This window comes from Hydrogenophaga pseudoflava, from assembly GCF_031020795.1.
GTDB classification, from domain to species: Bacteria; Pseudomonadota; Gammaproteobacteria; order Burkholderiales; family Burkholderiaceae_C; genus Hydrogenophaga; species Hydrogenophaga pseudoflava_A.
The window spans coordinates 611409-719703 of sequence record NZ_JAVHJP010000003.1 but is presented as its reverse complement, the minus strand read 5'-3'; the positions used below and the strand labels follow the sequence as shown (position 1 = coordinate 719703).

Annotated in this window: 114 protein-coding genes, 1 tRNA gene and 1 pseudogene (2 of these 116 only partly in view); 65 read left to right on the top strand and 51 right to left on the bottom strand. The window is 67.4% G+C overall.

All coding sequences use genetic code 11. From position 1 onward, the window contains the following. Positions 1 to 265, bottom strand: partial view of a DUF502 domain-containing protein gene (locus tag RCO38_RS13045; RefSeq protein ID WP_308328739.1) — the 5' end (the start) only. Its footprint begins 365 nt before the window's first position; the window shows 265 of its 630 coding nt (coding positions 1–265); it begins with the start codon at positions 263 to 265; its stop codon lies off the left edge, out of view. Positions 266 to 350: 85 nt separating this feature from the next. On the opposite strand from RCO38_RS13045, the gene RCO38_RS13040 reads away from it, so the two are divergent. Next, positions 351 to 668, top strand: a complete 318-nt coding sequence (locus RCO38_RS13040) for a hypothetical protein (RefSeq protein WP_308328738.1) — start codon at positions 351 to 353, stop codon at positions 666 to 668. Positions 669 to 674: 6 nt separating this feature from the next. Here the strand turns inward: RCO38_RS13040 and rsmI are convergent, their stop codons facing one another. Then, positions 675 to 1592, bottom strand: coding sequence for a 16S rRNA (cytidine(1402)-2'-O)-methyltransferase (gene rsmI, locus RCO38_RS13035; protein ID WP_308328737.1), 918 nt, complete (start codon positions 1590 to 1592; stop codon positions 675 to 677). Between rsmI and RCO38_RS13030 the strand changes: the two genes are divergently transcribed. Genes RCO38_RS13030 through RCO38_RS13020 form a run of 3 tightly spaced genes read left to right on the top strand, consistent with a single transcriptional unit; the run spans position 1592 to position 3279 of the window. Further along, entirely contained in the window at positions 1592 to 2008 is a 417-nt protein-coding gene (locus tag RCO38_RS13030; RefSeq protein ID WP_308328736.1) for a YraN family protein, read from the top strand. The genes rsmI and RCO38_RS13030 overlap by 1 nt on opposite strands. A gap of 27 nt (positions 2009 to 2035) precedes the next feature. Beyond that, positions 2036 to 2656, top strand: a complete 621-nt coding sequence (locus RCO38_RS13025) for an SIS domain-containing protein (RefSeq protein ID WP_308328735.1) — start codon at positions 2036 to 2038, stop codon at positions 2654 to 2656. Continuing rightward, on the top strand, positions 2653 to 3279 hold the full coding sequence (locus RCO38_RS13020) for a BON domain-containing protein (protein ID WP_308328734.1): 627 nt from the start codon (positions 2653 to 2655) through the stop codon (positions 3277 to 3279). The genes RCO38_RS13025 and RCO38_RS13020 overlap by 4 nt, the downstream gene beginning before the upstream one ends. Positions 3280 to 3312: 33 nt before the next feature. Here RCO38_RS13020 and RCO38_RS13015 read toward each other — a convergent pair whose 3' ends face one another. The 3 genes from RCO38_RS13015 to RCO38_RS13005 form a co-directional block, all read right to left on the bottom strand. Further along, complete coding sequence (locus RCO38_RS13015) at positions 3313 to 4215, bottom strand: NAD(P)-dependent oxidoreductase (RefSeq protein WP_308328733.1); 903 nt, start codon at positions 4213 to 4215, stop codon at positions 3313 to 3315. A gap of 121 nt (positions 4216 to 4336) precedes the next feature. After that, positions 4337 to 5473: a PilT/PilU family type 4a pilus ATPase gene (locus RCO38_RS13010; RefSeq protein WP_308328732.1), complete on the bottom strand. Its 1137-nt coding sequence runs from the start codon at positions 5471 to 5473 to the stop codon at positions 4337 to 4339. A gap of 6 nt (positions 5474 to 5479) precedes the next feature. Beyond that, positions 5480 to 6523, bottom strand: a complete 1044-nt coding sequence (locus RCO38_RS13005) for a type IV pilus twitching motility protein PilT (protein ID WP_308328731.1) — start codon at positions 6521 to 6523, stop codon at positions 5480 to 5482. A gap of 38 nt (positions 6524 to 6561) precedes the next feature. On the opposite strand from RCO38_RS13005, the gene RCO38_RS13000 reads away from it, so the two are divergent. Continuing rightward, on the top strand, positions 6562 to 7296 hold the full coding sequence (locus RCO38_RS13000) for a YggS family pyridoxal phosphate-dependent enzyme (RefSeq protein WP_308328730.1): 735 nt from the start codon (positions 6562 to 6564) through the stop codon (positions 7294 to 7296). On the opposite strand, the gene RCO38_RS12995 is transcribed toward RCO38_RS13000, so the two are convergent. After that, positions 7268 to 7813, bottom strand: a complete 546-nt coding sequence (locus RCO38_RS12995; RefSeq protein ID WP_308328729.1) for a DUF3617 domain-containing protein — start codon at positions 7811 to 7813, stop codon at positions 7268 to 7270. The genes RCO38_RS13000 and RCO38_RS12995 overlap by 29 nt on opposite strands. Positions 7814 to 7841: 28 nt before the next feature. Next, the gene (locus tag RCO38_RS12990; protein ID WP_308328728.1) at positions 7842 to 8336 is read right to left on the bottom strand and encodes an Lrp/AsnC ligand binding domain-containing protein; all 495 of its coding nucleotides are present in this window, start codon (positions 8334 to 8336) and stop codon (positions 7842 to 7844) included. Between the two features lie 105 nt (positions 8337 to 8441). Here RCO38_RS12990 and RCO38_RS12985 point away from each other — a divergent pair, with 105 nt between their 5' ends. Together RCO38_RS12985 and RCO38_RS12980 are read left to right on the top strand one after the other, a co-directional pair. Next, positions 8442 to 11405 carry an L-glutamate gamma-semialdehyde dehydrogenase gene (locus RCO38_RS12985; protein ID WP_308328727.1) on the top strand — a complete coding sequence of 988 codons (2964 nt, stop codon included), beginning with the start codon at positions 8442 to 8444 and terminating at the stop codon, positions 11403 to 11405. Between the two features lie 70 nt (positions 11406 to 11475). Further along, positions 11476 to 13281 (top strand): annotated as a pseudogene (locus RCO38_RS12980) (carboxyl transferase domain-containing protein); the annotation flags it as partial. Positions 13282 to 13312: 31 nt separating this feature from the next. Here RCO38_RS12980 and RCO38_RS12975 read toward each other — a convergent pair. The 3 genes from RCO38_RS12975 to RCO38_RS12965 all read right to left on the bottom strand — a co-directional run bounded on the left by RCO38_RS12975 (position 13313) and on the right by RCO38_RS12965 (position 19129). Beyond that, positions 13313 to 13798, bottom strand: a complete 486-nt coding sequence (locus tag RCO38_RS12975) for a response regulator (RefSeq protein ID WP_066157393.1) — start codon at positions 13796 to 13798, stop codon at positions 13313 to 13315. Further along, positions 13795 to 17514, bottom strand: a complete 3720-nt coding sequence (locus tag RCO38_RS12970; RefSeq protein ID WP_308328726.1) for a PAS domain-containing sensor histidine kinase — start codon at positions 17512 to 17514, stop codon at positions 13795 to 13797. Before RCO38_RS12970 ends, RCO38_RS12975 begins: the two co-directional genes overlap by 4 nt. Before the next feature lie 112 nt (positions 17515 to 17626). Continuing rightward, entirely contained in the window at positions 17627 to 19129 is a 1503-nt protein-coding gene (locus RCO38_RS12965) for an FAD-linked oxidase C-terminal domain-containing protein (RefSeq protein ID WP_308328725.1), read from the bottom strand. Between the two features lie 196 nt (positions 19130 to 19325). Between RCO38_RS12965 and RCO38_RS12960 the strand changes: the two genes are divergently transcribed. Further along, a complete protein-coding gene (locus tag RCO38_RS12960; RefSeq protein WP_308328724.1) occupies positions 19326 to 19754 on the top strand; it encodes an Hsp20/alpha crystallin family protein in 429 nt (142 codons plus the stop codon). Here RCO38_RS12960 and RCO38_RS12955 read toward each other — a convergent pair whose 3' ends face one another. Together RCO38_RS12955 and purU are read right to left on the bottom strand one after the other, a co-directional pair. Beyond that, positions 19755 to 20624, bottom strand: coding sequence for a LysR substrate-binding domain-containing protein (locus RCO38_RS12955; RefSeq protein WP_308328723.1), 870 nt, complete (start codon positions 20622 to 20624; stop codon positions 19755 to 19757). It lies immediately after the preceding gene. A gap of 5 nt (positions 20625 to 20629) precedes the next feature. After that, on the bottom strand, positions 20630 to 21478 hold the full coding sequence (gene purU / locus RCO38_RS12950; protein ID WP_308328722.1) for a formyltetrahydrofolate deformylase: 849 nt from the start codon (positions 21476 to 21478) through the stop codon (positions 20630 to 20632). A gap of 50 nt (positions 21479 to 21528) precedes the next feature. Between purU and RCO38_RS12945 the strand changes: the two genes are divergently transcribed. From RCO38_RS12945 to RCO38_RS12930, 4 genes are read left to right on the top strand one after another with little or no spacing between them, the layout of a single operon-like run. Continuing rightward, complete coding sequence (locus RCO38_RS12945) at positions 21529 to 23133, top strand: rhodanese-like domain-containing protein (RefSeq protein ID WP_308328721.1); 1605 nt, start codon at positions 21529 to 21531, stop codon at positions 23131 to 23133. A gap of 41 nt (positions 23134 to 23174) precedes the next feature. Next, positions 23175 to 24515, top strand: a complete 1341-nt coding sequence (locus RCO38_RS12940; RefSeq protein ID WP_308328720.1) for an aminotransferase class III-fold pyridoxal phosphate-dependent enzyme — start codon at positions 23175 to 23177, stop codon at positions 24513 to 24515. Positions 24516 to 24551: 36 nt separating this feature from the next. After that, a complete protein-coding gene (locus RCO38_RS12935; protein WP_308328719.1) occupies positions 24552 to 25637 on the top strand; it encodes an SPFH domain-containing protein in 1086 nt (361 codons plus the stop codon). A gap of 13 nt (positions 25638 to 25650) precedes the next feature. After that, complete coding sequence (locus RCO38_RS12930; RefSeq protein WP_308328718.1) at positions 25651 to 26718, top strand: zinc ribbon domain-containing protein; 1068 nt, start codon at positions 25651 to 25653, stop codon at positions 26716 to 26718. Positions 26719 to 26731: 13 nt separating this feature from the next. Here the strand turns inward: RCO38_RS12930 and RCO38_RS12925 are convergent, their stop codons facing one another. Continuing rightward, positions 26732 to 27565, bottom strand: coding sequence for a ChaN family lipoprotein (locus RCO38_RS12925; RefSeq protein ID WP_308328717.1), 834 nt, complete (start codon positions 27563 to 27565; stop codon positions 26732 to 26734). Positions 27566 to 27631: 66 nt separating this feature from the next. Here RCO38_RS12925 and RCO38_RS12920 point away from each other — a divergent pair, with 66 nt between their 5' ends. Next, on the top strand, positions 27632 to 28726 hold the full coding sequence (locus RCO38_RS12920; RefSeq protein WP_308328830.1) for an AbrB family transcriptional regulator: 1095 nt from the start codon (positions 27632 to 27634) through the stop codon (positions 28724 to 28726). A 142-nt stretch (positions 28727 to 28868) separates the two neighbouring features. On the opposite strand, the gene RCO38_RS12915 is transcribed toward RCO38_RS12920, so the two are convergent. The 3 genes from RCO38_RS12915 to RCO38_RS12905 all read right to left on the bottom strand — a co-directional run bounded on the left by RCO38_RS12915 (position 28869) and on the right by RCO38_RS12905 (position 31398). After that, the gene (locus RCO38_RS12915) at positions 28869 to 29153 is read right to left on the bottom strand and encodes a BTH_I0359 family protein (RefSeq protein ID WP_308328716.1); all 285 of its coding nucleotides are present in this window, start codon (positions 29151 to 29153) and stop codon (positions 28869 to 28871) included. Between the two features lie 149 nt (positions 29154 to 29302). Continuing rightward, positions 29303 to 30523, bottom strand: coding sequence for a DUF3108 domain-containing protein (locus RCO38_RS12910; protein WP_308328715.1), 1221 nt, complete (start codon positions 30521 to 30523; stop codon positions 29303 to 29305). Next, a complete protein-coding gene (locus RCO38_RS12905; protein WP_308328714.1) occupies positions 30520 to 31398 on the bottom strand; it encodes an IclR family transcriptional regulator in 879 nt (292 codons plus the stop codon). The genes RCO38_RS12910 and RCO38_RS12905 overlap by 4 nt, the downstream gene beginning before the upstream one ends. A gap of 144 nt (positions 31399 to 31542) precedes the next feature. On the opposite strand from RCO38_RS12905, the gene RCO38_RS12900 reads away from it, so the two are divergent. The 5 genes from RCO38_RS12900 (at position 31543) to RCO38_RS12880 (ending at position 37641) form a co-directional block, all read left to right on the top strand. Then, positions 31543 to 32553 (top strand): fumarylacetoacetate hydrolase family protein, encoded by a 1011-nt coding sequence (locus RCO38_RS12900; protein ID WP_308328713.1) that lies wholly within the window; start codon positions 31543 to 31545, stop codon positions 32551 to 32553. A 196-nt stretch (positions 32554 to 32749) separates the two neighbouring features. Beyond that, the gene (locus RCO38_RS12895) at positions 32750 to 34243 is read left to right on the top strand and encodes a DUF4178 domain-containing protein (protein WP_308328712.1); all 1494 of its coding nucleotides are present in this window, start codon (positions 32750 to 32752) and stop codon (positions 34241 to 34243) included. Positions 34244 to 34282: 39 nt separating this feature from the next. Further along, on the top strand, positions 34283 to 34504 hold the full coding sequence (locus tag RCO38_RS12890) for a DUF350 domain-containing protein (RefSeq protein WP_127806432.1): 222 nt from the start codon (positions 34283 to 34285) through the stop codon (positions 34502 to 34504). A gap of 1 nt (position 34505) precedes the next feature. After that, positions 34506 to 36062: a polyamine aminopropyltransferase gene (locus RCO38_RS12885; RefSeq protein ID WP_308328711.1), complete on the top strand. Its 1557-nt coding sequence runs from the start codon at positions 34506 to 34508 to the stop codon at positions 36060 to 36062. A gap of 7 nt (positions 36063 to 36069) precedes the next feature. Further along, a complete protein-coding gene (locus RCO38_RS12880) occupies positions 36070 to 37641 on the top strand; it encodes an FAD-dependent oxidoreductase (protein WP_308328710.1) in 1572 nt (523 codons plus the stop codon). A 9-nt stretch (positions 37642 to 37650) separates the two neighbouring features. Here the strand turns inward: RCO38_RS12880 and RCO38_RS12875 are convergent, their stop codons facing one another. The 4 genes from RCO38_RS12875 to RCO38_RS12860 are packed head-to-tail and all read right to left on the bottom strand — an operon-like array spanning position 37651 to position 39287. Then, positions 37651 to 38034, bottom strand: a complete 384-nt coding sequence (locus tag RCO38_RS12875; RefSeq protein ID WP_308328709.1) for an S-adenosylmethionine decarboxylase family protein — start codon at positions 38032 to 38034, stop codon at positions 37651 to 37653. Between the two features lie 5 nt (positions 38035 to 38039). Further along, positions 38040 to 38474 carry a VOC family protein gene (locus RCO38_RS12870; RefSeq protein ID WP_308328708.1) on the bottom strand — a complete coding sequence of 145 codons (435 nt, stop codon included), beginning with the start codon at positions 38472 to 38474 and terminating at the stop codon, positions 38040 to 38042. A gap of 12 nt (positions 38475 to 38486) precedes the next feature. Further along, positions 38487 to 38864, bottom strand: a complete 378-nt coding sequence (locus RCO38_RS12865; RefSeq protein WP_308328707.1) for a hypothetical protein — start codon at positions 38862 to 38864, stop codon at positions 38487 to 38489. A gap of 36 nt (positions 38865 to 38900) precedes the next feature. Next, positions 38901 to 39287 (bottom strand): TraR/DksA family transcriptional regulator, encoded by a 387-nt coding sequence (locus tag RCO38_RS12860; protein WP_308328706.1) that lies wholly within the window; start codon positions 39285 to 39287, stop codon positions 38901 to 38903. 206 nt (positions 39288 to 39493) lie between these two features. Between RCO38_RS12860 and RCO38_RS12855 the strand changes: the two genes are divergently transcribed. From RCO38_RS12855 to RCO38_RS12845, 3 genes are read left to right on the top strand one after another with little or no spacing between them, the layout of a single operon-like run. Beyond that, complete coding sequence (locus RCO38_RS12855) at positions 39494 to 40333, top strand: enoyl-CoA hydratase/isomerase family protein (RefSeq protein ID WP_308328705.1); 840 nt, start codon at positions 39494 to 39496, stop codon at positions 40331 to 40333. A 22-nt stretch (positions 40334 to 40355) separates the two neighbouring features. Next, positions 40356 to 41420 carry a PhaM family polyhydroxyalkanoate granule multifunctional regulatory protein gene (locus RCO38_RS12850; protein WP_308328704.1) on the top strand — a complete coding sequence of 355 codons (1065 nt, stop codon included), beginning with the start codon at positions 40356 to 40358 and terminating at the stop codon, positions 41418 to 41420. 23 nt (positions 41421 to 41443) lie between these two features. Continuing rightward, positions 41444 to 42724, top strand: a complete 1281-nt coding sequence (locus RCO38_RS12845) for an FIST signal transduction protein (protein ID WP_308328703.1) — start codon at positions 41444 to 41446, stop codon at positions 42722 to 42724. Here RCO38_RS12845 and RCO38_RS12840 read toward each other — a convergent pair. Then, positions 42708 to 43535: a ProQ/FinO family protein gene (locus tag RCO38_RS12840; RefSeq protein ID WP_308328702.1), complete on the bottom strand. Its 828-nt coding sequence runs from the start codon at positions 43533 to 43535 to the stop codon at positions 42708 to 42710. The two genes, RCO38_RS12845 and RCO38_RS12840, sit on opposite strands and share 17 nt — an antisense overlap. A 79-nt stretch (positions 43536 to 43614) precedes the next feature. Then, positions 43615 to 44346 carry a helix-turn-helix domain-containing protein gene (locus RCO38_RS12835; RefSeq protein WP_308328701.1) on the bottom strand — a complete coding sequence of 244 codons (732 nt, stop codon included), beginning with the start codon at positions 44344 to 44346 and terminating at the stop codon, positions 43615 to 43617. A gap of 122 nt (positions 44347 to 44468) precedes the next feature. On the opposite strand from RCO38_RS12835, the gene RCO38_RS12830 reads away from it, so the two are divergent. From RCO38_RS12830 to RCO38_RS12815, 4 genes are read left to right on the top strand one after another with little or no spacing between them, the layout of a single operon-like run. Further along, positions 44469 to 45311 (top strand): hypothetical protein, encoded by an 843-nt coding sequence (locus tag RCO38_RS12830; RefSeq protein WP_308328700.1) that lies wholly within the window; start codon positions 44469 to 44471, stop codon positions 45309 to 45311. Positions 45312 to 45346: 35 nt separating this feature from the next. Next, entirely contained in the window at positions 45347 to 47305 is a 1959-nt protein-coding gene (locus RCO38_RS12825; RefSeq protein ID WP_308328699.1) for an MFS transporter, read from the top strand. A gap of 53 nt (positions 47306 to 47358) precedes the next feature. Further along, positions 47359 to 47640 (top strand): YlcI/YnfO family protein, encoded by a 282-nt coding sequence (locus RCO38_RS12820; RefSeq protein ID WP_308328698.1) that lies wholly within the window; start codon positions 47359 to 47361, stop codon positions 47638 to 47640. Then, positions 47637 to 47954, top strand: coding sequence for a type II toxin-antitoxin system RelE/ParE family toxin (locus tag RCO38_RS12815; RefSeq protein ID WP_308328697.1), 318 nt, complete (start codon positions 47637 to 47639; stop codon positions 47952 to 47954). Before RCO38_RS12820 ends, RCO38_RS12815 begins: the two co-directional genes overlap by 4 nt. 58 nt (positions 47955 to 48012) lie before the next feature. Here the strand turns inward: RCO38_RS12815 and RCO38_RS12810 are convergent, their stop codons facing one another. Continuing rightward, a complete protein-coding gene (locus tag RCO38_RS12810) occupies positions 48013 to 48423 on the bottom strand; it encodes a hypothetical protein (protein WP_308328696.1) in 411 nt (136 codons plus the stop codon). 195 nt (positions 48424 to 48618) lie between these two features. On the opposite strand from RCO38_RS12810, the gene RCO38_RS12805 reads away from it, so the two are divergent. From RCO38_RS12805 to RCO38_RS12790, 4 genes are read left to right on the top strand one after another with little or no spacing between them, the layout of a single operon-like run. Continuing rightward, positions 48619 to 49089 carry a YiaA/YiaB family inner membrane protein gene (locus RCO38_RS12805; protein WP_308328695.1) on the top strand — a complete coding sequence of 157 codons (471 nt, stop codon included), beginning with the start codon at positions 48619 to 48621 and terminating at the stop codon, positions 49087 to 49089. Position 49090: 1 nt separating this feature from the next. Next, positions 49091 to 49561 (top strand): hypothetical protein, encoded by a 471-nt coding sequence (locus RCO38_RS12800; RefSeq protein ID WP_308328694.1) that lies wholly within the window; start codon positions 49091 to 49093, stop codon positions 49559 to 49561. A 9-nt stretch (positions 49562 to 49570) separates the two neighbouring features. Beyond that, on the top strand, positions 49571 to 50380 hold the full coding sequence (locus RCO38_RS12795; RefSeq protein WP_308328693.1) for a DUF2145 domain-containing protein: 810 nt from the start codon (positions 49571 to 49573) through the stop codon (positions 50378 to 50380). Positions 50381 to 50426: 46 nt separating this feature from the next. Then, a complete protein-coding gene (locus RCO38_RS12790) occupies positions 50427 to 51518 on the top strand; it encodes a serine endopeptidase (protein ID WP_308328692.1) in 1092 nt (363 codons plus the stop codon). 6 nt (positions 51519 to 51524) lie between these two features. Here RCO38_RS12790 and yiaA read toward each other — a convergent pair whose 3' ends face one another. Both yiaA and RCO38_RS12780 read right to left on the bottom strand, forming a co-directional pair. Then, positions 51525 to 51965, bottom strand: coding sequence for an inner membrane protein YiaA (yiaA, locus tag RCO38_RS12785; protein ID WP_308328691.1), 441 nt, complete (start codon positions 51963 to 51965; stop codon positions 51525 to 51527). Between the two features lie 54 nt (positions 51966 to 52019). Further along, positions 52020 to 53195, bottom strand: coding sequence for an MFS transporter (locus tag RCO38_RS12780; protein WP_308328690.1), 1176 nt, complete (start codon positions 53193 to 53195; stop codon positions 52020 to 52022). 111 nt (positions 53196 to 53306) lie between these two features. Between RCO38_RS12780 and RCO38_RS12775 the strand changes: the two genes are divergently transcribed. Then, on the top strand, positions 53307 to 53774 hold the full coding sequence (locus tag RCO38_RS12775; RefSeq protein WP_308328689.1) for a hypothetical protein: 468 nt from the start codon (positions 53307 to 53309) through the stop codon (positions 53772 to 53774). Here RCO38_RS12775 and RCO38_RS12770 read toward each other — a convergent pair. From RCO38_RS12770 to RCO38_RS12745, 6 genes are all read right to left on the bottom strand, one after another. After that, entirely contained in the window at positions 53771 to 54313 is a 543-nt protein-coding gene (locus RCO38_RS12770) for a hypothetical protein (RefSeq protein ID WP_308328688.1), read from the bottom strand. The two genes, RCO38_RS12775 and RCO38_RS12770, sit on opposite strands and share 4 nt — an antisense overlap. Before the next feature lie 13 nt (positions 54314 to 54326). Then, entirely contained in the window at positions 54327 to 55493 is a 1167-nt protein-coding gene (tgt, locus tag RCO38_RS12765; RefSeq protein WP_308328687.1) for a tRNA guanosine(34) transglycosylase Tgt, read from the bottom strand. A gap of 32 nt (positions 55494 to 55525) precedes the next feature. Next, complete coding sequence (locus RCO38_RS12760) at positions 55526 to 55906, bottom strand: c-type cytochrome (RefSeq protein WP_308328686.1); 381 nt, start codon at positions 55904 to 55906, stop codon at positions 55526 to 55528. Positions 55907 to 56036: 130 nt separating this feature from the next. Then, entirely contained in the window at positions 56037 to 57305 is a 1269-nt protein-coding gene (locus RCO38_RS12755; RefSeq protein ID WP_308328685.1) for a PQQ-dependent sugar dehydrogenase, read from the bottom strand. Positions 57306 to 57351: 46 nt separating this feature from the next. Beyond that, positions 57352 to 57507, bottom strand: a complete 156-nt coding sequence (locus tag RCO38_RS12750) for a hypothetical protein (protein ID WP_308328684.1) — start codon at positions 57505 to 57507, stop codon at positions 57352 to 57354. Between the two features lie 161 nt (positions 57508 to 57668). Further along, complete coding sequence (locus RCO38_RS12745; RefSeq protein ID WP_308328683.1) at positions 57669 to 58604, bottom strand: LysR family transcriptional regulator; 936 nt, start codon at positions 58602 to 58604, stop codon at positions 57669 to 57671. Positions 58605 to 58713: 109 nt separating this feature from the next. On the opposite strand from RCO38_RS12745, the gene RCO38_RS12740 reads away from it, so the two are divergent. The 3 genes from RCO38_RS12740 to RCO38_RS12730 are packed head-to-tail and all read left to right on the top strand — an operon-like array spanning position 58714 to position 60826. Further along, positions 58714 to 60012: an aromatic ring-hydroxylating dioxygenase subunit alpha gene (locus RCO38_RS12740; protein WP_308328682.1), complete on the top strand. Its 1299-nt coding sequence runs from the start codon at positions 58714 to 58716 to the stop codon at positions 60010 to 60012. Beyond that, positions 60009 to 60500, top strand: a complete 492-nt coding sequence (locus RCO38_RS12735; protein WP_308328681.1) for an aromatic-ring-hydroxylating dioxygenase subunit beta — start codon at positions 60009 to 60011, stop codon at positions 60498 to 60500. Before RCO38_RS12740 ends, RCO38_RS12735 begins: the two co-directional genes overlap by 4 nt. A gap of 14 nt (positions 60501 to 60514) precedes the next feature. After that, complete coding sequence (locus RCO38_RS12730; RefSeq protein WP_308328680.1) at positions 60515 to 60826, top strand: non-heme iron oxygenase ferredoxin subunit; 312 nt, start codon at positions 60515 to 60517, stop codon at positions 60824 to 60826. Here RCO38_RS12730 and queA read toward each other — a convergent pair. Next, complete coding sequence (queA, locus tag RCO38_RS12725; RefSeq protein ID WP_308328679.1) at positions 60809 to 61921, bottom strand: tRNA preQ1(34) S-adenosylmethionine ribosyltransferase-isomerase QueA; 1113 nt, start codon at positions 61919 to 61921, stop codon at positions 60809 to 60811. The two genes, RCO38_RS12730 and queA, sit on opposite strands and share 18 nt — an antisense overlap. 67 nt (positions 61922 to 61988) lie before the next feature. Here queA and recG point away from each other — a divergent pair, with 67 nt between their 5' ends. From recG to ubiA, 3 genes are read left to right on the top strand one after another with little or no spacing between them, the layout of a single operon-like run. Continuing rightward, the gene (gene recG, locus RCO38_RS12720; RefSeq protein ID WP_308328678.1) at positions 61989 to 64100 is read left to right on the top strand and encodes an ATP-dependent DNA helicase RecG; all 2112 of its coding nucleotides are present in this window, start codon (positions 61989 to 61991) and stop codon (positions 64098 to 64100) included. A gap of 37 nt (positions 64101 to 64137) precedes the next feature. Further along, the gene (locus tag RCO38_RS12715; protein WP_308328677.1) at positions 64138 to 65097 is read left to right on the top strand and encodes a hydrogen peroxide-inducible genes activator; all 960 of its coding nucleotides are present in this window, start codon (positions 64138 to 64140) and stop codon (positions 65095 to 65097) included. After that, positions 65094 to 65972 (top strand): 4-hydroxybenzoate octaprenyltransferase, encoded by an 879-nt coding sequence (gene ubiA, locus RCO38_RS12710; RefSeq protein WP_308328676.1) that lies wholly within the window; start codon positions 65094 to 65096, stop codon positions 65970 to 65972. The genes RCO38_RS12715 and ubiA overlap by 4 nt, the downstream gene beginning before the upstream one ends. A gap of 216 nt (positions 65973 to 66188) precedes the next feature. Here the strand turns inward: ubiA and RCO38_RS12705 are convergent, their stop codons facing one another. The 5 genes from RCO38_RS12705 to RCO38_RS12685 form a co-directional block, all read right to left on the bottom strand. Then, entirely contained in the window at positions 66189 to 66539 is a 351-nt protein-coding gene (locus tag RCO38_RS12705) for a hypothetical protein (protein WP_308328675.1), read from the bottom strand. After that, complete coding sequence (locus RCO38_RS12700; RefSeq protein ID WP_308328674.1) at positions 66536 to 66703, bottom strand: hypothetical protein; 168 nt, start codon at positions 66701 to 66703, stop codon at positions 66536 to 66538. The genes RCO38_RS12705 and RCO38_RS12700 overlap by 4 nt, the downstream gene beginning before the upstream one ends. A gap of 441 nt (positions 66704 to 67144) precedes the next feature. Then, positions 67145 to 67972, bottom strand: coding sequence for a pyrroline-5-carboxylate reductase (gene proC / locus RCO38_RS12695; RefSeq protein ID WP_308328673.1), 828 nt, complete (start codon positions 67970 to 67972; stop codon positions 67145 to 67147). A 26-nt stretch (positions 67973 to 67998) separates the two neighbouring features. Further along, on the bottom strand, positions 67999 to 69492 hold the full coding sequence (gene glpK, locus RCO38_RS12690) for a glycerol kinase GlpK (protein WP_308328672.1): 1494 nt from the start codon (positions 69490 to 69492) through the stop codon (positions 67999 to 68001). Positions 69493 to 69525: 33 nt separating this feature from the next. Then, positions 69526 to 70302, bottom strand: coding sequence for a DeoR/GlpR family DNA-binding transcription regulator (locus tag RCO38_RS12685; RefSeq protein WP_308328671.1), 777 nt, complete (start codon positions 70300 to 70302; stop codon positions 69526 to 69528). 159 nt (positions 70303 to 70461) lie between these two features. Here RCO38_RS12685 and RCO38_RS12680 point away from each other — a divergent pair, with 159 nt between their 5' ends. The 26 genes from RCO38_RS12680 (at position 70462) to RCO38_RS12555 (ending at position 87375) form a co-directional block, all read left to right on the top strand. Then, complete coding sequence (locus RCO38_RS12680) at positions 70462 to 71541, top strand: ABC transporter ATP-binding protein (protein WP_308328670.1); 1080 nt, start codon at positions 70462 to 70464, stop codon at positions 71539 to 71541. A 1-nt stretch (position 71542) separates the two neighbouring features. Next, complete coding sequence (locus tag RCO38_RS12675; protein WP_308328669.1) at positions 71543 to 72613, top strand: ABC transporter ATP-binding protein; 1071 nt, start codon at positions 71543 to 71545, stop codon at positions 72611 to 72613. Then, on the top strand, positions 72610 to 73506 hold the full coding sequence (locus RCO38_RS12670) for a carbohydrate ABC transporter permease (RefSeq protein ID WP_308328668.1): 897 nt from the start codon (positions 72610 to 72612) through the stop codon (positions 73504 to 73506). Before RCO38_RS12675 ends, RCO38_RS12670 begins: the two co-directional genes overlap by 4 nt. After that, positions 73499 to 74311: a carbohydrate ABC transporter permease gene (locus tag RCO38_RS12665; protein ID WP_308328667.1), complete on the top strand. Its 813-nt coding sequence runs from the start codon at positions 73499 to 73501 to the stop codon at positions 74309 to 74311. The genes RCO38_RS12670 and RCO38_RS12665 overlap by 8 nt, the downstream gene beginning before the upstream one ends. Further along, positions 74311 to 74619, top strand: a complete 309-nt coding sequence (locus RCO38_RS12660) for a DUF2160 domain-containing protein (RefSeq protein ID WP_308328666.1) — start codon at positions 74311 to 74313, stop codon at positions 74617 to 74619. Before RCO38_RS12665 ends, RCO38_RS12660 begins: the two co-directional genes overlap by 1 nt. A 98-nt stretch (positions 74620 to 74717) precedes the next feature. Next, positions 74718 to 76451 carry an ABC transporter substrate-binding protein gene (locus RCO38_RS12655; protein WP_308328665.1) on the top strand — a complete coding sequence of 578 codons (1734 nt, stop codon included), beginning with the start codon at positions 74718 to 74720 and terminating at the stop codon, positions 76449 to 76451. Between the two features lie 78 nt (positions 76452 to 76529). Further along, a complete protein-coding gene (locus tag RCO38_RS12650) occupies positions 76530 to 78101 on the top strand; it encodes a glycerol-3-phosphate dehydrogenase/oxidase (RefSeq protein ID WP_308328664.1) in 1572 nt (523 codons plus the stop codon). A 189-nt stretch (positions 78102 to 78290) separates the two neighbouring features. After that, positions 78291 to 78659 carry a 50S ribosomal protein L14 gene (gene rplN / locus RCO38_RS12645; RefSeq protein WP_009514936.1) on the top strand — a complete coding sequence of 123 codons (369 nt, stop codon included), beginning with the start codon at positions 78291 to 78293 and terminating at the stop codon, positions 78657 to 78659. A gap of 9 nt (positions 78660 to 78668) precedes the next feature. Beyond that, a complete protein-coding gene (gene rplX, locus RCO38_RS12640; RefSeq protein WP_066157232.1) occupies positions 78669 to 78989 on the top strand; it encodes a 50S ribosomal protein L24 in 321 nt (106 codons plus the stop codon). A gap of 2 nt (positions 78990 to 78991) precedes the next feature. Then, positions 78992 to 79531: a 50S ribosomal protein L5 gene (gene rplE / locus RCO38_RS12635; protein WP_308328663.1), complete on the top strand. Its 540-nt coding sequence runs from the start codon at positions 78992 to 78994 to the stop codon at positions 79529 to 79531. 8 nt (positions 79532 to 79539) lie between these two features. Continuing rightward, complete coding sequence (rpsN, locus tag RCO38_RS12630; RefSeq protein WP_066157231.1) at positions 79540 to 79845, top strand: 30S ribosomal protein S14; 306 nt, start codon at positions 79540 to 79542, stop codon at positions 79843 to 79845. Between the two features lie 18 nt (positions 79846 to 79863). After that, complete coding sequence (gene rpsH, locus RCO38_RS12625) at positions 79864 to 80259, top strand: 30S ribosomal protein S8 (RefSeq protein ID WP_308328662.1); 396 nt, start codon at positions 79864 to 79866, stop codon at positions 80257 to 80259. A 24-nt stretch (positions 80260 to 80283) separates the two neighbouring features. Then, positions 80284 to 80817, top strand: a complete 534-nt coding sequence (gene rplF / locus RCO38_RS12620) for a 50S ribosomal protein L6 (protein ID WP_308328661.1) — start codon at positions 80284 to 80286, stop codon at positions 80815 to 80817. Positions 80818 to 80828: 11 nt separating this feature from the next. Then, positions 80829 to 81194, top strand: coding sequence for a 50S ribosomal protein L18 (gene rplR / locus RCO38_RS12615; protein WP_066253441.1), 366 nt, complete (start codon positions 80829 to 80831; stop codon positions 81192 to 81194). Positions 81195 to 81212: 18 nt separating this feature from the next. Beyond that, complete coding sequence (gene rpsE / locus RCO38_RS12610; protein WP_066157220.1) at positions 81213 to 81731, top strand: 30S ribosomal protein S5; 519 nt, start codon at positions 81213 to 81215, stop codon at positions 81729 to 81731. An 11-nt stretch (positions 81732 to 81742) separates the two neighbouring features. Beyond that, a complete protein-coding gene (gene rpmD / locus RCO38_RS12605) occupies positions 81743 to 81925 on the top strand; it encodes a 50S ribosomal protein L30 (protein ID WP_066157720.1) in 183 nt (60 codons plus the stop codon). A gap of 28 nt (positions 81926 to 81953) precedes the next feature. Beyond that, positions 81954 to 82385 (top strand): 50S ribosomal protein L15, encoded by a 432-nt coding sequence (gene rplO, locus RCO38_RS12600; protein ID WP_308328660.1) that lies wholly within the window; start codon positions 81954 to 81956, stop codon positions 82383 to 82385. Between the two features lie 26 nt (positions 82386 to 82411). Next, a complete protein-coding gene (gene secY / locus RCO38_RS12595) occupies positions 82412 to 83719 on the top strand; it encodes a preprotein translocase subunit SecY (protein ID WP_308328659.1) in 1308 nt (435 codons plus the stop codon). Between the two features lie 15 nt (positions 83720 to 83734). Continuing rightward, on the top strand, positions 83735 to 83953 hold the full coding sequence (infA, locus tag RCO38_RS12590) for a translation initiation factor IF-1 (protein ID WP_009514918.1): 219 nt from the start codon (positions 83735 to 83737) through the stop codon (positions 83951 to 83953). 41 nt (positions 83954 to 83994) lie between these two features. Continuing rightward, a complete protein-coding gene (rpmJ, locus tag RCO38_RS12585; protein ID WP_066157211.1) occupies positions 83995 to 84108 on the top strand; it encodes a 50S ribosomal protein L36 in 114 nt (37 codons plus the stop codon). 23 nt (positions 84109 to 84131) lie between these two features. After that, complete coding sequence (rpsM, locus tag RCO38_RS12580) at positions 84132 to 84497, top strand: 30S ribosomal protein S13 (protein WP_308328657.1); 366 nt, start codon at positions 84132 to 84134, stop codon at positions 84495 to 84497. A 17-nt stretch (positions 84498 to 84514) separates the two neighbouring features. Next, positions 84515 to 84919, top strand: coding sequence for a 30S ribosomal protein S11 (gene rpsK / locus RCO38_RS12575; protein ID WP_308328656.1), 405 nt, complete (start codon positions 84515 to 84517; stop codon positions 84917 to 84919). Between the two features lie 188 nt (positions 84920 to 85107). Next, positions 85108 to 85731 carry a 30S ribosomal protein S4 gene (gene rpsD, locus RCO38_RS12570; RefSeq protein ID WP_308328655.1) on the top strand — a complete coding sequence of 208 codons (624 nt, stop codon included), beginning with the start codon at positions 85108 to 85110 and terminating at the stop codon, positions 85729 to 85731. A 94-nt stretch (positions 85732 to 85825) separates the two neighbouring features. Continuing rightward, positions 85826 to 86812: a DNA-directed RNA polymerase subunit alpha gene (locus RCO38_RS12565; RefSeq protein WP_066157201.1), complete on the top strand. Its 987-nt coding sequence runs from the start codon at positions 85826 to 85828 to the stop codon at positions 86810 to 86812. 73 nt (positions 86813 to 86885) lie between these two features. Then, positions 86886 to 87281 carry a 50S ribosomal protein L17 gene (gene rplQ, locus RCO38_RS12560; RefSeq protein ID WP_308328654.1) on the top strand — a complete coding sequence of 132 codons (396 nt, stop codon included), beginning with the start codon at positions 86886 to 86888 and terminating at the stop codon, positions 87279 to 87281. A gap of 17 nt (positions 87282 to 87298) precedes the next feature. Further along, a tRNA-Met gene (locus tag RCO38_RS12555) sits at positions 87299 to 87375 on the top strand. A gap of 80 nt (positions 87376 to 87455) precedes the next feature. Here RCO38_RS12555 and RCO38_RS12550 read toward each other — a convergent pair. Genes RCO38_RS12550 through RCO38_RS12525 form a run of 6 tightly spaced genes read right to left on the bottom strand, consistent with a single transcriptional unit; the run spans position 87456 to position 94463 of the window. Next, positions 87456 to 87848: a RidA family protein gene (locus RCO38_RS12550; RefSeq protein WP_308328653.1), complete on the bottom strand. Its 393-nt coding sequence runs from the start codon at positions 87846 to 87848 to the stop codon at positions 87456 to 87458. A 21-nt stretch (positions 87849 to 87869) separates the two neighbouring features. Beyond that, positions 87870 to 89528, bottom strand: coding sequence for an AMP-binding protein (locus tag RCO38_RS12545; RefSeq protein ID WP_308328652.1), 1659 nt, complete (start codon positions 89526 to 89528; stop codon positions 87870 to 87872). A gap of 13 nt (positions 89529 to 89541) precedes the next feature. Then, the gene (locus tag RCO38_RS12540; RefSeq protein ID WP_308328651.1) at positions 89542 to 90747 is read right to left on the bottom strand and encodes an acyl-CoA dehydrogenase family protein; all 1206 of its coding nucleotides are present in this window, start codon (positions 90745 to 90747) and stop codon (positions 89542 to 89544) included. Position 90748: 1 nt separating this feature from the next. After that, positions 90749 to 91603 (bottom strand): enoyl-CoA hydratase family protein, encoded by an 855-nt coding sequence (locus RCO38_RS12535; protein ID WP_308328650.1) that lies wholly within the window; start codon positions 91601 to 91603, stop codon positions 90749 to 90751. Then, positions 91600 to 92085, bottom strand: coding sequence for a MarR family winged helix-turn-helix transcriptional regulator (locus RCO38_RS12530; protein ID WP_308328649.1), 486 nt, complete (start codon positions 92083 to 92085; stop codon positions 91600 to 91602). The genes RCO38_RS12535 and RCO38_RS12530 overlap by 4 nt, the downstream gene beginning before the upstream one ends. Beyond that, entirely contained in the window at positions 92082 to 94463 is a 2382-nt protein-coding gene (locus RCO38_RS12525) for a bifunctional salicylyl-CoA 5-hydroxylase/oxidoreductase (protein ID WP_308328647.1), read from the bottom strand. The genes RCO38_RS12530 and RCO38_RS12525 overlap by 4 nt, the downstream gene beginning before the upstream one ends. Before the next feature lie 127 nt (positions 94464 to 94590). Here RCO38_RS12525 and RCO38_RS12520 point away from each other — a divergent pair, with 127 nt between their 5' ends. After that, on the top strand, positions 94591 to 94917 hold the full coding sequence (locus RCO38_RS12520; protein WP_308328645.1) for a DUF1840 domain-containing protein: 327 nt from the start codon (positions 94591 to 94593) through the stop codon (positions 94915 to 94917). Positions 94918 to 95014: 97 nt separating this feature from the next. On the opposite strand, the gene RCO38_RS12515 is transcribed toward RCO38_RS12520, so the two are convergent. From RCO38_RS12515 to RCO38_RS12480, 8 genes are all read right to left on the bottom strand, one after another. Further along, a complete protein-coding gene (locus RCO38_RS12515) occupies positions 95015 to 95998 on the bottom strand; it encodes a tripartite tricarboxylate transporter substrate-binding protein (protein ID WP_308328644.1) in 984 nt (327 codons plus the stop codon). Positions 95999 to 96115: 117 nt separating this feature from the next. Then, entirely contained in the window at positions 96116 to 97363 is a 1248-nt protein-coding gene (locus tag RCO38_RS12510) for a phenylacetate--CoA ligase family protein (protein ID WP_308328643.1), read from the bottom strand. 31 nt (positions 97364 to 97394) lie between these two features. Beyond that, on the bottom strand, positions 97395 to 98207 hold the full coding sequence (locus RCO38_RS12505) for an ABC transporter ATP-binding protein (protein ID WP_308328642.1): 813 nt from the start codon (positions 98205 to 98207) through the stop codon (positions 97395 to 97397). Between the two features lie 87 nt (positions 98208 to 98294). Then, positions 98295 to 99626 (bottom strand): ABC transporter substrate-binding protein, encoded by a 1332-nt coding sequence (locus tag RCO38_RS12500; protein WP_308328640.1) that lies wholly within the window; start codon positions 99624 to 99626, stop codon positions 98295 to 98297. A 52-nt stretch (positions 99627 to 99678) separates the two neighbouring features. Continuing rightward, positions 99679 to 100737, bottom strand: coding sequence for a branched-chain amino acid ABC transporter permease (locus RCO38_RS12495; protein WP_308328639.1), 1059 nt, complete (start codon positions 100735 to 100737; stop codon positions 99679 to 99681). A gap of 12 nt (positions 100738 to 100749) precedes the next feature. Next, complete coding sequence (locus tag RCO38_RS12490; RefSeq protein WP_308328638.1) at positions 100750 to 101679, bottom strand: branched-chain amino acid ABC transporter permease; 930 nt, start codon at positions 101677 to 101679, stop codon at positions 100750 to 100752. Between the two features lie 15 nt (positions 101680 to 101694). Further along, a complete protein-coding gene (locus tag RCO38_RS12485; protein WP_308328637.1) occupies positions 101695 to 102480 on the bottom strand; it encodes an ABC transporter ATP-binding protein in 786 nt (261 codons plus the stop codon). After that, positions 102477 to 104423: an AMP-dependent synthetase/ligase gene (locus RCO38_RS12480; RefSeq protein ID WP_308328636.1), complete on the bottom strand. Its 1947-nt coding sequence runs from the start codon at positions 104421 to 104423 to the stop codon at positions 102477 to 102479. The genes RCO38_RS12485 and RCO38_RS12480 overlap by 4 nt, the downstream gene beginning before the upstream one ends. A gap of 305 nt (positions 104424 to 104728) precedes the next feature. Here RCO38_RS12480 and RCO38_RS12475 point away from each other — a divergent pair, with 305 nt between their 5' ends. Then, positions 104729 to 108211 (top strand): hypothetical protein, encoded by a 3483-nt coding sequence (locus RCO38_RS12475; RefSeq protein WP_308328635.1) that lies wholly within the window; start codon positions 104729 to 104731, stop codon positions 108209 to 108211. Further along, positions 108208 to 108295, top strand: partial view of a UbiA family prenyltransferase gene (locus RCO38_RS12470; protein WP_308328634.1) — the start only. It continues 803 nt past the right edge of the window; only the first 88 of its 891 coding nucleotides appear in the window; it begins with the start codon at positions 108208 to 108210; its stop codon lies off the right edge, out of view. The genes RCO38_RS12475 and RCO38_RS12470 overlap by 4 nt, the downstream gene beginning before the upstream one ends.

Genomic DNA, 108295 nt, shown 5'->3' with positions numbered 1-108295 from the left:
TGCCGGTGGCGCGCATCGACATCAGCCCGCCCAGGGCGAGGATCAGGAATGCGCCCAGCGCGATGCCCAGGCCGGGCAGGTAGAACTCGCCGGTGAGCGGGCGCAGCAGCTGCATCGCGGTGCGCTCGGTCCAGGTGATGAAGATCACCAGCACGTAGACCGTGATAGCCAGCGGCAGGAAGGTAATCAGGCCGCGGAAGAAGTACTGCGACAGGCGGCTCAGGAGCGGAGGGCGCGGCTCAGGCGCTGGGGCGGGCGGTTTCATGGATTCAGCATAGCAGCGGCTGGCGACAACCGGTTGATCGGACGGAACTTGCAAACGCGCAGAATGTCCCTATCTGATGCCCCACATGAATCCTGTGTCCGATCTGTTGTCCCGAATCCTCCGTGGCGCCCTCAAGCTGGTCCTGGTGCTGGCCGCGCTGGTTTTTGTATTGAGTTTCCTGCTGGCGGCCCTCGTGGCGGTGCTGGGGGTGTCGTTCTGGTCGCTGATCACCGGGCGCAAGCCCGCCCCGCTGATGATGTTTTCGCGCATGCGCGAGCAGTCTCAGCGCTACACCCAGGGCATGTGGCCGGGCCGCACGGCGCCGGGCGACGTGGTCGATGTGGACGCCACCGAGGTGGGCGAGCGCCCGGGCGCCGAGTCGCCGCTGCAGCGCCTGCGCTGAGCCGCCTCAGTCGTTCTGCGCGCCCTGGCGCCGGGCCAGGGCGGCCTGGTACAGCGCGTTGCGCGGTGCGCCGCTGATCTCCGCGCACAGCTTCACCGCGGTCTTGACGGGCAGTTCGGCCAGCAGCAGGTCGAGCGTGCGCAGGGTGTCGGCGCCGATGCCATCGTCCGTTTCTGCCTTGGGTGCGGGGTGGACCAGCAGTACGAACTCCCCGCGCGTGCGGTGGGCGCCCGCGCCCAGCCACGCGGGGAAATCACCGGCCAAGACCTGCGCCACCTCCTCGAACTGCTTGGTGAGTTCCCTGCCGACCGTGAGCGGCCGTTCGCCCAGCGCAGCCAGATCGCGCGCCAGGGCTTCGATGCGGTGCGGGGCCTCCAGCAGCACACAGGCGCGCGGGTCGGCACCGATTTCCTGCACCTCGCGCTGGCGCTCGCTGGCTTTGGGCGAGAGGAAGCCCGTGAAGACAAAACGGCCGTCGTGGCCACCCGTGCCGGCCACGCTCAACAGCGCCGTGATGCTGCTGGCGCCCGGCAGGGGCAGCGCGCGCAGGCCGGCGGCGCACACCGCGGCGCACAGGCGCGCGCCCGGATCGCTCACCCCCGGCGTGCCAGCGTCGCTCACATAGGCCACACGCTGCCCGTCGCGCAGGCGCTGCACCACGGTCTGCGCGGCCTCGGCCTCGTTGTGTTCGTGCAGCGCCAGCAGCGGCTTGTGCAGACCGTAGCTTTGCAGCAGGGTGGCGGTGTGGCGCGTGTCCTCGCAGGCGATGCAGTCCACCAGGTCCAGCACGTGCAGCGCGCGCAAGCCGATGTCGGCCAGGTTGCCGATCGGCGTGGCGACCATGTAGAGCGCGCCCTGCGGATAATGCTGCTGCCCCGCCATGTCACGGGCGGCGGCCAGCAGGGAAGGGGAGGGTGCGGACAATGTGGGATTCCCGGAAACAGGGGGCTTCGGTCACGACCAAGCAGCGCGGCGATGCGGCCGAGGACGCTGCCCTGCGACATCTGCAGCGGCACGGGCTGCGGCTGGTGCAGCGCAATTTCCGCACACCCGGCCGCGGCGGCGGCGAGATCGATCTGATTATGCGTGAGCCCGATGGCACGGTGGTCTTCGTCGAGGTGCGTCAGCGGGCCAGTGCCAGCCGCGGCGGGGCGGGCGCCAGCATCACGGGCGTCAAGCAGCGGCGCATCGTGTTCGCCGCACGGCACTTTCTGCTGCGGCTGGGATCGGAGCCTGCATGCCGTTTCGACGTGGTCCTGATCCAGGGTGCGCGGGACGGCACGGAGGCCCCGGACATCCAGTGGCTGCGTGCGGCCTTTGATGCATCGGGTACCTTTTGATACTCTGCGCGCCGCTATCATCGCCCCATGCTCCTGCAACGCATCCAGCAACAGTTCATCGACAGCGCCGACCTCAAATACCAATGTGCCCAGGCGCTCGCGCCCATGGTGGAAGCCGCCACGGCGGCGGTGCTGGCCAGTGTCACCGGCGGCGGCAAGGTGCTGTCCTGCGGCAACGGGGCCTCCGCGGCGGCGGCGCAGCTGTTTGCCGCCAGCTTCGTGGGGCGACACGAGCGTGAGCGGCCCGAACTGGCCGCGTTCTCACTCTCGGCCGACGCCTCGGTGCTGACCGCGCTGGCCACCGACTTCGACGTGCGCGCCGTGTTCTCGCGCCAGGTGCGCGCTTTGGGCCAGGCCGGCGACGTGCTGCTCGTGCTCTCGACCTCGGGCAACTCGCAGAACGTCATCGCGGCGGTCGAAGCCGCGCACGAGCGCGACATGACCGTGGTGGCGCTCACCGGCGCGCGCGGCGGGCGGCTGGCCCAGATGCTGCGCGATACCGACGTCCACATCTGCGTGCCGCACGAGGTGCCGGCACGGATTCTCGAGGTGCATCATCTGGTGCTGCACTGCATCTGCGACGGTGTGGATGCCCAGCTGCTGGGCCTGCCCGAAGCCCTGTCCAATGAAACGGAGAACCCCGCATGAAAACCATTGTTTCCCGTGGCCGCCTGTCCCTCGCTGTCCTGAGTGTGGCCGCTGCCGCCGCCACGCTGTCGGCCTGTGCGCCGCTGGCGGTGGGCGGCGCGGCGCTGACCGGCGCCATGGTGGTGGGTGACCGCCGCAGTTCGGGCGCTCAGCTGGACGACCAGGGCATCGAGCTGCGCGCCGCCAACCGCCTGCGCGACCAGATGGGGTCGCGCGCGCGCATCAGCGTCACCAGCTACAACCGCCGTGCGCTGCTGACCGGCGAAGTCGGCAACGCCCGCGACAAGGAACTGGCCGAATCCATCGTCAAGCAGGTCGAGAACGTGGCCGTGGTCCACAACGAGCTGGACGTGGCCAACAGCCCGAGCTTCACCGAAAAGGCCGAGGACACGCTGCTGACCGGCAAGGTCAAGGCCAGCCTGATCGACACCAAGCAGATCTCGGCCAACGCCTTCAAGGTGGTCTCCGAACGCGGCACCGTGTTCCTGATGGGGCGCGTGACCCAGCGCGAGGCCGACATCGCCACCCAGGTGGCCCGCACCACCAAGGGCGCCCAGCGCGTGGTCCGTCTGCTGGAGATCATCAGCGAGGAAGAACTGGCGCGCATCGCGCCCAAGTCCTGAGGCAGTTTTCCTGCACCGCGGTGCAGGGGGTGGTCACTTCAAGCGTTTGATCAGGCTGGAGGTGTCCAGCCGGTTTCCGCCCATGGCCTGCACGTCGGCGTAGAACTGGTCCACCAAAGCGGTGACCGGCAGGCGCGCACCGTTGCGCTTGGCTTCGTCGAGCACCAGGCCCAGGTCCTTGCGCATCCAGTCGACGGCAAAGCCGAAGTCGAACTTGTCGGCCACCATGGTCTTGCCGCGGTTGTCGAGCTGCCAGCTCTGGGCTGCGCCCTTGCCGATCACGTCCAGCACCTGGTTCATGTCCAGACCGGCCTTCTGGCCGAAGGCGATGGCCTCGGACAGGCCCTGGACCAGTCCTGCGATGCAGATCTGGTTGACCATCTTGGTGAGCTGGCCGGCGCCACTCTCGCCCATGAGCGTGAAGGCGCGCGAGTACGCCATCGCCACGGGCCGGACCGCTTCGAATGCAGCGGGGTCACCACCGCACATCACCGTGAGCACACCATTCTGCGCACCCGCCTGGCCGCCCGACACGGGGGCATCAACGGAGGCCAGTCCGAGGCTCCGGGCTGCGCCGTACAGCTCGCGCGCCACATCGGCCGACGCGGTGGTGTGGTCCACGAAGATGGCACCCGTCGCCATGCCGGCGAATGCCCCGTCCGCACCGAGCACGACCGAGCGCAGATCGTCGTCGTTGCCGACGCAGCAGAACACGATGTCGGCGCCCGCCACGGCCTCACGCGGCGTGGGCCGGGACGCCCCGCCGAACTCGGTCACCCAGGCCTGCGCCTTGGCCGGCGAGCGGTTGTACACCGTCACCGCATGCCCTGCCTTCGCCAAGTGCCCGGCCATGGGAAAGCCCATCACACCCAGACCAAGAAAAGCGACCTTCTTCGGCGCGACGGATTCGTAGGTTTTGGGGGCGATGCTGCTCATGTGAAGTCATCCGGCGAAGTGAAAGGGCGTCGGTCGAGAAATGCCGTGGAACCGGCTCCGCCGGGCCACAGGCATTGCCCCCTTGAGGGGGTGACGCGCCGCAGGCGCGGCGCGGGGGTGGTCAAACGATCGTGAGGTGTTCGGTGCCCGCCGCCAGGTCCTGCGTCTTGGCGCGCTGGCTGTTGAGCTTGATCTGCAGCCGCAGGTCGTTGAGCGAGTCGGCGTTGCGCAGCGCATCTTCGTAGCTGATGATGTTCGCCTCGAAAGCGTCGAACAGCGCCTGGTCGAAGGTCTGCATGCCGATGTTGGTGCTCTTCTTCATGATCTCCTTGATCTCGGCGACCTCGCCCTTGAAGATCAGGTCGGCGATCAGCGGGGAGTTGAGCATGATCTCCACGGCCGCGTGCCGGCCCTTGTTGTCCTGGCGCGGCACCAGGCGCTGCGACACCAGCGCCCGCAGGTTCAGCGACAGGTCCATCAGCAGCTGCGGCCGGCGGTCCTCGGGGAAGAAGTTGATGATCCGGTCCAGGGCCTGGTTGGCGCTGTTGGCGTGCAGGGTGGCCAGACACAGGTGGCCGGTCTCGGAAAACTGGATCGCGTACTCCATGGTCTCGCGGTCCCGGATCTCGCCCATCAGGATCACATCAGGCGCCTGCCGCAGCGTGTTCTTCAGCGCCACGCCCCAGTCGTCGGTGTCCAGCCCGACTTCGCGCTGCGTGATCACGCAGTTCTTGTGGGCGTGGATGAACTCGACCGGGTCCTCGATCGTGATGATGTGACCGTGGGTGTTCTCGTTGCGCCAGTCGACCATGGCGGCCAGCGAGGTCGACTTGCCCGAGCCGGTCGCGCCGACCACGATGCACAGGCCGCGCTTGGACAGCGTGATGTCCTTGAGCACCTGGGGCAGGTTCAGCGAATCGATGGTGGGCAGCACCGCAGGAATCGTCCGCATCACCATGCCGACCTTGCCCTGCTGGACAAAAGCGCTGACGCGGAAACGGCCGATGGCCGGGGGCGAGATCGCGAAGTTGCACTCCTTGGTGCGCTCGAACTCGGCCGCCTGCTTGTCGTTCATGATGGCGCGCGCCAGGGCCAGCGTGTGCACGCCGTTGAGCGGCTGGGGCGAGACCTTCACCACCTTGCCGTCCACCTTGATGGCGGGCGGGAAGTCGGCCGTGATGAAGAGGTCGCTGCCGCCGCGGCTGAGCATCAGCTTGAGCAGGTCGTTGATGAATTTCGATGCCTGATCGCGTTCCATGATTGTTTACCCTGGGAAATTCTCGGGAATCTTGGCCTTGCTGCGCGCCTCGGCCGGACTGATGACGTTGCGCTTGACCAGCTCGGCCAGGTTCTGGTCGAGTGTCTGCATGCCGACGTTCTGGCCGGTCTGGATCGCCGAATACATCTGGGCCACCTTGGCTTCGCGGATCAGGTTGCGGATGGCGCTGGTGCCGATCATGATCTCGTGCGCCGCCACCCGGCCGCTGCCGTCCTTGACCTTGCACAGGGTCTGTGAGATCACGGCCACCAGCGATTCCGACAGCATCGCCCGGACCATGTCTTTTTCTTCTGCCGGGAACACGTCGATGATCCGGTCGATGGTCTTGGCGGCGCTCGATGTGTGCAGCGTGCCGAACACCAGGTGGCCGGTTTCGGCCGCGGTCATCGCCAGGCGGATGGTTTCCAGGTCGCGCATTTCGCCCACAAGGATCGCGTCGGGGTCTTCGCGCAATGCCGAGCGCAGGGCATTGGAGAATGACAGGGTGTGCGGCCCGACCTCTCGCTGGTTGACCAGGCACTTCTTGGATTCGTGCACGAACTCCACCGGGTCTTCCACGGTCAGGATGTGGCCGTACTCCGTCTCGTTGAGGTGGTTGACCATGCCGGCGAGCGTGGTCGACTTGCCTGAGCCGGTCGGACCCGTCACCAGCACCAGACCGCGCGGGCGCAGCGCCAGATCCGCAAAGATCTTGGGCGCGTTGAGCTGTTCCAGTGTGAGGATCTTGCTCGGAATCGTCCGGAACACCGCGCCGGCACCGCGGTTGTGGTTGAAGGCGTTGACACGGAAACGCGCCAGGCCTTCGATCTCGAACGAGAAGTCGCACTCCATGAACTCCTCATACTGCTTGCGCTGGCTGTCGTTCATGATGTCGTACACCATGCTGTGCACCATCTTGTGGTCCAGCGGCTCGACGTTGATGCGCCTGACATCCCCATGCACCCGTATCATGGGTGGCAGCCCGGCCGAGAGGTGGAGGTCGGAGGCTTTGTTCTTGACGCTGAAGGCGAGCAGTTGGGTGATATCCATCCCGTGGTCCCGTGCAGTGTTGGTGTAGCAGACTGATTATGACGACGATTGAAGGCAATCTCCAACAAGTGCGGGAGCGTGTCGCCAGGGCGTGCGCGGCGGCCGGACGCGATGTGAAGACCGTCACATTGCTGGCGGTTTCCAAGACATTCGGACCGGACGATGTGGCCGCCGCGGTGGCCGCCGGACAACGTGCCTTTGGTGAGAACTACATCCAGGAGGGGGTCGAGAAGGTGTTGGCCATGCGGGCGCTGCTCCCGGGGCAAACCCTGGAATGGCACTGCATCGGACCGGTCCAGAGCAACAAGACACGGCTGGTGGCCACCCACTTCGATTGGGTGCATTCGGTGGACCGCCTCAAGATCGCGCAGCGCCTGTCCGAACAGCGTCCCGAGGACCGCGCGCCGCTGCAGGTCTGTCTTCAGGTGAATGTCGACGGCGGCGCAAACAAGTCGGGTGTTGCGCCGGACGAGCTGCCCGCGCTGGCCCATGCAGTGGCGGCCTTGCCCCGTCTGCGCCTGCGGGGGCTGATGTGCATCCCCGAGCCGAGCGAGGATCCGATGGTCCAGCGCTCGGCGTTCCGGCAGGTCCGTGGACTGCAGCAGGGCCTGGTGGATCAGGGCCTGTCGCTCGACGTGCTGTCCATGGGCATGAGCGACGACCTGGAGCCAGCGGTGGCCGAGGGGTCCACGATGGTGCGCGTGGGCCGGGCCATCTTCGGTCACCGGCCGCGCAAGGAACCGGTCACTGCTTCGGCGGCTGGATCGGCTTGACGTTGCCGCAGTCGGCCGAGAGCCACTTGCCCTGGCCTTCCATGGTCATGGTCTCGGGCTTGCCGTTGCGGGTGGACTGCATGACCATCTTGGTGGCAAAGGCCTTGTCCCCACTGAAGGTGTAGGTGCCTTCGCCGGTGGTCGGCGGGTTCTTGCAGGCGAACTTCGACTTCAGGGTGTTGCCCGTGCGCGAGGTGATGGTCGAGGTGCAGTCGCCCTCGGTGTGGCTGGGCAGCTCGGACTTGGCGGCCATCTCGGGGGTGATGCACACCTTGACGGTCACGGCGCCGCCGGCCCCGACGCTCATGCCGTTCTGGCCCATCATGGCCTCCATCTGCTTGCGCTGCGCGGGCGGCATGGCGGCCAGCTGCTTCTGCATCTCGGCCATGGCCTTGTCCATCTCCGGGTTGCCGCCCACCTTGTTCTGGATGGCCCACAGGCCGGGAGCGGTGGTCTGGGCGAAGGCGCTGGCGGAACACAGCAGCAGGCAGGTCAGCAGACGGGACGGGGCGCGCATGAAGAACTCCGGTGGGTGAAGAATCGTTCTATTGTGCGCCGCCGATGCCCCGCAGCGGCAGCCGGCTGCTGTTCTTGACCTCTTCCATCACCGCGTAGGTGCGCGTCTCGCGCACGCCGGGCAGCTGCCACAGCACGCTGCCGGCGAAGTCGCGGAAGGCGGCCATGTCGGCCATGCGGGTCTTGATCAGGTAGTCGAAACCGCCGGCCACCATGTGGCACTCCAGGATCTCGTCGCGCACCTGCACCGCGGCCTTGAACTCGTTGAACACGTTGGGCGTGGTGCGGTCGAGCAGCACCTCGACAAAGACCAGCATCCCGCGCCCGAGTTTGAGCGGGTTCAGCCGCGCCTCGTAGCCCAGGATGTAGCCGTCGCGCTGCAGCCGCTGGGTGCGCGCCAGCACGGCGGTGGGTGAGAGGGCCACCGCCTCGGCCAGCTTGAGGTTGGAGATGCGTCCGTCGGCCTGCAGAACGTTCAGGATGCGCAGGTCGATGCGGTCGAGATCGGGGGTAGTCTCGCTCATGGGTAGTGAATTATCCGGTTGAAACCGAAAAATCAGAGAAAAATTCGTCTTTGGCTTCTTCAGACTTCGGGCATTCACCAACTTGTCCCGTTTCAGAGACCCGCCATGCCGCGCAGCACCGACCGCCTGCCCTTTCCTTACCGGCCCGAGGCCGAGACCGTCGCCCAGCGCCTGGCCGCGCTGCAGGGCGCGCTGGACTGGGCCGCCGCCGCCCAGGTGGCCGCGCCCTGGGTGCGCGCGGTCCGCGACAACCCGCCGCCTTTCTGGGCCATGGAAAGCCTGCTCAAGGAGTACCCGATTTCCAGCGCCGAGGGCCTGGCCCTGATGCGGCTGGCCGAAGCCCTGCTGCGCGTGCCCGATGCCGAAACGGCGATCGCGCTCACGGCCGACCAGCTGGGCCGGGCGGACTTCGATGGCGCCGCCGATTCGACACTGGCGCGCCTGTCGTCCACCGCCATCGCCATGTCCAAGCACTTCCTGCCCGAGTCCGGCCATGAGCCCGGGCTGATGGCCAAGCTGGGCGCCCGCACCGTGGTGGCCGCCACGCTGCGCGCGGTGCAGCTGCTGGGCCGCCAGTTCGTGCTGGGTCAGACAATTGCCGAGGGCATGAAGGAAGCGTCGGCAGCGCGCAAGAAACAACCCAATTTGCAGTTCAGTTATGACATGCTGGGCGAGGGCGCCCGCACCCAGGCCGATGCCTTGCGCTACCAGGCCAGCTATGAAAACGCCATCGCCGCCATCGCCCGGGGCGCGGACCCGGCACGTCACCCGGCGCAGAACGACGGCATTTCCATCAAGCTCAGCGCCCTGCACCCGCGTTACGAGGACGCGCAGTACGAGCGCGTGATGAACGAGCTGGTGCCGCGCGTGTGGACGCTGTGCCGCGCGGCCGCGGCGGCCAACCTGAACCTGACCATCGACGCCGAAGAGGTGGACCGGCTCGAACTCTCGCTGGACGTGTTCGAGGCGCTCGCGGCGCTGGTGGCCGAACACTCCCCCCAGTGGCAGGGTCTGGGCCTGGCCATGCAGGCCTACCAGACCCGCGCGGTGGAGCTGATCGCGCACATCGCGGCGCTGGCCCGGCAATACAGGATCCGCTTCATGTGTCGCCTGGTCAAGGGCGCCTACTGGGACGCCGAGATCAAGCGCGCGCAAGAACAGGGCCTGCCCGCCTACCCGGTGTTCACCCACAAGCACCACACCGACGTGAGCTACCTGGCCTGCGCCAAGGCGCTGCTGGACGCGCCGGATGCGATCTTCCCGCAGTTCGCCACGCACAACGCCGGCACCATCGCGGCCATCCTGCAGATGGCCTCGCGCAAGGCCGTTCCGTTCGAGTTGCAGCGCCTGCACGGCATGGGCGAAGGCATCTACCGCGAGGTGCTGAAAAACCCGCTGGTCAGCTGCCGCGTCTACGCCCCGGTGGGCGCGCACCGCGACCTGCTGGCCTACCTGGTGCGCCGCCTGCTGGAGAACGGCGCCAACTCGTCCTTCGTCCACCAGCTGGCCGACGAGTCGGTGGGCATGGACGAGCTGCTGGTTTCACCGATGCGGCTGGAGCCGCAGGCTTCGCTGCCGTTGCCGCCCGAGCTGTACGGCCCCACGCGCGCCAACAGCAGCGGCCGCGACCTGACGGTGATCGCGCAACGCGACGAACTGCTGGCGGCGCACGCGGCCTGCACCGTGCCGGTGGTGCCCGAAGCCCGCGCCGACCAGGCCACCGAGGCGGTGGCCCGCGCCGTCGCCGCCTTCGCTGCTTGGAACCACACACCGGTGGCGCAGCGGGCCGCCGTGCTGCGCTTCGCTGCCGACGCGCTCGAATCGGCTCTGCCGCGCTTCTGTGCCCTGCTGGTCAAAGAGGCGCACAAGACCTGGGGCGACGCCGTGTCCGAGGTGCGCGAGGCGGTGGACTTTCTGCGCTATTACGCCAACGAAGCCGAGCGCATCCAGGCGCCGCAGACCCTGCCCGGTCCCACGGGCGAGAGCAACACGCTGCGTCTGGAAGGCCGTGGCGCCTGGGTCTGCATCAGCCCCTGGAACTTCCCGCTGGCCATCTTCATGGGCCAGGTGGCGGCCGCGCTGGCCACGGGCAACACCGTGCTGGCCAAACCGGCCGAACAGACGCCGGCCGTGGCGATGGAAGCGGTCAAGCTGCTGCACGCCGCCGGCATCCCGGCCGATGCCCTGCAGCTGCTGCACGGTCCCGGCGAGACCGTGGGCGCCGCGCTGGTGGCGGCGCCCGGCGTGGCCGGCGTGGTGTTCACCGGATCGACCCAGGTGGCCAAGATCATCCAGCGTGCGCTGGCGGCCAAGGACGGCCCCATCGTGCCGCTGATCGCCGAGACCGGTGGCATCAACGCCATGCTGGTGGACAGCACGGCCCTGCCCGAGCAGGTGGCCGACGCGGTGATGCAGAGCGCTTTCCGCAGCGCGGGCCAGCGCTGCTCGGCGCTGCGCCTGCTGTGCGTGCACGAGGCGATTGCCGACGGCGTGATCGAGATGCTCCAGGGCGCGGCCAAGGAACTGGTGGCCGGTGACCCGTCGCAGCTCGCCACCGACCTCGGCCCGGTGATCGACGCCGAGGCCTTTGACAACATCCAGCGCCACGTCGCGCGGCTGCGCGGCAGTGCCAGGGCCTTGTTGGCCGAGGCGCCCCCGGCGCAAGCGCTGCCCAACCTGGTCGCGCCGCAGATGTTCGAGGTCGGGTCGATCAGCGAGGTGGCGCAGGAGATCTTCGGCCCGGTGCTGCAGGTGGTGCGCTGGGGTGGCGACCCCACGGAGGTGATTCGCCAGATCAACGCCCTGGGCTACGGGCTGACGCTGGGCATCCAGACCCGCATCGACAGCCGCGCCCAGGCGCTGGCCGCCGCGGCGCGCGTGGGCAACGTCTATGTCAACCGCAACATGATCGGGGCCGTGGTGGGCGTGCAGCCCTTCGGCGGCGAGGGCCTGAGCGGCACCGGCCCCAAGGCGGGTGGGCCGAACTACCTGCTGCGCTTCTGCGCCGAGCAGACGCTGACCATCAACACCACCGCCGCCGGCGGCAACGTGGCGCTGTTCGCGGGATGAACCGGCTGTCGCGTGCTTGACCCCGGGGCACAGGGGCCGGCGGAACAATGCCGCCATGACTCCCTTTTGCGCCCCATTGCAGTCCCAGGTCGTCGAGCTGTGCGTGTCTCCCGGGGACACGGTGCGGGCCGGCGATCCGCTTGTGATCGTCGAGGCCATGAAGATGGAGCACGAGCTGCGGGCCGTGGCCGACGCCCGGGTCGTCGAGGTGTTGTGCGCCGTGGGCGATGCGGTGCAGGAGGGAGATGCCTTGCTGGTGCTCGGGCCGGCGGCCGCCGAACCCTTTACCCCGGGCGTCGCCGCACCGGCCGTGGCCGCCAGCGCCACCGAACGGGCCGATCTGGCCCGGCTGCGCGAACGCGAGCGCTTTCTTCTGGATGTCGCACGCCCCGAGGCCGTGGCCAAACGCCATGCCCTGGGTCTGCGCACCGCCCGCGAGAACATCGCCGACCTGTGCGACGACGGCTCGTTCATCGAATACGGCGCGCTCGCGGTGGCGGCGCAGCGAAGTCGCCGCAGCGCCGAGGACCTGATCGCGAACACGCCGGCCGACGGCATGGTGACCGGCATCGGCTCGGTCAATGGCGACGCATTCGGCGTGGAACGATCACGTGCTGTGGTCATGGCCTACGACGCCACCGTCCTGGCCGGCACGCAGGGCATGCGCAACCACGCCAAGACCGACCGTCTTCTGGGCATCGCGCTGGCGCAGCGCCTGCCGGTGGTCCTGTTCGCCGAAGGCGGTGGCGGCCGCCCTGGCGACACCGACATGCCGGTCGTTGCGGGCCTGCACGTCGGCACCTTTGCCGCGTTCGCCCGACTGTCCGGGCAGGTGCCCGTGGTGGGCATCGCGGCCGGCCGCTGCTTTGCTGGCAATGCGGCCCTGCTGGGCTGCAGCGATGTGGTCATTGCCACGCGCGAAAGCAACATCGGCATGGGCGGTCCCGCCATGGTCGAAGGCGGTGGCCTCGGCGTGTACCGGCCCGAGCAGATTGGCCCGTCGGAAGTGCAGCACGCCAACGGTGTGATCGACATCCTGGTGGACGACGAGACGGCGGCGGTGGCTGCCGCGAAGCACTACCTCTCGTTCTTCCAGGGCCGCACCGCCGACTGGACCGCCCCCGACGCCCGGGCCCTGCGCGAGGTGGTGCCAGAGAACCGGGTGCGCGCCTACGACAGCCGGGCCGCGATGGCGGGGCTGGTGGATGCGGGTAGCCTGCTGCCCCTGCGCACCGGTTTCGGTGCCGGCGTCCACACGGCCCTGGCGCGCATCGAAGGCCGGCCGGTGGGCCTGATGGCGAACAACCCCTTGCACCAGGGCGGCGCGATCGATGCCGACGCCGCAGACAAGGCGGCGCGCTTCATGCAGCTGTGCGACGCGCACGGCCTGCCCCTGGTCAGTCTGGTGGACACACCGGGCTTCATGGTCGGCCCGGCCACAGAAGCCACCGCCCAGGTGCGCCACGTCAGTCGCCTGTTCGTGCGCGCGGCCCACCTGCGCGTGCCGGTGTTTGCGGTGGTGATGCGCAAGGGCTATGGCCTGGGGGCTATGGCCATGACCGCCGGCGGCTTTCACGCGCCGGTCTTCACGGTGGCCTGGCCATCGGCCGAATTCGGCGCCATGGGGCTGGAGGGCGCGGTGCGGCTGGGCTACCGCAAGGAGCTGGAGGCAGCGTCCGAAGGGGCCGAGCGCGAGGCCCTGTTCCAGCGCCTGCTGGCGCAGATGGTGGCGCGGGGGACCGCGACCGAGATGGCCAGTACCCTGGAGATCGATGCGGTGATCGATCCGGCCGAGACGCGGGCTTGGCTGGTCCGGGGGCTGGACAGCGCACGGGTTGCGGTGCCGCCCGCACGCGGCTGCATCGACACCTGGTAGCCGGTGGGTGTGCCGCCGCGGGCGGCGCCCGTCAGTGCAGGTCGCCGAACGAGGTGGAGCGCACGCCGGCGCTGGGCGACTGCGGGGCGGTCTGGTTGATGTTGATCCAGAACTCGCAGACGTGCTTCATCGCGCTGAGGAACTGCGCGAATTCGGTGGGTTTGGCGATGTAGGCGTTGGTGCCCGCCTCGTAGGCACGTTGCAGGTCGCTCGGTTCGGTGGACGAGGTCAGCACCACCACCGGAATGTTGTGCAGCGTGTCCGAGCCCTTGATTTCCTTGAGCACACCGATGCCGTCGAGCAAGGGCATCTTCAGATCCAGCAGCACCAGCACGGGGTTGCCGCCCGGGCGGTCCGCAAAACCGTCGCGCCGGTACAGGTAGTCCAGCGCCTGCATGCCGTCGGAAACGTGGGTCACACGCCCGTCCAGTCCGTGGCGGGCCAGCGCCAGTTTGGTCAGTTCTGCGTCGTCCGGGTTGTCTTCGACCAGCAGGATGGCTTCGGCGTTCTTGTTCATGGTTCCAGGACGGAAGGTATGGAGTCGTGCGACGAGTCTGACGGGCTGCAGCCTTCAAAAGGCAGCGAGAAGTGGAACGTGCTGCCTTCCCCTTGTTGGCTTTCGGCCCAAATGCTACCACCGTGGCGTTCAAGGATGCGCCGCGTGAGGGCCAGTCCGATGCCGGTGCCTTCGAACTCCGAGGCCCGGTGCAGGCGCTGGAACACGCCGAACAGCTTCTGTGCGTACTTGGTGTCGAAACCGACGCCGTTGTCCTTGACGTAGAAGGTGTAGCCCACGGCGGGGTCGACGCTCCAGCCGACCTCGATGCGGGCGCGTTCGCGGGGACGGGTGTACTTGAAGGCGTTGCCCAGCAGGTTGGCCCAGACCTCGCGCAGCAGCAGCGCGTCGCCCTGGACCACCGGCAGATCGGGTGCCACCACCCAGTCAACCACGCGGCCCTCGGTGTCGTGCGCGATCTGGCTGACCACCGCCTCGACCAGCATGGTGAAGTCCACCGGCATGACGTTGACCGCCGAGCGGCCCAGGCGGGAGAACGCCAGCAGACCGTCGATGAGCTGGCTCATGTGGCGCGCCGAGTTGCCGATCGTGCCCAGGTAACGCAGCGTGGTGTCGTCGCCCTTGTCGGCCAGATGCTCTTCCAGCAGGCTCACGAAACTGGAGATGTGGCGCAGCGGCGAGCGCAGGTCGTGCGAGACCGAGTAGGAGAAGGACTCCAGGTCCTTGTTGGCGGCCAGCAGCTGCTCGGTGCGCTCGACGACCCGGTTCTCCAGTTCGTCGTTGATGTTGCGCATCAGGTCGTCCAGCCGCTTGGCATCGGTCATGTCGCGGCTGATCTTGGAGAAGCCGCGCAACTCGCCGCTGTCGTCCCGCAAGGCGATCAGGATCGAGTGGGCCCAGTAGCGCGAACCGTCCTTGCGCGTCTGCCAGGTGTGCAGCTCGTGCTGGCCCCGGGACGCCGCCATGCGCAGCATCTGCGCGGCGATGTTCGAGGCCTCGTCAGGGTTGTCCGGCTGCAGAAGCTTGGCGTAGTGCTGTCCGAGCATCTCGGAGGGCGAATAGCCTTCCATGCGCTGGGCGCTGTCGGTCCAGTCGGTGATGCAGCCCTGGGCGTCCAGGAAGAAGATGCTGTAGTCGCGCAGGTTGTCCGCCATCAGGCGGAAGCGCTGCTCGCTCTCCAGCAGCTCCATCGAGCGTTCGCGGATCCGCATCTCCAGCTCGTCGTTGAGCTGGTGCACGCGTTCTTCGATGCGTTTGCGTTCGGTGATGTCGATGATCTGGACGATGAGGCCCTGCACCAGGCCCTCGTAGATGTCCGGCAGCAAGGTGGCCCGGACGTAGATCTCCTCGCCGTCTGCGGTGAGGCGCCAGGCTTCGTATTGCTGGGGCTGTCCGTCGAGCGCGGCGCGGTACCACGCCTGCACTTCCTGCCAGATGGCGGCTGGCAGGCACTCGCTGATGTGCAGACCCAGGATGCGCGCCGGGTCCAGGCCATAGATGCGGCGATGCTCCTCGTTGGCAAACCGGAACCGGAGCATGGCGTCCAGGTAGGCGATCACACCGGGCACATGGTCGGTCACCGTCTGCAGGAAGCGCTGGTTCTCCTGCAGCGCCAGCTCGGCCTGCTTGCGCTGGGTGATGTCCACCACCGTGGTGTTGCTGCGCAGGAAACGGCCCTGCTCGTCGCGCACGGCCGCCGATGACAGGAGCGCATGGAACACCGAGCCGTCCTTGCGCCGCATCTCGTACTCGGCACCGGTCAACGTGCCTTCGCGGATCAGCCGTTCCATGCGGTCTTCCAGCAACGGCACGCGTGAAGGCAACACCACATCGCGGTAGCTCAACTGGCCGATGACCTCGCTGCGCTCGTAGCCCAGCCACTGCAGTTCGGTGTCGTTGATCGACTCGTAGAAGCCGTCGGCATTGAGCGAGTGGTATCCGCAGGGCGCCTGGTTGTAGAGCGCCTGCGCGCGCTGCAGGGCGTCGGCCAGCTGCTGGTTGGTGTTCTGCACACGATCTTCGGACGCCTTGCGCTCGGTGATGTCGACCATCTGGATGATCAGTCCCTGCACCTGACCGTTCTCGCGGTACGGGGTGTACTCAATGCTGGCGTAGAACGCATGGCCGTCCGGGAACTGGCGCAGACCTTCGAAGTGCTGCGGTTCGCCGCGCAGTGCGGCTTCCAGGCGCGCGCCAGCCGAAGCAAAGTTCTCGGGCCTGGCGATGTCGCGCAGGTGCAGACCGATCAGGCTGGCTGGCTCGGCGCCCAGCCAGCGGGCGTAGCTGGCATTGGCGAAGCGGCAGATCAGGTCGCGGTCGTAGAAGGCCAGCTGCACCGGCACCGTGTCGGTGACGGTCTGAAGGAAGCTGCGTTGCGCCTGCAAGGCGTGTTCGGCCAGCTTGCGTGCCGAAATGTCCACCAGGGTGTTGTTGGTGCGGACAAAACGTCCCTGCTCATCGACCACGGCCGTGCTGCTGAGCAGCGCCACGAAGGTCGAGCCGTCGCGGCGGCGCAGGCGCACTTCGGTCGATTCCAGCTTTTCGCCTCGGATCAGGCGCTGCAGCCGGTCCTTGATCATGGGAAGGTCCGCGGGGAGCACCTGATCGCGAAAGGTCATCTTGCCGATGACCTCCTCCCGCGTGTAGCCCAGCCAGTCCAGCTCGGTCTGGTTGATGAGGACGAAGAGTCCGTCGGCGTCCACCGAGTGGTAGCCACAGGGCGCCTTGTTGTAGAGCGTCTGGGCGTCCTGCAGCGTCTGTCGCAGCCGCTCGTTGACCGCCGCCAGCTGGCTGGTCCGTTCCTGGACGCGCGACTCCAGGTCGCTGTTGAGTTGCCGGATCTGGTCCTGCTGCGCGTGGGTCTCGGTGATGTCGCGCGACACCGCCAGCAGCATCACGGGCTGGCCGTCGCTGTCGGTGATCGGCGAGACCACGGTGTCCCACCACTTGGGCGTCCCTTTGAAGGTGTTGCCGAAGGCCACAAAGCGCGCACTGCCGGCGTTGCGCGCCTGCTCGAGCGCCTCGCGCGCAAGGCGCTGGCCTTCCTCGGGCCACCAGGAGGTCCAGTCGCTGCCCCGCACCTGCTCGAAATCGTCGACCTCCACCAGCTTGCAGCCGCGGGCGGTCATCTGGAGCACATGGCCCTGCATGTCCAGCACCTTGGTGCAGTCGGGGCTGCTGGCAATGATCTGGCGGTTGAGTTCGTCCTTGATGCGGGCTTCGGCCTCCAGTTTGCGCAGCTGGCTGATGTCCTGCACAAAACCCAGCTGGCCGCTCATCCGGCCCTGTTCGTCGAACTGGGGCATGTTTCGGGCCACCACGTGGGTGATGGCCTCGCTGTCCGGATGGACGATGCGGAACTCCAGGCTGCTTGCCTTGCCGCTCGCCACACCCTCGTTCCAGCGCGCCTGCACCAGGGGCAGGTCGTCCGGATGCACGCAGCGCATCCATCCGAAACCGGTGAATTCCTGTGGCTGCAGACCGAATATCTGCTGCATCATCGGATCGACGTGCTGCAGCGCGCCGTCCGCGGCCACGCGGAACATGCCGATGGGGAAGACGCTGTTGAGGACCGCCAGCAGCGCACTGTAGGTGTCCGCCGGTTCGCTCCGGGCGCCGTTGCCCAGGCCGGGCGTCGGGGCCGGGCGCCGCAGCTGGGCCAGCTCGGCGCGCAAGGCCTGAACTTCGGCTTCGAGCGCGCGCTCACGGGCGGACACCTGGTCTTCTTCAGGTGCCTTTCTGGCGGTATTCCCAGTGAACGGGTGGATTGCGCTCATCGCAGACCCACTTTACCGCAGGGGGACGGGGCACAGACGTGAAATCTGACGGTCAGAAACGGGGCAAATCCGGGTGGGTGAGCTGGCCTCCGCGCACCAGCATCTTTCCGTATTCGGCACAACGTTGCAGGGTCGGGATGACTTTGCCGGGGTTCAGTAGCTCTTTGGTATCAAATGCCTGTTTGACAGCGAACATCTGCGCGTTTTCCTCCACCGAAAACTGAACGCACATGCTGTTGACTTTTTCCACGCCCACGCCGTGCTCTCCCGTCACCGTTCCACCCATGGCGACGCTGGTTTCCAGGATGTCGGCGCCAAACAGCTCGCAGCGGCGCAGCTGGTCGGGGTCGTTGGCGTCGAACAGGATCAGCGGGTGCAGGTTGCCGTCGCCGGCGTGGAACACGTTGGCGCAGCGCAGGCCGTATTTCTTCTCCATCTCGCCGATGGCGATCAGGATGTCCGCCAGGCGCTTGCGCGGGATGGTCGAGTCCATGCACATGTAGTCGGGGCTGATGCGGCCCGAGGCCGGGAAGGCGTTCTTGCGGCCGCTCCAGAAGCGCAGGCGCTCGGCCTCGTCTCGGCTCACCGCGATGGCGGTGGCGCCGCAACCGCGCAGCACCGCGCTCATGCGGCCGATTTCCTCTTCCACCTCCTCGGGCGTGCCATCGCTCTCGCACAACAGGATGGCTTCGGCGTTCAGGTCATAGCCGGCTTTCACGAAGTCCTCGACCGCCGCGGTCATGGGCTTGTCCATCATCTCCAGCCCGGCCGGGATGATGCCGGCCGCGATGACCGAGGCCACCGCATCGCCGGCCTTCTGGATGTCGTCGAAGCTGGCCATGATGCAGCGCGCGAGCATGGGTTTGGGCACCAGCTTGACCACCACTTCGGTGACCACCGCCAGCATGCCTTCGCTGCCGATCACCAGCGACAGCAGGTCCAGCCCGGGGGTGTCCAGTGCGGTGCCACCGAACGTGACGGGATCGCCTTCGACGGTGAAACCGCGCACCTGCAGCACGTTGTGCACCGTCAGGCCGTACTTGAGGCAGTGCACGCCACCCGAGTTCTCGGCCACGTTGCCACCGATGGTGCAGGCGATCTGGCTGCTCGGGTCGGGCGCGTAGTACAGGCCGTGCGGCGCGGCGGCCTCGCTGATGGCGAGGTTGCGCACGCCCGCCTGGACCACGGCGGTGCGGGAGCGGGCGTCGACCGACAGGATGCGGTTGAACTTGGCCAGCGACAGGGTCACGCCCATCGCGTGCGGCATCGCGCCGCCCGAGAGCCCGGTGCCGGCGCCGCGCGCGACCACCGGAGTGCCCAGCGCATGGCAGGCCTTGAGCACCGCCGCCACCTGCGCCTCGGTCTCGGGCAGGGCGACCACGAGCGGACGCTGGCGGTAGGCGGTCAGGCCGTCGCACTCGTAGGGCACGGTGTCCTCGGTCTGCCAGAGCAGGGCGTGGGCCGGCAGCACGGCCTGCAGGGCGCGCACCACCTCGGCCTGACGGGCGGCGCGCTCGGCGCGGGTGACTTCGGCAGGGGCGGTGGGGGCGTTCATGCGCGGCAGTGTACGGCGGGCAGGCCGGTTGCGCATTGAAGAAACTTGCAGCCCGGTGTGAGAGGACTTGAGCGGCATTGACGCGCGTCAAACCCAAGGGGGCTTGAAAAGCGCCGAATCCGATTCCATGTGTCTGGCACGGGGACGGTGATGACCGGCCCCCTGGAATCCAACCCCACCTTCAGGAGTGAACGCCATGAACCATCTGATCGCCCGTTCCGGTCTCTTCGACGACTTTTTCAAGGATGTCGCCCCCGGTTTCTATGTCCGTCCGTTGCACGGTGACAGCCTGCCGTCGCCTTCGCAGATCAAGATCGACGTGAAGGAAACGCCGGCGGCCTACACCGTGGTGGCCGAGGTGCCTGGCGTGGCCAAGGAAGACATCCACGTGACCGTCGAGGGCAGCGTGGTGACCCTGCGCGCCGAGATCAAGCAACAGGACAGCCAGAGCCAGGACGAGAAGGTGCTGCGCACCGAGCGCTACTACGGCGCCGTCGCCCGCAGCTTCCAGCTGGCCGCCGACATCGACAACGAGAAGTCGAAAGCGAAGTACGAGAACGGGGTGCTGACGCTGACGCTGCCCAAGAAGCTGGCGCTGGCCGGCCAGCGGCTGAACGTCGAGTGATCAGCTGAGCGAGTTGCGCAGCCACTCGGCGAAGGCGGCGCACTCCCAGCGGTCCATGGTGCCGGTGCGCCAGCACAGGTAGTGCGCGTGCGGGCTGGGCACGTGGCGCGGATAGAGCGGCACCAGGGTGCCGTTCTCCAGCCAGGGCGCCGCCAGCTTCATGCGCACCAGGGCCACGCCCATGCCGGCGGCGGCGGCGTCGCACATCAGGCCGATGTCGTTGAACTGCGAGCCGTCCACCGGCTCGGGCCAGTCCAGGTCGTGCGCGGCGAACCAGGTGCGCCAGGGCTCCAGCGGGCTGCGCAGCAACGGCTCGCCTTCCAGTTCCTGCGGGGTCTCGAACGGCCCGTGTTCGCGCACGAAGGCCGGCGAGGCCAACGGTGTGACCTCGTCTTTCATCAGGCACACGTGCTCCACGTCGGCATAGCGGCCGGTGCCGAAGCGGACCGTCAGGTCGGCGTCCTCGGCCACCACGTCCAGCAGCGGGATGCTGACCTGCAGCGTCAGATCGATCTCGGGGTAGGCGTCGGAGAACTGCTTGAGGCGCGGCAGCAGCACCGAGCGCGCGAAGGTCGGCGTCACCGCCAGCCGCAGCTTGCGCCGGCCCGGTGAGGCGGCGCTGCTCGGAAACTTCTGCAGCGAGGCCAGGCCTTCGCGCACCTGCGCCAGGTACTCGCTGCCCTCGGTGGTCAGGGAAAAATCCGCCCGCCCGAACAGCTTGGTGCCCAGGATCTGTTCGAGCTGCTTGATGCGGTGGCTCACCGCGCTCGGTGTCACGCACAGCTCGTCCGCCGTCTGCGTCACGCTGCGCAGGCGCGCCAGCGCTTCAAACGTCAGCAGACACTGGATGGGCGGAATCCTGATCGTCATCTGGATTATTTGAAGACCACGGTCTTGTGGCCGTTGAGCAGCACGCGGTGCTCGCTGTGCCACTTCACCGCGCGCGCCAGCACCTGGCTCTCGGTGTCGCGGCCCAGCGCGGTCAGGTCTTCCACCGTGTCGGTGTGGTCCACACGGGCCACGTCCTGCTCGATGATCGGGCCCTCGTCCAGGTCGGCCGTCACGTAGTGGGCGGTGGCGCCGATCAGCTTCACGCCGCGGTCGTGCGCCTGGTAGTACGGCTTGGCACCCTTGAAGCTGGGCAGGAAGCTGTGGTGGATGTTGATCGCCTGGCCCGAGAGTTCGCGGCACAGCTTGTCCGAGAGGATCTGCATGTAACGCGCCAGCACCACCAACTCGGCACCCTCGCTGCGGATCACCTCCAGCTGTTTCGCCTCGGCCTGCGCCTTGGTGGCGGCCGTCAGCGGGATGTGGTGGAAGGGCACGTTGTAGCTGGCGGCCAGCTGGTAGAAGTCGCGGTGGTTGCTGACGATGGCGCGGATGTCCAGCCGCAGCAGGCCGCTCTTCCAGCGGAACAGCAGGTCGTTCAGGCAGTGGCCTTCCTTGCTGACGAAGAGCACGGTTTTCATCGGCTCGGCCAGCGGGTTCAAGCTCCAGCGCATGGCAAACGGCTCGGCGAACGCCGCCAGGTGCGTGCGCAGCTCGTCCTGCGTCAGCCGGTCGCAGGTGAACTGCACCCGCATGAAGAACAGGCCGGTGCCGTGGTCGTTGTACTGGGCGGCTTCCTCGATGTTGCCGCCGCGCTCCAGCAGAAACCCCGAGACGGCGTGCACGATGCCGGGGCGGTCCTGGCAGGAGAGGGTGAGGACGTAGGTATGGATCATGGTCGGCCGAATTGTCGCAGGGAGGCCGATGGCCCATATGGTGAAATCCCGTGCGTCAAAAAATGATGGGCGATGGAGGGTCGACGGTGGTGCATCAGGTGTTGGGAAAATGGAAGGGGTGGCTGGCCGGGCTGGTGCTGCTGGCGCATCTGGCGGCGGGGGCCATGACCCTGGAGCGGGTGGGGGACACGCTGTTTGCGACCGGGGAGGTCGGCGGCGACGATTTCCAGTCGTTCAAGGCTCAGCTGGCGCAGCCCGGGCTGCGGCGGCTGGTGCTGGTGGAGTCGCCGGGGGGCGAACTCTGGACCGCGCTGACGGTGGGGGAAGCGATCCGGGAGGCGGGGCTGCACACGGTGGCCGTGGGCAGTTGTCTGTCGGCCTGCTCGGTGCTGTTTGTGGCTGGGAAGACCCGCAGTTTCGGGACGGGACGGAACCCGGGCAGCACCCTGCTGGGCATTCACGGCGGCTACAACGCCGACTCGGGCAGGCTGGGGTTCGGCGTCGGGCCCGCTCTCTATGCGGCTTTCCGTCGCCAGATCGGCGAGTCCATGAACGATGGACTGATCAACGAGGCGATCTATGGTCTCAAGGATCCCCGTGGTTTTCTTGTGCTGCGAGAGATCGAGCGCAACCCAGCCGAAGCCAGCCGGGCCACGCTGTGTCTCAACGCCTATATGCCCGCGACCTGCAAACCGCAGGAAGGCAAGGATGCGTTCACCCTCGGGTTGGTGACGAGGCGCGAGACTGTGTCTATTGACCTGCCGGAGTCGATGAAGCTTCAGCTGAGGCACTTCGGCCAAGTCGTGAAAGACACACCCTTCAATCTCGATGCGTGGAGGGACGAGTTCAGCCCGGTGTTGTGCCCCAAGCGGAACTGCCCGGAACTGGAAAAGTTTCTCAAGACCTATTCGATGGCGCCCCTGCACAAGGCCATCGCCTGGGATGAGGGGATCTCGGGTGGTGCCGCGTCACGGATGCATGTTGCGTACATGGCTCACGACCCTCTGCAAGCGGTAGCGCAAGCGCTTCTGGGGTGCAACCAGTTCGATAGGAAGCCCAGGCTCTGCCGCTTGCTCACGCTGGACGACCAGGACCTCCGGCCCCTGTTCGAGCGGCAGGCGCAACAGACGCGGGAAGCCCTGTCGCAGCTGCCGTCCCCCTCTGCCACGGCCCTGACGGAGGAAAAGACCGACTTCTGCAGCGGCGAGGCCTCGAAGCGCACAGCGATGGAAAAAGAGGCCTACGACACCGCGGCACCTTGCAAACTGCACGGTGTGACGCGGATCGACACGGCCGGGCTGATGCAGATGCTCAAGGAGGCCAAACGTCCGGTCCTGGTGGACGTTTCGCCCGACCACGGCATGGTGCCCGGGGCGTTCGCCCTGCTGGGCGCAGGGGCCTCCTTCGACGACGCCACCCAGGAGGCCGCCGTCCACCAGCGCTTCGAAGGACTGGTCCGTGCCGCCGCCCCCGATCCCGAACAGCCACTGGTGTTCTACGGCGGCGCGCGCGCGGGCTGGCTGTCGGCGAATGCCTCGCTGCGGGCGGTGCAGGCCGGCTACACGCAGGTCTACTGGTACCGGGGTGGCCTGCCGGCCTGGACGGCAGCGGGATTGCCAACGGTGGGCAAAGTGGCCCTGGGCGTCGTGTACTGAACTGGTATCGTGTTTTGCTTCCCCCTGCTCCGGAGACCCCCATGGCCTACAACGACTTCCGCATGGACAACCAGTGGTTGCCCTTCACGCCCAACCGGGCTTTCCAGAAAGACCCGCGCGTCTTCGTCGGCGCCGACGGCATGCACTTCACCACGCACGACGGCCGCCAGGTCATCGACGGCATTTCCAGCCTGTGGTGCGTGGGTGCGGGACACAACCGCAAGCCCATCAACGAAGCCATCAAGGCCCAGCTGGACACGCTGGACTACTCGACCGCCTTCAGCGTCAGCAACGACAAGGCCTTCCGCGCCGCCGAGATGATCGCGGCCATGGCGCCGGGCGACCTCAACAAGGTGCTGTTCTGCAACTCCGGCTCCGAGGCGGCGGACACCTCGCTGAAGGTGGCCCTGGCCTACCACCGCGCGCGCGGCGAAGGCCACCGCAACCTCTTCATCGGTCGCGAACGCGGCTACCACGGCGTGAACTTTGGTGGCATGAGCGTGGGCGGCATTCCCGCCAACCGCAAGGTCTACGGTGCCGCGCTGCTGCCGCGCGTGGACCACCTGCGCTTCATCCACGACCCGGTGAACCATGCCTACATCCACAACGAAGAACCGGTGTGGAACGAGGACCCGCTGCTGGAGCTGGAAAACCGCATCCTGCCGCTGCACGACCCGAGCAATGTGGCGGCCGTGATCGTCGAGCCGGTGGCCGGCAGCGCGGGCTGGTACATCCCGCCGCAGGGCTACCTCAAGCGCCTGCGCGAGATCTGCGACAAACACGGCATCCTGCTGATCTTCGACGAGGTCATCACCGGTTTCGGCCGCCTGGGCAGGCCCTTCGCCTCCGATTACTACGGCGTGCAGCCCGACATGCTGAACTTCGCCAAGGCGGTCACCAACGGCGTGATCCCCATGGGTGGTGTGGTCTGCAGCGACCGCATCTACAACGCCATGATGAATGCCCACGGCAGCGCGCCGGAACACGCCATCGAGTTCTTCCACGGCTACACCTACTCCGGCCACCCGGTGGCCTGCGCCGCGGCCATTGCCACGCTGGAGCTGTTCCAGCAGGAAAACCTGTTCGCCCGCGCCGGCGAGATGGGTCCGGTGCTGGGCGACGCCGCCCACAGCGCGATCAAGGGCCTGCCCAACGTCATCGGCATCCGCAGCCTGGGGCTGGCGGTCGGCATCGAACTGGCGTCCATCCCCGGCCTGCCGGGCAAGCGGGCCTACGACATCTTCCTGGACTGCTACCACCGCGGCGTGCTGGTGCGCAACGCGGGCGAAAACCTGGTGTTCGCGCCGCCCTACATCGTCGAGCGCGAGCAGATTGATACCATGGTCAATGTGCTGGCCGACGCGATCAAGCGCCACGCCTGACACCCGTCCACCCTTTCCGCCGCAAGGAGGCTCCGCATGGCCATCATGGATTTCCTGAACCGCCAGTTCATCGACGTCATCGAGTGGACCGACGACTCGCGCGACACGCTGTCGTACCGCTTCCCGGACGACGACAAGCAGATCAAGAACGAGGCCCAGCTGATCGTCCGTGAGAGCCAGGTGGCGCAATTCGTCTACGTCGGCCAGTTCGCCGACACGCTGGGGCCGGGCCGCCACACGCTCAAGACCGAGAACATCCCGATCCTGTCGGACCTGCTGGGCTGGAAGTACAAGTTCCAGACCCCGTTCAAGGCCGATGTCTACTATGTCGTCACGCGCGTCTTCACCGGCAACAAGTGGGGCACGTCCAACCCGGTGATGATGCGCGACGCCGACTTCGGCGTGGTGCGCATGCGTGCCTTCGGCACCTACGACTTCAAGATCGTCGACCCGGTCAAGTTCCTCAAGGAGGTGGCGGGCACCGACCACCACTTCCGCCTGGACGAGTTCAACGACGTGATGCGCTCGCGGCTGGTGAGCGTGTTCAGCGAGACCCTGGCCAAGGCCAAGGTGCCGGCGCTGGACGTGGCCACGCGCTACGGCGAACTCGGTGAGGCGCTGCTGGAGCCGATCAACGTCGCCACGCGCGAGAAGTACGGCATCGAGCTGACCGCCTTTGTGGTCGAAAACGTGTCGGTGCCGCCGGAACTGGAGCAGGCGATCGACAAGCGTGGCTCCATGACCGCCATCGGCAACCTCAACGACTACATCAAATACAACATGGGCAACGCCCTGGCCGAAGGCAAGGCGGGCACGGCCGGCATCGGCGCCGAACTGGCGGCCGGCCTGGCCATGGGCCAGTCGATGATGCAGGGCATGGCCGGTGGCGCCGCCCAGGCGCCATCGATGCCGGGTCTGGTGCCGCAGGCGCCCGCTGCTGCCGCAGCGGCCCCGGCCGCCGCGCCGATCGCGCTGATGACGCCCGAGCAGGTGGCCGAGGCCCTGGGTGTGAGCCCGGCCGACGTGCTGCAGGAGCTGGAGGCGGGCAACCTCAAGGGCCGCAAGATCGGCAGCCAATGGCGCGTGCCGCAAGCGGCGCTCGACGAATTCCTGAAGGGTTGATCACGCCGCCCGCATGCAGCTGAACGAAGTCACCGCCCGCCAGAAGCTGGCCTGTCCGGCTTGCGGCGGCGAGGCGCAGTGGAACCCTGCCAGGAAGGCGCTGGTCTGCGCCTACTGCGGCACCGAGTCGCCCTACGAGGTGCAGGCCGATGGCGAGATCGTCGAGCACGATCTGGTCGCGGCGCTGCAGGCGGTGCCGCAGAGCGCGCGCGGCTGGCAGGATGAACGCCGTCCGGTGCGCTGCCAGCATTGCCAGGCCATCAGCACCTTCACGAGTGCCCAGCAAGGCAAGGCCTGCGATTTCTGTGGTTCGACCGCGCTGGTGGCCTTCGAGGAGACCGGCGACATCATCCGGCCCGAGAGCCTGCTCCCGTTCGACATCAGTGAACCCGCCGCGCGCGACAAGCTGCGCAGCTGGTACAAGTCGCGTTTCTGGGCACCCAACAACCTGGGCGGCAGAGCGCTCACCGACACGGTCAAGGGCGTCTACCTGCCGTACTGGACCTTCGACGCCGAGATCGACGCACGCTACACCGCAGAGGGTGGCGAGTACTACCAGAACCAGAAGGGCGAGCGGCAGGTGCGCTGGTTTCCGGTCAGCGGCCAGGTGCGGCACTCTTTTGACGACACCCTGGTCTGTGGCTCCCGGGGCGTGCACCCCCGCCTGGTGGAGGCGGTCGAACCGTTTCCCACCGCGTCCGAGCGGCTCAAGCCTTACGACCCTGGTTACCTCAGCGGCTGGACGGTGGAGCGCTACCAGCTGGACCTGGTGGCCGCGGCGCAGCGTGGGCGTGAGCGCATGGTGGAGGCGATCCGGCGCATGTGCGCGCAGGACATCCGCGCCGACACCCACCGCAACCTGCAGGTTTCTCCGAGCTTCGCCCGCCAGACCTTCAAGCACGTGCTGCTGCCCGTCTGGCTGGTCGGCTACCGTTACGGCGCGAAGGACTACCAGGTGGTGGTGAATGGCGCCACGGGGCAGGTGGCGGGCGAGTATCCCAAGAGCTGGGTCAAGATCGCGCTGGCGGTGGTCGCCGCGCTCATCGTGCTGTACATCGTGGCGTCGCTCGAAGGCCGCTGAGCGGCCCTCGCGCTCATCGCCCCATCTGCTGGCGCATCTCGGCGCAGTGGTCCTTCTCGGGCCGGGCGGGCGTGAGCCAGATCCGGTCGGCCTGCGCCGGGTCGGCCACGGGTGCGGCGGCCGCGTCGCGTGCGAGCGCCATCACCACCCGGTGCGACTGGCCCGGCGGCAGGTGGCGGGGCACCCCGAGGTCGCGCTGCACATGGCCGTTGCCCGCGATCAGCAGCACGGTCTTTCCGGGCGCCAGCGCCGCCACCGCGGTCCGCGCCATCGCACGGTCGCGGGCAAGCTGGACACGGGTCATGGGTCCGATCTGGGTGTCGGGCAGCAGCCCGCAGTGGCCGTCGCGGATCGCCTCGCGCTGGCGCTGCAGCGCCACCTCGGGAAGCACGGCGTCCAGCGCGGCATCGCCCATCGCGGCGCGCATCTGGGCTCGCGGCAGATTGCCGCCGAGCACCGGCACCCCATCGCGCACCGCGGCCATGACCACCGGCCCGTAGACCGCCCAGGGCCAGGCGCTGGCGTTGCGGTCGCCGGTCCAGTCCAGCGCTTCGCGCACCTGGGCCTCGTTCGCGTCGGGCGGCAGGCGGCGGGTGTCACGGCCCTGTTCGACCATCTCCAGCACCACAGCCGCCAGTTCCCCGCGGCCCGCTAGCTGGCGCACGGTGTCCGCCTGCAGGGCCTGGTGCTCGGGCGCGTCGTGCAGCTCTCCCAACAGCAGCAGCGGGGTGGGCAGCAGCCCCTCCAGGTCGGCGGGTGGTCCCGGCCGGTGTGCGCAACCGGTGGCCAGGCCGGCCCCGAGCAGGAGGAGCGCCAGGCGGCGCATGACAGCGGGTCGACAGATCATGGCCCGATACTACGCGTCCTCCCCTGTCTGACTGCGCCCCGCGCCGGCGCTCCCGATGTGCCGCCTCTGACCGATCCCGACACCCCGCCCGCGCCGGGCGCGCGCTTCCCCGTTCGTGTGCTGTTCACCCTGGTCCTCGCCTTTGCGGCGGCGCGGCTGTGTGTGTGGCTGCACACACCCATTCCCTGGATGATCGGCCCGCTGGTGGCGACGGCGCTGCTGTCCGTGTTCGGAGCGCCCACCGCGAGCTGGGTGCCGCTGCGCAACGCCGGGCAGTGGGTGATCGGCACCGCGCTGGGCCTGTACTTCACGCCCGCCGTGGGTGCGCTGGTGGTGGGGCTGTGGTGGGCCATCGCCCTGGGCATCGCCTGGTCGCTCGCGCTCGGCCTGGGCTTTGGGGCGTGGCTGCGGCGGGTGCACGGGGCGCGGCTGGAGCACCTGAGCCCGCAGCAGCTGCACACCACGACCTACTTCGCCAGCGCCATCGGTGGCGCCTCGGAGATGACCCTGATCGCCGAGCGCCACGGCGCGCGCACCGACCTGGTGGCGGCCGCGCACAGCCTGCGGGTGCTGCTGGTCACGGTGACGATTCCGTTTGCCATGCAGGCCTGGGGCGTCAGCGGTCTGGAACCGGTGCCTCCGGGCGTGCGCGAGGTGCAGCCGGCCGGACTGGCGCTGCTGGGCGCGCTGACGCTGGCCGGGGCCTGGCTGATGCGCCGGCTGGGCCGGGCCAACCCCTGGTTCATGGGGGCCCTGGTGGTGACCATGGTGATGACCCTCTCGGACGTGACGCTGTCGGCGATACCGCCGGGTCTGAGCGCCGCGGCGCAGCTGATGATCGGGGTGAGCCTGGGTGTTCGCTTCAACCCGGCCTTCGTGCACACCGCGCCGCGCTGGCTGGGCTCGGTGGCGGCGGCCAGCCTGGTCATGATGGGCCTGTGCGCCGGCTTCGCCTTCCTGATGTCCTGGCTGACCGGTCTGCACCCCGCGACCATGGTGCTGGGCACCTCGCCGGGTGGCATCGCCGAGATGTCCATCACCGCGAAAGTGCTGCAACTGGGCGTTCCCATGGTGACGGCCTTCCAGGTCTGCCGCCTGGTGGCGGTCCTGATCCTGGCCGAGCCGCTGTACCGCTGGTGGATGGCGAGACAGAAGGACTGAGCGCCCAAAAAACGAAGCCCGGCGGGTGCCGGGCGTTCGAAGGAGGCTTTGTCTGGTTGAGGGCGCCGCGGAACTGGCTTTGCCAGGCCGCCAGCGCCGCCCCCTGGAGGGTGACGCGCCACAGGCGCGGCGCGGGGGGCGTTCAGTGCATCACCACCGGCATCTGGGCCAGCGAGGCATAACCTTCGAGCGTGTCTTCCACCTCTTCCTGGGAGGGCGTGTTCTGTTGCCAGGCGTGGATCTGTTCCTGAAACATCTCGGCCCAGGAGCCGTCGAGGTAGACCTCCTTGCCCGAGCGCTTGTCGACGATTTCAAAACCGTGGCGGGGAATCTGGGGGCCCAGAAGGCGCTGCGCTTCCCCGTCTTCCGGGGCATTGGCCAGGATGTGGACCACCGCAAAGGCATCGGAGTCGTAGAGCATGTGCATGGCTGTATTTCCTTCCACAGGGCGAAACGGTGCGCCTGTTGACACTTATATCGGCAATTCGCCGCCGGGCTTCAGGCCCGTTGTAGATTTAGATGGTCCTGTGGGCCGAAGTTTCAAGATACGTGTGTTTTTGGGCACATTTCGTGTCATCACGGTGGGTCGTTCCGTGGTGGCGGGAAGTCCTGCAGCAGCATGTCCAGGTAGTCGCCGTTGGGCTCGGTGATGCGGATGCGCCCGGGCAGGTGGGCATGGGCCGGCATCAGCCAGACCTCCACCTTGCGGTCGTATTCCTTGCGTGGCGAGCGGGTGAGCCGCACGGTCTGCGTCTCGCCGGCGGGCAGGGTTTCGTTGGTGACCGGACCCACCTGGAACAGCCAGACCTCCGAGGTGTCCACACTGCTGACGGGCAGGCGCAGCAGCTTGCCTTCGGTGTAGGCCTCGGGCCGGGCGTTGAACAGCGCGGAGAGCTGGAAATTCACCGACAGGCGGTCCTGCGCGCCGGGCAGCAGCGGGGCGTCCGGCGCGTTGTTGCTGAAGCGCAGCCGCTGGCCCTCGCGGTCGAAGTGCGTCGCCCGTTCGCTGCTGCGGCGCTGGTCGGTGAAGCGGTCGGGCACCAGACCCTTGGTGTTGAGCTGCCCCTTGCTGCTCTGCGAGAGCACGGTGAACACCATCACACGCACGGTCAGCCGGGCCTCGTACTGCCGGCCGTCGGGTGACCATTCCAGCTGCGCAGAGCCGTTGTAGGTCTTCCCCTTGGAGAGCGACGTGGCAGAGAACCGCAGGTCGGCGCCCGGCGGCGGGACCGCCGGCGGCAGTGCCGCGTCGGCCGGCCCCGCGCCCGGGCCCTGGACCGTGCTGGCGGCGACTTCGGCGGCTGGGGGCAGGTCCGACACCGGCGCGGGCGGGCTGGCGGGCGCGGCCTCGACAGGGGGCGGCGCGGGGGGCTCCGGCGGGGGCGCCACCGCCACATCGACCGGTGGTGGCGCGGCAGGCGGTTCGGCAGGGGGCTCGACCACGGGGGGCTCCACCGGCGGTGGCGGAGGTGGCGGTTTCTCCGCCTTGGGTGGGGGCGGTGCCGGTTCGGGCGCGGGCGGCTTGGGCACGATCCAGCGCACACGGCTGCTGCGCACGGGCGGTGGCAACTCCTGACTTGCGGCCGCGGTCAGCGCCGGCGGTGGCGGTGCGCCGCCTGGATCGGGCGCCGTGGCGGGGTCGGCCGCGGGCGCGGTGAACATGTCCAGCGACAGGCCGGAGAGGCCGCCGCTGAGAAGGCTGAGATGCGCCAGCAGCACGCCCGCGCCCAGCGCGAACAGCACGCGCCGGCGCGGTGCAGAGCGTTCGACAGGAAGGTGCGGCACGGCAGCGGTCATGGCGTCGGCCGATGCCCCAGATCGGCGCTGAGCTGGCGGGCACAGCGCCGAAGCGCCTGGGCGGGTGCGCCGTTCCAGTCGGTGTCCAGCGTCGCCACCGAGCCCAGCACCACCAGGCCCAGCGCCAGCCGGCCCTGGGCGTCGAACACCGGTGCGCAGAACCCGCCGACCCCGGGCAGCAGGCTGTGCACCACCCGGCCCAGACCCTGGGCGCGGGTTTCGTCAAGCAGGTCCTGCACGTCCTGCAGGGTCTGCGGCACGTCTTCCAGCGGCAGTCCGTTGCGGGGCAGTTTCTTCACCCGGGCCAGTTCCTCGCGGATCATGGGGGCGATGCGCTGGGCGTCGCGGCCTTCCTGACCCATGAATGCGGCAAAACAGCGACCGGTGGCCGAGGTCAGCAGCGGCATCACGTCGCCCAGGCGCAGGGTGACGGGCACGGTCTGCGGGGCCTCGGCCCAGTGCACCATGGTCGGCCCCTGGTTGCCCCAGACGGCGATGGCCAGCGTGTGGCCGGTCTCGGACAGCAAGGCCGGGATGCGGTCGCGCGCCAGCTTCACGGCGTCGAGCCGGCTCAGGCTGGCCAGCCCCAGGCGCAGCGAGGCCGGGCCCAGGTCGTAGCGGGTGCTCACCGGGTCCTGCATCACCAGGCCCATGCGCTGGAAGCTCACGAGGTAGCGGTGCGCCTTGGCCGCGCTCATCCCGGCGGCGGCCGCCAGGTCGCGCAGCATCAGGGCGCCGGGCGCCTGCGACAGCGCGTTGAGCAGCTCGAACCCGACCTCCACCGACTGGATGCCGGCGCGCAGGTGGTCGGTGTCCGTTTCGGTGGTGTCGCGTCGGGTGGTGGCCTGGGGGGCGGTGTTTTTCGCGGCGGGCATCGGGGCAACGGTCGGGAGCGCTGGGGGAATGAGGGGCTTTCACACGCAAACGTGCGCGGTGAACTAGAATGCGATTTTTACGTATAGGTTAACGAATTTCACTATTCGTAATCATGTAACCCCCACAACCCGCAGGAGACTCGCATGAAACTCGCCACCTACAAAGACGGCTCGCGTGACGGACAACTCGTGGTCGTCTCGCGCGACCTGACGACCGCCCATTATGCGACGGGCATCGCCACCAGGCTGCAGCAGGTGCTGGACGACTGGAACTTCCTGGCGCCCCAGCTGCAGGACCTGTATGTGACGCTCAACCAGGGCAAGGCCCGCCACGCCTTCCCCTTCGATCCGGCCATGTGCATGGCGCCGCTGCCGCGCGCCTACCAGTGGGCCGACGGCTCGGCCTACATCAACCACGTCGAACTGGTGCGTGCCGCCCGCAACTCCGAGGTGCCGCACAGCTTCTATGAAGACCCCCTGATGTACCAGGGTGGCAGCGATGACTTCATCGGCCCCTGCGACGACGTGGTCGTGCCCAGCGAGGACTACGGCATTGACTTCGAGGCCGAGATCGCCGTGGTCACCGGCGACGTGCCGATGTGCGCCACGCCCGAGCAGGCGCTGGACGGCGTGCGCCTGCTGATGCTGGCCAACGACGTGAGCCTGCGCAACCTGATTCCCGCCGAACTGGCCAAGGGTTTCGGCTTCTTCCAGAGCAAGCCGGCCACCGCCTTCAGTCCGGTGGCGGTGACACCCGACGAACTGGGCGACGCCTGGCAGGGTGGCCGCGTGCACCTGACCATGCAGAGCACCTGGAACGGTCGCAAGGTCGGCATGTGCGACGCCGGCCCCGACATGACCTTCCACTTCGGCCAGCTGATCGCGCACATCGGCAAGACCCGCAACGTGCGCGCCGGCTCCATCGTCGGCTCGGGCACCGTGAGCAACCGCGGCGTCGAGGTGGACGGCAAGAAGGACTGGCCCAAGGGCTACTCCTGCATCGCCGAGAAGCGTGCCATCGAGACCATCCTGGATGGCAAGCCCTCGACCGACTACATGAAGTTCGGCGACACCATCCGCATCGAGATGAAGGGCAAGGACGGCCAGAGCATCTTTGGTGCGATCGACCAGAAGATTGCACCCCTGAACAAATAGGCCCCCACGCTCCGCCGCTGGCGCGGGTCGCTGCCCCCCGAGGGGGCGCGAATCCAGCTTGGGGGCGGCCCGGCGCTGGATTCATCGGCCCCCACGTTCCGCAACTGCGGCGCACTTATGATCGGCCGCACCATGCGAACGGTGCGGCCGATTCCTTTTGTACAGCGCGAGGCGGTGACGACCGCCGGTGGTGCCCATGGCTGAGGGAATCCAGCGCCGCTACGAAGCACCGTGCCCGGGTTGCGGCGCGCCCGTCGCTTTCCAGAGCGCCCAATCCACCCACGCGGTCTGCGCCTACTGCCATTCCAGTGTGGTGCGCACCGCCGATGCGCTGGCCTGGCTGGGCCGCATTGCCGACGAGTTCACCGACTACAGCCCGCTGAAGATCGGCGCCGCCGGCCAGTGGCGCGGCAAACCCTTCACCCTCGTCGGCCGCCTGCAGTTGGGCAACGCCGCGGCGCGCTGGACCGAGTGGCAGGCGGTGTTCGACGACCAGAGCCTGGGCAGCCTGAGCGAGGACAACGGCAGCTTCGTCTTCAGCGTGCCGCGCAAGGTTTCCGGTGGCCTGCCGGCCTTCAAGGACTGGCGCGTCGGTCGCAGCCATGTGCTGGGCGGCGAGACCTTTGCCGTCAGTGCGGTCACCGAGGCCTCGGTGCTCGCGGCGCAGGGCGAACTCTCCCACCTGCCGAAGCCCGGCCAGGTGTTCGGTGTGGTCGAGCTGCGCAACGACACCGGTTCGGTCTGCAGCATCGACTACGCCAGCGAGCCGCCCGCGGTATGGCTGGGCGCGCAGGTCGCGCTCGACGAACTCAGGCTCACGGGCCTGGCCGGCGACGCGGTGCGCAAGGACGAGGGGCGCCACTTCAACTGCCCGAACTGCGCGGCGCGGCTGGAGGTGAAGCTCGAAACCACGAAGAGCATGAGCTGCCCTTCGTGCGACGCGCTGATCGACCTGTCGGCCGGCATCGGTGGCGAGCTGAAACATGCCATCCAGGACGAGCCGGTGCGGCCGCTGATCCCGCTGGGCACGGTGGGTCAGCTGCTCGGCGCGTCCTGGCAGGTGGTGGGCTACCAGCACCGCAGCGGCACCGAGCCGGGCGAGGACGAGGTGTTCGGCTGGCAGGAGTACCTGCTGTACAACCGCAAGGAAGGCTTCCAGTTCCTGGTGGACGCCGAAGACGGCTGGAGCCTGGTCAAACCCGCCACCGGCGCACCCAAGGTGGCGTCCGGCGGCAAGAGCGCCACCTACCTGGGCAAGCGCTACCAGCTGCAGTACAGCTACCGCGCCGAGACCCAGTACGTGGCCGGCGAGTTCTACTGGAAGGTCGAACGCGGGCAGATCACCGAGAACTCGGACTACGCGCAGGGCGGCCACCTGCTGTCGCTGGAGAAGTCGCGGGACGAATGGACCTGGTCGGTCGGCGAGCGGCTGGACAGTGCATTGGTTGCCAAGGCGTTCAAGCTGGACCAGAAGAAGGACCTGTTCAAGCGCGGCGATGCCACGCCCGTGAGCAGCGACAGCTGGTCGATCGGCAAGGTCGTCTTGCTCGTGCTCGTCATTCTTTTCGTGGTGATGCTCGAGCGGGGCTGCGACGACTGTGATCCCCAGGTCGAAAACTGCAGCTCGACCTCCGGTCGCTGGGGTGGGGGCTCCTACGGCGGCAGCTCCAGTGGTGGCTGGCACAAATGAGCGCCGGACCCGCAAACGTTTTACGACAGGAGAAACAAGATGGACATTGAATGGCTGAGGCCCGCGGCGTTTCTGGGCTCGATCCTGTTCGCGCTGATCGGCGTGGTGGTGTTCTGGATCAGCTTCATCGTGATCGACAAGCTCACGCCCTACGACCTCTGGAAAGAGCTGGTCGAGAACCGCAACATGGCGCTGGGTCTGGTGGTCGCGGCCATGTCGCTCGGCATCTCGATCATCGTTGCCGCGGCGATCCACGGCTGACGTGCCGGCCACCGAAGCACGGCCGGCTCCGGCACCGGGCCCGGTCGAGATTGCGCTGCTGGCCAGCGTCTTTCTCGTGGCCGCCTGCGGCCTGGTGTACGAGCTCGCGGCGGCGGCGCTGGCGTCCTATGTGCTGGGCGACTCGGTGCTGCAGTTTTCCACCGTCATCGGCACCTACCTGTTCGCCATGGGCATCGGCAGCTGGCTCTCGCGCCACGTCGAGCGCCAGCTGCCGGCCCAGTTCCTGCGCATCGAGCTGCTGATCGCGCTGATCGGCGGGCTGCTGCCGGCGTTGCTGTTCCTGGCCAACGCCTACCTGCCCGGCGCGTTTCGCGGTCTGCTGTATGGCCTGGTGCTGCTGGTGGGCACGCTGGTGGGGCTGGAGATCCCGCTGGTGATGCGCATCCTGCGCCGCCATGTGGTGCTCAAGGACCTGGTGTCGCAGGTGCTCACCTTCGACTACCTGGGCGCGCTGGCGGTGTCGATCGCCTTCCCGCTCTGGCTGGTGCCGCAGCTGGGCCTGGCGCGCACCGGCCTGCTGTTCGGCCTGATGAACGCGGCCGTGGCCTTCTGGGCGTTGTGGCTGTTCCGGCACGAGATCCGTGCCCGGGTGGCGCATGCGGCGGCGGCGGTGCTGGTGTTGCTGGCGCTGCTGGTGGCCTGGGCGCTGGCCGACCGCATCACCACCGCCGCCGAAGACCGTTTCTTCGAGGACAAGGTGGTGCTGGCCGAGACCTCGCCCTGGCAGCGCATCGTGCTCACGCGGGGCGCCCAGGGCCACCGCCTGTTCCTCAACGGCAACCTGCAGTTCGCCGAGAGCGACGAGTACCGCTACCACGAGGCCCTGGTGCACCCGGTGATGTCGGCCTACGCGCGCGGTGGCGGCGCGCCGCGGCGCGTGGCGGTGCTCGGCGGCGGCGACGGCATGGCGGTGCGCGAGATCCTGCGCTACCCGGGCGTGGACAAGGTGACCCTGGTGGAGCTGGACCCGGCCATGACCCGGCTGTTCTCCGGCGATGCGGCGCTGCGCAGGCTCAACGCCGACGCGCTGCGTTCGCCCCGGGTCGAGGTCGTCAACGCCGACGCCTTTCGCTGGCTCGAAGAGGGCTCCGACATGTTCGATGTGATCGTGGTCGACTTTCCCGACCCGACCAACTTTTCGGTCGGCAAGCTCTACACCGAATCCTTCTATGCGCTGCTGTCGCGGCGCCTGTCGGCCAGCGGGTTTGCCGTGGTGCAGACCACCTCGCCGCTGGTGGCGCGCCGGAGCTACTGGACGGTGGCGACCACGATCGAGGCGGCCGGGCTGCGCACCGCGCCGTACCACGCGCACGTGCCCAGCTTCGGCGAGTGGGGCTTCATCGTCGCCAGCCACCGACCCTTCACGCCCGCCGTCACGCCGCTGCCCGATGGATTGCGTTTCCTGACCCCCGACTCGCTGCCGCTGCTGTTCAATTTCCCCGCCGACATGGCACGCGTGCCGGCCGAGGTGAACCGGCTGTCGAACCAGGTGTTGGTGCACACGTACGAGACGGAGTGGGGAAAGGTCTCGAAGTGAAGGGTCCATGGCACTGACGCGGCGCGACTGCCTGGGCTGGCTCGGGGCGGCGGGCGCGGGGCTTGCGGGCTGCCAGCCGATGCCGCGCGACATCCCCGGTGGGTTCACCGGCCCCGACCCGGCGCGCGGCCACCGCTGGCGCGATGCCGCGCTGGCCCAGCCGGCCGCACAACGCCGCACCGACGTGCTGGTGCTCGGTGGCGGTGTGGCCGGGCTGGCGGCGGCGCGGGCGTTGACGCTCGCGGGGGTCGAGGACTTCGCGCTGCTGGAGCTGGAGCCCGAGGCCGGCGGCAATGCGCGCGCCGGGCGCCTGGGCGGTCTGGCCTGCCCGCTGGGCGCGCACTACCTGCCCGTCCCCTCGGACGACGCGCCCGAACTGCAGGACTGGCTGGAACAGATCGGCCTGCGCCGGCGGGTGGCCGGCCGCTGGACCTACGACGAGCGCCACCTCTGCCACAGCCCGCAGGAGCGTCTGTACTGGAACGGCGCCTGGCACGACGGCCTGCTGCCGCTGGACGGCGTGGCGGCGTCCACGCTGGACCAGTACCGGCGCCTGAGCCGCCTGATCGACGAGGCCCGGCGCGTGCAGCGCTACGCCATGCCGGCCGTGCGCCTGCCGGTGACCGACACCGTGCGCGCGCTATGGGGGCAGAGCTTTGCGCAGTGGCTCGATGGCCATGGCCTGACCGATCCGCAGCTGCGCTGGTACCTCGACTACGCCTGCCGCGACGACTACGGCGCCGGTGCCGCGAGCGTGTCGGCCTGGGCCGGCATCCACTACTTCGCGAGCCGCCACGGCTTTCCCGCACCGGGTGACGAGGGCGAGGCCGAGCCCCTGCTGACGTGGCCAGAGGGCAACGCCTGGCTGGTGCAGCGGCTGGCGGCGGGGCTGGGCGAGCGGCTGCGCACGGGGCAGGGCGTGCTGCGCGTCGCGCCGGGGCGCCAGGGCGTGGCGGTCGACAGCGTCTCCCTGGACGACGGGCGGATCACCCGGTGGCAGGCCCGCGCGGCGGTGGTGGCGCTGCCGGTGTTCATCGCCCGGCGCGTGATCGATCCGCAGCCGCCGGTGGTGTCGGCGCGGGCGGCCGGTCTGCGGACGGCGCCTTGGGCCGTGGTCAACCTGCTGCTGGACGACGCCCCCAAGGACCGCGGCGGTGCCCACCCGGCTTGGGACAACGTGACCTTCGGCACCGCCGGTCTGGGCTATGTGGATGCCAGCCACCAGTCGCTGCAGCGGGTGGCCGGGCCGCGCGTGTGGACCTGGTACCTGCCGCTGGGCGACGAGCCGGACGCGCGCCGGGCGCTGCTGGAGCGGCCCTGGACCCACTGGCGCGACCGGGCGCTGGCCGAGCTGTCGCTGCCGCACCCGGACCTGCCGGGGCGGGTGCGCGAGGTGGCGGTGACGCGCTACGGCCATGCGATGGCCATCCCGGCGCCCGGATCGCTGTACGAGGGGCCGTGGCACGACGACCGGCTGGCGTTCGCCCACGCCGACTGGGCCGGGTACTCGGTGTTTGAAGAGGCCTTCACACGCGGCCATCTGGCCGGTGAGCGCATCGCGCGTCGGCTGCGCGGCTGAACGGGAGGATCAGGCGGCGGGCGCCACGCCGCGCTCGACCGCACGCCGGACGACCTCGGCCGGTGCGAACAGCACCAGCAGCGCGTCCATCAGCTGCTGCGCGCGCGTCGAATGGTCGGCGCCGAAGTTGCAGACGTACACGTCCAGGCTCACGCTGCGCGACTCGGGCCAGGTGTGCACGCACAGGTGAGACTCGGCCAGCAGCACCGTGGCGGTGACGCCGCCCGGGCCCTGCGGCGTGTCCGGGAAGCGGTGGCCCAGCTGCGCCACGGCCTGCAGGCCGCTGGCCTGTACCCGCTGCGCGCAGGCGGCCAGCAGCCGCTCGGCGTCGGTCAGCCAGGCCTGCTCGCAGCGGCAGCCGCGCAGGTCGGCGGTCAGGTGCAGGCCGTTCACGGAACTCAGGCGGCGAAGAGGGCTTCGGTGCTGGCGAAGCCCTTGACCTCGATCGGGTTGCCGAAGGGGTCGCAGAAGAACATGGTCCATTGCTCGCCCGGCTGGCCTTCAAAGCGCACCTGCGGCGGCAGCACGAAGTCCATGCCCGCCGCGGTCAGGCGCCCGGCCAGCGCGCGCCATTCGGGCAGCAGCAGCACCAGGCCGAAGTGCGGCATGGGCACCAGGTGGTCACCCACCCGGCCGGTGCGCGTGGTCTTGAAGGGCTCGCCCAGGTGCAGCGAGATCTGGTGGCTGAAGAAGTCGAAATCGACCCAGGTGTCGGTGCTGCGGCCTTCGGTGCAGCCCAGCACGCCGCCATAGAAGCGCCGGGCCTCGCCCAGGTCGGTGACATGGAAGGCGAAGTGGAACAGGCTTCGTGTGGGCAGCGTGGTCTGGGTCATGCCCTCAGGATATCAGCGCTGCGTCGGGTCGCCGGCCTGCTGGTCGTACTTCAGGAAGTACTGGCGCGCCATGGCGACCAGCTGCGCGTCGGTGGGGTGGTCGCTGTTGACCACGTCGACCACGGCCTTGTCGACCGCGTGGGCGTTGTGCTTGCACCAGTCGCGGAACTCGATCTTGGCGTTGGCCGGGCCGGTCAGCAGCACCTCGGACACGCCTTCAAGCGAGGCGGCGATGGCCTTGAAGAAGTCCTTGTCGGCGCCGACGTGGCCGTGCTTGGGCGTGTGCTGCTGGCGCGCCTTGACGCGCTGGGCATCCACGTGCTCCCGGTCGAACATCAGCACATGGGCCTGGCTGTGGTCCATCCAGACGACGGCGTGAAATGTGGTCATGCAAAGCTCTCCTGAAAAAAGAAAGGAAACAAGGAATCAGTAGCCGGCCGGCTTGGCGGCGCCGCGGGTGTGTTCGGCCTTGTCCTGGCAGGCCACACAGCGCAGGGCCACCGGGTTGGCGTGCAGGCGGGCGGTGGCGATGGAGGTGCCGCAGTCCACGCACAGGCCGTAGCTGCCGTCGGCCACGCGTTGCAGCGCTCCGTCAATGGCCACCAGTTCGGCCGATTCGCGCTCTTCCAGTGCAAACGCCAGATCGCGTTCGGCGTCGGCCTGTGCCCAGTCGTCGCTCTCGGTCTCGCGCGCGTTGGCCGCGGCCTCGGCGCGGCCGATCTTGCCGCCTCGCTGTGCCCGCAACTGGGCGATCACGTCGGCGCGCATGGCCTGCAGCTGCTGGCGGAAAGTGTCGGAAACGGGGGTGTTCATGCGGTTCTCCTCTGGTGTGGGTACTGAAGCGGTCGGCTCCGGAGAGCACGTTTTCATGGTGCGCCCGACGGTGTGCGCCCGCCTTGATCGGCGTCAAGCCCGCCGCCGTTCAAACCCGTTGCCAAGGGGAAATCCCCGTCGGAAAACACGGCATTCCCCCGCAGAATCGACGGCTTCACTTTCCGGAAATCACAGGAGAAACAACGATGTCCGCTGTCGACTACAGCCGCTACCAGACCCTCGAGATCACGCGCCGCGGACCGACCGTGGACGGCGTGCCGTCGGTGCTGGACATCCGCATGAAGGCCGACGGCCCCGGCGGCAACGGCAAGCTGCCCACGGCGGGGCACGAAGGCCACTGGGAACTATCCGAAATCTGGCGCGACGTGGGACGCGACGACTCCGTGCGCTGCGCCGTGCTGCGCGGCAGCGGCATGGGCTTCTCGGGGGGCGGCGACCTGGCGCTGGTGCAGGACATGGCGACCGATTTCGAGGTCCGCACCCGGGTCTGGAAGGAAGCGCGCGACCTGGTCTACAACGTGATCAACTGCGACAAGCCCATCGTCAGCGCCATGCACGGCCCGGCGGTGGGTGCGGGCCTGGTGGCCGGCCTGCTGGCCGACATCTCCATCGCCGCCAAGAGCGCGAAGATCGTCGACGGCCACACCCGCCTGGGCGTGGCGGCGGGCGACCACGCGGCCATCGTCTGGCCGCTGCTGTGCGGCCTGGCCAAGGCCAAGTACTACCTGATGCTGTGCGACCCGATCAGCGGCGAGGAGGCCGAGCGCATCGGCCTGGTCTCGCTGGCGGTGGACGATGACGCGCTGCTGGACAAGGCTTACGAAGTCGCCGACCGCCTCGCCTCGGGAAGCCAGACCGCGATCCGCTGGACCAAGTACTCGCTCAACAACTGGCTGCGCCAGGCCGGGCCCGCCTTCGACACCTCACTGGCGCTGGAATTCATGGGTTTTGCGGGACCGGATGTGCGCGAAGGTGTGGCATCCTTGCGTGAGCGCCGCGCGCCGCGTTACGGTGCCGACACCTGATCCCTTCCAACAGGAGACTGCCATGAGCGATGCGAGCGGATTCGGCAAGTTCGTTCCCGGTTTCGAGTTCCTGCAGAACCTCGCGGGGCAGGCCGCCGACGGTGTCGCGCAGGGGCTGGGCAAAAGCCTGCCTCAGATGCCCAACCTGGGCCACTGGGTGGCGCCGACCTTCAACGTCGAGGACCTGGAAAAGCGCATCGAGGAACTCAAGGCGGTGCAGTTCTGGCTGGACCAGAACGCCAAGGCGCTGGGCGCGACCATCCAGGCGCTGGAGGTGCAGAAGATGTCACTGGCCACGCTCAAGGCCATGAACTTCAACCTGGGCGATGTGGCCAACGCGCTCAAGCTCAAGGCGGCCGACACGGTGTCGGGTCTGACCGGCAAGGTGCCGACGCAGTTCGCGGGACTCGAGATTCCCGAGCGCACCTATGGCAACCCCGCTGCCGAGCCGCCAGCGCCCGAGCCGGCCCCGGCGCCCGCTGCGCGCAAGCCGCGCAAACCGGCCGCGGAGGCGGCGCCTGCGCCTGAAGCGGCGTCGGGGGTGGTCGACCCCATGGCCTGGTGGGGCGCGCTTTCGCAGCAGTTCCAGCAGATCGCCAGCACGGCCATGAAGGACATGGCCAAGCAGGGCGCGCTCGATGCCACGCGCAACGTCGCCAGCGGGCTGACCGAACAGGCGGTCAAGACCGCCACCGACATGGCCACGAAAGCCGGGCGCAGCGTGGGCGATACCGTGGCGCGCAATGTCGGCCGCGCGGCCGGTATGGGCTCTGCGGCGGTGCGCGCCGTCACCGGAGGCCCATCGCCGGCGAATAAGCCATCGTCCGGCCGAAAGGTGGCGCCGAAGACCAGCCGTGCCCCGGCCTCCGCCAAGGCGGTGGTGAAAAAGCCGGCCGCCAAGGCGGCGCCGGCCACGCCGGCCCAGCCCCTCGGCGCGGGCGACTGGCCCATGCCCACCGCGTTCTTTCCCGGTTTCCTGCCGGCAGCCGGCACGTCGGCGAAGAAGTCGCCCGCCGCCAAGACTCCCGCCGGGAAGAAAACCGCCGTCCGCAAGGCTGCGGCCAAAAAGGCCCCGCGCCGCCGCTGAACACCAGAAGAATGGGCCCTGCCATGAAGCTGTTCCCCTACGCCCACGCGACGCACCCGCAGTGGCGCATGGCCGCGGCCCTGGTGCTGGCCCAGCTGCGCGCGCAGATGGCCCTGCCGGCCTACGCTGCCACGCCGTCGCTCGGTCTGCTCTACATCACCGACCACTACGCCGGCCAGGCGCAGGCCATCCTCGACCACCTGAGCGCCGAGCTGCCCGAGGTCACCGACTGGTCCGGCACCGTGGGGGTCGGCATCGCGGCCAACAACGTCGAGTACTTCGACGAGCCCGCTCTGGCGGTCATGCTCTGCGATCTGAGTCCCGATCAGTACCGTGTCTTCAGCGGCGTCGCACCGCTGCCGGCCAGTGGTGTCGAACCCTCAGGTTTTGTCGCGCACACCGCGCTGCTGCACGCCGACCCGGGCTCCCACGATCTGGGCGAGCTGGTGGCCGAGGTCGCGGACCGCACGCAATCGGGCTATGTGTTCGGTGGCCTGGTGGGCAGCCGTTCGGCCAGTGTGCAGTTCGCCGCCAGCAGCGCCGGCCACCTGCGGGGGCAGGGGGCGGTGGGGGGAGTGTTCAGTGGCGGCATCAGCGGGGTGGCCTTTGGTCCCGAGGTCGAGCTGATCTCCCGCGTGACCCAGGGCGCGCAGCCCATCGACCGCGAGCGCTCGGTCACCGCCGTCGATGGCAACCTGGTGCTGGAGCTTGATGGAGAACCCGCGCTGGACGTGCTGCTGCGCGAGCTGGGCGTGTCGCTGGCGCAGCCCCAGCAGGCCATGGAGCGGCTGCGCCGCACCCTGGTCGGGCTGACGCTGCCACAGCACCGGCCGGCAGACGCGCCGGCCCAGGGTCATGCGCGTGGCCAGTTCGGCCCTGAGGTGATGGTGCGCCACATCATCGGGCTGGACCCGGCCCGCCGCGGCGTGGCCGTGGCCGAACACCCTCCGCTGGGCGCGCGGCTCGCCTTCTGCGAGCGGCATGTCCAGGCCGCCCGCGCCGACCTGATCCGCGTGTGCAGCGAAATACGTGAAGAGCTGGAGCCCGAAACCCTGGGCATGGGCACCAGCATGGTGTCGGCCGACCCCGAGCCGGTGGTGGCACGCCACATCGTGGGCGCCCTTTACGTGAGCTGCTCGGGCCGGGGCGGCCTGCACTTCGGTGCGCCCAGCGCCGAACTGCAGATCGTGCGCCGTGCGCTGGGTGACGTACCGCTGGTCGGCTTCTTCGCCGGCGGCGAGATCGCACACCAGCAGCTCTACGGCTACACCGGCGTGCTGACGGTGTTCACGGCGCCGGCTTGAGGGCGGCCGCCTGCCGCGCGCGGGCGCGCTCCAGCGAGCGGTTGGCGTCGAGCACATGCAGGCCGTACATGTCGGCGAACTCGTTGATGTTCTTGCCGCTGGCTTCGTAGGCGCGCAGCAGCGCGTCCTCGCGCGCGGCGCGGGCGCTGACCTCGGCCAGGGCGTCGCGGGTGAGCTGGTTCACCTCTTCGTCGCGCCCGTGCATGCGCTGCAGGTACTCGTCGGGCGACAGGCCTGAAGCTTCGTAGGCTTTGAGAATGCGCTGGCGCAGTTTGGGGCGCAGGTCTTCGCGGCTGCGCGCACCGCGGCGGCGGAAGACCTCGATCAAGGCGTGGTGCACCTGCTCGGGCGTCAGCGCCTCGACCGGTTGGCCCGCAAGGTCGTGGCGCTGCTGGCCCGAGGCGATGACCGTGAGGTAGCGGGTGGAGCGCGCGTGCAGCGCCAGTGCGGCCTTCAGGCTGTCCTTCTCCAGCACGCCGGGGTGGGCGGCGAGCAGGTCTTCAAAGATGCCGCGCTTGAGCGGTCGGGGCGTCTCGCCGAACAGCGCGGGGTGCAGCGTGGCCAGCTGGTCCAGCACCGGGTGCTGGCGCGCAGGTGCCGCCTGGGCCGGGCGCTCGGCATTGGTTCGGCCCGGGCCCTGCGGGCGCTGGCCGCCGCCGTTGCGGCCGCCTTGATTCCCACGATTGCGCCCGCCGCGTGGCCGCTCGTTGCGGCGCGGGGAACGTTCGCCATCGGCGGGCTGCGGGGCGGGGCTTTCAACAGGCGCGGCGGCGGCTTTGGAAGGCGTGTCGTGGTCGGCGGGAGCGTTCATGGAGAAGCAGAAATGAAACAGCCCGGGTTCCGGGCAAGCCCGACATCATGCCAGCCCGACCGCGCCGCGGGTGGCGCCGTCAGCGGCGCAGCGTGCTGAAGGCCTCAAATTCCCAGCTGCGCATCGCCAGCACCAGCGTGTAGCCCTCGCGGTCTTTCGGGGCCAGTTTCTGGTCGGTCTGGTGCTGCTGCGCGAAGTCCTGCGCCACGCGCTGCAGGCGTTCCAGGAACACCGGCGCCAGCGCGCGGCTGACCGAGCCGTGCACCAGCATCAGGCCTTCGCCGCTGCCATCGAAGCCGCCTGCGAAGTAGTCGAGCAGGGCATGCTCGCGGAAGTAGTTCATCACCGGGCCGTGCGGGCGCCAGCGGAAGGTCTTGGCGAGCTTGAGGCGGTAGCGGTTGAGCGGGCGCAGCTCGATGATGCCGATGCGGTCCAGCTGCGCGAGGTACTTCACGCACTCGGCCTCGGTCAGCCGGTAGGTGGCGGTGATCTGCTCCAGCGTCCACTGGCTGAGCACGCAGATCGCCACCAGCAGCAGCTTCTTGTCGGCCACCACCGCACGCTCCTGTTCGGCCGTCATCTCCTTCAGCAGCGGCTGCGCGTCGGCCACGCGGCGCGCGAGTTCGGCGAAGTCGATCTTGAGTGCGCGGCAGACCTCGTCCACCCGCGAGAGCGACATGTCGCCCTTGGCCAGCATGCGCTTGACGCTCGATTCGGCCATGCCCATCGCGGCCGCCAGATCGGCGTAGGTCATCTGCGCGGCCTTGAGTTCCTTCTTGATGGTGCCGACGAGGTCGAGGGTGGTGCTCATGGGGTCGGGTACCGCATGGCGATACCGGAGGTGAATGGTGGGGCCACTGTATCGCAAGGTGATTCCCGATCCGGAGAGGCGGCCCGACACTGCGCCCGCTGTTCCACCCCACCGGAGTCCCCATGCGCATTCCCGCTGTTTCTCCTTCCCCGGCCTTCGGACACTGTGCCGCGGCCTTGCTGTTGCTGTGGCTGCTGGCGCTGACCGCCGGACCCGCGCTGGCCGAAGCGTTGGGCCTCGTGCTCAATGCCCACGGCTACGCCCACCTGCACGCGCACGGCCACCCCTTCGTCGACGCGCGCACCCTGCTGGGCATTCCGAACGCGTGCGACGTGCTCACCAATGCGCCGCTGGGCCTGGCGGGTCTCTGGGGTCTGCAGGCCTTGCGGGGCCGCACGCTGCCCACCGCGACGCGCCAGGCGGCCCTGGTGTTCTTCGCCGGGCTGCTGACCACCGGTGTCGGCTCGGCCTGGTACCACTGGGCGCCGGACGCCACCGGCCTGGTCGGGGATCGCCTGGGCATGGCCGCGACCTTCGCGGGCGCGCTGGCGCTGGCCGTGGCCGAGCGCGTGGGCCAGGCTCCGGCCTCGCAGGCGCTGCGCGTGCTGCTGCCGCTCGGGGTGCTCTCGGCCATCCTGCCGGCGTCCAACGGCAACGTGCTGCCCTGGGCCGTGCTCCAGTTCGGTGGCATGGCACTGATCGTTTGGCTGGCGCTGCGCAAGCCGGTCGCGGCTGCCGTCGGCATCCGCCTGGGCGCGCTGATCGGCCTGTACGCGCTGGCCAAGCTGCTGGAGCTGGGCGACGAGGCCGTGTTCCACGCCACCGCAGACACCATCTCGGGCCACAGCCTCAAGCACCTCACCGCTGCGCTGGCGGCCTGGCCCGTCATCGCGGCGCTGGCGCCTCGGCGCGCGGCTGGAGCGCCGAACCGCCTGCGGCAGAATGCACCGGGCCGCGCCGCGTGAACCCCGCGCCGAGAACACCACTGGAGGAGACCCGAATGTCCACCCCGCAAGCTGCGATCAGCGCCGAGGCCGGCGCACACGACGCCGCCCACAGCAACCAGTTCGCCCTGCTCACGCAGCGCCGCTTCGCCCCATTCTTCTGGGTGCAGTTCCTCGGCGCCGGCAACGACAACGTCTTCAAGTTCGCCTTCACCGTGATGGTGACCTACCAGTTGCAGGTGCAGTGGCTTGACCCTTCGATGGCGGGCCTGGTGATCGGGGCGCTGTTCATCCTGCCCTTCCTGCTGTTCAGTGCCACCAGCGGGCAGCTGGCCGACAAGGTCCCCAAGGAGGTGCTGATCCGGTTTGTGAAGAACCTGGAGATCGCCATCATGCTGCTGGCCGGCTGGGGCTTCATGCAGCAGCACGTGCCGGTGCTGCTGGGCTGCGTGTTCCTGATGGGCCTGCACTCCACGCTGTTCGGCCCGGTCAAGTTCGCCTACCTGCCGCAGCACCTGAACGAACGCGAACTCACCGGCGGCAACGGCATGGTCGAGATGGGCACCTTCGTCGCCATCCTGCTGGGCAACGTCGCGGGCGGCCTGCTGATCGCGCTGCCCCTGGTCGGCCCGAGTTATGTGGCGGCCGCCTGCCTGCTGCTGGCCCTGCTGGGCCGCGCGCTCGCGCAGGCCGTACCGGTCTCGCCCGCCACCGATCCAGGCTTGCGGATCAACTGGAACCCCTTCACCGAAACCTGGCGCAACCTCCAACTGGCGCACGGCAACGTGGTGGTGTTCCGTTCGCTGCTGGGCATCAGCTGGATGTGGTTCTTCGGCGCGGTGTTCCTCGCCAACTTCCCGGCCTTCGCGCGCGACACGCTGCACGGCAACGAACAGGTCGCCTCGCTGCTGCTGGTGGTGTTCTCGGTCGGTATCGGCGCGGGCGCGCTGCTGTGCGAAATCCTCAGCCGCCGCCACGTGGAGATCGGCCTGGTGCCCATGGGCGCCATCGGCATGACGGTGTTCTCGGTCGACCTCTACTTCGCTTCGCGGGGCCTGCCGCCCCACACCATCGCGCTCACGCTCGGCCAGTTCCTGGGCGAGCCGGCGCACTGGCGCGTGCTCGCCGACCTCGCGCTGCTCTCGCTGTTCGCCGGCATCTACAGCGTGCCGATGTACGCGCTGATCCAGATGCGCAGCCAGCCCACGCACCGGGCCCGCATCATCGCGGCCAACAACATCCTCAATGCGCTGTTCATGATCGCCAGTTCGCTGCTGGCCGGCGCGCTGCTGAGCGCTGGTTTCAGCATCAGCGAGCTGTTCCTCATCATCGGCCTGGCCAACGCGGTGGTCGCGGCCTACATCTTCCTGCTGGTGCCCGAGTACCTGCTGCGCTTCGTGGCCTGGATTGCCTCCCGCTTCGTCTACCGCTTCAAGGTCTCGGGCGATCTCAACATCCCGACCGAAGGCGCGGCCGTGCTGGTCAGCAACCACGTCAGCTTCGTCGACGCCGTGCTGCTGATGGCCGCCAGCCCGCGCCCGATCCGCTTCGTGATGGACCACCGCATCTTCAAGGTGCCGGTGCTCGGCTGGCTGTTCAAACTCGCCAAGGCGATCCCCGTCGCGCCGCAAAAAGAAGACCCGGTCGCTTACGAAGCCGCGTTCCGCGAATCGGCCAAGGTGCTGCGCGAAGGCGACCTGCTGGGCATCTTCCCCGAAGGCGCGATCACCAAGGACGGCACGCTGCAAGCCTTCAAGGGCGGGATCATGAAGATCCTCGAAACGGCCAAGGCCGACGGCGTGAAAGACGTCAGCGTGATCCCCATGGCGCTGACCAACCTCTGGGGCTCCTACTTCAGCCGCATCGAACTCAGCGGTGGCCAGCCCACCGCCATGGTCAGGCCGTTCCGGCGCGGGCTGTTCAACCGCGTGGGGCTGAATGTGGGGGAGGCGGTGGAGGCCGAGCGGGTGACGCCGGAGGGCTTGCGGGAGCGGGTGGCGGGGTTGATGGGGTGAAAGGCTATCCCGGCGTGTTTGCGGATGCATTGCATATGCAATACACTTTGTCCATGAAGACCGCAACACTCCCCCCCGTGCGCGTGGCACCCGATTTCCGCCAGGAGCTTGAAGGCGTTCTGGAGGAAGGCGAGACGCTGTCCCAGTTCGTCGAAAGTGCTGTGCGCAGCGTCGTGGAGAAACGCAAACACCAAGCCGAGTTCGTGCGCCGTGGCATTGCCGCTATACAGGAAACCCAACGCACGGGTTCAGGCATTCCCGCTGAACAGGTTGTCGCCCGGCTGGAGGCCAAGCTGAACACCGCCCGTCAGGTCAAGGCGCGGCGCGGCGGATGAGGTTCAAGGTCACGTTCAGCGAAGCGGCCAGCCAAGACCTCGAAGAACTGTTCGACTTCGCGCTGCAGCGCGAGCTGGACAGCGATGCCGGCGACCTCGACATTCCCGCCCGCGCGCTGCAAGCCATCAAAGACGGCATCGGATTTCTGGAAACGTCACCGTTCGCTTGTCGCAAGGCGGGCAGCAGTCCGTTCTTGCGGGAGCTGGTCATTCCGTTCGGCCGGACTGGGTATGTGGTGCTGTTCGAGATCGTCGATGGTGAAACCGTTATCGTCGGTGCGGTGCGGCACCAGCGCGAGGATGACTACCATTGAGTAGAACCGCCCACGCAAGCTGTTCCATCAGAAGGCGGGTAACCCAAACCGCCCTTCGCTACCCTTCAGTTGCTTCCTCAGGCTCTACAACCAAGGGTCCAAGTCTCGAAAAGACGGACACACACTCCTGGTAGCCAGCAATCAGAAACTCCCGAGTCGGAGCTTCATGCTTCGTGTAGAAGTCGTCGCGCTGTGACTCCAGATCAAACCAGCCTCCCGCACTGACCTCAAACAGCCAGGTGGTTTTCAGCGTTGCGGGATCAGCGCCCAGCCACAGTCCCGCCAGATCGAGTTCCCCAAGAATTCTGACCCCCACTGCATCCTGAAACTCCACCTTCGCGCGGCGGCCTGATCGCCGCGAGAGCACGGATATCGTTGTTGGAGCGTCGTCGCGCCAATGGACACCTGTGACTTTCATGGCGTCGTCTTGAAAAGGTACGGCGATGGGAAGCAGTTCTACGGAGTACATCGGAGAGCGTTCGTGGTCGGCAGACAAAGCATATCCATCTGCTCACGTGTTCGTTGCACGGTGTTCAAAGGGCGGTGGGTATCAATGAGCAGTACCGGTAGGGTCCTTCTTTGATGCCACGAACCAAATGCAGCGCCGTAGATAGAAGCCCACCCCACCATCCGCCCCGTGTTCAACAACCCACCGAGGTTTCACATGGCAAGCGGTTCCCGTTCCCCCCTCATCGTGATGCGCGACACCCGCGCCTGGCAGCTCCAGGTCTGGGTCTCGTTCGGGCTCGCGGTCTTTCTCTGCGCCACTGGCTTGGCGTACCTGCCGGGTCAGGCGCTGGACCGGGCGTTCATGGTGATGGGTTATGTGTTCTGTCTGTCGACGGTGTTTGTGCTGGCCAAGGCGGTGCGCGACCAGCAGAAGGCGCAGCGGACCGGTGAGGCCGAGACGCCGATGTGGCGCTTCGTGGTCTGGGGCGGCTTTGCCGTGGCGATGGGGCTGACGCTCTGGGGCCTGTTGCGCATGCAGATCGACGAGACCTACAAGGCCTACCTGGGCGTGAGCTGGCTCTACCTCGTGACCTCGGCGTTCACGCTGGCCAAGACGCTGCGCGACCGACACGAGGCGGACCTGATCGAGAACCGCCGCGCCGTGGCCCACGTTGAGGAGCAATGACATGAACCGCTTCTTCTTCAAGCAGATGCTGCTGGCCGCCAGCCTGAGCGCGGCCTTGGTGAGTGCCCCGGTGCGGGCGCAGAGCGAGGCGTCGCTGGTGTTGTCGGCCCTGCCGGTGGCATCGGTGGTGGGCACGGCTTCGGCGGTCGCGGGCAGCGCGGCGGCCGGTGCGGTGGCGGTGAGTGTGGTGCCGGCGGCGCTGGCGGTCAGCGGCGCGGTGCTGGTGGTGAAGGCGGTCGAGGTGTCGGCACGCGGCACGGTGATCGTGCTGGAGCGGGCGTCCGATGGTGCACGGGCCAGTGTGGAGCTGAGCGGGCACGTGGCCTCGGGCGTGGCGACCAGTGTGGGCACGGTGGTGGCGGTGAGCGTGATCGGCGCGGGTGTGCTGCTGTCGGCGGCGGGCGAGGTGCTGTGCTTCATTCCGAACGAATTGGGGCGCGCGCTGCTGCACAACGAACGGCTCACTTATTGAGGGGAGACCATGAAGAAGACACTGAACCTCGCTCCCCGCGCGCTGACGCTGGCCGTCCTGCTGCTCGGCGCCACCGCCGCCCACGCCGGCCGCTCCTGCGAGCAGCGCTCGCTCACCCCGCAGACGCTGACGCAGGGCCTGGAGCTGGCGCAGCGCACGGCGCAGGCGTTGGACGCGGAGTTCGCGCGCAGCGGGGCACGAGTGGTGGTGCTGGGCCGGGCGGGGCAGGACCTCTCGAAGTACCAGCTGCGGTATTCGCACCTGGGCTGGGCCTACAAGACCGCCGAGGGTCCATGGCGCGTGCTGCACAAGCTGAACCAGTGCGGCACGGCCAGCGGTTCGATCTACCGCCAGGGCCTGGGCGAGTTCTTCCTGGACGACCTGTGGCGCCACGAGGCGGTGTGGTCGGTGCCGGCGCCGCAGCTGCAGGCGCCGCTGTATGCGCTGCTGCACGACCGTGGGCGCAGCCTGCGCCTGCACGAGCGCGACTACAACATGGTGGCCTACGCCTGGGGCACGCGCTACCAGCAGTCCAACCAGTGGGCGCTGGAGACGATGGCCATCGCCGCCGAGCCCGGCGTCACGAACCGCGCGCAGGCGCAGGCCTGGCTGGGCTTCAAGGGCTACCAGCCGAGCACGCTGCGCCTGGGGCCGATGACCCGGCTGGGCGCCAGCGCGGGCTCGGCCCACATCCGCTTCGATGACCACCCGAACGCCAAGCGCTTCTCGGACCGCATCGAGACCGTGACGGTCGACTCCGTGCTCGACTGGCTGGCGCGCAGCGGTCTGGGCTCGGCGCCGCAGCGGATCGCGCTGTGAGCGGGTTCACAATCGCCTCCGACACAAAGCCATCGAGGGAAACACCATGAGCAAATCCTTGCGCCTGTCCGAGAAATGGTTCCGCCGCGGCCTCTGGCTGGTGGCCTTCCTGTTCGCCTGGTTCCTCACCGGCCTGGGCAGCACCATCGTCGGCGACCTGCCGCAGGTGGAGCAGACGCGTTCGCTCGAAGACTTCATGGACCCGCAGCGCACACCCGTGCTCAAGGAGTCCATCAAGACCGCGGAAAGGGCCGCCGAAGACGCGCAGGCCGCGCTGGAGCAGGCGCAGCTGAAGCTGCAGACCGCGCGCGCCGACAACCGCGCCGCGCGCGAGACCTTCGACAACTGGCTGGCCACGCGCAGCGTGACGCAGCGCGCCGAACAGGACGAGGAGGTGCTGCAGCGCACGCGCGAACTCGATGGCTTGCGCCGCGCCGAGCGCGACGCGCTCACCGCGGTGGAAAAACAGCAGCAGGTGGCACTGGACGCGCGCCAGGCCCAGCAGCGCGCACAGGCCGAGCTGCGCAGCCTGGAAGACGCAGCGCGGGATACCTATGTGGAGGAACAGCGGGCGCAGGAGCTGCGCGTGTTCGGCTACCGGCTGGCGCTCACCCTGCCGCTGCTGGCGGTGGCGGGCTGGCTGTTCAAGAAGCACCGCAAGGGCTCGTCGTGGCCCTTCGTGTGGGGATTCATCTTCTTCGCGCTGTTTGCCTTCTTCGTTGAGCTGGTGCCCTACCTGCCGAGCTACGGCGGCTATGTGCGCTACATCGTGGGCATCGTGCTCACGGTGATCGGCGGGCGCTATGCGATTGCGGCGCTGCAGCGCTACCTGGAGCGGCAGAAGGCGGTGGAGGCGCTGCCGGACACGCAGCGCCGCAAGGAGATGGACTACGACCTGGCGCAGGCGCGGCTGGCCAAGAACGTCTGCCCGGGCTGCGAGCGCGCGGTCGACCTCAAGGACGGCAAGACCGATTTCTGCCCGCACTGCGGCCTGTGCCTGTTTGACCGCTGCGGCCACTGCAGCACACGCAAGAGCGCGTTTGCGCGCTACTGCTTCTCGTGCGGTGCGGACGCGAAGATGCCGACCGTCGCGCCGATGGATGCGACCGGGACCGTCGAGACCCCTGTCACGCCCTGATCCGCATCACTCCGCGCTGCCTTCCAGTTCGGGGTGGGCGCGGTTGAACTGCGCGATGTCGCGGATGTTCTTCTGCACCGCGACGGCACCAAACAGCGCGAGCAGGAAGGCCATGGCGTAGAAGCCCTTTTCGCTGGCCGCCAGCGTGGCATTCCACAGGCCGATCGTGAGCAGCAGCACCGCCAGCAGCAGCGACACCCAGCACAGGCAGTAGTAGATGCCGGTCACCGGGATGCCCTCCAGCCGGTCGCGCACCGACTTCTGCAGCGACACCGCCGAGAACAGGCCGTACATCAGCAGCGTGAAGTAGTAGCCCTTTTCGTTGAGCATCATCTGGGCGTTCCAAAGGCCCATCAGGTAGACGACGGCGCCGACCAGCAGGGCGGCCCAGGACGCGCCGATGAAGGCGCCGGTGGGGCGTTGGGCGGCGTTGGCGGGTGCGGGCATGGGAATCCTCCAGAGGTTGTTGTTGGTGGCCGGAATGTAACGGATGCTTGCAACTCAGGCGGCCTCTTCCAGCAGCGGCCGCAGCGCCCACAGCCCCAGCGCCGGACCCAGCGCCAGACCTGTCAGCAGCCAGCCCAGCGGCACCACCCGTGTGAGTTCGACGAACAGCAGGATGCTGGCGATGCTGATCGCAAAACCGATGCTGTTGGTCAGCGTGAGCACGCTGCCCACGGCCTGCGGCGGCGCATTGCGCGCGGTCAGCGTGGAGAACTGCGGCGAGTCGCCCGAGACGGTGATGCCCCAGACCAGCAGCCAGCCGTAGAACAGCACATCGGGCGCGCCGATCAGCCACGGCGCCAGCAGACAGCACAGGCCGCTGGTGGCCAGCTGCACACCGGCCACGCGGGCGCTGCCGAAACGCGGTGCCAGCCAGCCGCCGCCCACGCAGCCCAGCACGCCGGCACCGAGCACGAAGAAGGCGGCCCAGGACAGCGCGCTGCCTTCCAGCCGCGTCGCCAGGATCAGCGGCACCAGCACCCACAGCGTGTAGAGCTCCCACATGTGGCCGAAGTAGCCGAACACCGAGCTGCGCACCCGCGCGTCGGTGACGATGGTGGCCAGGGCCCGCCACTGCAGCGTGGTCACGCGCGCCACCGCGCCGGGCGGGTCGGGCAACAGCAAGTACAGCGACACCCCGCCCGCGGCCGCCAGCGCCGCCACGCCCAGCATCAGCGTGGGCCAGGGCAGCGTGTCGCCGATGGCGCGCAGCGCGTGGGCGCTGGCCGAGCCGAGCACCAGCGCGCCGATCAGCAGGCCCAGCGCCGGGCCAAGTCCGCGCGTGTACCACTGAGCGGCGATCTTCATGCCCACCGGGTAGATGCCGGCGAGGAAAAAGCCGGTGGCAAAACGCCAGGCCAGCAGCGCGCTGAAGTCCGACACCATGGCCCAGGCGCCCACGGTGCAGCCGGCGCCGGCCAGGGCGCAGACCAGGAACACGCGGCGCGGCGCAAAGCGGTCGGCAATCGCCAGCAGCGCGAACACCAGGGTGCCGGCGATGAAGCCGGCCTGCAGTGCCGAGGTCAGCGTGCCGACGGCGGTGGCGGGCCAGCCGAAGGCGCGTTGCAGGTCGGGCATGACGGCGTTGACCGCGAACCAGAGCGAGGTGCCGGCGAACTGCGCAAGCACCAGCACGGGCAGGACGTGGCGGGGAACGGGGGGCTGGGTATTCATTGCTGATGCCATCGGTGCCACTTCACGCTTCTTCACCGGAAGACCGCGGTTTCTTGACAGTCGCCGCGCAGCATCGCGCCACAAGCATGTGCTTGGGCCTCAAGGATCCCCATGGATATCTCCTCTGTTGTTCGTTCGTTGCACCGTCCGGCCGGCTGGCTGTGCGCACTCACCACCGCGTCCACCCTGGCGGCCTGCTATGTGGTGCCCATCGACCCGCGCACCGGGACGGCGGTGCCGCCACCCCCGGCCGCGGTCGCGGCCGCACCCGCGCTGCCGCTGAGTTTTCAGGCCCGACTCTATCCGGCCAACGAACTGGCCAGCGCCCACGGGGTCATCAGCGCGACGGTGACGAACGACCTGCAGGGTCGTGGCACCTTCTCCACCGTCATCGGCGGGGAGTCCTTCTCGGGCGAGGCCACCCGCAAGGCCGGTTCCAGCCGAGAGGGACTGGCCAACGGCGCCGGCAACCGCGGCGGCTACATCACCTGTGCCTACACCATGAACTCGGCCACGCTGGGCTCAGGCACCTGCCGCCTGTCCAGCGGCGCGCTGTTCAGCATGCATGTGGGCCGTTAATCCGCCATGCCGACGGCCATCTCATCGGACGGCATGGGCGCTGTCTTGAGGTGGCCGACGTACTGCAGCGTCTGTTCGGTGCGCACCGAGGGCACGTCGCCCTCGCGCATGTGCAGCAGGTCGGCCGGGCTGATCAGGCGCGGGTCGGCGGTGGTCAGCGGCAGCCTGGCGTGGCGGTAGGCCTCCAGCACGAACTGGGAGCAGAAGAAGCGGTCGTTCCTGATGGCGCCGAGCTGGATGGCGGCCAGCCCGCGGATGCAGTAGTCGCGCACCAGGCCGGGAATCAGCGGCAGCTCGCAGTACTGCCGCCCGATGCTGAAGGGCGCCTGCAGCACGATGCCGGCGGTGTTGTACTTCTTGCCGGCGTGCTGCTGCGCGAAGGCGTTGAGCGCCGCGACGTGCTCGTCGCCGACGCCTGGGTGGCGGAAGGCGACGATGGTCGACTCTCCATCCATGTACTCCTGGGTGCTGCGCAGGCGCACACCGGCACCAACCGCTTCGGCGAACTGGCCGTCGCCCCGAAGCAGACGGTGTGTCATGGATGGCGAAGGGTCAGACGCCGCGCGCTCGCTCGGCCTTGAACTGCTGGCGGAAGGCTTCGAAGCGTCCGGCGTCCAGTGCGGCGCGCACCTCGCGCATCAGGTTCAGGTAGTAGTGCAGGTTGTGGATGGTGGACAGCATCGGGCCCAGCATTTCGCCGCAGCGGTCCAGGTGGTGCAGGTAGGCGCGGGAAAAGCCGTCGCGCCCGCCGTCCGCCCAGCTCACGCCGCTCTGGCCGGCGCAGGCGTAGCAGGTGCAGGTGGCGTCCAGCGGCTGGTGGTCGGTCTTGTGGCGCGCGTTGCGGATCTTCAGGTCGCCATGCCGCGTGAACAGCGTGCCGTTGCGCGCGTTGCGGGTGGGCATGACGCAGTCGAACATGTCCACGCCACAGGCCACGCCTTCGACCAGGTCTTCGGGCGTGCCCACACCCATCAGGTAGCGCGGCTTGTGGGCAGGCAGGCGGTGCGGCGTGTGGGCCATGATCTGCAACATCTGTTCCTTGGGCTCGCCCACGCTGACGCCGCCGATGGCGTAGCCGGGGAAGTCCATCTCGACCAGCGCTTCCAGCGACTCCTGGCGCAGGTGTTCGAACATGCCACCCTGCACGATGCCGAACAGCGCGTTGGGGTTCTGCAGCCGCTCGAACTCCGCCTTGGAGCGCACGGCCCAACGGCGGCTCATTTCCATGCTCTTGCGCGCTTCGGCCTCGGTGGTCAGGTGGCCGTTGGTCTCGTAGGGCGTGCACTCGTCCAGCTGCATGACGATGTCGCTGTTGAGCCCGGTCTGGATCTGCATGCTGACCTCGGGCGACATGAACAGCTTGTCGCCGTTGACCGGGCTGGCGAAGTGCACGCCTTCTTCGGTGATCTTGCGCATCGCGCCCAGCGACCAGACCTGGAAGCCACCCGAATCGGTGAGGATGGGCTTGTGCCACTTCTCGAACGCGTGCAGGCCGCCGAAGCTCTTCATCACCTCCTGGCCGGGGCGCATCCAGAGGTGGAAGGTGTTGCCCAGGATGATCTGGGCGCCCATGTCTTCCAGGCTGGAGGGCATGACACCCTTGACGGTGCCGTAGGTGCCCACGGGCATGAAGATGGGGGTCTCCACCACGCCGTGGTTGAGGGTGAGGCGGCCACGGCGGGCGTGGCCCTCGGTCTTGAGAACGTCGAACTGGAGCATCCGGCGATTGTCGCCGAGCGCTCCGGGGGTGTTTACTTCTTGACTTCGAGCGCCAGGATCCAGGACACCAGCTTGGCCGCGTCGGCTTCCGAGATGGCCACCTTGTTGGGCGGCATCGCCAGGCCGGACACCTTGTCCTTCCAGTGGCTTTCATAAGGGCTGGAGCCGGCCAGCACGGTGGCGGTCAGCTGCTGCTGGGCGCCTTTCTGGCTCTTGTACTTGGCTGCGACGTCGCGCCAGGCCGGCCCGATGGGGGCCATGCCGTTCGGGCCCTTGGCCCCGGGTTCGATGTTGTGGCAGGCCATGCAGCCAGAGCCGGTGGCGAGCTTGAGGGCGGCCTGGTCTTCGGCCGGGCCGGCCCAGGCGGTGGCGGCCAGCAGGGCGGCCGAGAGGGCAATCAGGGTGCGTTTCATGGGAGGACTCCGTGGGTTTCTGGGGGAATATCCTCAGGCTATCAGCGCCCCCGGGCTGCGAATTGATCCTTGTCAAGGCGCCGGGGCTCCGTCTCAGGTTGAGACGACCGGTGGCTGCAGCGCCACAGGCTCAGGAGCTCCCGCGGGCAGGCGCGTCGGGCGCCACCACCAATACTGTTCGATTGCGGTCCTCCACGATCCACAGCCAGCCGCGGTGGTCGACCGTGACGCCGGCCGGGTTGCCCTGCGGGCGGATGCCGGGCATGACCCGCCAACCGGAGACGATGTTCTCGCGCGCGCCGGTCGGACGCCCGTCGGGGCCGAGGCGCCAGGCCACGATGCGGTGGCCCTGGGCGCGGTAGCCGTGCCAGACCGCCAGCAGGCGCCCGCTCCAGGGGCTGGCGGTCTGCCCGGCAGGGGCCGCCGGCACGGCCAGCAGTTGCAGCGGCGCGACATGGGCCGGCCAGGCCAGGAACGGTGGGCGGTGGGTCGGGGGGCGGGCGCACTGCGCGCGCCGCTCGTAGCCGCGCGCCACCACGCTGCGTCCTTGTGCGTCGCTGACGCAGTAGGGCCAGCCGTAGTGTGCGCCGCGTTCAAGTTCGTTGAGCTCTTCGGCCGGGGCATCGGCGTCGCTGTAGTCGACCGAGTTCTCCGCCTGCCAGAGCCGCTCGGTCGTGCCCGCCGCATCCTGCGTGAGCGCCAGGCCCAGCGAATTGCGCAGGCCGGTGGCAAATGGGCGCGTGGCCTGGGGCCGGAGGTCGGGGCCGCCCAGCACGGTCTCGTACACAGCGGCCCGGGGCTGCGGTCCCGCGGTCTCGGGACACGGCAGAGGTTGCTGCTGCCGGTCGTCCCGGCAGGCGTCGCTGGCCGATCCCATATTGATATAGAGACGCCCCTTGCGGCCGAAGGTCAGTTCCTTGAGCGGGTGCGCGCCGTCGGCCGGCAGGTCCTTGAGCAGGTCTTCGCGGGCGAACGCGGCGGTGGGCGTGCGCCAGACCGTGCCGGCCTCGCCCACGTAGACCTTGCCGTCGGGGCCGGTCACCAGTCCGTGCGGCCGGTCCAGCCCCCTCGCCAGCACCGTCACCCGGTCCGCGTCGCCCGGTTCGCCGTTCACCCGCAGCTCCAGCAGGCGCCCGCGGCGGGGCTCCCAGTGGCCCATGTCGGTGATCCAGAAGCGGCCGGGGGACACTTCGACCAGGCGGCGCGGCATCTGCAGACCGTCGCGCGCGTCGGCCACCAGGCCCACGCACCAGCCCTTGGGGGTGGTCAGCGCGACACGGGGGTGTCCGGCGCAGCGGCCCTGGGTGGCGTAGCGGGAGGCATCGGGCGCCGCCTGTACCGCGCAGGGCAGGGCGAGCAGGCCGGTCAGTGCGAGCGGGAGGCAGCGAGGTGGGGTCATCGGGCCATTGTGAACCGCGGGGCGACCCGGCCGGCCCGTGGCCGGTTCAGCGGGCCGGGCCGGAGGGTTCCGAGGCGGGCGAGGCCGTGACCGCGGCCGATTCCGTGCGCTCGTCCGAACTGAACCAGCCCCAGGCCAGCAACAGGGCCAGGCTCACGGACAGCAGCAGGGCGATACCCAGGCGGAACAGCATTTCGATCACGGACAGACTTTCGGCGGCGGGAAGGTGGGCGGTATTGTGCCCGCGCGTCCAGGGCCTGCAGTCGGGTGTGTTCACGGCTGCTGCACAAATGTCACATCCGAGGGCTTCGCTGTAGCACTTTTGTCTCGAAGCCTGTGACCAATGGATACCTTGTCGCACCGTCAGAGGCCGTCCACCGCGGCCGCGGCCGTGCCAAAGCGCTGCGCCACCAGGCCGCGCAGCCACTGGTGACCGGGGTCGCGGTGCAGGTGGGCGTGCCAGAGCTGGGCGATGGTGCTGGCCGGCAGGCGCAGGGTCAGCGGGCGGGCCACCAGCGCGTGCGGGCCGGCCAGGCGCTCGGCCAGGCGCTCGGGCACGGTCGCCACCAGGTCGGTGCTGCCCAGCACCTGGCCCAGCGCCACGTAGTGAGGCACGGTCAGCTGCACCTGGCGCGCCACGCCCAGGCGCTGCAGCGCCTCGTCCACCTGGCCGTGGCCGGTGCCGGCCGAGACCACGCGCACATGGGCGGCCTGCCGGTACTGCGTGGCGTTCAGCGGGGCGGCGCTGGCGGTGGCCAGCGGGTGGCCGGCGCGCATCAGCGCCACATAGCGCTGGCGGAACAGCGCCTGCTGGAAGAAGCCCGCCTGCAGCTGTGGCAGCGAACCCAGGGCGAGGTCCACCCGGCCTGCCGCCATGTCCTCGCGCAGCGCGGCGTCGGCCACCGGCACGCAGCGCAGCGTGACCCCCGGCGCCTCGCGGGCCAGCGCGTCCATCAGCACTGGCAGGAAGTAGATCTCGCCCACGTCGGTCATGGCCAGGGTGAAGCAGCGCTCACTGGTGGCCGGGTCGAAGCTGGCGCGCACGTTCAGCGCGCCCTGCAGCCCCCGCAGCGCCTGCGCCACCGGTTCGGCCAGCTGCAGCGCGTAGGGCGTGGGCGCCATGCCCGTGGGCGTGCGCAGGAACAGCTCGTCGTCCAGCAGGTCGCGCAGCCGGCGCAGCGCGTTGCTCACGGCCGGCTGGCTCAGCCCCAGCGACTCGGCCACGCGCGAGACCCGGCCGTCCTGCACCAGTCGGTCGAACACCACCAGCAGGTTGAGGTCGATCTCGGTGAGCTTCATGGTGTATTCACATTCACGATGTGAATACAGCGTATCACGCCGATTCCCTTGCCGGATGGCTGGCCGGCCGCGATCATGCGGCTCACAAGAACACCCCCGGAGACACGCCATGTCCGTTCCCCCCGACGCCCTGCACTGGGAGGGCGGCGGCACCAGCCGCATTCCCTTTGCCGTGTACACCGACGAACAGCGCCACCAGCGCGAACTCGACCGCTTTTTCTACCAAGGCCACTGGTGCTACGTGGGCCTGGAAGCCGAGGTTCCGAACCCGGGCGACTTCAAGCGCACCGTGGTCGGCGAGCGCTCGGTCATCATGACCCGCGCGGCCGACGGGCTGATCCACGTGGTGGAGAACGTGTGCGCGCACCGTGGCATGCGCTTCTGTCGCAAGCGCCACGGCAACCAGAGCGAGTTCGTCTGCCCCTACCACCAGTGGAGCTACGCGCCCAACGGCGACCTGCAGGGCGTGCCGTTCCGGCGCGGCGTGCGGCAGGATGGCAAGGTCAACGGCGGCATGCCGGCCGACTTCAACCCCAAGGACCACGCGCTCACCAAGCTCAAGGTGGCGGTGCGCGGCGGCGTGGTGTTCGCCAGCTTCGACCAAGAGGTCGAGTCTCTCGAAGACTACATGGGGCCGACCATCCTGCGTTACTTCGACCGCCTGTTCAACGGCCGCAAGCTCTCCATCCTGGGCTACAACCGCCAGCGCATCCCGGGCAACTGGAAGCTGATGCAGGAGAACATCAAGGACCCCTACCACCCGGGCCTGCTGCACACCTGGTTCGTCACCTTCGGCCTCTGGCGCGCCGACAACAAGAGCGAGCTGCGCATGGACGCGCAGCACCGCCACGCCGCCATGGTCTCCACGCGCGGCAGCATGGGCCAGGCCAGCGGTCAGGCGGCGCAGGTGACCCAGGTGTCGAGCTTCAAGGAAAGCATGCAGCTCGAAGACCCGCGCTTCCTGGACATCGTGCCCGAGCCCTGGTGGCAGCTGGAAGACAAGACGCCTACGGCCGTCATGACGACCTTGTTCCCCAGCGTGATCTTCCAGCAGCAGGTCAACAGCGTCAGCACCCGCCACATCCAGCCCGATGGTCACGGTGCCTTCGACTTCGTGTGGACGCATTTCGGTTTCGAGGACGACACGCCCGAGATGACCGAGCGCCGGCTGCGGCAGGCCAACCTGTTCGGCCCGGCCGGTTTCGTGAGCGCCGACGACGGCGAGGTGATCGAGTTCTCGCAGCAGGCCTTCGAGAGCAAGCCGCAGCACCGCGCGCTGGCCGAGCTGGGCGGGCGCGAGGTGGGCGAGACCGACCACATGGTGACCGAGACGCTGATCCGCGGCATGTACGGGTACTGGCGAAAAGTCATGGAAGCACCGGAGCAGAACGAAGGAGGTGCCGCATGAGCGCCCTCGACAAAGTCGACTTCGACACCTGGCAGGCGCTGCAGCAGCTCTACAGCGACTACGCCTCGGCCGTCGACAGCGGCGACTGGGACCTGTGGCCGTTTTTTTTCACAACGGACTGCGTCTACAAGCTGCAGCCGCGCGAGAACCACGAGCGCGGATTCCCGCTGTCGACGCTGGCCTTCGACAGCCAGGCCATGCTGCGCGACCGCGTGTATGGCATCAAGGAAACCCTGTTCCACGATCCCTACTACCAGCGGCACGTGGTGGGGGCGCCGGTCGTTCGGCAGATCGACGACCAGGGCCGACTGCACTGCGAGGCCAACTACGCCGTGTTCCGCACCAAGCTCGATGGACCGAGCACGGTGTTCAACGTGGGGCGCTATCTGGACATCGTGGCGAAGACGTCCGACGGCCTGAAGTTTGCGCAACGTCTCTGCGTCTACGACAGCGAGATGATCCCCAACTCCATCATCTACCCCATCTGAACAGGACGGCTTTCATGAGCAACTGGACCGACGTGGCCGCCGAGGCCGATCTGTTCGAAGGCGCGGGCATCCCGGTGGCGCCGGGCGGGCGCGACATCGCGCTGTTCGCGGTGGAGGGCGAGGTGTTCGCCACCGACAACCTCTGCACCCACGGCAACGCCAGGCTGTGCGACGGCTTCGTGGAGGGCCACGAGATCGAATGCCCGTTCCACCAGGGCCGCTTCGACCTGCGCACGGGCGACGCGACGCTGCCGCCCTGCACCCAGCCGATCAGGACATGGCCGGTGAAGGTGGAGGGCGGGCGGGTGCTACTGGACCTGGGCTGAGCGCGCCAGCAGCATCGCGTCGCCGTAGCTGAAGAAGCGGTAGCCCTGCGCCACTGCGTGGCGGTAGAGCGCCATCACGTGCTCGTACCCGGCGAAGGCGCTGACCAGCATCATCAGCGTGCTCTTGGGCAGGTGGAAGTTGGTCACCAGCACATCCACCACGCGAAAGCGAAAGCCGGGCGTGATGAAGATGTTGGTGTCGCCCTGCAGCTCGCCGGTTTTCGCCCAGCTCTCCAGCGTGCGCACCGTGGTCGTGCCCACCGCGACCACACGGCCGCCGCGCGCGTGGCAATCGGTGATGGCCTGAACCGTAGCTGGCGGAATGGCGTAGCGCTCGTGGTGCATCACGTGCTCTTCGATGCGCTCGGTCTTCATCGGCGCGAAGGTGCCGGCACCCACGTGCAGCGTCACGCTGGCGCGCTGCACGCCGCAGGCTTCCAGCGCAGACAACACGCCTTCGTCGAAGTGGAGCGCCGCGGTGGGTGCGGCCACGGCGCCGGGCACGCGCGCGAACACAGTCTGGTAGCGGCGTTCGTCCTCGGCGTCGTCGCCGTGTGTGATGTAGGGCGGCAGCGGCACATGGCCGTGGCGCGCCATCAGCGTGTACGGGTCTTCGCCGGCGGGGCCTTCGAGCCGCAGGCGGAACAGCTGGCCCTGCTCGTCGGGCCAGCGGCCGATGAACACCGCGTCGAAGCCACCGCCTTTGAGGCCGCCCGCCAGGTGCAGGCGACCGCCGGGCAGGGGTTTCTTGCTCACCCGCAGGTGGCCGACGACCTCGTTGGCCGAGCCGTCCAGCGACTCGTGCGGCAGCAGCACGCGCTCGATCAGCAGCTCCAGCTTGCCGCCACTGGCTTTTTCGCCAAACAGACGGGCTTTCACGACTTGTGTGTCGTTGAACACCAGCAGGTCGCCCGGCTGCAGCAGGCCGGGCAGCTCGCGGAAGATGCGGTCCACCGGCTGCGGCCCGGTGCCGTCGAGCAGGCGCGAGGCGCTGCGTTCGGCGGCCGGGTGCTGGGCGATCAGGTGCTCGGGGAGGTTGAAATCGAAGTCGGCGACGGTGAAGTGGCGAGCCGAAGAAGGCGAAGAAGAAGTCATGCTGCTTGAGGGCCGGACGGGGCCCGTTCCAAGTGGGTATGGATGGAAATACAGGCAGAATTCTCCCATGCCCGACGCACCGTCCACCGTACCGCGCAAGGAACTCTCTGCTCCGCAGAAAGCCATGCACAAGCTCGGCCTGGTGCGCGACATCGACCTGGCGCTGCACCTGCCGCTGCGCTACGAAGACGAGACCCGCATCGTCACCCTGCACGACGCGCGCGACGGCGAGGTGGTGCAAGTCGAGGGCGTGGTGACGAAGCAGGACATCCAGTACCGGCCGCGCCGCCAGCTGCTGGTGACACTGGACGACGGCAGCGACACCTGCACCCTGCGCTTCTTCAGCTTCTACCCCTCGCACCAGAAGACCCTGGCGGTCGGCGCGCGGGTGCGCGTGCGCGGCGAGGTGCGGGGCGGCTTCATGGGCAAGACCATGATGCACCCGGCCTTCCACGCGGCCGGCGGGGAACTGCCCGAGGCGCTGACCCCCGTCTACCCCACCAGCGCCCAGCTGCCGCAGGCTTATCTGCGCAAGGCCGTGGTGTCGGGCCTCAAGCGCGCCGAACTCAGCGAAACCCTGCCGCAGCCGGTGCTGACCTCGCTGCAGGACACGCTGCGGGGGTTGCGTGCGCCGCTGATGTCGCTGCGCCAGGCGCTGGAATACCTGCACCACCCGGGACCGGACGTGTCGCTCGCCGCGCTGGAAGACCGCAGCCACCCGGCTTGGCAACGGCTCAAGGCCGAGGAGCTGCTGGCGCAGCAGCTCTCGCAGCTGCAGGCCAAGCGCGAGCGCGACGCGCTGCGTGCGCCAGCGCTGCAGACGGCGCCTGGTGGCCTGCACGAACAGTTGCTGGCGGCCCTGCCGTTTGCGCTGACCGCCGCCCAGCGCCGCGTGGGCGAAGAGATCGCGCGCGACCTGCATCGCCAGGTGCCCATGCACCGCCTGCTGCAGGGCGACGTGGGCTCGGGCAAGACCGTGGTGGCCGCGCTCGCCGCCGCGATCGCCATCGACAGCGGCTGGCAGTGCGCACTGATGGCGCCGACCGAGATCCTGGCCGAACAGCATTTCGCCAAGCTGATCGGCTGGCTGGAACCGCTGCTCGAACCCCTGGGCAAGCGCGTGGCCTGGCTCACCGGCAGCCAGAAGAAAAAGCAGCGCAGCGAGATGCTCGAACTCATCGCCAGCGGTGAGGCGGCGCTGGTGGTCGGCACGCACGCCGTGATCCAGGACCAGGTGCAGTTCAAAAACCTCGCGCTGGCCATCATCGACGAGCAGCACCGCTTCGGTGTGGCGCAGCGGCTGGCGCTGCGCAGCAAGATGGGGGGCGCCGAGCTGGGGGCCGGGGAACCGCACCTGCTCATGATGTCGGCCACGCCCATTCCGCGCACCCTTGCGATGAGCTACTACGCCGACCTGGATGTCTCGACCATCGACGAGCTGCCGCCGGGCCGCACGCCCATCGTGACCAAGGTGGTGTCCGACAGCCGCCGCCACGAGGTGATCGAGCGCATCCACGCCCAGGTGACCGAGGGCCGGCAGGTTTACTGGGTCTGCCCGCTGATCGAAGAAAGCGAGGCCATCGATCTGTCGAACGCCACGGAAACCCATGCGGAATTGAGTCAGCTGCTGCCGGGCGTGCTCGTCGGCCTGCTGCACTCGCGCATGCCGGTGGCCGAGAAGAAGGCGGTGATGAGTCTGTTCAGCGGCGGCCACATGGGCGTGCTGGTCTCGACCACCGTGATCGAGGTGGGGGTGGACGTGCCCAATGCCTCGCTGATGGTGATTGAGCACGCCGAGCGCTTCGGCCTGAGCCAGCTGCACCAGCTGCGTGGGCGGGTGGGGCGCGGGGCGGCCGCCTCGGCCTGCGTGCTGCTCTACACACCCAACGAAGGCGGTCGGCTGGGCGAAACCGCCCGCGAGCGCCTCAAGGCCATGGCCGAGACCAACGACGGTTTCGAGATCGCCCGGCGCGACCTAGAAATCCGTGGACCGGGAGAGTTCCTGGGAGCGCGCCAGTCCGGTGCGCCATTGCTGCGCTTCGCCGACCTGGCGACCGACACCCACCTGCTGGAATGGGCGCGCGCGGCGGCGGCCGAGATGCTCACCCGCTTCCCGGAAGCGGCCGAGCGGCATGTGGGCCGCTGGCTCGGGACAAAGGCCGAGTACCTGAAGGCCTGAACGGATTTGCTATCGATGTCGGGCGCAAAATAGCGGCATGACATTGACGGAACTGAAATACATCGTGGCCGTGGCGCGCGAGAAGCACTTCGGCAAGGCCGCCGAGGCCTGTTTCGTGTCGCAGCCCACGCTGTCCGTGGCGATCAAGAAGCTCGAGGAGGAGCTGGAGCTCAAGATCTTCGAGCGCAATGCCAGCGAGATCGCGGTCACGCCGCTGGGCGAGCAGATCGTGCGGCAGGCGCAGACCGTGCTGGAGCAGGCCGCCGCGATCAAGGAGATCGCCAAGCGCGGCAAAGACCCGCTGGCCGGCCCGCTCAAGCTGGGTGTGATCTACACCATCGGCCCCTACATCCTGCCGGCGCTGGTGCGTCAGGTGATCGAGCGCACGCCGCAAATGCCGCTGATGCTGCAGGAGAACTTCACCGTCAAGCTGCTGGAGCAGCTGCGCCTGGGCGAGATCGACTGCGCCATCCTGGCCGAGCCCTTCCCGGACACCAACCTCGCCATCGCGCCGCTCTACGACGAGCCCTTCATGGCCGCCGTGCCGGCCAGCCACCCGCTGGCCAAGCGCAAGGCCATCACCACCGACGAAATCAAGAACGAGACCATGCTGCTGCTGGGCACCGGCCACTGTTTCCGCGACCATGTGCTGGAGGTCTGTCCCGAGTTCGCGCGCTTCTCCAGCGACACCGAAGGCATCCGCAAGAGCTTCGAAGGCTCCTCGCTGGAGACCATCAAGCACATGGTGGCGGCCGGCATGGGCGTGACCCTGGTGCCGCGCCTGTCGGTGCCCCGTTCGGCGCTCGACGGTTCGGCCGACCACTCGCAGGACATGGGCGATGCCGCCTTCGTGCACTACCTGCCGTTCGACGGCGACCCGCCGACGCGGCGCGTGGTGCTGGCCTGGCGGCGCAGCTTCACCCGCTACGAAGCCATCGCCGAACTGCGCAACGCCATCTACGCCTGCGAGCTGCCGGGCGTCCATCGTTTGTCATGAGTACCTCCGTGTTGCCCGAATCGCGCCCGTCCAAGCTGGCGCTCTACCTCGACCTGATCCGCTGGAACCGGCCCGCCGGCTGGCTGCTGCTGCTCTGGCCCTCGCTGTCGGCGCTGTGGATTGCGGCCCAGGGTTTTCCGGGCTGGCATTTGCTGGTGGTGTTCGTGCTGGGCACCATCCTGATGCGCAGCGCGGGCTGCTGCGTCAACGACGTGGCCGACCGCGAGTTCGACAAACACGTCAAGCGCACCGCGCAGCGGCCCGTGACCAGCGGGCGGGTGGGCGTGAAGGAGGCGCTGGCGGTGGGCGGCGTGCTGGCCTTCGTGGCCTTCCTGCTGGTGCTGACCACCAACACCGCGACCATTGCCTGGTCGGTGCTCGGTCTGGTGCTCTCGCTGATCTACCCCTACGCCAAACGCCATGTGTCCATGCCGCAGGCGGTGCTGGGCGTGGCCTTCAGCTTCGGCATTCCGATGGCGTTCGCCGCCGTGACCGAGGCCGTGCCCTGGCAAGCCTGGGCGCTGATGGCGGGCAACCTGTTCTGGGTGCTGGCCTACGACACCGAATACGCCATGGTGGACCGCGACGACGACCTGAAGATCGGCATGAAGACCTCGGCCATCACGCTGGGCGACGCCGACGTTCCGGCGATCATCGCGTTCTACCTCGTGTTCCTGGGCGTCTGGACCGCCGTGCTCTGGGGTCTGGTGAATCCGCTGGTCTGGGGCGCGATGCTGGTGGTGGCGCTGGCCCAGGTCGTCTGGCACTGGCGGCTCATCAAGGACCGCACCCGCGAAGGCTGCTTCAAGGCCTTCCGCCTGAACCACTGGCTGGGGTTCACGGTGTTTGTGGGTGTGGTGCTCGGGTTGGTGTGACGTGCGATGCGTTTCAGTCGCGGCGCTTCTTCGGCCCACGGAGGCGCCGTGCCCTGCTCCGCGGCTGTCCCCCGGCGGCTGGAGCCGCCTCCTCCTTTATGCCGCTGCGCAGGGCACACCGTTCCCGTGGGTCGCCCTTCAGCTGCGGAATCAGACGTCCAACGTTGAAGCTGAGCCGCGAGCGGCGGCCCTGCCGACGCGAGTTGGCTCGAGTGGTTAGGCATCTTGCACACGACTCTTCAGGAATTTTGTGGCGTGCCGCAGCCGCTTCTCGGTCAGCATTTCCCAGTGTTGAACCATCCTAAGCGCCACCACTCCTGCTTCCATTCCCCGAATATTCACGGCCTCGTCGACAAGGGAAAAACCGCTCTTGCTCCTGAGAGAGCCCTTCGACCGAATCCATCCTCTTTCTCGCTCCGCGGACCAGACGGAATGGACAATCTTGTTCCGGTACTCCTCTGCCGCGTAGAGTGCTGCTCGCGCCACCGAAATTGGTACACCGTAGTGGTGCTTGGCCCGCCGTGGAAAGAGCTCGCAGAGCAAATCAACTTTCTGCTTGTAGCTCATCGCGCGGCCAGGACGACATGACGATCTTCAAGGACTTTCATCTGAAGAAGTCCAGTCAGCGCCTCAGCAACCCACAGTTCTACTACCTGAAACGTGACGACGGTCTCTCCGATTGCACGGAATAGCCGGTCTCGGCGCTCGGCGCTCAAGGATGAATGGGTCATGGTGATCGGTGATGCCTAACTTTGATTAGAACCGGCAAAGCACCGAATGCCCACAGTCGCTGCCGTTAAAAAAGTAGATTGAAACTTGCGAAAAGTTATTGAAATCAACCAGTTGGCTCACGCTGACCGGTCGGGGAGCAGATATATCAGATTCGACAACCCCGACCAAGTCCGAGACAAATCACCGTGATACCAGTCAGACCAGACGATCACATTGCCAGTCTGCGTTGGCTTTCACGGTTGAACTCCAATTCGTTACTGATCGCTGCGACCGGGATGGCTGTTTCACGGACGTCTGCCATATGCCTGCTACGGGTCGATTCCGGTCTTCGCCCGCCAATCCCACTCGCGGATGCGGTGTGCTCTGCGCAGCGGCATCAAGGAGGAGGCGGCTCCGGCCGCCGGGGGACAGCTGCGGAGCAGAGCGCACTGCATCCAAGACTATTTCCCGAATTCCCGACCCAGTTCGGCCGCACGGGTCTGCGCGGCGACCAGCGCCTTCTCGAACAGTGCCTTCATGTCCGATCCTTCCATCGACGTGATGGCCGCGTAGGTCGTGCCGCCCTTGGAGGTGACCCGCTCGCGCAGCAGCTGCGGCGGGTCGTCCGAGCGCTGGGCCAGGGTGGCCGCGCCGACGAACGTGCCCACAGCCAGCTGGTAGGCCACCTCGGGCGCCAGTCCCATGCGGGCGCCCGCGTCGCGCATGGCTTCGAGGAAATAGAACACATAGGCCGGGCCGGAGCCCGAGAGTGCGGTCACGGCGTCCAGATCGGCTTCGACGTTCACCCAGACCAGTTCGCCCGTCGTGCGCACCACGCGCTCGACCAGGGCCTTGTCGTCGGCCTTGACGGCGGCGCGCGCCATCAGGCCGGTCATGCCCAGGCCGACCAGGGCGGGGGTGTTGGGCATAGCGCGCACGATGCGCTCGCTGCCCAGCCAGGCGGCGATGCTCTCGCTGGTGATGCCGGCGGCCACGCTCAGGTGCAGCGCACCTTCGACATGGGCGCGGGCCGCGGCGGCGGCGTCCTTGAAAGTCTGCGGCTTGACGGCCCAGACCACGAGATCCGAGGGCCTCAGCTCCGCGCTGGCAGCGGACAGCACGGCCATGCCGGGGAACTGTTGCGCCAGCTTCGCGCGCTGCTCGTCCCAGGGCTCGACCACCTGCAGGGCGCTGGCGGGGTGGCCCTGGCGGACCAGGCCGCCGATGATGGCGCTGGCCATGTTGCCGCCGCCGATGAAGGTGATGAGGGGATGAGTGGACATGTTCATGCCGGAATTGTCGCCGCCCCCGGTGCTCAGGGCGCTGTCGTCTGCCTGACCGCGTGCTCCCACTCGGCCATCTTTTCGGCGGCGCGCTCGCGTGAGAGCGTCGGATGGAACACCCGCTCGGCGCGCCACTGTTTCGAGAGTTCGTCGAGTCCGGCGTAGACCCCGCACTGCAGGCCCGCGAGGTAGGCGGCGCCCAGCGCGGTGGTCTCGATCACGGCCGGCCGCACCACCGGGATGCCCAGCAGGTCGGCCTGGATCTGCATCAGCAGGTCGTTGACGCAGGCGCCGCCGTCCACGCGCAGCTCGGCCACCGGCACGCCGCCGCTGGCGACCGCGTCGCGGCTCATGGCGTCGAGCAGGGCCGCGCTCTGGAAGGCGATGCTCTCCAGCGCGGCGCGTGCGATGTGGGCGATGGTGCTGCCGCGCGTGAGGCCGACGATGGCGCCGCGGCTCTCGGGCTGCCAGTAGGGCGCGCCCAGGCCGGTGAAGGCCGGCACCATGATCACACCGCCGGCGTCGGGCACGCTCTCGGCCAGCGCCTGCACCTCGCTGCTGGATGGGATCGCACGCAGGCCGTCGCGCAACCACTGCACCACGGCGCCGCCGATGAACACGCTGCCCTCGAACGCGTACTGCGGTTGGCCCGGCGGCTGCGCGGCGGCGGTGGTGATCAGGCCGTTCTGGCTGGTCTGGAAGCGTTCGCCGTTGTGCATCAGCATGAAGCAGCCGGTGCCGTAGGTGTTCTTGGCCATGCCGGCGCTGAAGCAGGCCTGGCCGAACAGCGCGCTCTGCTGGTCGCCGGCCACGCCGCCAATCACCAGCGGGCCGCCCAGCCATTCGGCGCGCACCTCGCCGAAATGTGCGCTGGAGGGCAGGGCGGTGGGCATCATGGCCGCGGGAATCGTCATGGCCGCCAGCAGTTCCTCGTCCCAGCGCTGGTTGTGCACGTTGAACAGCATGGTGCGGGCGGCGTTGCTGTGGTCGGTCACGTGGGCCGCGCCGCCGGTGAGTTGCCAGATCAGCCAGCTGTCCACCGTGCCGAAGGCCAGCTCGCCGGCTTCGGCCTGGGCGCGCGCGCCGGGCACGTGGTCCAGGATCCACTGCAGCTTGGTGCCCGAGAAATAGGCGTCGATGCGCAGGCCGGTCTTCTGCAGCACCGGCTCGGACAGGCCGCGTTCGCGCAGCGCGGCACAGGTGCTCTCCGCGCGGCGGTCCTGCCAGACGATGGCGTTGTAGACCGGCTCGCCGGTCTTGCGGTTCCACACCACGGTGGTCTCGCGCTGGTTGGTGATGCCCACCGCGCGGATGTCGGCCGCTTTAAGGCCGGCCTTGGCCAGCGCCTCGCGCGCCGTCTCCAGCTGTGTGGTCCAGAGGTCGCGCGGATCGTGTTCGACCCAGCCCGGCTGCGGGTAGATCTGGCGGAACTCGCGCTGCACCATCGCGACGACATGGCCGTCGCGGTCGAACACGATGCTGCGCGAACTGGAGGTGCCCTGGTCCAGGGCCAGCAGATAGCTCATGGGATGTCTCGTCTCTTGGGGGGCTCGAATGAATCAGGCGGCGTCGCGGCCGGCCACCACGCACTCCACATCGCCTTGCGTCAGCAGGGCATCGAAGGGCGGCGGGGGCGGCTCGTCGGTGAACACCACGTCCACCTCGTCCAGCCGCGCCAGCTCCACCATCGCCGGGCGGTTGAACTTGCTGTGGTCGGCCGCCAGCCAGACCTCGCGCGACTGGCCAATGATGGTGCGCGCGACCTTCACTTCGCGGTAGTCGAAGTCGCGCAGCGTGCCGTCGGCCTCGATGCCGCTGATGCCGATCAGGCCGATGTCGACCTTGAACTGGCGCATGAAATCCACCGTGGCCTCGCCGACGATGCCCTGGTCGGCACCGCGCACCTGACCACCGGCCACGATCACTTCGCAGCTGGGGTTGGCGCTCAGCAGGGCGGCCACATGCAGGTTGTTGGTGATGACGCGCAGGCCCTGGTGCTGCATCAGCTCGCGCGCCACGGCCTCGATGGTGGTGCCGATGTTCAGGATCAGCGAGCAGCCGTTGGGCACGCGCTGGGCGATGGCCCGGGCGATGCGGGTCTTGGCGTCGGACTCCATGGCCTGGCGCTGCCGGTAGGCGATGTTTTCGGTGGTGGAGCCGGGCAGGCGCACGCCACCATGGAAGCGCGAGAGCAGGCCGGCTTCGGCCAGGCGCTGCACGTCGCGGCGCACGGTCTGCAGGGTGACGCCGAAACGTTCGGCCAAGGCTTCGATGGTCTGCGGGCCATGGGTGCGCACCACGTCCAGCAGGTGGGTGTGTCGGGGAGCCAGGTTCATGAACAGCGTGCGGTCGGGAACATCGGTGCTCCGAACATAACGGAAAAGGATATGAGGCCGTTAAGGGTAAGTACCGAATCAAGAAGAACAAAAACGAACAATAGAATCGGCGAAACGAAAATAAAACAACAGGCCCGCGGGCCCCTTTCTGGACATCGAATGCAGTTATCCCTGGAGCAGGTGGGCAAGACGGTCGGGCCTTCGGTCCACCTCCACCCCATGAGTCTGAGTCCGGCACCGGATGCCGTCACGGTGCTGCTGGGTGCGACGCAGGCGGGCAAGACCAGCCTGATGCGCCTCATGGCCGGTCTGGACGTGCCGACCTCGGGCCGTGTGCTCGTGGACGGGCGCGACGTCACGGGCACACCGGTGCGCGAGCGCAACGTCGCCATGGTCTACCAGCAGTTCATCAACTACCCGTCGATGACAGTGTTCGACAACATCGCCTCGCCGCTCAAGCTCGGTGGCCGGCCGCGGGCCGAGATCGACCGGCGCGTGCGCGAGCTGGCGGCGCGGCTGCACATCGAGGTGTTCCTCGACCGCCTGCCGGCCGAACTCTCGGGCGGGCAGCAGCAGCGTGTGGCGCTGGCGCGCGCGCTGGCCAAGAACGCGCCCCTGATGCTGCTGGACGAACCGCTGGTGAACCTGGACTACAAGCTGCGCGAGGAGCTGCGCGAAGAACTGACCCAGCTGTTCGCCGCCGGCGACTCCACCGTGGTCTACGCCACCACCGAGCCGGGTGAAGCGCTGCTGCTGGGTGGCTACACGGCGGTGCTCGACCAGGGCGAGCTGCTGCAGTACGGCCCCACGGCCGAGGTGTTCCACCGGCCGAAGTCGCTGCGCGTGGCGCGCGCCTTCAGCGACCCGCCGATGAACCTGCTGGCGGCCGAGGTGGCCGAGGTCGGCGTGCAGCTGCGGGGTGGTCCGCTGCTGGCGGTGGATCTGCCGCAACACGCCTCCCGTGCGCTGACGCTGGGCGTGCGCGCCAGCGCGGTGCGCGTGGCGCCGCGTCCGGGCGATGTGGCCTTGGCCGGTCAGGTCGAGCTGGCCGAAATCTCGGGCTCCGACACCTTTGTGCACGTGCACACCGCGGTCGGCGAGATCGTGGCCCAGCTCACCGGCGTGCATGAGCTCTCCCTGGGCAGCGCGATCACGCTGCACGTGAACCCGGCGCAGGTCTACGCCTTCGACCAATCCGGCGACCTGCTGGTGGCGCCGCAACGCGCGAAGGGAGTCTGAGATGGCCCGCATTCACCTCGACCTCGCCCACTCGTACCGCCCGAACCCGAAGGAAGACAGCGACTACGCGCTGCTGCCGCTGAAGATGAGCTTCGAGGATGGTGGCGCCTATGCGCTGCTCGGCCCCTCGGGCTGCGGCAAGACCACCATGCTCAACATCATGTCGGGCCTGCTGGTGCCCTCGCACGGCTCGGTGACGTTCGACGGCAAGGACATGACGCGCGCCACGCCGCAGGAGCGCAACATCGCCCAGGTGTTCCAGTTCCCGGTCATCTACGACACCATGACCGTGGCCGAGAACCTGGCCTTTCCGCTGAAGAACCGCCAGGTGCCGGCGCAGCAGATCAAGACCCGCGTCGGCCAGATCGCCGAGATGCTGGAGATGAGCCACCAGCTGGACATGCGCGCAGCCGGCCTTTCGGCCGACCAGAAGCAGAAGATCTCGCTCGGCCGCGGCCTGGTGCGGCCCGACGTGTCGGCGGTGCTGTTCGACGAGCCACTCACGGTGATCGACCCGCACCTGAAGTGGCAGCTGCGGCGCAAGCTCAAGCAGATCCACCACGAGCTCAAACTCACGCTGATCTACGTCACCCACGACCAGGTGGAGGCGCTGACCTTCGCCGACCAGGTGGTGGTGATGACGCGTGGCAAGGTGGTGCAGCTGGGCACGCCCGACGCGCTGTTCGAGCGGCCCGCGCACACCTTCGTCGGTCACTTCATCGGCTCGCCGGGCATGAACTTCCTGGAGGCGCAGGCCGCGGGCGGACAGCTGCGGCTCGGCGGCCAGCAACTGGCGGCGCCGCAGGCGCTGCCCGAGGGCGCGCTTCGCCTGGGCATCCGCCCCGAGTACCTGGCGCTGGCGCCCGCCGGTGCCGCGGACTCGCTGCCCGCCACGGTGCAGAAGGTGCAGGACATCGGCACCTACTTCCTGGTCACGCTGGACGCAGCGGGCCAGACGCTCAAGGCCCGTCTGGCACCGGACGCCGCGCTGCCCGCGGTGGGCGACCAGGTCGGTGCCCGGGTCCTGGGTGAACACACCTGCTTCTACAAGAACGAGGAGCTCGTTGCATGAGCACCACGACCAAACCCGTCAACCAGAAAGCCTGGTTCCTGATCCTGCCCGTCTTCATCTGCGTGGCCTTCTCGGCCATCCTGCCGCTGATGACGGTGGTGAACTACTCGGTGCAGGACATCATCTCGCCCGAGCGCCGCGTTTTCGTCGGCACCGAATGGTTCGCGCAGGTGATGCGCGACGAGGACCTGCACGCCGCGCTGTGGAACCAGATGAAGTTCTCCATGGCCGTGCTGGCGGTGGAGATTCCGCTGGGCATCGCGCTGGCGCAGGCCATGCCGGCCCAGGGCTGGAAAGCCTCGGCCACGCTGGTGATCGTCGCGCTGTCGCTGCTGATTCCGTGGAACGTGGTCGGCACCATCTGGCAGATCTTCGGCCGCGCCGACATCGGTCTGCTCGGCCACACGCTGGAACAGCTGGGCATCGAATACAGCTACACCGGCGACGCCACCCACGCCTGGCTGACGGTGCTGTTGATGGACGTGTGGCACTGGACGCCGCTGGTCGCGCTGCTGGCCTACGCCGGCCTGCGCAGCATTCCCGACGCGTACTACCAGGCCGCGCGCATCGACGGCGCCAGCAAGCTGGCCGTGTTCCGCTACATCCAGCTGCCCAAGATGCGCGGCGTGCTGATGATCGCGGTGCTGCTGCGCTTCATGGACTCTTTCATGATCTACACCGAGCCCTTCGTGCTCACCGGCGGCGGCCCGGGCAACGCCACCACCTTCCTGAGCCAGTACCTCACGCAGAAGGCGGTCGGCCAGTTCGACCTCGGTCCGGCCGCCGCGTTCTCCCTGATCTATTTCCTCATCATCCTGCTGTTCTGCTTCGTGCTCTACAACTGGATGCAAAGCCTCGGCCAGGCCGAGAAGGAAGGAGCCGGCCATGCATGAACGGCGTTTTCACAAGCGATCCCTGTTCCTGATCGCCTACCTGGTCTTCGCACTGCTGCCCATCTACTGGATGGTCAACATGAGCTTCAAGACCAACCAGGAGATCCTCAGCAGCTTCAGCCTCTGGCCGCAGTCCTTCACCTGGGACAACTACAAGCTGATCTTCACCGACGAGAGCTGGTACTCGGGCTACATCAACAGCCTGATCTACGTCTGCATCAACACCGTGATCTCGCTGACCGTGGCGCTGCCGGCGGCCTACGCCTTCAGTCGCTACAGCTTCCTGGGCGACAAGCACGTGTTCTTCTGGCTGCTGACCAACCGCATGACGCCGCCGGCCGTGTTTCTGCTGCCCTTCTTCCAGCTCTACACCACGGTGGGGCTGATGGACACGCACATCGCGGTGGCGCTGGCGCACCTGCTGTTCAACGTGCCGCTGGCGGTGTGGATTCTCGAAGGCTTCATGTCGGGCATCCCGCGCGAGATCGACGAGACCGCCTACATCGACGGCTACAGCTTCCCGCGCTTCTTCATCACCATCTTCCTGCCGCTGATCAAGGCCGGCGTGGGTGTAGCGGCGTTCTTCTGCTTCATGTTCAGCTGGGTTGAGCTGCTGATGGCGCGCACGCTGACCAGCGTCAACGCCAAGCCCATCGTCGCCACCATGACGCGCACCGTCAGTGCCAGCGGCATGGACTGGGCGACGCTGGCCGCCGCAGGGGTGCTGACCATCGTGCCGGGGGCGATCGTGATCTGGTTCGTTCGGCACTACATTGCCAAGGGCTTTGCCATGGGGAGGGTGTGATGTTCGAGTGGATGGCATGGACCACGCCGGTGGCCGTCTTTTTTACCTGCATCGTGCTGATGCTGATCGGCATGACCGTGTGGGAGGTTCGCTCTCCCACCACCTTGCGCAAGGGCTTTCTTCCGATGGCCACCACGCGCGGCGACCGGCTCTTCATCGGCCTGCTGCTGGCGGCCTACATCAACCTGGTCTTCGTAGGCGCGGCCGAGTGGATGGCCGAGCTGATGGCGCTGGACGAGCCGCCCAGCGTGTGGATCAGCTTCGTGCTGTCCATGCTGACCCTGGTGCTGGTGATGCGCAAAGGCTGAACCGATTCGAGGGAATACGGCCCGGCGCTGCCCCGGGGCCGTGGTCACCCAGAGCCATGTGGGGCAGCGTTCACATCAACCCGAGAGAAGGAGACACGATGAAATTGCGATACAACGCGCTCGCGCTGGCCGCGATCTGCGCCCTGGGCAGCCACGCGGCCTGGGCCGACGAGGCCGCCGCCAAGAAGTGGGTCGACAGCGAGTTCCAGCCGTCCACGCTCAGCAAGGACCAGCAGCTGGCCGAGATGAAGTGGTTCATCGACGCTGCCAAGAAGCTGCAGGCCAAGGGCGTGAAGGAGATCTCGGTGGTCTCCGAGACCATCACCACCCACGAGTACGAGTCCAAGACCCTGGCCAAGGCCTTCGAGGAAATCACCGGCATCAAGGTCAAGCACGACCTGATCCAGGAAGGCGACGTGGTCGAGAAGCTGCAGACCTCGATGCAGTCGGGCAAGAGCATCTACGACGGCTGGATCAGCGACTCCGACCTGATCGGTACCCACTACCGCTACGGCAAGGTGCTGAACCTGACCGACTACATGGGCGGCGCGGGCAAGGAGTGGACCAACCCCGGCATCGACATCAAGGACTTCATCGGCACCAAGTTCACCACCGCACCCGACGGCAAGCTGTACCAGCTGCCCGACCAGCAGTTCGCCAACCTGTACTGGTTCCGCGCCGACCTGTTCGAGCGCAAGGACCTCAAGGACAAGTTCAAGGCCAAGTACGGCTACGACCTGGGCGTGCCGCTGAACTGGAGCGCCTACGAGGACATCGCCGAGTTCTTCACGAACGACGTCAAGACCATCGACGGCAAGGCGATCTACGGCCACATGGACTACGGCAAGAAGGACCCGTCGCTGGGCTGGCGCTTCACCGACGCCTGGCTGTCCATGGCCGGCACTGCCGACATCGGCGCGCCCAACGGCCTGCCGATCGACGAATGGGGCATCCGCGTCGCGGCCGACAAGTGCACGCCGGTGGGCGCCTCGGTCGAGCGCGGCGGCGCCACCAACTCGCCGGCGGCCGTCTACGCGCTGACCAAGTACGTCGACTGGATGAAGAAGTACGCGCCCAAGGAGGCCACCGGCATGACCTTCGGCGAAGCCGGCCCGGTGCCAGCCCAGGGCCAGATCGCGCAGCAGATCTTCTGGTACACGGCCTTCACCGCCGACATGACCAAGAAAGGCCTGCCGGTCGTCAACGCCGACGGCACGCCGAAGTGGCGCATGGCCCCCGGCCCGAACGGTCCGTACTGGAAGCAGGGCATGCAGAACGGCTACCAGGACGTGGGCAGCTGGACCTTCTTCAAGGACCACGACGCCAACAAGACCGCCGCCGCCTGGCTCTACGCCCAGTTCGTGACCGCCAAGACCACCTCGCTGAAGAAGACCATCGTCGGCCTGACCCCCATCCGCGAGTCCGACATCCAGAGCAAGGCCATGACCGACATGGCGCCCAAGCTCGGTGGTCTGGTGGAGTTCTACCGCAGCCCGGCCCGCGTGGCCTGGTCCCCCACCGGCACCAACGTGCCCGACTACCCCAAGCTGGCCCAGCTGTGGTGGAAGAACGTGGCGCAGGCCGTCACGGGCGAGAAGACCCCGCAGGGTGCGATGGACAACCTGGCCAAGGAGATGGACGACGTGCTGGCCCGCCTGGAGCGCGCCGGCATGGCCCAGTGCCCGCCCAAGCTGAACAAGAAGGAAAGCGCCGACAAGTGGCTCTCCGACAAGTCGGCGCCGTGGAAGAAGCTGGCCAATGAGAAGCCGAAGGGCGAAACCATCAACTACCAGACCCTGCTGGACGCCTGGAAGGCCGGCAAGGTCCGCTGACCGGTTGTTGTCTTTTCGTCTGATGTGAAACCTCCGCACACACCCCCGCCGCGAGTGTGTGCGGCCATTCCCTGATTCATGAATCCCGCAGAACGCCTTCAGTCCCTGGCCCGTCAACCCCGGTTCGACCTGGTGGTGGTGGGTGGGGGCGCCACCGGCCTGGGTGTGGCGCTGGACGCGGCGCTGCGCGGTTTCTCCGTCGCCCTGTTCGAGTCACACGACTTCGCGGGCGGCACTTCGTCGCGCTCCACCAAGCTGCTGCATGGCGGCGTGCGCTATCTCGCACAGGGCAATGTGGCCCTGGTGCGGGAGGCGCTGGCGGAACGGGCCACCGTGCTGCGCATCGCGCCGCACCTTGCGCAGCCGCTGCCGTTCGTGATGCCCTCCTACGCCTGGTGGCAGACACCCTTTTACGGGGCCGGGCTCAAGCTGTACGACCTGATGGCGGGCCGCGCCGGCCTGGGGCGCACGGAATTCCTCAGCCGGGCCCAGACGCTGGCGGCCCTGCCTGGCGTCAATGCCGAAGGGCTCAAGGGCGGCGTGCAGTACTGGGACGGCCAGTTCGACGATGCGCGTCTGGCGCTGGCGCTGGCCCGAACCGCGCAGAACGCCGGCGCGCATCTGTTCAATTACGCGGAGGTAGAGGCGCTGGAGCGCCAGGGACAGACTTTTTCCGTGACCGTCCGTGACCGCCTGTCCGAGGACATCCGCCGGGTCGAGGCGGGGTGCGTGATCAACGCCACCGGGGTCTGGGTCGACGCGCTGCGGGCGCGCGCCGGGACGCCGGGCAGCGCGGGATCGGACCGCATGGTCAGCCCCAGCCAGGGGGTGCATGTGGTGGTGGACCGCGACTTCATGGGCGGGCACCATGCCTTGCTGGTGCCCAAGACGCGCGACGGCCGCGTCCTCTTTGCCGTGCCCTGGCTGGGCAAGCTGGTGCTGGGCACCACCGACACCCCGCGCCAGGACCTGCCGCGCGAGCCGCAACCCTTTGCCGAAGAGCTGGACTTCATCCTGGGTGAAGCGGCCCACGTGCTGCGCCGCCCCGTGCAACGCAAGGACATCCGCAGCGTCTGGGTCGGGCTGCGCCCTCTGGTGGCGCCGCCCAAAGACGACGGTGGCGGGACCAAGGTGCTGTCCAGGGAACACACCATCGTGGTCGAATCCAGCGGGCTGCTGACGGTCACCGGCGGCAAATGGACCACCTACCGCGCCATGGCGGACGACGTCATGGAGCGTTGCTTCGCGGCGGGGTTGCTGCCTCGCCGGTCCGGGGGGCAGACCGAGCGCCATGCGCTGGACGGAGCCCCCGCCGGCGGGCAGTCGGTGGTGCCGCTGCATGCCGGGCCGGGCCTTCACTTGTACGGGATGCACGCCGACGAGGTGCGTGCCTGCCCCGGTGCCGACCAATCCTTGGGCCTGGGTCTGACCGAAGCCATGGTGCGGTACGCGGTAAGAAGTGAGTATGCACACACCGTCGAGGATGTGCTGGCCCGTCGGTGGCGCGCCTTGTTCCTGGACGCGCGCGCTGCCGCCACGATGGGCCCCCGCGTGGCGGAGATCCTGGCGGAGGAGGGCTGTCAACAGCCGGCGCTGGGCGCGTTCGAGGCGCTGTGCGCCCGCTATCTGCCCGAGATGCCGGCGGTGTGAAACCGGTCGTGTCGACGGACAGTTGACAGGCTGGCCCGCCGGTGCAATAATCTGCGGCTTCGCTTTAAAAGGCGAAGCTTTCTGCCCAGCGACGCGGGCCACTCCTTGGGGTGGTTGGCTACGACGGGCCCAAGACTGATCACTTCCAGCCGTGGTGGCCAGAAGGATTCAAGTTGGGACTTAAATCAAATGATCCAAACGCAATCTCGACTCGATGTTGCTGACAACACGGGCGCCAAGTCCGTGATGTGCATCAAGGTGCTGGGCGGCTCCAAGCGCCGCTACGCCAGCGTGGGCGATGTCATCAAAGTCAGCATCAAGGAAGCAGCGCCCCGTGGCCGCGTCAAAAAAGGCGAGGTGTACAACGCTGTGGTGGTTCGCACCGCCAAGGGCATCCGTCGCCAGGATGGCGCCCTGATCAAATTCGACGGCAATGCCGCCGTGCTGCTCAACGCCAAGCTGGAGCCGATCGGCACCCGCATCTTCGGCCCGGTCACGCGTGAACTGCGTACCGAGAAGTTCATGAAGATCGTGTCCCTGGCGCCCGAGGTTCTCTGAGGATTCACCATGAACAAGATTCGTAAGGGCGACGAGGTCATCGTCATCGCCGGGCGCGACAAGGGCAAGCGCGGCAAGGTGCTTGAGCGCGCTTCCGACGACCGTGTGGTCGTTGAAGGCGTCAACATCGTCAAGAAGCACGCCAAGCCCAACCCCATGAAGGGTGTGACCGGCGGCATCGTCGAAAAGACCATGTCCATCCACCAGTCCAATGTGGCCATCTTCAATGGTGCCACGGGCAAGGCGGACCGCGTGGGCATCAAGCAGCTGGCCGACGGCAACAAGGTGCGCGTCTACAAGTCCAGCGGCGAAGAAATCAAGGTGGCATGACCATGACACGCTTTCAAGAAATCTACCGCGACAAGGTTGCGCCCGAGCTGACCCAGAAGTTCGGTTACAAGTCCCCGATGGAGGTGCCCCGCATCACCAAGATCACCCTGAACATGGGTGTGAGCGAGGCCGTGGCCGACAAGAAGATCATGGACAACGCCGTGGGCGACCTGACCAAGATCGCTGGTCAGAAGCCCGTGGTGACCAAGGCCAAGAAGGCCATCGCCGGCTTCAAGATCCGCGAGCAGCAGCCCATCGGTTGCATGGTGACCCTGCGTGGCGCCCGCATGTACGAATTCCTGGACCGTTTCGTCACCGTGGCCCTGCCGCGTGTGCGCGACTTCCGTGGTATTTCTGGCAAGGCTTTCGACGGCCGTGGCAACTACAACATCGGCGTCAAAGAACAGATCATCTTCCCCGAGATCGAGTACGACAAGGTCGATGCCCTGCGCGGCCTGAACATCAGCATCACGACAACCGCCAAGACCGACGAAGAGTGCAAGGCACTGCTGGCTGGTTTCCGTTTCCCGTTCAAGAACTGAGGTGGCGCGTGGCTAAACAAGCACTACTCCAACGTGAACTCAAGCGCGAGAAGCTCGCCGCCAAGTTCGCCAAGAAATACGCCGAACTGAAGGCGACCGCCAACGATGCCAAGCAAAGCGACGAAGCACGCGATGCCGCCCGTCTGGCGCTGCAGAAGCTGCCCCGCAACGCCAACCCGACCCGCCAGCGCAACCGCTGCGAGATCACCGGTCGTCCGCGCGGCACGTTCGCCTACTTCGGCCTGGCCCGTGCCAAGGTCCGCGAGATGGCCTTTGCCGGTGAGATCCCCGGCATCACCAAAGCCAGCTGGTAAGCCCTAGGAGAACCACAAATGAGCATGAGTGATCCTATCGCTGACATGTTGACCCGCATCCGCAACGCGCAGATGGTTGAAAAGACCACCGTGTCGATGCCGGCGTCCAAAGTCAAGGCGGCCATCGCCCAGGTCCTGAAGGACGAGGGCTACATCGACGGCTTCCAGGTGAAGAACGAAGGCGGCAAGAGCGAGCTCGAGATCGCCCTGAAGTACTACGCTGGCCGTCCGGTGATCGAGCGCATTGAGCGCGTGAGCAAGCCCGGCCTGCGCATCTACCGTGGCCGCGACGCGCTGCCCCAGGTGCAGAACGGTCTGGGTGTTGCCATCGTCACCACCCCCAAGGGTGTGATGACCGATCGCAAGGCCCGCGCCACCGGTGTCGGTGGTGAAGTCCTGTGTTACGTCGCCTGATGCGGGCATTGAGGAGCAACTGAAATGTCGCGTATTGGTAAACAGCCAGTCTCCGTCCCCGCAGGGGTCGAAGTGGCCGTCAAGGACGACCTGATCAATGTCAAGGGTGCTCTCGGTGCCCTGGCTCTGGCGCAGAACGCGCTGGTCAAGGTCGAGAACAACGCTGGTTCGCTGTCGTTCACTCCTGTGAACGACTCGCGCGAAGCCAACGCCATGTCCGGCACCATGCGTCAGCTGGTGAACAACATGGTGACCGGTGTGAGCAAGGGCTTCGAGAAGAAGCTGTCCCTGATCGGCGTGGGTTACAAGGCCCAGGCCCAGGGCACCAAGCTCAACCTGAACGTCGGTTACTCGCACCCGGTCGAGATCGAAATGCCCGCCGGCATCAAGGTCGAGACCCCGACACCGACCGAAGTCGTCATCAAGGGCGCTGACCGTCAGCGCGTGGGCCAGATCGCTTCCGAAGTGCGCGCCGTGCGCCCGCCCGAGCCCTACAAGGGCAAGGGCATCCGCTATGCGGATGAGAAGGTCGTGATCAAGGAAACCAAGAAGAAATAAGGACCAGGATCATGTTGACCAAAAAAGAGCAACGTCTCCGTCGGGCCCGTCAGACGCGCATCCGCATTGCGCAGCAAGGCGCCGTTCGCCTGACCGTGAACCGCACCAACCTGCACATCTACGCCAACGTCATTTCCGGCGACGGCGCCAAGGTGCTGGCTTCCGCCTCGACCGCCGAGGCCGAAGTGCGCGCCCAGCTGGGCGCAGCGGGCAAGGGTGGCAATGCCGCCGCTGCCGCCTTGATCGGCAAGCGCATTGCCGAGAAGGCCAAAGCCGCCGGCATCGAGAAAGTGGCGTTCGATCGTTCCGGTTTTGCCTACCACGGCCGTGTCAAGGCCCTCGCCGATGCGGCTCGTGAAGCCGGTCTGCAGTTCTGATCAGACGGGATACACAAAATGGCTAAATTTCAGGCAAACGTGAAGAACGAAGGCAACGACGACGGCCTGCGCGAGAAAATGATCGCGATCAACCGCGTGACCAAGGTGGTCAAGGGTGGTCGCATCCTCGGTTTCGCAGCACTGACCGTGGTCGGCGATGGCGATGGTCGCGTCGGCATGGGCAAGGGCAAGGCCCGCGAAGTGCCCGTGGCTGTGCAAAAGGCCATGGAACAGGCCCGCCGCAACATGATCAAGGTGTCGCTCAAGAGCGGTTCCCTGCACCACGCGGTGCATGGTGAGCACGGCGCCTCCAACGTCATGATGCTGCCCGCTGCCAAAGGTACCGGCATCATCGCCGGTGGCCCGATGCGTGCCGTGTTCGAGGTGCTCGGCATCACCGACGTCGTGGCCAAGAGCCACGGCTCGAGCAACCCCTACAACCTGGTGCGTGCCACGCTGGACGCTCTGAAGAATTCCACGACTCCCGCCGACGTGGCCGCCAAGCGCGGCAAGTCGGTGGAAGAGATCCTGGGCTGAAGGGAACGATCATGACCACTCAAAACACCGTCAAGGTTCAACTGGTGCGCAGCCCGATCGGCACCAAGCAATCTCACCGCGACACCGTGCGTGGCTTGGGCCTGCGCAAGCTCAACAGCGTGAGCGAGCTGCAGGACACGCCCGCCGTGCGCGGCATGATCAACAAGATCGCCTACCTGGTGAAGGTGCTCTAAGCGCCCGACCGAAGAGGACTCATTCGTCATGGAACTCAACACCATTCAACCCGCAGCGGGTGCCAAGCACGCCAAGCGCCGTGTCGGTCGTGGCATCGGCTCTGGCCTGGGCAAGACCGCCGGTCGCGGCCACAAAGGTCAGAAGTCTCGCTCCGGTGGCTACCACAAGGTCGGCTTCGAAGGCGGTCAAATGCCGCTGCAGCGCCGCCTGCCCAAGCGTGGCTTCAAGTCGGCGCAGCTCCAGTTCAACGCCGAAGTGACGCTGGCCGACCTGAACACGGTGGACGCTGCCGAGATCGATCTTCTGGTGCTCAAGCAGGCGGGCCTGGTGTCCCAGCTGGCCAAGCGCGTCAAGGTCATCAAGACCGGTGACATCACCCGCGCCGTCAAGCTCAAGGACATCGGTGCAACCGCCGGTGCCAAGGCTGCCATCGAGGCCGCTGGCGGCTCGCTGGCCTGATTCAGATCGCAAGCAAAAGGCAATCTGTGGCTACTGGCTCCACGACCCTGGCCAAAACGGGCAAGTTCGGCGACCTGCGTCGCCGGCTGGTGTTCCTGTTGCTGGCCTTGGTGGTTTACCGGATCGGTGCACACATCCCTGTGCCCGGGATCGACCCTGCACAGCTGGAACAGCTGTTCAAGGGGCAGCAGGGCGGCATCCTCAGCCTGTTCAACATGTTCTCGGGCGGGGCGCTGTCGCGCTTCACGGTGTTCGCTCTGGGGATCATGCCGTACATCTCTGCATCGATCATCATGCAGCTGATGACCTATGTGGTTCCGACCTTCGAGCAGCTGAAGAAAGAGGGCGAGGCCGGTCGTCGCAAGATCACTGCCTACACCCGGTACGGAACGCTGGGGCTGGCCATCTTTCAAGCCATGGGCATCGCCTTGGCGCTGGAGGGGCAGGCGGGCCTCGTGATCGATCCGGGACTTGCATTCCGCCTCACGGCGGTGGTGAGTCTGGTGGCGGGAACCATGTTCCTGATGTGGCTGGGTGAGCAGATCACCGAGCGCGGACTGGGCAATGGCATCTCGATTCTGATTTTTGCCGGTATTGCAGCGGGGCTGCCCAATGCGATCGGCGGGCTGCTGGAGCTTGTCCGCACGGGCGCCATGAACATCCTGGTGTCGCTGTTCATCATCGCGCTGGTGATTCTGGTGACCTACTTCGTGGTGTTCGTCGAGCGCGGTCAGCGCAAGATCCTCGTGAACTACGCACGCCGTCAGGTGGGCAACAAGGTGTACGGCGGTCAGTCGTCGCACCTGCCGCTCAAGCTGAACATGGCTGGTGTGATTCCGCCGATCTTCGCGTCGTCGATCATCCTGTTGCCGACCACGGTGGTGAGCTGGATCAGCACCGGTGATTCGACCCGCTGGTTGCGCGACATCGCCTCGGCGCTGTCGCCTGGCCAGCCGATCTATGTGGCTTTGTACGCCGCCGCGATCGTCTTCTTCTGCTTCTTCTACACGGCCCTCGTGTTCAACAGCCGCGAGACTGCCGACAACTTGAAGAAGAGTGGCGCTTTCATCCCCGGGATCCGTCCTGGGGATCAAACCGCCCGCTACATCGACAAGATCCTGCTGAGGCTGACGCTGGCTGGCGCCATCTATATCACCGCGGTCTGTCTGCTGCCCGAATTTCTGATCCTGAAGTACAACGTGCCGTTCTACTTCGGTGGTACCTCATTGCTGATCATCGTGGTGGTCACCATGGACTTCATGGCCCAGGTGCAGAACTACATGATGTCCCAGCAGTACGAATCACTGTTGAAAAAGGCCAACTTCAAATCCTGATGTCGGCGCTGTCGTATGGCCAAAGACGATGTGATTGAAATGCAGGGGGAGGTGGTTGAGAACCTCCCGAACGCAACCTTCCGGGTCAAACTGGAAAACGGACATGTGGTGCTCGGGCACATCTCCGGCAAGATGCGGATGCACTACATCCGGATCCTTCCCGGCGACAAGGTCAAGGTGGAACTGACCCCCTATGACCTGACTCGAGCACGAATCGTGTTCCGGGCGAAGTGACCTGTCGGCATTGAATGTTTTGGAATATCTAGGAGAAGACTATGAGAGTTTCGGCGTCGGTCAAGAAAATGTGCCGCAACTGTAAGATCATCAAGCGCAAGGGCGTCGTGCGAGTCATCTGCACCGACCCGCGCCACAAGCAGCGTCAAGGCTGATTCGGAAGTTCAGAGGAACCAACATGGCTCGTATTGCAGGCATCAACATTCCGCCTCACAAGCACGCCGAGATCGGCCTCACGGCAATCTTCGGTATCGGTCGCACGCGCGCTCGCAAGATCTGCGAAGCGTGTGGCATTGAGTACACCAAGAAGATCAAGGATCTGAGCGACGCTGAACTGGAAAAGGTTCGTGACCAGGTCGGCGCCTACACGATCGAAGGTGACCTGCGTCGCGAGACCACGATGAACATCAAGCGTTTGATGGACATCGGTTGCTACCGTGGTTTCCGTCACCGCCGTGGTCTGCCGGTGCGTGGCCAGCGCACCAAGACCAACGCTCGCACGCGCAAGGGTCCGCGCAAGGCCGCCCAGTCGCTCAAGAAATAATCGGTTGAAAGAAAATCATGGCTAAAGCTCCCAGCAGTTCGGCAGCGGCCCGCGTCCGCAAGAAGGTCCGCAAGAACGTGGCGGACGGCATCGCGCACGTGCACGCTTCGTTCAACAACACCATCATCACCATCACCGACCGCCAAGGCAACGCGTTGTCCTGGGCGTCTTCGGGTGGTCAAGGCTTCAAGGGCTCGCGCAAGTCCACCCCCTTCGCCGCCCAGGTGGCATCGGAAGTGGCCGGCCGTGCTGCCATCGAGCAGGGCATCAAGAACTTGGACGTCGAGATCAAGGGTCCAGGTCCTGGCCGTGAATCTTCGGTGCGCGCCCTCGGCGCCTTGGGCATCCGCATCACCTCGATTTCCGACGTGACGCCTGTGCCGCACAACGGCTGCCGCCCCCAGAAGCGCCGCCGGATCTGAGCCTTCGCTGCCGCCGGTCTCCACGGCGGAGGCCAGGAAAGCGATAGAATCAAAAGCTTTTTTGAGCGCCACCGCAGTCACCTGCGGTGGCATTTTTGCTAAGCCCACCGCTTTTCCTGCCCAGGAAAAGCTCCCGCAATGACACCTTTCGGTGTGGGTTGCGGCAGACCATCAACAAGGAAACCAACGTGGCACGTTACCTCGGCCCCAAGGCCAAACTTTCCCGCCGTGAAGGCGCAGACCTGTTGCTCAAGAGCGCACGCCGCTCCATCAGCGACAAGGCCAAATTCGACTCCAAGCCCGGCCAGCACGGCCGCACCTCTGGCCAGCGCACCTCCGACTTCGGTCTGCAGCTGCGCGAGAAGCAGAAAGTCAAGCGCACCTACGGTGTGCTGGAGCGTCAGTTCCGCCGTTACTTTGCCGAAGCCGACCGCCGCCGTGGCAACACGGGTGCCAACCTGCTGTTCCTGCTGGAATCGCGTCTGGACAACGTGGTGTTTCGCATGGGTTTTGCCTCGACCCGCGCCGAAGCCCGCCAGATCGTGTCGCACAAGGCCATCACGGTCAATGGCCAGCCGGTGAACATCCCTTCGTACTCGGTCAAGGCCGGCGATGTGATCGCCGTGCGTGAAAAGTCCAAGAAGCAGGCCCGCGTGATCGAAGCCCTGGAACTGGCCAAGCAGATCGGCTTCCCCGCCTGGGTGGAAGTGTCGGCTGACAAAGTCGAGGGTGTGTTCAAGAAGACGCCGGACCGCGACGAGTTCGGTGCCGAGATCAACGAATCGTTGATCGTCGAACTGTATTCGCGTTAATTTCGTTCCCGGTCGGCGCTGCACAAAGCGCGGCCGGGCCATGCTCCGTCTGCCTTATCGGTGTAACGAGCCGAGGGAACTGAAGGAAGTTTGAATGCTGAACAATCTGCTCAAGCCCAAAACCATCAATGTCGAGCAAGTCTCGACCAACCGCGCCAAGGTGACTCTGGAGCCTTTCGAGCGCGGTTATGGACACACCCTGGGCAACGCCCTGCGCCGTGTGCTGCTGTCGTCCATGGTCGGTCACGCACCGACCGAGGTGACCATCGCCGGTGTGGTGCACGAGTATTCCTCCATCGACGGCGTCCAGGAAGATGTTGTCAACATGCTCCTGAACCTCAAGGGCGTGGTCTTCAAGCTGCACAACCGCGACGAAGTCACCCTGAGCCTGCGCAAGGACGGCGAAGGCGTGGTCACGGCCGCCGATATTCAGACGCCGCACGACGTCGAGATCGTCAACCCTGGTCACGTGATCGCCACGCTGTCGGCCGGTGCCAAGCTGGATATGCAGATCAAGGTGGAAAAGGGCCGTGGCTATGTGCCGGGCAGCCTGCGTCGCAACGACGACGCATCTCGTTCCCTGGGCCGCATCGTTCTCGATGCGTCCTTCTCGCCGGTCAAGCGCGTGAGCTACACGGTCGAGAGCGCCCGTGTGGAGCAGCGCACCGACCTGGACAAGCTGGTGCTCGAGATCGAGACCAATGGCTCGATCGGTCCCGAAGAAGCCGTGCGTGCCTCTGCCAAGATCCTGGTGGAGCAGCTGGCCGTGTTTGCACAGCTCGAAGGTGTGGAACTGTCGGCCTTCGACCAGCCCGCCCAGCGCAGCTCGCAGCAGTTCGACCCGATCCTCCTGCGTCCGGTGGACGAGCTCGAACTCACCGTTCGCTCGGCCAACTGCCTCAAGGCCGAGAACATCTACTACATCGGTGACCTGATCCAGCGCACCGAGAACGAGCTGCTCAAGACCCCCAACCTGGGCCGCAAGTCGCTCAACGAAATCAAGGAAGTGCTCGCTTCGCGCGGCCTGACCTTGGGCATGAAGCTCGAAAACTGGCCACCGGCCGGTCTCGACAAACACTGATCCCGTCAATCAACGTCTGACGAACCTCCAGTACCTGATCCGGCTGGGGGCAAAACACTGAAAGGAAATCACCATGCGTCACGGACACGGACTTCGCAAACTCAACCGCACCAGCGAGCACCGCCAGGCGATGCTGCGCAACATGATGAACTCGCTGCTGACGCACGAAGTCATCAAGACCACCCTGCCCAAGGCCAAGGAACTGCGCCGTGTGGTCGAACCCATGATCACCCTGGCCAAGGAAGCCACCGTGGCCAACCGCCGCCTCGCCTTCAACCGCCTGCGCGACCGCGATGTGGTCGTCAAGCTGTTTGACGAGTTGGGTCCGCGCTTCAAGGCTCGTCCCGGCGGCTACACCCGCATCCTGAAGATGGGCTTCCGCGTGGGCGACAACGCTCCGATGGCACTCGTGGAACTGGTGGATCGTGCGCCAGAAACCGCTCCGGCTGCCGACGGCGAAAAAGCGTGATATAATTTAAGGCTTGACGCGGAGTGGAGCAGCCTGGTAGCTCGTTGGGCTCATAACCCAAAGGTCGCAAGTTCAAATCTTGCCTCCGCAACCAATCCGGAACTGACCAGAGTTCCTCAAAAAAGCCCGCTGATGCGGGCTTTTTTGTTGCTGCGTCCAGGGGACTCTCCGGGCTCAATCCGGGACGACCGCCGTCACCTCGATCTCCACCTTGGCGCGCGCTTCGACCAGCCGGCTGACCTCGACGCAGGTCATGGCCGGGAAACACTTACCCATCACTTCCCGGTACACCGAGCCGAGTTCGCGGAGGCGGGCGTTGTACTCGTCGCGGTCTGTGATGTACCAAGTCATGCGAACCATGTGCTCTGGACCGGCGCCGGCACAGGCCAGCACCGCGTTCACGTTCTGCAGGGCCTGTTTCGTCTGGGCGATGAAGTCGTCGCTCTCGAACACCTGGTCGCCGTTCCAGCCGATCTGACCACCGACGAAGACCAGCGTGCCTTTCGCGGCCACGCCGTTGGCGTAGCCTTTTGGGGTGGACCAGCCGGGCGGTTGTAGGAATTGCATGAGGAAGGTCTTTCTTGAGGTTCAGGCCGCGGGCTCAGAGGCCATTCTGCGCAGAGCAAAGCGCTGCAGCTTGCCGGTTTCGGTGCGGGGCAAGGTGCCGACAAAGCGCACCTCGCGTGGGTATTTGTAGGGCGCCAGCGTGTGCTTGACGTGGTCCTGCAGCGCCTTGACCTGGGCCGCATCGGCCGCTTGGCCTGGTTTGAGCACCACGTAGGCCAGGATGACCATGCCGCGCTCGTCGTCGGGCCGCCCGACCACGCCGCATTCGGCCACCGCCGGGTGCTGCAGCAGGGCAGCCTCCACCTCAGGCCCGGCCACGTTGTAGCCGGCGGTGATGATCATGTCGTCGGTGCGTGCCTGGTAGACGAAGTAACCGTCCTCGTCTTCCAGGAAGGCATCGCCGGGGTAGTTCCAACCACCTTGCACGTAGTTGGCCTGGCGTGCGTCGTTCAGGTACCGGCAGCCGGTCGGGCCTTTGACCGCCAGCCGCCCGACGTGGCCCCGTGGTAATTCGGTGCCCTTCTCGTCGACGATCTTCGCTTCGTAGCCTGGCACCACTTTGCCAATGGCGCCCCGCTTCACATTCTCCGGGGCGGCCGAGATGAAGATGTGGAACATTTCGGTGGCGCCGATGCCGTCGAGCATCTCGAGGCCACTGGCGTCCTTCCAGAGCTGGCGCGTGGCGTCTGGCAGGCCTTCGCCGGCACTCACGCTGATGCGCAACCGGCCGATGCCGTGCTGCTTCGCGAACGGCGCCATCTGCCGGTAGAAGGTGGGCGCGGTGTAGCAGATGGTGGCGCCGACCTGACCGATGAGCTTGACCATGGCCTCGGGGGTGTAGGGAATGGCCGGGAAGTAGACCGACGCCCCCGCCCACATCGGGAACACCAGCAGGCCGCCGAGGCCGAAGGTGAAGGCCAGCGGTGGCGAGCCCATGACGATGTCGTCGGGCGCGGCGCGCAGCACGTGGCGCGGCCAGGTTTCGCAGGCGGCGATCACGTCGCGGTGGGAGTGAGCCGCGGCCTTGGGATTGCCGGTGGTGCCGGAGGTGAAGGCCAGCAGCGCGATGTCGTCGGCGCTGGTGGGGCAGGACGTGGCCTGATCGCTGGCGTGGCGGGCGAGGGCTTCGAGCGAATCGGGCAAGGCCACGGCGGCATCGCCCGTGTTGAACACCCGCAGCGGCAAGGTCGCCGTATCCTGGCTCAGCGCCAGCGCAGCCTTAAGCTCGTCCTGCAGCTTCACATCACACAGCGCAGCCGAAGGGCGCGACTTGTCGATGATGGCCTTGAGTTCCGTGGCACGCAGCAGCGGCATGGTGGCCACGGCGATCAGGCCGCTCTGCACCACCGCCAGCCAGGCCAAAGCCATCGCGATCGAGTTGCCGCCGCGCAACAGGACCCGGTTGCCCGGCTCCAGACCCATGTCGACCAGCACATGGCTCAAGCGGTTCACTTCGAGGTGGGCCTGGGCGTAGCTGAGCGTGCGCTCGTCGTTGCGGAACAGCGGGCGCTCGGCGTGCCCGGCGGCGAAGGCGCGTTCGAACAGCACCTGCACCAGGTTGAGCTGCGCGGGCAGCGCCTGCAGCTCGGGCAGGTCGTAGCGCAGTTCGGGCCATTGCTCCGGCGGCGGCAGGCGGTCGTGCACAAAGCGGTCGGTCTGGGCGGAAGGATGTGAGGCCATGAAAGTCTCCGTGTCAGCCCTTCAGGGCGTGCTTGCCGAGGATCAGCAGCTGCACCTCGCTCGCGCCTTCATAGATGCGCAACGAACGGATGTCGCGGTAGAGGTGCTCGACCACGCTACCCACCTGCACGCCGCGGCCGCCGAACATCTGCAGCGCCATGTCGATCACCTTCTGCGCGTTCTCGGTGGCGGTGAGCTTGGCGGCCGCGGCGGCGGCGGTGTAGGCCGGGGTGCCGGCGCCACTGGTGGTGCTGCGGTCGCGTTGCCAGGCGGCGCGGTAGGTCAGCAGGGCCGCGGCGTCAACGAGTGCGGTCATCTCGCCGAGCTTGGCCTGCGTGAGCTGGAAGTCGGCCAGGGTCTGGCCGAACATCTGGCGTGTCTTGGCGTGGTGCACGGCCTCGGCCAGGGCCCGGCGCGCCATCCCCAATGCGGCTGCGGCGACGGAGGCGCGGAAGATGTCCAGCGTCTGCATGGCGAGCTTGAAGCCCCCGTTGACGGGTCCGACCAGGGTGTCCTGCGCGACCGCGCAGCCGCTGAAAGTGAGCGTGGCCAGCGGGTGCGGGGCCATCACCTGGATGTGGGCGCTGATGTCCAGTCCCGGGGTGTCGGCGTCGACGATGAAGGCGCTGATGCCGCGCGCGCCGGCGTCGGGGTCGGTCTTGGCGAAGGTGACGTAGAAGTCGGCCATGCCGCCGTTGCTGATCCAGGTCTTCTGGCCGTCCAGGCGCCAGCCGTTCGCATCGGGTGTGGCGCGCAGGGCCATGGCCGCGACGTCGGAGCCGGCCCCGGGTTCGCTCAGCGCGAAGGCGGCGATCTTCTCGCCCGAGGCGACGGCGCGCAGGTAGCGGGCCTGCTGGGCGGGCGTGCCGGCGAGCGTGATGGCGCCGCTGCCCAGGCCCTGCATGGCGAAGGCAAAGTCGGCCAGCGGCGAGTGGTAGGCCAGGGTCTCGCGCAGGATCACCAGGGCGCGCGAGTCGAGCGCGGGCAGGGCGCCGCCATGGGCCTCTGGCACGCAGTAGCGCAGCCAGCCGGCCGCGCCCAGTCGGCGTACCCATTCCTTGCAGGCGGCGCGGTCGTCGGTCTCGTCGACGTGCTGTTCACGTGCCCAAGCCACCAGTCCGTTGGCCAGCGCCCGGTGCGCGTCGTCGAAGAAGGGCAGTTCGAGGTGCGCGGTCGGTGCCAGCGCACCGTGTGGATGGGGGTGTTCAAAGGCGACCATTTCAGTCCCCCTCGAACTGCGGGCGCTGCTTGGCGGCGAAGGCCTCGTAGGCGCGGCGGAAGTCCTGCGTCTGCATGCAGATGGCCTGGGCCTGCGCTTCGGCCTCGATGGCCTGGTCCAGCGTCATGGCCCATTCCTGGTGGAGCATGGTCTTGGTCATGCCGTGCGCAAAAGTGGGACCTTGCGCAAGCTGCCCGGCGAGCTTGAGCGCGGCGGGCAGCAGCGCTTCGCTGTCGTGCAGCGCATTGAAGAAGCCCCAGGCCTGGCCCTCCTGCGCGCTCATGGCGCGGCCGGTGAACAGCAGTTCGCTGGCGCGACCCTGGCCGATCATGCGCGGCAGCAGGGCGCAGGCGCCCATGTCGGCGCCGGCCAGGCCGACGCGTGTGAACAGGAAGGCGACCGTGGCCCCAGGCGTGCCCAGGCGCAGGTCCGAGGCCAGTGCCATCATCGCGCCCGCGCCAGCGCACACGCCGTCCAGCGCGGCCACGATGGGCTGCGGGCAGGCGCGCATGGCGCTGACCAGCGCGCCGGTCATGCGCGTGAAGGCCAGCAGTTCAGGCATGCTCATCTTCGTGAGCGGGCCGATGATCTCGTGCACGTCGCCGCCGGAGCAGAAGTTGCCGCCTGCACCGGTGATCACCACGGCCTTGATGTCGGTGGCACGCTGCAGGCCCAGAAACCAGTCGCGCAGCTCGGCGTAGGAGTCGAAGGTCAGCGGGTTCTTGCGCTCGGGCCGGTTGAGCGTGACGGTGGCCACACCCTCGGCCACGCTGAGGGCGAAGTGCCGGGGCTGCTCGGCGGCGACGGTGCGGTACTGGCCGCGCATGGGGTTGTGGTCGGGGATGGGGTGCTTCATTCGAGGTCCAGTTGGTGCTGTTTCACTTTGCCCAGCAGCTTGTGCAGCTGGTCCAGGTCCTTGGCGCTCAGGCCTTCGAAGGCCTGCACGATCCACTGCTCGTGCTGCACGGCCATGCGTTCAAACGCGCTGCGGCCCTCGGGCGTGAGGCGAACGAGGAAGGCGCGCCGGTCGCCCTCGACGCCCACGCGCTCCACCAGCCCTTCGGAAACCAGCTGGTCGGTGATGCCGGTGACGTTGCCGCCGGTGACCATCAGGCGCTGCGACAGCTCCTTCATCTTCAGGCCTTCGGGGTGGCGTTCGAGCTGGGCCATCAGGTCGAAGCGCGGCAGCGTGGTGTCGAACCGCTCGCGCAGGCCGGCGCGCACGCGCTTCTCGATCAGTTGCGAACAGGCCAGCAGCCGCAGCCACAGGCGCAGCTCCTGCGCATGTTCGCTGTGGGCGCGGGCTTCGAGATCGAGCGTGTCGGGCATGGTGGTCATGAGGTTTCAGCAGGGTCTTGCGTGACGACGGTACCCTGCAGCGCCTGCTGGCGCGCGATCTCGCGGTAGAGCTGGTCGCGGCCGCTGAGGTAGGGCAGGGGCCATTCGATGGCGCGGGTCTGCAGCCTGGCCGCTTCGTGCAGCGTCCAGGCCGGGTCGGCCAGGTGCGGGCGGGCCACGGCGCAGAGGTCGGCTCGGCCGGCGCCGATGATGCTGTTGGCGTGGTCGGCTTCGCTGATCGCGCCCACGGCCATGGTGAGGATGCCGACCTCGTTGCGGATGCGGTCGGCGAACGGGGTCTGGTACATGCGGCCGTAGACCGGCTTGGCCTGCCGCGTGGTCTGACCGGAGGACACGTCGATCACGTCGCAGCCGGCGGCCTTGAACAGGCGTGCGATGGCCACTGCGTCGTCGGGCGTGTTGCCGCCGGGCGCCCAATCGTGGGCGGAGATGCGCACGCTCATCGGCCGGTCGACGGGCCAGGCGGCGCGCATGGCCTTGAACAACTCCAGCGGGTAGCGGCAGCGGTTCTCCAGCGAACCGCCGTAGTCGTCGCTGCGCAGGTTGGTGAGCGGGCAGATGAAGGCCGAGAGCAGGTAGCCGTGGGCGCAGTGCAGCTCCAGCCAGTCGAAGCCGGCGGCGGCGGCGCGCTGCGTGGCGGCGACGAACGCGGCGGTCATGGCGTCCATGTCGGCGCGGGTCATGGCCTGGGGGACCTGGTTCTGCTCACCATAGGGCACGGCGCTGGCGGAGAGCAGGGGCCAGTTGCCCGATGTCAGGGGCTCGTCCATCGCCTCCCAGCCGAGCTGTGTCGAGCCCTTGGGCCCGCTGTGGCCAAGTTGAAGGCCCATCTTCGCACCGCCGTGCTGATGCGCGAAGTCCACGATGCGGGCCAGGGCGGCCTGCTGGACTTCGTTCCACAGCCCCGGGCAGCCGGGCGTGATCCGGCCCTCGGGCGTCGGGCTGGTCATCTCGACCATCACCAGGGCCGCGCCACCCACGGCCCGCGCGCCCAGGTGCATGAGGTGCCAGTCGCCGACCACGCCGTCCTGCGCCTTGTACTGCGCCATCGGCGAGACGACGATGCGGTTCTTGAGTGCACAGCCACGCACCTTCAGCGGCAGCAGCATGGGCGGGGTGGGCTTGGCGCCGACGCTGCGCCCTCCCGCGCGTTGCTGCAGCCAGTCCTCATAACCCTCCAGCCACTGCGCATCGCGCAGCCGCAGGTTCTCGTGGCTGATGCGCTGGCTGCGGGTGAGCAGCGAGTAGGCGAACTGCTCGATCTCCAGGCCGGTGTAGCGGTCCACGTGCTCGAACCACTCGGTCGAATTGCGCGCGGCGTTCTGGATTTTCAGCACCTCGACGCTGCGGCGTGCCTCGTAGCCCTGCAGCACGCCGGCCATGTCGGCACCGGCGTTGTTGGTGAACTCGTCGGCCAGGTCGATCGCGTCTTCCAGTGCCAGCTTGGTGCCGCTGCCGATGGAGAAGTGGGCGGTGTGGGCCGCGTCGCCCATCAGCACGATGGGCGTCTGTTTGCCGGCAATGTCCTGCCAGTGCACCCAGGTGTGGCAGATCACGCGTGGGAAACGGATCCAGTTGGCCGAGCCGCGCAGGTGCTTGGCGTTGCTGATGAGCGCGTGGCCGTCGAGGTACTTCGCGAACAGCCGCTCGCAGAAGGCAATGCCGTCCTCCTGGCTCATGTCCTCGATGCCGTGCGCCTTCCACACATGCTCCGGCGTCTCGACGATGAAGGTCGAGGTCTCGTCGTCGAACTTGTAGGCGTGGGCCTGGAACCAGCCGTGTTCGGTCTGTTCGAAGGCGAAGGTGAAGGCGTCGAAGGTCTTCTTCGTGCCCAGCCAGACGAAGCGGCACAGCCGGGTGTCGATGTCGGGCTGGAAGGTGCTTTCGTAGCGAGTGCGGACGCGGCTGTTCAGGCCATCGCTGGCGATCACCAGGTCGGCGTCGTATTGGCGGGCCAGCGCCTGGTCGTCGGTCACGTCGGTCTCGAACACCAGGTTCACGCCCAGCGCCGTGCAGCGGTCCTGCAGGATGTTGAGCAGGCGCTTGCGGCCGATGCCGATGAAGCCGTGGCCACCCGAGCGCACGCTGCGGCCCTTGTAGAACACCTCGATGTCGTCCCAGTGGTTGAAGGCGTCCTGCATCGCCTGCGCGGTCTCGGGGTCGGCCCGGCGCAGGTTCTGCAGCGTCTGGTCCGAAAACACCACGCCCCAGCCGAAAGTGTCGTAAGGCCTGTTGCGCTCGACCACCGTGACCTCCAGCGCCGGGAAACGTCGCTTCATGAGCAGACCGAAATAGAGGCCCGCTGGGCCGCCACCGATGCACAGGATGCGCCGCAGCGCTGGAGTGGGTGTGTTCATGTCTGATTAGTTTAGACCTGAACTATGTGCGAACAACCGGGTTAACCCGCAGGGGGGAAGGGTCGGGACGAGCGGCCGCCGAACGGTGCAAGAATGCAGCGCAGCGTTGTCAGAGGAGGAATTCCGAATGTCCCTGTACCGATTCAAATCCCGCGAAACCGGCGATCTCGTGATGCTTCAGGCGAACGGCAAGCGCATTCTGGAAATCCTGGGCAAGGACGTTGCCGGGCCCGGCATCCTGAGGCCCGAAGAGATGCCGGGCGCGATCGCGGCCCTGCGGGCGGCGGCGCAGGCCGAGGAAGAGGCCCAGGAGAAGATGAAGGACGAAGCCCTGGCCAACGGCGAGCCGGTGCCGCAGTTCGACGCGGTCAGCCTGCGCATGCGCGCCGCACCACTGATCGAGATGCTGCAGCGCTGCTCGAAGGCCGAGGTCGAGGTGGTCTGGGGCGTCTGATCTTCGGTCCGGAGACGTTCGCAGACGAAAAAAAGGCCACCTGCTGGTGGCCTGGGGGCGGCGGCGAGGACCCTGCAAACGCGTCCCCGCGCTGCACTCAGTCAGCGAATTCGCCGGCCGCGTCGATGGCGGCCTTGAGCTTGGTGATCTCGCTGGACACGAAGGCCTTGTGGCCGGCCGGCGTCACGCGGTTGTCGGTGACCACGATGGCGCCCAGTTCGTTCTGCTTCTTGATGAAGTCCGGGTCCTTGAGGGCGACCAGCAGGGCATCGTTGAGCTTCTTCTGCACGTCGGCGGGCGTGCCCTTCGGTGCGTACATCGCGTGCCAGATGGTCAGGTTGAAGCCCTTGAGACCCATTTCCTGCAGCGAGGGGTAGTCCTTGAGCAGCTTGTGGGTGGACAGCGGCTTGGCGGTGGTGACGGCGAAGGCCTTGACGCGACCGCCTTCGATCTGCGCGGTGGTGTTGGTGGTCTGGTCGCACATCACGTCCACCTGGCCGCCGATCAGGTCGTTCATGGCCGGGCCCGTGCCGCGGTAGGCGATCGTGGTCATGGCCTTGTCCAGCTTGACCGCCGATTGCCACATCAGGCCGCACAGATGGGAGGCGGAACCCAGGCCGGCGTGCGCCAGATTCAGCTTGCCACCGTTGGCGCGGATGTAGTTCTCGAAATCGCGGTAGGTGCTTGCCGGCAGCTTGGGCGCACCGATCAGAGTCATCGGCACGTCGTTGATCATGCCGAGGTACTCGAAGTCCTCCAGCGGCTTGTAGGGCAGCTTGCGGTAGAGGCTGGCGGTGGCGGCCATGCCGATGTGCCAGACCAGCAGGGTGTGGCCGTCCGGCGCGGCGCGAGCCACCTTGGCGGCGCCGATCGTGCCGCCGGCACCGGCGGCGTTCTCCACCACGACCGAGGCACCACCCAGCGGCTTGCGCATGGCTTCGGCGAGCTGGCGGGCCACGAGGTCGGTGGGGCCACCGGCTGCGAAGGGCACGACCAGGGTGATGGGCTTGCTTGGGAAGCCTTGGGCGAAGGCGCCGGCCGAAATGGCGGCGGTCAGTGCGAAGGCCAGGATCTTCTTCATGCGGGTGCTCCTATGGGGATGTTCAGAGACCCATGGTAGTGCGCAAGACCGCGCCTGAAATGGCGGAAATTACGTAGCCGCACCCCGGGGGAAACCCTTTGCCGGCGAGGGCCGCGCTCACTTGTAGCTGCGCGCGTCCTCGATCACTTTGCCGTCGTTGGGCAGGCTGCCGGGGCGCACCACCTGCACGTCGCCGCGCAACTTGGTGACTTCCCGGATCGCGGTCTCGATGCGCTCACGCAGGCCGTCGCCGACCTCGGTGGCCTCGACCTGCAGGCACATCTCGTCGTTCGCCATCTCGCCGCTGACCACCAGCCGGGCCTTCTTCACCTCGGGGAAACGCCGGGCGATCTCGGCCACCTGCGAGGGGTGCACGAACATGCCCTTGATCTTGGTGGTCTGGTCGGCGCGGCCCATCCAGCCTTTGATGCGCGGCGCGGTGCGGCCGGTGGGGCAGGCGCCGGGCAGGATGGCCGAGAGGTCGCCTGTGCCGAAGCGGATCAGCGGGTAGGCGGCGTTCAGCGTGGTCACCACCAGCTCGCCCACTTCGCCATCGGGCACCGGGGTGCCCGTGCCCGGGCGCACGATCTCCACGATCACGCCTTCGTCGAGCACCAGGCCTTCACGGGCTGCGGTCTCGTAGGCCACCAGGCCCAGGTCGGCCGTGGCGTAAGTCTGGTAGACGTCCACGCCACGTTCCTTGAACCAAGCCGTCAGACTGGGCGGGCAGGCCTCGCCGCCGACCGAGGCCTTGGTCAGGCTCGGCAGGGCGATGCCGGATTCGGCCGCCTTCTCCAGCAGGATGCGCAGGAAGCTGGGCGTGCCGGTGTAGGCGTTGGGCCGGAGGTCGACCATGGCTTCGAGCTGCTGCTCGGTCTGGCCGACGCCGCCGGGGAACACGGTGCATCCCACCGCATGCGCGCCCGACTCCAGGATGAAGGCGCCCGGGGTCATGTGGTAGCTGAAGCTGTTGTGCACCAGGTCGCCGGCGCGAAAACCCGCGGCGAACAGCGCGCGGCCGGCGCGCCAGTAGTCCTTGCCCGTGCCCTCGGGTTCGTAGATCGGGCCCGGACTGGCGAAGATGCGCGACATGGCAGGTCCGCGCACCAGGGCCGAGAAGCCACCGAAGGCATCGTGCTGCCGCTTGGCCTTCTGGCGCTCCAGCAGCTCGCTCTTGCGCGTCACCGGGATGCGGGTCAGCGCAGCGCGGCTGTTGATGCCCGACACATCGATGTCGCGCAGGATGTCGGCGAACGCCGCGCTGTTCTGCTTGGCGTGGGCCAGCTGTCCAGGCAGGGCGGCCATCTGGGCCGCCTCGCGCTCGGCGGGCGACCGGGTTTCCAGGGCGTCGAAGTGTTCGCTCATGGTGAAAGCCAGAAAGTTGAAGGAGAAAAGGTCAGGCCAGCCAGCGCTTGCGGCGCTTGTAGGACTTCACGTCTTTGAACGACTTTCTTTCTCCCCCGCCCATGCCGAGGTAGAACTCCTTGACGTCCTCGTTGTTGCGCAGGTCGCTGGCGGCACCGTCCATCACGATGCGGCCGCTCTCCATGATGTAGCCGTAGTCGGCGTACTTCAGCGCCATGTTGGTGTTCTGCTCGGCGATCAGGAAGGTCACCTTCTCTTTGGTGTTGAGGTCCTTCACGATCTCGAACACCTCTTCCACGATCTGCGGCGCCAGGCCCATCGAGGGCTCGTCCAGCAGCACCACGCTGGGGTTGGCCATCAGCGCGCGGCCGATGGCGCACATCTGCTGCTCGCCGCCCGAGGTGTAGGCCGCCTGCGAGGTGCGGCGCGTCTTCAGGCGCGGGAAGTAGGTGTAGACCTTCTCCAGATTGCGCGCGACCTCGGCCTTGTCGCTGCGCGTGTAGGAGCCGGTCATCAGGTTCTCCTCGATGGTCAGGTGCGCAAAGCAGTGGCGCCCTTCCATCACCTGCACCACGCCGCGGTTGACCAGGTCGGCGGGCGAGAGGTTTTCGATGCGCTCGCCGCGCAGTTCGATGCTGCCTTTGGTGACCTCGCCGCGTTCGCCCTTGAGCAGGTTGGAAATGGCGCGCAGCGTCGTGGTCTTGCCCGCGCCGTTGCCGCCCAGGATGGCCGCAATCTTGCCCTCGGGCACGTTCAGCGACACGCCCTTGAGCACGAGGATCACGTGGTTGTAGATGACCTCGATGCCATTGACGTTGAGAACGATGTTGGGAGTGGTGCTCATGGTGTTTCCTCGTGGACCATTTGCAAGGCTCGGCGCACCGGCCTTGCAGATGGCCGCTGGCGGACCAGCGACCCCGGGGCAGATCGATCAGCTGCCGCAGTCCGAAGCGGCGCGGCGCGTCAGCTTCTTCTCGGCGGCGTACTTGTCGGCGGCGGCCTTGACCATCGGCTTGATGATCTGTTCGTCGGCCTGGTACCAGTCGCTGCTGAACTGCCACTTGCTGCCGTCCCAGGTGTGGATGCGGGCCCAGTTGGCGCCCATGTGGTCCTGGCAGCTGGTGGAGACGGGGCGCAGCACGCCCTTGAAGCCCAGCGCATCCAGCTTGGCCTGCGTCAGGTTGAGGTTCTCGTAACCCCAGCGGGCCTGCTCGGCGGTCACGACCTTGCCCTTGCCGAACTTCTCCTGCGCCTGGCGCACGCCTTCGACGGCGAACATGGCGCTGAACAGGCCGCGCATGTAGAGCACGTCACCGACTTCTTCCTTCGGCCCGGTGCCCTGGCCCTTGTCGTGCAGCTTGGCCAGCACCTCCTTGACCACGTCCGAGCCCTTCTCGGTGCCGTGTTGCATGGTGATGGCGTTGTAGCCCTTGGCACCCATGCCCACGTCCTTGACGTCCGGCTCGGCGCCGGCCCACCACACGCCGTAGATCTTCTCGCGCGGGTAGCCGGTGGCCTGGGCTTCCTTGAGCAAGGTGGAATTCATCACGCCCCAGCCCCAGTTGATGACGTAGTCGGGGCGGTCGCGTCGGATCTGCAGCCAGGTGGACTTCTGCTCCACACCCGGATGGGTCACAGGCAGCAGGCTCAGCTTGTAGCCATGCATGGCGGCGCGTTCCTGCAGGATGGGGATGGCTTCCTTGCCGAACGGGCTGTCGTGGTAGACGAGGGCGATGTGCTTGCCCTTGAGGTTGGCGGCGCCGCCTTCCTTCTTGGCGATGTCCTGGATGATGACGTCGCCGGCCACCCAGTAGGTGCCCGCCAGCGGGAAGTTCCACTTGAACACGCCACCATCGGCGGACTCACTGCGGCCGTAGCCCGCGGTGATCAGGGGGATCTTGTCGGCCGGGGCCTTCTCGGTCAGCGCGAAGGTGATGCCGGTGGACAGCGGCTGGAACACGGTGGCGCCCTTGCCCTTGAGGCGCTCGTAGCACTCCACGCCCTTGTCGGTCGCGTAGCCCGTCTCGCACTCCTCGAACGACACTTTCACGCCGTTGATGCCGCCGCGCGCATTGACCAGCTTGAGGTAGTCGACATAGCCGTTGGCGAAGGGCACGCCGTTGGGGGCGTAGGCGCCGGTGCGGTAGACCAGCACCGGGAAGAACTGCTCCTTGGCCTGGGCCATGGCAGCCGTCGGGACCACCGCGCCCGAGAGGGCGGCGCAGGCCAGCGACACGGAGAGAACCAGGTTACGTACTTTCATCGCTTTGTCTCCTTAAGGACAGGTCGGGCACACACAGAAAAAGGGACGGACATCAGTGGGGGAAGGGCCACAGGCGCAGCTTCTGCTTCGCAATGCTCCAGAGCTTGGCCAGGCCGTGAGGTTCCACGATCAGGAACCAGACGATCAGGGCGCCGAACACCATGAAGGTCATGTGGGCGGCGGCGGCGGTCGACAGGCCCACCAGCAGGCTGATGCGTTCGATGAAGATGGGCAGCAGCACGATGAAGGCCGCGCCGAAGAAACTGCCCATGATCGAGCCCATGCCGCCGATGATCACCATGAACAGCAGCTGGAACGAACGGTCGATCGAGAAGGCGGCGGGTTCCCACGAACCCAGGTGCACGAAGCCCCACAGGCCGCCGGCCACGCCGATGATGAAAGAGCTGACCGCGAAGGCGCTGAGCTTGGCGTACATGGGGCGGATGCCGATCACCGCAGCGGCCACGTCCATGTCGCGGATGGCCATCCACTCGCGGCCGATGGCCGAGCGCACGAGGTTCTTGGCCAGCAGGGCGAACACCACCAGGAAGGCCAGGCAGAACAGGTACTTCTGCAGAGGCGTCTCGATGCTCAGGCCGAACACCTGCAGGTTGGACACCGACACCGAGCCCGAGGCGTTGTTGTTCGTGAACCAGCCGATGCGCAGGAAGGCCCAGTCGCAGAAGAACTGTGCCGCCAGCGTGGCCACGGCCAGGTACAGCCCCTTGACGCGCAGGCTGGGGATGCCGAAGAACATGCCCACCAGGGTGGCGAAGAAGCCGCCCGAAAGCAGGGCAATGATCAGCGGCATGCCCTCGATGCGGATGTAGGTGTTGTAGGCCATGTAGGCACCCACCGCCATGAAGGCGCCCGAGCCCAGCGAGATCTGGCCGCAGTAGCCGACCAGGATGTTCACGCCCAGCGCGGCCAGCGACAGGATGAGGAACGGGATCAGGATGGCGCGGAACATGTACTCGTCCACCAGCATCGGCACGCCGACGAAGGCGAACGCGACCAGGGCGAGGATGGCCCAGCGGTCCTGCGCGATCGGGAAGATCTGCTGGTCGGCGCGGTAGGAGGTCTTGAACTGGCCGTTTTCTCTGTAGAACATGTTCTTGTCTCCTTACACGCGGTCGATGATCTTTTCGCCGAACAGGCCTTGAGGCCTGAAGAGCAGAAACACGAGCGCCAGCACATACGCAAACCAGATCTCGATGCCGCCGCCGACCATGGGGCCGAGGTAGACCTCCGAGAGCTTCTCGCCCACACCGATGATCAGTCCGCCGATGATGGCGCCGGGCACCGAGGTCAGGCCCCCCAGGATGATCACGGGCAGGGCGCGCAGGGCCACGGTGGTCAGCGAGAACTGCACGCCCAACTTGGAGCCCCAGATGACGCCGGCCACCAGGGCGGTGATGCCGGCCACGCACCAGACGATGACCCAGATGCGGTTGAGCGGGATGCCGATGGACTGGGCCGCCTGGTGATCGTCGGCCACGGCGCGAAGCGCGCGGCCGGTGGCGGTCTTCTGGAAGAACAGCGACAGCACGGCGACCAGACAGGCCGCGATGACGGCCGCGATGATGTCTTCCTGGTTCACCAGCACGCCGCCCTCGAACACGCTCTCGAACAGGAACACCGGGTCCTTGGGCATGCCGACGTCGATGGGGTAGATGTCCGAGCCGAAGATGGTCTGGCCCAGGCCGTCGAGGAAGTAGGTGATGCCCAGCGTGGCCATCAGCAGCGTCACGCCTTCCTGGTTCACCAGGTGGCGCAGCACCAGGCGCTCGATCAGCCAGGCCAGGATGAACATGCAGCCGGCGGCGATGAAGAAGGCGATCACGTTGCCCAGCAGCTTGCTCTCCAGCCCCAGCCACTGCGGAATCCACTCCGAGAAGCGGGCCATGGCCAGCGCGGCGAACAGCACCATCGCGCCCTGCGCGAAGTTGAAGACGCCCGAGGCCTTGAAGATCAGCACGAAGCCCAGCGCCACCAGCGAGTACAGCATGCCGGCCATCAGGCCGCCGAGCAGTGTTTCAAGAAAGAATCCCATGGTGTGTGTCTCCGTTCAGTGCGAGGTACCGAGGTACGCGCTGATGACTTCTTCGTTGCTGCGCACCTCGTCCGGGGTGCCGTCGCCGATCTTCTTGCCGTAGTCCAGCACCACCACGCGGTCGGAGATGTCCATCACCACGCCCATGTCGTGCTCGATCAGCACGATGGTGGTGCCGAACTCGTCGTTGACGTCCAGGATGAAGCGGCTCATGTCCTGCTTCTCTTCCAGGTTCATGCCGGCCATGGGCTCGTCCAGCAGCAGCACCTGCGGCTCCATCGCCAGGGCGCGGCCCAGGTCGACGCGCTTTTGCAGGCCGTAGGGCAGCTGGCCCACAGGGGTCTTGCGGAAGGCCTGGATTTCCAGGAAGTCGATGATGTGTTCGACGAACTCGCGGTGCTTCTCTTCTTCCTTCTGCGCCGGGCCGATGCGCAGCGCCTGCAAGAACAGGTTGCTCTTCATGCGCAGGTTGCGGCCGGTCATGATGTTGTCGATCACGCTCATGCCCTTGAACAGCGCCAGGTTCTGGAAGGTGCGGGCGATGCCCATCTCGGCCACCTGGCGGCTGTTCATGTGCTTGAAGTGCTGGCCACGGAAGGTGATCTGGCCTTCCTGGGGCTGGTAGACGCCGTTGATGCAGTTGAGCATCGAGCTCTTGCCGGCGCCGTTGGGGCCGATGATCGCCCGGATCTCGTGTTCCTTGACGTTGAACGAGATGTCGGTGAGCGCCTTCACGCCACCGAAGCGCAGGCTGATGTTCTGGACGTCAAGGATGACGTCGCCGATTTTCTTGGTGCTCATGCTGCGGCTTTCACGGGTGCAAACGTCTTGGCGTCGCTGATCTTCAGCGTGGCGCTCACGCTACCGGTGCGACCGTCCTCGAACTTGACCTGGGTTTCGATGTATTGCTCGGCCTTGCCGCCATAGAGCGCGTCCACGAGCACGCTGTACTTCTCGGCGATGAAGCCGCGGCGGACCTTGTTGGTGCGGGTGAGTTCGCCGTCGTCGGCGTCCAGTTCCTTGTGCAGCACCAGGAAGCGGCTGATCTGGCTGCCGGCCAGCAGCGCGTCGCGGCTGAGGTCGGCATTGACCTTCTCGACGCACTCGCGGATCAGCTCGTACACCTCGGGTTTCTGCGCCAGGTCGGTGTAGCCGGCGTAGGGCAGGTTGCGGCGCTCGGCCCAGTTGCCCACGGCCTCGAAGTCGATGTTGACCATCACGCAGACCTTCTCGCGCTGGTCGCCGTAGGCCACGACTTCCTTGATCTGCGAGAAGAACTTGAGCTTGTTCTCCACGTACTTGGGCGCGAACATGGCGCCGTCGTTGGCGCCGCCCTTGATGCGCCCCACGTCCTTGACGCGGTCGATGATCTTGAGGTGGCCGCTGGCGTCGATGAAGCCGGCGTCGCTGGTGTGGTACCAGCCGTCGGCCGTGAGCACCTCTTCGGTCGCCTTGGGGTTCTTGTAGTACTCCTTGAGCAGGCCGGGCGACTTCACCAGGATCTCGCCGGTCTCGCTGAGCTTGATCTCCACGCCCTCGCAGGGCACGCCCACGGTGTCGGCGCGCGCCTCGTGGTCGGGCTGAAGGCAGACGAACACGGCGGTTTCGGTCGAACCGTAGAGCTGCTTGAGGTTGATGCCGATGCTGCGGTAGAAACTGAACAGATCGGGGCCGATGGCCTCGCCGGCGGTGTAGGCCACGCGCACACGGCTGAGCCCCAGGCTGTTGCGCAGCGGGCCGTAGACGAACAGGTTGCCCAGCGCGTACTTCAGGTTGTCCATGAAGCCGACCGGTTTGCCGTCCATCTTGGCGGGACCGACGCGGCGCGCCACGTCCATGAAGGCGTGGAACATCTTGCGCTTGATCGTGCCCGCGTCTTCCATGCGGATCATCACCGTGGTGAGCAGGCCTTCGAACACGCGCGGCGGCGCGAAGTAATAGGTGGGGCCGACTTCCTTGAGGTCGATGGTGACAGTGGCACCCGACTCGGGGCAGTTCACCACGTAGCCCGCCACCAGCCACTGGGCATAGGAAAAGATGTTCTGGCCGATCCAGGCCGGCGGCAGGTAGGCCAGCACCTCGTCCTTCTCGGTCAGCTTGTCGAAGCGGGCGCCCACCGAGGCGCGGTCGATCAGGGTGCTGTGGGTGTGCACCACACCCTTGGGGTTGCCCGTGGTGCCCGAGGTGAAGAACATCGCGGCCACGTCGCCGGCCTGTGCCTTCTCGATCTCCTCGCGGAAGAAGTCGGGGTGGGCCTTGGCAAAGGCCTGGCCCGCGCCGACCAGCTCTTCCAGGCCGCCGAGGCCGGGCTGGTCGTAGTTGCGCAGGCCGCGCGGATCGTCGTAGAAGATGTGGGCCAGCTGCGGACACTGGGGCTGGATCTCCAGCATCTTGTCGACCTGCTCCTGGTCCTCCACCACCGCGAAGCGCACCTCGGCGTTGTTGATCGGGAACACGCACTCGTTGGCCACTGCATCCTGGTAGAGCGGCACAGGAATGGCCCCGAGCGACTGCGCGGCCAGCATGGTGGCGTACAGGCGCGGGCGGTTGGCGCCGATCACCACCAGGTGCTCGCCGCGCTGCAGGCCGGCCTGGTGCAGGCCGCAGGCGATGGCCTCGACCAGCCGGGCCATGCCCGACCAGCTGGTGGTCTGCCAGATGCCGTATTCCTTCTCGCGCATCGCCGGCGCGTCGGGGCGCTGCTTCGCGTGGTCCAGCAGCAGCCGGGGGAAGGTGGTTTGCATGTGCTTGTCTCCTGGAGTCGTCCGCCGGGCAGGGCGGGAAGACGGTGACGGTCGGTTGCCAATGGGGCGGATAGTAGGCCGATGTTTGACGCTATGTTGTCGGTGCGACGACAATTGAGGGGTCAACCCTGCTAGGACTTTCCCTAGGAAAAACCGGCGCTGTGCGCCGATGTCTGTCAGGTGCCAGCAAGCCTGGGCGTTATGGTGCAGCGAGGTCGCTGCCGTGGCCATGGCAAGCGGGATCCAGGGAGCCAATCAACACGGCGCAATGCCACGCGAACCGAGTTCCGGACCCTGCCTTTTTCATGTCTTTTGCTGTTTCCCTGCTTCTGCTGGCCTGGGTGTCCCTGCGCTGGGCCCGGCACCTCTGTGACACGCCGGCCGACCGCTACTGGCTCTTCGTCGGCACCTTCCTGCTTCAGATCGGTGCGATCACCGGTCTGACCTCGCTGGCGCATCAGCTGACCCCCGCGGGCTGGCTCGTGCTCCAGGTGCTCATGGCGGCGGCCACCGTTGCGCTCACCGGCGGCTGGCGCCGGCACGGCATCGCGGGCCCGCTTCGCCAGGGGCCGGGGCTGCGCGCCGCCCTGGTCACCCCTTTCACCGGACTCACACCCTGGGGCCTGCTGCTGCTCTGTGCCATCGTCGGGGTGCTCCTGCTGGCGCTGGCGCGGCAGGCGCTGGAGCCGCTGTACCACTTCGATGACCGGATGTACCACGCCTCGCGAGTCCTGTACTGGATCCAGCACGCGACGGTGTTCCCCTTCGAGACCCACAACATCCGGCAGACCCTGGTGCCATTCGGCAGCGAGCTGCTTTTCCTGTGGCCGGTGTTGCTGACCAAGTCCGAGGCGGTCGGACGGCTGGTGTTCGGCCTGGCCTTGCCCCTGGCGGCCATCGGGCAGTACCTGCTGCTGCGGGCGTTGCGCCTGGGACAGACGGTCGCGCTGGCCGGGGTGCTGATCCTGGTCTCGACGCCGCTGATCGTCTCCAGCGCTTCGGGTCTGAAGCCGGAGGTCTGGGCGGTGCTCTCATTGCTGGGCCTTGCCTATTGGGCGGTGTCGCTCTGCGACGGGGCCGACAGGCCGGGACTGCGCTGTTTCTTCCTTGGGGTGTTTGCCGCGCTGAGCACCAATGTGCGGTCGTTTCCCGCAGCGCTGCTGCCAGGCCTGTTGCTGATCTTGTGGTGGGCGCCCGGGGCCGACGGCGTCCGGGGGCGGCTCAAGGCTTTCGGCGCGGGGCTGCTGGGGGCCGTGGTGCTGAGCACCCTGCTGATTCCCCTGGCCTTCAACACGGTCCACTACCACCATCCCATGGGGCCCTCGGAGGTCCGGCGGGTGGTCCAGGCCGACATCTCGCCACAGATGGCCTACACCCACGCCGTCCGGTTTGTGTCCTTGTTGCTGGAGCTGCCGGCCGCACCGGCGTCGCCCGACGGTCGGGCCGGCTTCAGCGCCGCCGTCAACCGGGTCATGTCGGCCGCCGGTGCTGGGCAGCCCCTGGCGGAGGAGTCGCACAAGCCATGGCCCGGGCGGTATGTGTATGCCCTGCCGGAGCAAGGCACTCGGTTTTCGTTGTGGGGGCTGTTGTGGCTGCCGGTGCTGGCGCTTGCCGGCTGGCGGCTGCTCGGGCATCTGAGGGCGCGCCGGCGGCTGGATGGTGTGGCTGCGCTGGCGCTGCTGGCCGTTCCCTTGCTGGGCGCGGTGCTGTTCGGCGCGCGCTGGATGGCCCACTCGGAGGTGCCTGCTCGGTTCCTCTGCGGCCCCTATGGCCTGGCGCTGCCGCTGGGGTTCGCGATGCTCGCACCGCGCCTGAGCGCCGGTCTGGCCAGGCGGCGCCTGATCCAGGGGCTGCTGGCCTTGCTGCTGGTGTACGCGGCGTACCCGCCGGTCCGAAGCCTCGCGAACGAGGTGCGCCAGGCGCTGGCCGAACCGCTGCCGGGCATCGATGTCAACGAGCCCTTCGACGAGGTTCTGCGCTCGGCCCTGCCGCCGGGCTCGCGGGTTCTGCTGGTGGGGGACCAGGGGGTGCGCGACTACCCGCTGTTCTCGCCTGGCACGGGGTACTTGAACGCGGTGATTCCCTGGGGGGCCAGGCCTTTTGACGCGGAGCGCATGCGCCGCCTCATCGCTGAGGAGCGGGTGACCCACGTGCTGATCCAGGACGATGCGCGCGTGGTTTTTTTGTGGTTTTCCGCGGTCGATACGCGTGGGATGGTGCGATGGCTCAATGACCAGAAGGGTTTGAGACCGGTCTTGCTGAGGACGGCCGGCCAGCGGCTGTACGAGGTGATCGGCGCCGCCCATGTGAACGATGCGCCGTTCCGGACCTCCGAGGCCCCGGCAGCGGCGCCCCTGATCGGTGTTTCCGGCGTACTGCAGGGGCAGGTGGGTGTGGATGCGGCGGACCTGCAGATCCCTTGGCCCGTCGATGACGTCGGTGGCGAAGAGCGCGGGTTCCTGTGGCTGGGACAGGGGCACCCCGGGGGATTCGGCTTTGCCCTCTGGTCCCGACGGGAGCAGGAGGTCGATCTGCGGATCGACATGCAGCCCGGCCCCGGCATGGCCCTCCCTGGGCGGCGGTTCATGCTGCTCCACGACGATCTGCCGGTGGGCGGGGAGCGCCGCTTCGAGGGCGTGGCTTCGGTGGTGGTGCGTGTCCGACTGCACGTCGGGCGGAACCTGCTGAGCCTGCTCGCCCTGGACCGCGCGACGGTCGTGCCCCTGCCCAACGGCGACCCGCGGGGGCTGGTGGTAGGGTTGCGGGCGATCCACGTCGAACCGGCGACGGCGCCTGGCGCCCGGGTGGAGATGCCCGCGACGAGTGCCGCCGGGCTCGCCCGCAGCGCTCGCTTGGCGGTGGGGCGGATCAACCGTCGGCAGCAGGGCGACGGCCACTGGCTCACCGCGCACACCATGGGCACGATCTTCGCGCTGCCGACGGAGGAACTGAACACCTACGTCACCGCCCTGATGGTGGATCTGCTGGCGGCCGAGGGCACTCCCGAGGGCCTGTCGGCCAGCCTGGACCGTGCGCATGCGCATCTGAACGATCAGATCGAGCCGGACGGCCTGGTGCGCTACCACGGCAGGCCCGGAGGACGGGCCACGCGCGAGACCAGCGTGTGCACCATCACGCCCGACGCCGACGACACGGCATTGGTCTGGCGCATCGCGCCGGGCAGCGACGCTCTGCGCTCCAGTGCGCTGGCGGGCGTTCGGGCCTACCGCACCGCCGAGGGCCTCTACCGCACCTGGCTGTCGCCCGAAAGCGGTTACCAGTGCCTCAACCCCGGCGCCGATCCGAATCCCACGGACATTGGCATCCAGATGCACGTGCTGATGTGGCTGGCGCAGGACGACCCGCCCGCGGCGCGCGAACTGTGCGAGGCCTTGCGCAGGACCGTCGATCAGGACCGGCTCTGGGTCTACTACAGCCGGGCGCCGCTGGTGCCGGTGATGCGCCAGCCCGAACTGCGGGCGCACGGCTGCGACCTGCCACTGCCCCCAGGCAGGGTGCAGGCCGAGTTCCCGGAGCAGCAGATCTGGCTGGATGCCGCGCGTCTGATTGCCCGGATGGGCCCGGGGTCGCCCAACCGGCCGACCGCCGATGAAGCGCGGCCGCTGCTCGAAGCCCTGGCCGCCGACGGGTTCGCCGCGGTGCGCACCAACCCGCCCATGCTCTACCACAACGACCTCAGCGCCTCGGTGTCCCGTCGGTACTGGTCGGAAGACGTGGGCTACGCGATGTGGCTTCGGATCTTCCTGGGCACCGGGGGGACGCCATGACCACCCGCTTGACGGGCATGCGCCGGTGCCGGGCCCTGCTCGCCAGCATCCGGTACGACGAGATCGTGGTGCTCCAGGGCGCGC

Excerpts from the sequence above, each read along its gene's own strand:
- RCO38_RS13040 (WP_308328738.1), top strand. The coding sequence starts at position 351 with ATGAATCCTGTGTCCGATCTGTTGTCCCGAATCCTCCGTGGCGCCCTC.
- RCO38_RS13030 (WP_308328736.1), top strand. The coding sequence starts at position 1,592 with ATGTGGGATTCCCGGAAACAGGGGGCTTCGGTCACGACCAAGCAGCGC.
- RCO38_RS13025 (WP_308328735.1), top strand. The coding sequence starts at position 2,036 with ATGCTCCTGCAACGCATCCAGCAACAGTTCATCGACAGCGCCGACCTC.
- RCO38_RS13020 (WP_308328734.1), top strand. The coding sequence starts at position 2,653 with ATGAAAACCATTGTTTCCCGTGGCCGCCTGTCCCTCGCTGTCCTGAGT.
- RCO38_RS13015 (WP_308328733.1), bottom strand. The coding sequence starts at position 4,215 with ATGAGCAGCATCGCCCCCAAAACCTACGAATCCGTCGCGCCGAAGAAG.
- RCO38_RS13010 (WP_308328732.1), bottom strand. The coding sequence starts at position 5,473 with ATGGAACGCGATCAGGCATCGAAATTCATCAACGACCTGCTCAAGCTG.
- RCO38_RS13005 (WP_308328731.1), bottom strand. The coding sequence starts at position 6,523 with ATGGATATCACCCAACTGCTCGCCTTCAGCGTCAAGAACAAAGCCTCC.
- RCO38_RS13000 (WP_308328730.1), top strand. The coding sequence starts at position 6,562 with ATGACGACGATTGAAGGCAATCTCCAACAAGTGCGGGAGCGTGTCGCC.
- RCO38_RS12995 (WP_308328729.1), bottom strand. The coding sequence starts at position 7,813 with ATGCGCGCCCCGTCCCGTCTGCTGACCTGCCTGCTGCTGTGTTCCGCC.
- RCO38_RS12990 (WP_308328728.1), bottom strand. The coding sequence starts at position 8,336 with ATGAGCGAGACTACCCCCGATCTCGACCGCATCGACCTGCGCATCCTG.
- RCO38_RS12985 (WP_308328727.1), top strand. The coding sequence starts at position 8,442 with ATGCCGCGCAGCACCGACCGCCTGCCCTTTCCTTACCGGCCCGAGGCC.
- RCO38_RS12975 (WP_066157393.1), bottom strand. The coding sequence starts at position 13,798 with ATGAACAAGAACGCCGAAGCCATCCTGCTGGTCGAAGACAACCCGGAC.
- RCO38_RS12965 (WP_308328725.1), bottom strand. The coding sequence starts at position 19,129 with ATGAACGCCCCCACCGCCCCTGCCGAAGTCACCCGCGCCGAGCGCGCC.
- RCO38_RS12960 (WP_308328724.1), top strand. The coding sequence starts at position 19,326 with ATGAACCATCTGATCGCCCGTTCCGGTCTCTTCGACGACTTTTTCAAG.
- RCO38_RS12955 (WP_308328723.1), bottom strand. The coding sequence starts at position 20,624 with ATGACGATCAGGATTCCGCCCATCCAGTGTCTGCTGACGTTTGAAGCG.
- purU (WP_308328722.1), bottom strand. The coding sequence starts at position 21,478 with ATGATCCATACCTACGTCCTCACCCTCTCCTGCCAGGACCGCCCCGGC.
- RCO38_RS12940 (WP_308328720.1), top strand. The coding sequence starts at position 23,175 with ATGGCCTACAACGACTTCCGCATGGACAACCAGTGGTTGCCCTTCACG.
- RCO38_RS12935 (WP_308328719.1), top strand. The coding sequence starts at position 24,552 with ATGGCCATCATGGATTTCCTGAACCGCCAGTTCATCGACGTCATCGAG.
- RCO38_RS12930 (WP_308328718.1), top strand. The coding sequence starts at position 25,651 with ATGCAGCTGAACGAAGTCACCGCCCGCCAGAAGCTGGCCTGTCCGGCT.
- RCO38_RS12925 (WP_308328717.1), bottom strand. The coding sequence starts at position 27,565 with ATGATCTGTCGACCCGCTGTCATGCGCCGCCTGGCGCTCCTCCTGCTC.
- RCO38_RS12915 (WP_308328716.1), bottom strand. The coding sequence starts at position 29,153 with ATGCACATGCTCTACGACTCCGATGCCTTTGCGGTGGTCCACATCCTG.
- RCO38_RS12910 (WP_308328715.1), bottom strand. The coding sequence starts at position 30,523 with ATGACCGCTGCCGTGCCGCACCTTCCTGTCGAACGCTCTGCACCGCGC.
- RCO38_RS12905 (WP_308328714.1), bottom strand. The coding sequence starts at position 31,398 with ATGCCCGCCGCGAAAAACACCGCCCCCCAGGCCACCACCCGACGCGAC.
- RCO38_RS12900 (WP_308328713.1), top strand. The coding sequence starts at position 31,543 with ATGAAACTCGCCACCTACAAAGACGGCTCGCGTGACGGACAACTCGTG.
- RCO38_RS12895 (WP_308328712.1), top strand. The coding sequence starts at position 32,750 with ATGGCTGAGGGAATCCAGCGCCGCTACGAAGCACCGTGCCCGGGTTGC.
- RCO38_RS12890 (WP_127806432.1), top strand. The coding sequence starts at position 34,283 with ATGGACATTGAATGGCTGAGGCCCGCGGCGTTTCTGGGCTCGATCCTG.
- RCO38_RS12880 (WP_308328710.1), top strand. The coding sequence starts at position 36,070 with ATGGCACTGACGCGGCGCGACTGCCTGGGCTGGCTCGGGGCGGCGGGC.
- RCO38_RS12870 (WP_308328708.1), bottom strand. The coding sequence starts at position 38,474 with ATGACCCAGACCACGCTGCCCACACGAAGCCTGTTCCACTTCGCCTTC.
- RCO38_RS12865 (WP_308328707.1), bottom strand. The coding sequence starts at position 38,864 with ATGACCACATTTCACGCCGTCGTCTGGATGGACCACAGCCAGGCCCAT.
- RCO38_RS12860 (WP_308328706.1), bottom strand. The coding sequence starts at position 39,287 with ATGAACACCCCCGTTTCCGACACTTTCCGCCAGCAGCTGCAGGCCATG.
- RCO38_RS12855 (WP_308328705.1), top strand. The coding sequence starts at position 39,494 with ATGTCCGCTGTCGACTACAGCCGCTACCAGACCCTCGAGATCACGCGC.
- RCO38_RS12850 (WP_308328704.1), top strand. The coding sequence starts at position 40,356 with ATGAGCGATGCGAGCGGATTCGGCAAGTTCGTTCCCGGTTTCGAGTTC.
- RCO38_RS12845 (WP_308328703.1), top strand. The coding sequence starts at position 41,444 with ATGAAGCTGTTCCCCTACGCCCACGCGACGCACCCGCAGTGGCGCATG.
- RCO38_RS12840 (WP_308328702.1), bottom strand. The coding sequence starts at position 43,535 with ATGAACGCTCCCGCCGACCACGACACGCCTTCCAAAGCCGCCGCCGCG.
- RCO38_RS12835 (WP_308328701.1), bottom strand. The coding sequence starts at position 44,346 with ATGAGCACCACCCTCGACCTCGTCGGCACCATCAAGAAGGAACTCAAG.
- RCO38_RS12830 (WP_308328700.1), top strand. The coding sequence starts at position 44,469 with ATGCGCATTCCCGCTGTTTCTCCTTCCCCGGCCTTCGGACACTGTGCC.
- RCO38_RS12825 (WP_308328699.1), top strand. The coding sequence starts at position 45,347 with ATGTCCACCCCGCAAGCTGCGATCAGCGCCGAGGCCGGCGCACACGAC.
- RCO38_RS12820 (WP_308328698.1), top strand. The coding sequence starts at position 47,359 with ATGAAGACCGCAACACTCCCCCCCGTGCGCGTGGCACCCGATTTCCGC.
- RCO38_RS12815 (WP_308328697.1), top strand. The coding sequence starts at position 47,637 with ATGAGGTTCAAGGTCACGTTCAGCGAAGCGGCCAGCCAAGACCTCGAA.
- RCO38_RS12810 (WP_308328696.1), bottom strand. The coding sequence starts at position 48,423 with ATGTACTCCGTAGAACTGCTTCCCATCGCCGTACCTTTTCAAGACGAC.
- RCO38_RS12805 (WP_308328695.1), top strand. The coding sequence starts at position 48,619 with ATGGCAAGCGGTTCCCGTTCCCCCCTCATCGTGATGCGCGACACCCGC.
- RCO38_RS12800 (WP_308328694.1), top strand. The coding sequence starts at position 49,091 with ATGAACCGCTTCTTCTTCAAGCAGATGCTGCTGGCCGCCAGCCTGAGC.
- RCO38_RS12795 (WP_308328693.1), top strand. The coding sequence starts at position 49,571 with ATGAAGAAGACACTGAACCTCGCTCCCCGCGCGCTGACGCTGGCCGTC.
- RCO38_RS12790 (WP_308328692.1), top strand. The coding sequence starts at position 50,427 with ATGAGCAAATCCTTGCGCCTGTCCGAGAAATGGTTCCGCCGCGGCCTC.
- yiaA (WP_308328691.1), bottom strand. The coding sequence starts at position 51,965 with ATGCCCGCACCCGCCAACGCCGCCCAACGCCCCACCGGCGCCTTCATC.
- RCO38_RS12780 (WP_308328690.1), bottom strand. The coding sequence starts at position 53,195 with ATGAATACCCAGCCCCCCGTTCCCCGCCACGTCCTGCCCGTGCTGGTG.
- RCO38_RS12775 (WP_308328689.1), top strand. The coding sequence starts at position 53,307 with ATGGATATCTCCTCTGTTGTTCGTTCGTTGCACCGTCCGGCCGGCTGG.
- RCO38_RS12770 (WP_308328688.1), bottom strand. The coding sequence starts at position 54,313 with ATGACACACCGTCTGCTTCGGGGCGACGGCCAGTTCGCCGAAGCGGTT.
- tgt (WP_308328687.1), bottom strand. The coding sequence starts at position 55,493 with ATGCTCCAGTTCGACGTTCTCAAGACCGAGGGCCACGCCCGCCGTGGC.
- RCO38_RS12760 (WP_308328686.1), bottom strand. The coding sequence starts at position 55,906 with ATGAAACGCACCCTGATTGCCCTCTCGGCCGCCCTGCTGGCCGCCACC.
- RCO38_RS12755 (WP_308328685.1), bottom strand. The coding sequence starts at position 57,305 with ATGACCCCACCTCGCTGCCTCCCGCTCGCACTGACCGGCCTGCTCGCC.
- RCO38_RS12745 (WP_308328683.1), bottom strand. The coding sequence starts at position 58,604 with ATGAAGCTCACCGAGATCGACCTCAACCTGCTGGTGGTGTTCGACCGA.
- RCO38_RS12740 (WP_308328682.1), top strand. The coding sequence starts at position 58,714 with ATGTCCGTTCCCCCCGACGCCCTGCACTGGGAGGGCGGCGGCACCAGC.
- RCO38_RS12735 (WP_308328681.1), top strand. The coding sequence starts at position 60,009 with ATGAGCGCCCTCGACAAAGTCGACTTCGACACCTGGCAGGCGCTGCAG.
- RCO38_RS12730 (WP_308328680.1), top strand. The coding sequence starts at position 60,515 with ATGAGCAACTGGACCGACGTGGCCGCCGAGGCCGATCTGTTCGAAGGC.
- queA (WP_308328679.1), bottom strand. The coding sequence starts at position 61,921 with ATGACTTCTTCTTCGCCTTCTTCGGCTCGCCACTTCACCGTCGCCGAC.
- recG (WP_308328678.1), top strand. The coding sequence starts at position 61,989 with ATGCCCGACGCACCGTCCACCGTACCGCGCAAGGAACTCTCTGCTCCG.
- RCO38_RS12715 (WP_308328677.1), top strand. The coding sequence starts at position 64,138 with ATGACATTGACGGAACTGAAATACATCGTGGCCGTGGCGCGCGAGAAG.
- ubiA (WP_308328676.1), top strand. The coding sequence starts at position 65,094 with ATGAGTACCTCCGTGTTGCCCGAATCGCGCCCGTCCAAGCTGGCGCTC.
- RCO38_RS12705 (WP_308328675.1), bottom strand. The coding sequence starts at position 66,539 with ATGAGCTACAAGCAGAAAGTTGATTTGCTCTGCGAGCTCTTTCCACGG.
- RCO38_RS12700 (WP_308328674.1), bottom strand. The coding sequence starts at position 66,703 with ATGACCCATTCATCCTTGAGCGCCGAGCGCCGAGACCGGCTATTCCGT.
- proC (WP_308328673.1), bottom strand. The coding sequence starts at position 67,972 with ATGAACATGTCCACTCATCCCCTCATCACCTTCATCGGCGGCGGCAAC.
- glpK (WP_308328672.1), bottom strand. The coding sequence starts at position 69,492 with ATGAGCTATCTGCTGGCCCTGGACCAGGGCACCTCCAGTTCGCGCAGC.
- RCO38_RS12685 (WP_308328671.1), bottom strand. The coding sequence starts at position 70,302 with ATGAACCTGGCTCCCCGACACACCCACCTGCTGGACGTGGTGCGCACC.
- RCO38_RS12680 (WP_308328670.1), top strand. The coding sequence starts at position 70,462 with ATGCAGTTATCCCTGGAGCAGGTGGGCAAGACGGTCGGGCCTTCGGTC.
- RCO38_RS12675 (WP_308328669.1), top strand. The coding sequence starts at position 71,543 with ATGGCCCGCATTCACCTCGACCTCGCCCACTCGTACCGCCCGAACCCG.
- RCO38_RS12670 (WP_308328668.1), top strand. The coding sequence starts at position 72,610 with ATGAGCACCACGACCAAACCCGTCAACCAGAAAGCCTGGTTCCTGATC.
- RCO38_RS12665 (WP_308328667.1), top strand. The coding sequence starts at position 73,499 with ATGCATGAACGGCGTTTTCACAAGCGATCCCTGTTCCTGATCGCCTAC.
- RCO38_RS12660 (WP_308328666.1), top strand. The coding sequence starts at position 74,311 with ATGTTCGAGTGGATGGCATGGACCACGCCGGTGGCCGTCTTTTTTACC.
- RCO38_RS12655 (WP_308328665.1), top strand. The coding sequence starts at position 74,718 with ATGAAATTGCGATACAACGCGCTCGCGCTGGCCGCGATCTGCGCCCTG.
- RCO38_RS12650 (WP_308328664.1), top strand. The coding sequence starts at position 76,530 with ATGAATCCCGCAGAACGCCTTCAGTCCCTGGCCCGTCAACCCCGGTTC.
- rplN (WP_009514936.1), top strand. The coding sequence starts at position 78,291 with ATGATCCAAACGCAATCTCGACTCGATGTTGCTGACAACACGGGCGCC.
- rplX (WP_066157232.1), top strand. The coding sequence starts at position 78,669 with ATGAACAAGATTCGTAAGGGCGACGAGGTCATCGTCATCGCCGGGCGC.
- rplE (WP_308328663.1), top strand. The coding sequence starts at position 78,992 with ATGACACGCTTTCAAGAAATCTACCGCGACAAGGTTGCGCCCGAGCTG.
- rpsH (WP_308328662.1), top strand. The coding sequence starts at position 79,864 with ATGAGCATGAGTGATCCTATCGCTGACATGTTGACCCGCATCCGCAAC.
- rplF (WP_308328661.1), top strand. The coding sequence starts at position 80,284 with ATGTCGCGTATTGGTAAACAGCCAGTCTCCGTCCCCGCAGGGGTCGAA.
- rplR (WP_066253441.1), top strand. The coding sequence starts at position 80,829 with ATGTTGACCAAAAAAGAGCAACGTCTCCGTCGGGCCCGTCAGACGCGC.
- rpsE (WP_066157220.1), top strand. The coding sequence starts at position 81,213 with ATGGCTAAATTTCAGGCAAACGTGAAGAACGAAGGCAACGACGACGGC.
- rpmD (WP_066157720.1), top strand. The coding sequence starts at position 81,743 with ATGACCACTCAAAACACCGTCAAGGTTCAACTGGTGCGCAGCCCGATC.
- rplO (WP_308328660.1), top strand. The coding sequence starts at position 81,954 with ATGGAACTCAACACCATTCAACCCGCAGCGGGTGCCAAGCACGCCAAG.
- infA (WP_009514918.1), top strand. The coding sequence starts at position 83,735 with ATGGCCAAAGACGATGTGATTGAAATGCAGGGGGAGGTGGTTGAGAAC.
- rpmJ (WP_066157211.1), top strand. The coding sequence starts at position 83,995 with ATGAGAGTTTCGGCGTCGGTCAAGAAAATGTGCCGCAACTGTAAGATC.
- rpsM (WP_308328657.1), top strand. The coding sequence starts at position 84,132 with ATGGCTCGTATTGCAGGCATCAACATTCCGCCTCACAAGCACGCCGAG.
- rpsK (WP_308328656.1), top strand. The coding sequence starts at position 84,515 with ATGGCTAAAGCTCCCAGCAGTTCGGCAGCGGCCCGCGTCCGCAAGAAG.
- RCO38_RS12565 (WP_066157201.1), top strand. The coding sequence starts at position 85,826 with ATGCTGAACAATCTGCTCAAGCCCAAAACCATCAATGTCGAGCAAGTC.
- rplQ (WP_308328654.1), top strand. The coding sequence starts at position 86,886 with ATGCGTCACGGACACGGACTTCGCAAACTCAACCGCACCAGCGAGCAC.
- RCO38_RS12550 (WP_308328653.1), bottom strand. The coding sequence starts at position 87,848 with ATGCAATTCCTACAACCGCCCGGCTGGTCCACCCCAAAAGGCTACGCC.
- RCO38_RS12545 (WP_308328652.1), bottom strand. The coding sequence starts at position 89,528 with ATGGCCTCACATCCTTCCGCCCAGACCGACCGCTTTGTGCACGACCGC.
- RCO38_RS12540 (WP_308328651.1), bottom strand. The coding sequence starts at position 90,747 with ATGGTCGCCTTTGAACACCCCCATCCACACGGTGCGCTGGCACCGACC.
- RCO38_RS12535 (WP_308328650.1), bottom strand. The coding sequence starts at position 91,603 with ATGAAGCACCCCATCCCCGACCACAACCCCATGCGCGGCCAGTACCGC.
- RCO38_RS12530 (WP_308328649.1), bottom strand. The coding sequence starts at position 92,085 with ATGACCACCATGCCCGACACGCTCGATCTCGAAGCCCGCGCCCACAGC.
- RCO38_RS12525 (WP_308328647.1), bottom strand. The coding sequence starts at position 94,463 with ATGAACACACCCACTCCAGCGCTGCGGCGCATCCTGTGCATCGGTGGC.
- RCO38_RS12520 (WP_308328645.1), top strand. The coding sequence starts at position 94,591 with ATGTCCCTGTACCGATTCAAATCCCGCGAAACCGGCGATCTCGTGATG.
- RCO38_RS12515 (WP_308328644.1), bottom strand. The coding sequence starts at position 95,998 with ATGAAGAAGATCCTGGCCTTCGCACTGACCGCCGCCATTTCGGCCGGC.
- RCO38_RS12510 (WP_308328643.1), bottom strand. The coding sequence starts at position 97,363 with ATGAGCGAACACTTCGACGCCCTGGAAACCCGGTCGCCCGCCGAGCGC.
- RCO38_RS12505 (WP_308328642.1), bottom strand. The coding sequence starts at position 98,207 with ATGAGCACCACTCCCAACATCGTTCTCAACGTCAATGGCATCGAGGTC.
- RCO38_RS12500 (WP_308328640.1), bottom strand. The coding sequence starts at position 99,626 with ATGAAAGTACGTAACCTGGTTCTCTCCGTGTCGCTGGCCTGCGCCGCC.
- RCO38_RS12495 (WP_308328639.1), bottom strand. The coding sequence starts at position 100,737 with ATGTTCTACAGAGAAAACGGCCAGTTCAAGACCTCCTACCGCGCCGAC.
- RCO38_RS12490 (WP_308328638.1), bottom strand. The coding sequence starts at position 101,679 with ATGGGATTCTTTCTTGAAACACTGCTCGGCGGCCTGATGGCCGGCATG.
- RCO38_RS12485 (WP_308328637.1), bottom strand. The coding sequence starts at position 102,480 with ATGAGCACCAAGAAAATCGGCGACGTCATCCTTGACGTCCAGAACATC.
- RCO38_RS12480 (WP_308328636.1), bottom strand. The coding sequence starts at position 104,423 with ATGCAAACCACCTTCCCCCGGCTGCTGCTGGACCACGCGAAGCAGCGC.
- RCO38_RS12475 (WP_308328635.1), top strand. The coding sequence starts at position 104,729 with ATGTCTTTTGCTGTTTCCCTGCTTCTGCTGGCCTGGGTGTCCCTGCGC.